Origin of the sequence: Faecalispora sporosphaeroides DSM 1294 (assembly GCA_000383295.1) — a bacterium.
Taxonomy (GTDB): Bacteria; Bacillota; Clostridia; order Oscillospirales; family Acutalibacteraceae; genus Faecalispora; species Faecalispora sporosphaeroides.
In genome coordinates this window covers 171,904-287,246 of the sequence record KB911068.1, presented here as the reverse complement: position 1 = coordinate 287,246, position 115,343 = coordinate 171,904, and the positions used below count along the sequence as shown (strand labels likewise).

Below are 115,343 nucleotides of genomic sequence, written 5' to 3'. Positions count from 1 at the left end.
CCGCCCACATGAATACCGGGATGCTCGGCGATGGCCATGATGACATGTATTTCAGAGTGAAAAATCGGCACATCCGTCCCGTAATAACGGGTCTTTTTATCCAGATCAACCAGGGCAAGCGCTAAATACAGAGATTTGTACGCAATTTCTTGTTTGTCATGTATCATTTTATCCATATCCATAGTATATGGTTGCCATACGCTTTTGTCAAGCTCCGCAATAACATCTGTGAGAAAACGAAATTGCAGAGTTGTCACAGGAGCCGGACAGTAAAATAACAAAGAAATTTATGGGGTGTAAGGCAATGAATCGGTGTCCCGAAAAATCGTTGAAATCATTCTGGCTCACAACTAGTAAAGCGCCAATTCTGACTCTTTTCTTAATCGTCCAATCACGTTCAATATTTTGCGGTCTTGTACAAAACAGCGGACTTTTACCCCTTGAAAAAATATTACTGGCGTGATATATTGAATAATGATAACGCGAGGAAAAAGGAAAGTACCCGGCTTTTCCCCGAACAGAGAGAGCGTGCCATGGGCTGGAAGCATGCTTGCGGGCGGATTTCGGAGAAGTTCCCTTTGGAGCGGCGCTGCTGAACCCAATGAAAGTAGGCGGCGACGGGTGGCACCGTTACGGGCCGCAAAAGTGTTTGAGGATTCAAAAATCAGGGTGGTACCGCGGAGGAGTTTTGCCTTCGTCCCTTATTCATGAGGGATGAAGGCTTTTTTTATTTCCGCGCACGGATTCTCAGGAGAAACGCCAACGGCAAGGTACTAAAACCCGTCGATTTCTTTCCCCTTTTACACAAGAGAAACCGAAACGCTCATTTTCGCAGCACGGCATTTCATAAAACACACCGAAAGGAAGAATATTCATGAAGCAGCAGCTGGAAGCCATCCGCGACAATGCGGTAAAAGAGCTGGCCCAGGCAAAGGGGCAGCAGGTTCTGGAAACGCTTCGGGTCAAATACCTGGGCAAAAAGGGCGAGCTGACCTCTATTTTAAAGCAAATGGGCGGCCTTTCCGCCGAAGAGCGCCCGGTGATTGGCCAGCTGGCCAATCAGGTTCGCTCCCTGATTGAGGAGGAGCTGACGAAGCGCGCCGCCGAGCTGAAGGAGCAGGCGCAGCAGGCCCGATTGGAGCAGGAGCGCCTGGACGTGACCCTGCCCGGCAAGCGCCGCGAGCTGGGCGCGAAGCACCCGCTTTCAATCGTACTGGATGAAATCAAGGAAATTTTCGTCGGCATGGGCTTTGAAATTGTGGACGGCCCCGAGGTGGAGTACGACTACTACAACTTTGAGGCGCTGAACATCCCCAAAAATCACCCCGCGCGCGACACGCAGGATACCTTCTATATCAACGACAATATCGTTCTGCGCACACAGACCTCGCCTGTACAGGTGCGTGTGATGGAGAAAACACAGCCGCCTATCCGCATCATCTCGCCCGGCCGCGTGTACCGCTCCGACGCGGTGGACGCCACCCACTCCCCGCTGTTTCACCAGATTGAGGGCCTTGTGGTGGATCGGGGCATCACCTTCGCACACCTGAAGGATACGCTCGAAACCTTTGTCAAGCGCCTGTACGGCGAGGATTCCGTCGTGCGCTTCCGCCCGCACCACTTCCCGTTTACAGAGCCGTCCGCCGAGGTGGACGTGCAGTGCTTTAACTGCCACGGTGAGGGCTGCCGCCTGTGCAAGGGCGAGGGCTGGATCGAAATTCTGGGCTGCGGCATGGTGCACCCGAAGGTGCTCTCAAACTGCGGCATCGACCCCGAGGTGTACAGCGGCTTTGCGCTCGGCATGGGTCTGGAGCGCGTCGTGATGCGCCGCTACAACATTGACGATCTGCGTCTGTTCTATGAGAACGACATCCGATTCTTAAAGCAGTTTTAGGAGGTGAGCCCAGAATGAATCTTTCAATGAAATGGTTAAAGGAATTTGTTGCGCTGGACCCGATGCCGATGCGTGATTTCACAGAGGCAGTTACGATTTCCGGCTCTAAAGTTGAGGAATACCACACAGAGGGAAGCGACATTGACAAGGTCGTCGTCGGCCGCGTGCTCTCGATTACGCCGCACCCCGATTCGGATCACCTGCTGATCTGCTCGGTGGACATTGGCGAACCCGAGCCGATTCAGATTGTGACCGGCGCGCAGAACCTGAAGGAAAACGACCTGGTTCCCACGGCACTGCACGGCTCCACCCTGCCGAACGGCGTGAAAATCAAAAAAGGCAAGCTGCGCGGTGTGGAGAGCTTCGGCATGATGTGCTCTTTGAGCGAGCTGGGCCTGACGGTCAACGACTTCCCCTACGCGATTGAAAACGGGATTTTCGTATTGCAGGAAAACTGCAGGCCCGGCGACCCGATTCAGCAGGCGATCGGCCTTGACGACACGCAGGTGGAATTCGAGATCACCTCGAACCGCCCCGACTGCTTTTCTGTGATCGGTCTGGCGCGTGAGGTGGCCGCCACCTTCCAGAAGCCGCTGACCCTGCACACCCCGGTTGTAAAGGGCGGCCACGGCAGCGGCAAGGAGCTGTTGAACGTCGCGATCGAAGCGCCCGACCTTTGCTCCGCCTACTGTGCGCGCATTGTGAAAAACGTGCGGGTGAAGCCCTCTCCCCGCTGGATGCGCGAGCGCCTGCGCGTGATGGGTGTGCGCCCCATCAACAACATTGTAGACATCACCAACTATGTCATGCTCGAATACGGCCAGCCCATGCACGCATTTGACCTGCGCTTTGTGGAGCAGGGAAGCATCCGCGTGCGCCGCGCAAGGGCCGGGGAAAGCATCACGACACTGGACGGCGTGGAGCGCAAGCTGAACGAAAGCAATCTGGTAATTGCCGACGCGGCAAAGCCGGTCGCCGTAGCGGGCGTGATGGGCGGCGAATACAGCGGCATCATGAACGACACCACGACGATCGTGTTTGAATCCGCGTGCTTCGATGCCGTTTCCGTCCGCCTGACCGCAAAGGCGCTTGGTATGCGCACCGACGCTTCCTCCCGCTTTGAAAAGGGACTTGACCCCAACAACTGCCTGCCCGCGCTGGAGCGCGCCTGCGAGCTCGTTGAGCTGCTCGACGCCGGCGATGTGCTGGACGACGTGATGATGGACGGCACCATTGGGATTCAGCCGCGCCGTATTCCGCTTGAGGCAGACTGGATCAACCGCTTCCTCGGGTGCGAGCTTTCCGCCGCGCAGATGGAGAAAATCCTCGTCCGCATCGGCTGCCGTCTGGACGGCGACACCGTTGTTGTGCCGACGTTCCGCCCCGACCTGCAGCACAAAGCGGATATCGCCGAGGAGATCGCCCGTTTTTATGGGTATAATAACATTCCGAGCCAGAGCCTGCCCGGCGGATCGCAGGGCAAATTCAGCGCCCGCCAGCGGTTTGATTCCGCAGTGAGCGACGCCATGCTGGCGCTGGGACTGAGCGAGATCACCACGTATTCCTTCATCAGCCCCAAGTATTACGATAAAATCCGTATGCCCGCGGATTCCCCCCTGCGCCGCTCCGTCGTCATCTCGAATCCGCTGGGCGAGGACACGAGCATAATGCGCACGGTGGCGCTGCCCTCCATGATGGAGATTCTCGCCAAAAACTACAACAACCGCAACGCGGCCGCCGCTTTGTTTGAGCCCGCCAGAGAATACCTGCCCACCGAGCCCGACAAGCTGCCCGTGGAGCGCAAGGTGCTCGTTGCCGGCCTGTACGGAAACGACGCGGATTTCTTCACCCTGAAGGGCATCGCCGAGGATTTGCTGGAGCGCGTCGGCGTGACCGGGTGGGATATTGCCGCCGCCGCGGATGAATTCAGCTATCATCCCGGCCGCTGCGCGGTGCTCACGATCGAAGGGGAACGCCTGGGCGTTCTGGGCGAGATTCATCCCCAGGTGCAGGAGAACTACGGCATCGGCGAGCGCGTTTACAGCTTTACGCTCGATCTTGACCTGATGTTCCGCCACGCGCAGACCGAAAAGCACTATACGCCCCTGCCGAAGTTCCCGGCGGTCACCCGTGATTTGGCGCTGATCTGCAGCGACGAGATTCCGGTGCGCGACCTGCAGAAGGCCATTGTGCGCGGCGCGGGCAAGCTGCTGGAGAGCGTTCGCCTGTTCGACGTTTACAAGGGCGAGCAGATCGAGGCCGGCAAAAAGAGCGTGGCGTTCAGCCTGGTTCTTCGTTCCGGCGAGGGCACGCTCAACGAGGAGGCCACCGGCTCCGTGATGAAAAAGGTATTTCAGGAGCTGGAGAAAATCGGCGCCCTGCTGCGCTCCTGAACTTTCGGAGAAATCGCATTTGTTTTGATTTTTGTCACGAAATCCCCTTGTTTTCCACTGTGAAATATTGTATGATTACCATACTGGAGGTGTATCCATGTTCGATAAAACGATGACTTTTTCCTTTCCCGGCGACCGTGAGGAGGATATTAAAAACATTCTGACCACTGTCTACGACGCTTTGAAAGAAAAAGGGTATAACCCGATCAATCAGATTGTAGGGTACATCCTCTCCGAGGATCCTACGTATATCACGGCGCACAACAATGCCCGTAGCCTGATTCGCCGCATTGACCGCGACGAACTGTTGCAGGTGCTGCTGAAATCCTATTTAGGAGAATAAATATCGATATGTAAAAAACCGGTGAACCAAAGTATGGTTCACCGGTTTTTTCAGATCGACAAATGCCTGTTGTCCGTTTGCTCCGGCTCCCTCAGGCCGAACACCGCTCTTGCGCTTTCTGCAGCGGGATCATGCTTTACATTTTTAGAACGGAATTTTTCATCCTCTTTTTTTCCGTTCTTCGTACTTTTCTTTTTATTATCAGCCATACTAATCTCCTATTCGTATTCAATCTGAAAGCCTGTGTTTTCAATGCAGTTTTTCAGTTCCATCTCTGTTGCGGGCTCATTGTATTTGACTTGTATGCTGCCTGTGACGAGGTTGACCCCAACCTGATGAACCCCTTTGATCTTGTTCAGCGCGTTTTTGATCTGCGTTTTGCCCTCTTTATTCTGAAGGCCTGACACACTGCAAAGCATGGTGTTCATCTCATGCCCTCCTTTGTTTTTTCAAATTCGGCGTCATGCTGCCCTGTTTTTTTGCCGTTGATCATCCCAACGTCCGCATTTTCCCGCGGCTTCATTTTTCTGAGCTCCGGATTGCTTTTCGGTCTGTCCTTCATTCTGTTCTTATTATTATCCATAATTTGCCTTTCCCTTTTCATTTTCAACCCGCCGATTGGCCCAATTCTATTATTTCCTGCCGCATGGTCTGAAACACAGCGTTTTTCGAGCCAATTATTTGCAGGACAGCCGCACTGTAAAATCTTAGTTTGAAGTGGCCGAACGATTTTTTCAAAAGATTTCAACGGATGATTCCATGAGCCGCGCAGAAAAAAGCAGACTGGGATTTTGTTCCAAACTATCAAAATTTTAAATAAATCAAAGCATATCTGATTTATTTGTACCGGCACACAGAAAAAGCCCGCGGCTTTGGGGAGGCCGCGGGCTTTTCCCCGCCTTTCGGCGGTAGAGGAGTAGTTTCTATCAAAAGGTCTTATAAGCAATTGTCAAATCGGTCTGTGCAGACGGTGTGAGTGCGCAAAACGGCTCATCAGCCGGGGAGTTCGGCACTTTTCGCTTTCACTGCGCAGTGTGTCTTTTCAGAAAAAACCTCCTCGGTTTCAGTAAAAGCAAAGCCGGCATCCGCAGAATCCATCCCGTCAAAAGCCGGGTAGGCGGGCTCCCCATGCTCAGAAAGATCCAGCCCAAGCGCTTCCTCCTCGGGGGTCACACGAATTCTTCTCAAAATCAGCTGTGTAACACTCAAAGCAATTCCCGTGCCGACCAGAGAAATCACCAGCGTGATGCCGATCGCGATCAGCTGGCGCACAAACAGCTCGCTCTGGCCAAAGAACAAACCGTTCCACTGTACCACATCTGCGCTGGGATCGGGATTGAAGCCCTTTACCGCGAAAATTCCGGTTGCAATTGCGCCCCAAACTCCGCCGATGCCGTGGCAGCCGAACGCATCCAGAGAATCGTCGTAACCAAATTTGGGCTTGACAACGGTAATAAAGAAATAGCAGATGGGGCTGACCAAAGCGCCGATGACAAGTGACGCCCAGATCGGTACAAAGCCCGCGCCGGGGGTGATCGCGACCAAGCCGACGACAATCCCGGTGGAAACACCTGCAAGGGTCATCTTTCCTGTGCGGAGCTTCTCAATCAGCATCCACGAGAGCATTGCCGCCGCGCAGGCGGTGTTGGTGGTCATAAACGCGTGAACCGCCAGTGTATTGGCCGCACCCGCACTGCCTGCGTTAAAGCCGAACCAGCCGAACCACAGAAGCGCCGCGCCGAGAAATACCAATGGCATATTGTGCGGGCGAGCCGCCTCTTTTTCGGTCTTTTTGCGGGCGCCCAGCCAGATAGCGGCCATGAGAGCACTGACGCCGGAGCTGATGTGCACCACCGTACCGCCGGCAAAATCAATCGCGCCCAGCTTCATCAGGTAGCCGCCGCCCCACACCATATGCGCCAGCGGATAATAGACGAGAACCGACCACAGGGCGATGAAAACAAACAGAGCGGAAAAGCGCATTCTGCCGATGAGCGCGCCGGTGATCAGTGCGGGGGTGATGATGGCAAACATCATCTGGAATACCGCAAAACAGACCGTTGTCGGCGCGTAAGCGGTTGCCGCCGAATCCTCTGTAAAACTCATACCGAACCAACTGAAATCGCCGATGATTCCCCCGGCCCCGCCGCTGAAGGACAGGGAAAAGCCAAACAGAACCCAAAGAATGGAAGCAAGGCCCATGATAAAGGCGGACGACATCACGGTGTTTACTGTGTTTTTTCGACCGGCCATTCCCCCATAAAACAGGGCAAGGCCGGGGGTCATAATTAAAACGAGAGCAGAAGAGGTTAGCATCCAAGAGATGTCCCCTGAGTTGACAGCATTCATTCGTTTTCCTCCTCAATACGATTGGACTGTGTTGTAGGCGTGCGCTCCCAATCTGCGAAAATCCAATTTTAAATCCGCCGATTTGAAATTGCACCGAACTATGTCACAGCAATTCTATTTTGGATGATCGCCGGCCAACCACCTAAGAAAGGCCTCATTCGCGGTGCTGGCTGCACCATGAATGAGGCCTCTTTGCCGAATTACTGATTGAATTGAAAAAATAATACCATACATTTTTGCCAAAATCAACCCGAAATATTTTACTATCCTTTTCGCACGAAACACTTCAAATTTGTTCAGAACAGAAATCTTTTCTTCTGTTTTGTCACAGAAGAATCAATCCCTCTCAAAATCAGCCGAACTTTGGCGGCAGGCCGAACAGGCTGTGACCAATACGCAGGGCACCATAGAGCGGCGCACATGCAGCACCTTGCGGCTTTTATTCAATTGAGAAGCTTTCGGACTTATAATTTGCATAATAGCGTCCCTCGCCCGCCGTGAATTTCAAGACGCAATAGTCCGGGTCTGTAACACCTTTAGAGTAATACTGCGTGTCGCCCTCCCGCCAGATCATCTCTTTGCTTGCAGCGTCCTCCAGCACCTCCACCGTGCCGACCAGCATGATTCCCCGAAAAAATCTTTTGTCGCAGAAATAGATGCACGCTTTGGGATTGGAGTGATACTGAGACACCTTCATGGAAGAGGTGTTTGTTGTAAAATAAAAAACTCGGATTCCCTCTCTTTTTCTCGGCGGGAGCATGGCCTTTGTATTTGGGAATCCGTTTTCATCCACTGAACTAATAAAAGAAACGCTCTGTTTGTCAATCAGATTTCCTATTGTTTTCTCCGCATCTCTTAACATTTTTTACCGCCTCCTGCTGCAAGCATAGCATGATGCAACGACGAAGTAAATGACCCACTTTTTTGTGGGTATCCTTTTAATCAATAAACCCCTGTTCTTTGAGAACGTCAAACATACCGTTCTCTTTCATCAGGTCGATCCCGATCGACTGCATGATGACGATCGCTTGTAACAATTTGTGCCCACGTTCCGTCAATGAATATTCTACTTTTAATGGATAGCCCTCGAAAGATTCTTTTTCAATCACTCCAAAATCCAGCAGCTCTTTTAGCTGCTCCAACAGCATTTTCTGATTGACCCCCTTGATATCGCGCTCAAGCTGCGATAATGACATTTTGCCCTTCCCCAGCTGCCACAGAATTATGGGCTTCCATTTTCCTTTGGTTATGTCATGGGTCAATTCCAAAGGGCAAGTATATTCCTCTCGTAACTTCACAAGACCACCTCAATCAATAAAAACGAACCATTTTGACTTCTGGATCATTTTAACACATCCATCTATCGACTGTCTATCTCGTGGTTTTGAGATTCCACAGTTGCTTCCCTATTCACCCCGCCCATCAGGCACGGCTTATTTTGCGGTATTCGCCCGGGGCGCAGCCGGTGATTCGTTTAAAAACCACGCTGAAATACTGCGGGTTGCCATACCCCACCTTTTCGGATATTTCGTATGTTTTCAGGTCTGTTTCCGCCAAAAGGCTCATCGCCTTTTTCACGCGGAGCTCCATCAGGTAATCGCTGAGGTTAACCCCCTGGTACTTTTTGAACAGTGTGCTGATATAGCTCGGCGTCAGGTGAACCTCCTCGGCGATCCGGTTCAGTGAAAGGTCCTCCTGATGATAATTGGAATCCATAAACGACAGCACCTGCCGCAGAACAGCGGCATGCGAAACGCTGCTGTTTTTCAGCTCCTCGAACCGGACGAGGTTCTTGCCCTCCTGCAGGCGGGGTTCCAGCATGCTTTTCATTTCCAGAGCCTGCGTCGCCTCCGTATAGGATTTTAAAATATTGGGATACCCTTTATACAGCGAGCCTGCCCCGGCGGACAGCGTTACGCTCTGGGCTTCTCTTACCAGAGCAAACGCCCGCTCCAGCTCGGCGAAAAAGGCCCCCTGCCCGCTTTCGGACAGCCGCTCCGCAAAATTGACGACCAGATTGAGGTAAATATCGCCCACAAAATAATACACCTGCACCGTCGGCAGGCTCAGGCGGCTTTGCAGCAGCTCCCCGATCTTTTCGCAGAGCTGCTTTTTCTGCCACAGCAGAATCTCCGCCTCCCGTTCGCTCCGTTTGCCTACGTCGATGCAAACGACGCAGAACGTGGAGCTGATAAAACGGATATTCAGCCGCTTTGCGCGTTCCCCCAATTCATTGTCATTTTGAAAATTGACCACCAGATCGTAAAAGAATTTATTCTTCAGCAGCTTTCGTCCGCGCCGAATCATCTCTACGTTATCCTTCTGCTGGTCGGATTCCCTGGCGGCTTTCAGCACGGCCCCGAGCACCTCTGAGTTATGCTCGTATTTCATCACGTACTGGCACACCTTGTAATTCAGCGCCATCTGCGCGTATTTAAAATCGCCGTACGCCGTCAGCAGAACCACCTTGATATGCGGGTAGAGCCGGTACACCGCCTCCATCAGCTCTATGCCGTCCATAAAAGGCATTTTGATATCGGTGAGGATGATGTCCGGAAGGCAGCTCGGGATCATCTCGAGGCATTCCCGCCCGTTGCCGGCGGTGCCCACCACCTCTATGCCGTTTTCCTCCCATTCAATACTCTGCTTCATCCCCGCACGGATGATCTGGTCATCGTCGACAATCAACAGCTTATGCACGAAACTTCATTCCTCCTCCGGGCCGGCAAGCGGAATCACGATGCTCGCCTGGGTATAAACACCCTCTACACTTTCAAATACGATGCCGGACTCCTCCCCAAAGTAAAGCCTTAAACGGGTATTGACATTGCGCAGGCCGAAATATTTGGTATGGTTTACTTCGGGCGGCAGCCTCAGCGTACTGCGCAGGTCCTCGAGCTTCCCGCCGTTCATGCCCACGCCGTCGTCGAACACGGTCAGCACGACACGGTCCTCCAGCTTTTCCCCACTGACCAAAATCATCCCGATGCCGTCTTTTGTTTTGATCCCGTGGTAAATGGCGTTTTCCACGAGCGGCTGCAGGCTCAGCTTGAGAATGCGGAGGGACAAAAGCGCTTCCTTAACGTCGATTTCATATTCAAAGTCGTCGCCGTAGCGCATTTTCTGAATTTCCAGATAGCTTGCGACATGCTCCAGCTCTTCCCTGACTGTGACGATCTCTTTACCGCCGCTGATGCCCAGCCGATAAAAACGGGCCAGCTCCACGCACATATCGCTTGCCATACGATTGTTTTTCATGTTGACCAGCTGGCGGATGGAACCGATGGTGTTGTACAGAAAATGGGGCTTGATCTGCTCCTGAAGCGCCAACAGCTGCATCTTTGTTTTCTGCTCCTGCTCGCGGCGCACCTGTGCCAGAAGCTCTGTGACGGCGATTTTCAAATAAGAGAGGCCGTGCGCCAGAACGCCGATCTCGCTGCCGGCGTCCACCTGAAAGCTGACGTTCATGTCTCCGTTATCGAACTTGATCACCTGGTCGGAAAGGTACTCGATCGGTTTGGAGACGCTCTTTGCCAGCAAATTGGAAAGAAAGACGACGAGCAGTGTCAGCGCCAGCATCAGCACCAGCAATATGTATTTGAACTCCCCCGCGCTGCTCAACAGATCACTTTCCGGCATGACGGCCGCAACGATCCAGCCGTTGGCCTCGATGCTCTGATACGTGACGATCATCCGCTGATTCGTCACGCTGCGCAGCACGGTGCTGCCGCTGGAGCCGAAATGCTCCTTGAGCTTTTCCACGGCGGAAAGCGTCAGACAATACCGGTTCTGCATTGCGGCGGATTGCAGCGTACCGTCTCTGCTGATCAGCATCATGTATCCGTTTTCAGACACATGAACATTGTCGAGAATTCCGGAAAAATAGCTGCTGTTTAAATTCAAGAGGAGGATCCCGCTGGAGGCGGACTGCGGGGAGCCGATCATCCGGAACACGGAAATCACCTTGTGCGGCGTCGTCGTCTGGAACACGTCGTCCCGGTGATCATTGAGCCAGTACACCCCATGCGGCGAGGTGTTGTATTTTTTCATCCACTGGGGCAGCGAAAGGCCGATGTGCTTCGGCACGTCGCTGACAAAATATTTGACCTCGATTCCGCGGTTGTTGCAGAAATACAGCGAATCGATCATCTGGTCATAGTTGCGGTAGATTTCTTCCATGCTGTTGTAGCAGGTCATCAGACTGCCAAAGTCCTCTTCCGGCGAGCTCTCGCTGAGCAAAAGAGTGTTGACCGCCGGGCTGCCTGACAGACTGATCATCTGCGTAAACGCGGTCATCATTTTGTCGTTGAGCAGAATCGAAATCTGGCTCACCATGCTCTGCGTGAGAAAAGAGGCGTTCTTTTTAATGTTGTTCGTTTCAAAGAAATACGCGAACAAGCCGATGACCAGCACCGCGGCGATCACCACCGGAAGAAAAAGGAGCATAATCTGCTTTTTGATCGGCTTTTGAAATACTTTTTTCAAGACCCCGCGCTCCTTCACGAAAATCGTAAAGCCTAGTCCCGCGTGCTGTCGAACTGCTTTTTGGCGGCTTCCAGCAGCTTGGCCCACTGGTCGAGCATATCCTTCGCCGAAAGACTGCCCGCCATCACCTTTTGAATCATCGGCTCCACCTCGGACTGAATCTCGGTGTACTGCGGCAGATAAACCGGCACCTGAATCTGCACGGAGCCGTCTTTGCCCGAGACCATCCGCTCGGCCAGCCGCAGGTACGGGTGGTTGTCGTCGATATAACCGGGGCTGGACGCCGCGCCCACCACCACGGGAACCTCCCCCTGCGTTTTGCAGCGCGGAATCTGCACCGCGGCGCTGCAATAAACCGCCATGGCCTGAAAGGCCGCCTCTTTCACGTCGGACTTGGAATTCATGCTGACGGAGCGCATCGATACAAACCGCATCCGGGCGCCGCCGTCGGCCGCCCGGGGGAGCTCCGCCGCCTGAAACCGCGACTGATCCCCGTAAAAGGCGGCAGCAATCGATGTGCCGGAGCCGAAATTGTGAAAGATGATGCCCGCCTTGCCCGCCTGAAAGGATGCCGTCAGCTGCGTCCAGCCCTTCACCAGATCATCCTGTGCGGAATAGCGGTTATAAAGGCCCAGGTACCGCTCGACAAACTCCACATGCTTGGGAGAGTTGATGGTACACTTGCCGTTTTTGTCAAAATAATCGGTGAGCCCCGAGTAAGCGTACATCAGGGCTTCGAGCGTATTGCTGCTGCCCGGGCCGCCGCGCAGCGCAATGCCGTACTGATCGTTTTCGCGGTTGGTCAGCTTCTGCACCGCGGTGAAAAACTCGTCCCAGGTCTGCGGAACGTCCATCGCCGCCGACCGGAGCAGATCGGTGCGAACCCACATGCCCCACGGCTGCATCGAAAACGGAAGCGCATACAGGCGCTTCCGCTTCGGATCATAGGCGCGCGCCTGAAGAATGGCGTCGGCACTCAGCGACTCCTTGTCGCCCCACTGCTCGTAAAAGGCGTCGAGCGGCTCGTAAAACCCGTTCTTTATGTATTTGGAGTCGTAAAAATCCGTAAAATCCGGCGCGGTATCCGACGCGATCGCGACATCGAGCTTTTGGATAAAGGTCGGGATATCCCCCGGTATTCCCAGGTAATCCAGAGTGATTTCGGGATGCCTCTCCTTTAAAATCCGCTGAAAGCGGGCAAAGTCCTGCTCGCGCTCCGGCGTGGTGCAGTAGGTCCAGAATTTTACGATGGTTTCAGGAAGACTGCTCACCGCACTCTCCTCCGGCGGCGGGGCGGTGTGATCAGCGCAGCCCAAGGGCAGCAGAAAAACCGCCGCAAGAAGCAGCCCTGCCGCTTTTCGTGCCGTTTTTTTCACGACGACACCCCCTGATTTAAGACTTTGTACCACTTATTATAAAAAGCTTTCATTTGTTTGTCAAATAGGATAGATTTTATTATTTTTGTTTATAAAAATAATAAAAAATGTCATTTAAGATTGGTATTCCTCTTTGAAAGAGGATTGGTTTCTTCCCCACCGCAAGCGGAGATAAAATCGCCGCACTTCTCCGGGACGATTGGAAAGTAAACCGGGTACGGCATCCGCTTTCAAACGGAGCAAACGCTGAAAACCGCATTGCAAAAAAGCGGATGCCGCGGAGGAAGAAGTACGCCCCGCGGCATGTGACAATTTGCGGTATCTGCCGATACAATTAAAATGGGAAAAGGGCGTTTCACGACCGCGGCATTTTCGAGTACCACGGAAACGCTACTCGCATCTTCTTTTGAGCGCAACCTCTTTTTCCTGATATTTATAGGGAATGAAATACTCCTTATGGCCAAGGCGCTCCGCGTTGGTTTGCCCGCCGGAGCAGACCCGTAGCACCTCATCGCAAAGATTCTCGCACAGCTGTTCCAGCGTGACCTCGCCGCTTAAAGCCGGGCCTGCGTTAAAGTCCATATCCCCGCTCATTCGCTGAAAGGTGACGCTGTTCCCGGTGATTTTATACACCGGGGCCACCGCGCTGCCCACGACGTTCCCGCGGCCGGTCACCAGAAACACCAGCTGACAGCCGCACGAAATCAAATCCATAAGGCCCTCGTTGTCGTTGGGGTTGGTATAGCCGAAGCCCATCCAGTACGGGTCGGGCGTGCTGTCGAGCAGCCAGAGCCCGTGCCTGGGCGGGGGCTGAGAGACCTTGATCACGCCGCTGATGGGCCGGCTGCCGCTTTTGATCACGGCGCCCATGCTCTTCTCTTCAATGGAGGAAAGTCCGCCCGCGAAATTTCCGGGAGAAACGGAATACTGGCGCACCGACTTGCAGTATTCCAATGCCTTGTCGTAGGTATAGGCAAGCTGTTCCCGCGCGCAGTCGTCCGCACCCCGGCGCACCAGCAGGTCTTTCAGGCCCACCGCCTCCACAATCTCTTCAAACACGGCGGTACCTCCCAGATCGACCAGCTTATCGTAAAAACGGCCGACCACCACATTCCCGGCCAGACCGGAGGTATAGTCCGAGCCGCCGCATTCCGCGCCGACGACCAGATCGGAAAAGCCCATCGGCGCCATGGTCGTGTGCCTGAGCTCTTCGAGCAGCAAGCGGGCCTGCCGCAGACCATACTCGATGGAGGGCCCGGTGCCGCCGTGCTCCTGCACAAAGAACCACTGTGCCGGTTTCCCGGCCTCCAGCGCTTTTTCCGCCAGATGCCTTGGCTGCACATACTCGCAGCCAAGGCCAACCGCCAGCACGGCCCCCACGTTCGGGTGGCGGATCAGGGCCAGCAGCAGCCGCACCGCGTACTCATTGTCGCAGCAGCCGTCGAAGCCCACCACATCCACGTCGTCGCTGTCGATGCGGCGTGCGATCTCTTTCGCAACATGCGAGGAACACTCCACCGTATACACCACCAGCAGTTTGTTGCGGATTCCCTTTCTGCCGTCCTGGCGGAGATACCCCTGCCAGCGTACATCCTGATACTCTTTCATCTCTACTTCTCCATATGAACTCATTTTTCACCAGACGGTACAATCGCGGCGGTTATGTCCCCTCCCGCCGAAGCGGAAAAACATAACGGAGCTCGGCGCTTTCACCGCGAAGGACGGTCACTCGTAGTGCGTGTCTGTCGGCGCGCCGGTCACAGCATCCAGACTCGACGACCTTGCGTCATACAGGCTTTTCATATTATGCAGATGCACCCATTGCCCCGTTTTGATCGCCTTGGTGGCGCACCCGATCACCACGCCGTATTTCACGATGCTCCCGCCCGGCGCTATGTCGCGCAGCGCGAGCTTGTGCCCTGCCGGTATCTCCTCGGCAACGGTTACGCCCGGCTGGATCGGGTCGCCGTGCGCCGCGGCGGTACCCGGCACAAGGGCCTGAAGCGCGGTGGCCACATTATCTGCCCGATCGATCTGGAAAACGGCCTGCCCGGTCATACTCCCGCCCCCTTTACAAAATGCCGAATTTGGCAAAGGCCGTGGTCGCGGTCATGCCGCCCTCGATCGCTTTTCGCACTACTTTTTCGCCCGCCGCCTTTTCCAGGGCCTTTTCAAACACTTCCGTTTCGTATTTCTGCGGAATGATCAGCACGCCGTCGATGTCGCCGAACACGATGTCGCCGGGATTGACCCACACGTCGCCGAATTCGACCGGACAGCGAAAATCTACTACCTGCGTGCGCACGGAGGAATCCTGCGCGTAGCAGCCGCAGCTGAACACCGGCCAGTTCTGTTCGAGCACCTGCGGCGTGTCGCGGTGCCAGCCGTTGACGACGGCGCCAGCCGCCTTTCTGGTTCTGGCGGTGGCCGTGAGCAGCTCGCCCCAATAGGCGCAGCGCTTCGTGCCGCCGGCCGCGAGGTAAATCTCATCCTCCTTTAGCTGGTCGAGCGCCTCCGTAAGAAGGCCGAACGGTTTTTTTTGCGGCCCGTACACGTCGATCATCAGAACCGGCATCGCGCGGCCCGCCAGCTTCATGTCGCCGCGCAGGGGGCGAACCTCCTGCGGAAGAAACTGGTGGTAGCAGCCGAGGCCGTCCAGAATATCCCCCACAACGGGGGTGTACAGGCGCTCTTTCATGAGCGCAAACAGTTCCTTGTCGTTCTTCCATTGTGTCATGATGAAATCCTCCCACTGTTCTTTCGGCATATCGTATTTTTCAAAAGCCGGCCGCACCTGCCCCGGTCTGCGATAGGAGAAGACGCCGCTGTTTTCACTTAACAATTCTTTTCAGATGATTTCGCCTCAAAAGCCGATCAGTGCGCCGCCGTCCACCGGGAGCGCAACGCCGTTGACAAATTTCGCGGCGGAAGAGCAAAGGTACACAACCGCCCAGCCGATATCCTCCGGATCGCCGAACCGGTTCATCGGCGTTCTGCCGAGAATCTTCTGCCGGCGGGGCGGGTCGTTATCCACAGCCTTGTGGAACATGGGCGTGTCGATCCAGCCGGGCGCAACCGCGTTGACGCGGACGCCGTCCGCGGAGACCTCGGCGGCCAGCGAGCGCACCATCCCAAGGTACGCGGATTTGGCGGCGGCGTAGCCCATCACATAGGGCATGCCGATAAACGAGGTCATCGACGCGGTAAAGACGATACTGCCCTTTTGGTTCTTTCTCATATGGGGAACAAACGCGCGGGTAAGCGCGTAGGCGCCGACCACGTGAACGTCGAGCACATCGGTAAAGTCCTTGACGGACATTTCTTCAATCGGCTTTTTGCAGTGATTGCCCGCATTGTTGCACAGGATGGTCACATCGCCGCGCTCCCTTATGATTTGTCCGGCGATTTCCTGCGCGCGGTCGGTATCGGTCACATCGCAGGCATAACAGCTCGCGCTGCCGCCCAGCTCCTCGCAAGCCTTTTGCAGCTTTTCGGCGTCTCTGGCCAGAAGAACCACCTCAGCCCCGGCGGCTGCCATACATTTCGCCATCGCGAACCCAAGGCCGGTCGCGCCGCCGGTAATGACGGCGCGCTCCCCCTTCAGAGAAAACATGTTTTTCATTTCTTCGCTCATTGCCCGATCTTCCTTTCCCTATGAAACAGCGTTTGTTTTTTCCCGTGATTTTTGGAAAGCGCTTGTATCTTTTTGGCAGTCTATTCTCCCCATCCGTTATGGAAAGAAGGCCGGTATCTCTTTGCGCAACACCGCTCCCCGGCCGGTTGTTACAAGGTGAGCACCTTATAAGAGACACAATTCCTCTCGATCAGCTCCCAGTCGAGCTCCGCGCCGATGCCCGGTGCTTTTGGCACGGTGATGATTCCGTGATTGTCGATGGGCAGCTTCCCCTTCATCGGGAACCGGAAGCTCTCTTCCGGCACAAAATACTCGAAAAAGCGGCAGTTGCGAATCGCACAGGAAACATGAAGGTTGACAATATCCATATAGGTCATGGTCGTGGTGTGAATTTCACAGCGCAGGCCAAAGCTGTCTGCCAAGTGGGCGATTTTCAGCGTACCGGTGACGCCGCATTTCCAGGAGACATCGGCGCGCACAATATCCGCCGCGCGCTGGCTGATCACCTGCGCCACGCCCCAGTGAGCGCCGCGCGTGGTTTCCGTCGCGGCGATCGGGATATCCAGCGCTTTGCAGAGCTCCTGATATTTGTAGAGCTCGAAATCGCGAAACGGCTCTTCAAACCACAGATAGTTGAGCTTTTCCAGTTGGCGGCCCACCGTGATCGCCTCGTCCAGACTGTATTCGCCGACGGGATCCGTCATCAGGCCCATATCAGGGCCGACGGCCTCGCGGAGCTTCTGGTGAATCTCCATATCGAACTCATACGGGCCGGGCGGATGCGCCTTATAGAACGGAATGCCCTTGTCACGGTAGTACAGCGCCTCGTTCACATAGGCGTCCACGGTATCGTAAAAAAGGCTGCTCGCGTAAACCGGCAGGCTTTCGCGGTAAGCGCCGATGTACTGGTACAGCGGGAGGCCCGCCGCCTTGGCGCAAATGTCCCACAGTGCAACATCCACAGAGCCCGGCAGAAAAACCGGGAAAAACGCCTCGTGACGATCTACATTCCAGAAATCGTAGAAGATTTTCTCCCTGTCGTACGGGGAACGGCCCATTACCACCGGGGCCGCCGTATCGCAGAGATACGACTCCGTCACCTGCCCGGAGCGGGCCGCCATAGCGGTGGCGATTCCCTCAATGCCGGTATCGGTCGTCAGCTTGATGACTACAACGTCCCAGGGCATTTTTGCGCCGCCTCTCCGCTTTTCGTCAAACAGGCATTGATCCCGTTTTACCCACCACGATTCAAACTTTTCGATTTTCATTGTTGCTCCGCCTTTCTCCTTGAGAATAGAGAAACGTTTCCCTTATTCTCATTATAATATTAGCATTTTAGATAATAAAAGTCAATTCATCATCATTTAATTCTGTATTTTATAATATTACTTTTATAAAATGCAGATAATATGAAAAATATAAGAAAGAAACGTTTTTTTGCAATTTAAGACAATTATCTTTCTTTCCTTTGGCGTTTATGGTATAGTAGGTACACGGTAAAAACATTGCGTCCGGAATGCCGTTTTCTTTTCTTTCAAACGGGATTTCAGAATTAGGAAAGCAAATCAACGATTGGAAAAGGATCAACATGAAAGAGAAAAAAGCAACATTAAAGGATATTGCGGCTGAGGCGGAGGTTTCTCTTTCCACCGTACACAAGGCGCTTTACAACAAGCCCGGCATCAGCGAAAGGGTGAGGAAAGAGATTCTGGCCATCGCCGGCAGCATGGGCTATAAAACCAACTACGTCGCCTCCTCCCTGAAACGCAAGCTGATGAAAATTGCCTTTGTGGCGCCGCTGCCGAACTCCGGCACAAACCGCTACTATTACCGGGATATCTGGAAGGGGATGCGCGCCTTTCAGGCCGAGGCGGCCGAGTTTAACATTGAGATTCTGGATTTCGGCTTCTCCGGCCCGCTGAGCAGCCTGCCAAAGCACCTGGAGGAGGTATACCAGAACCACTGCGATGAAATTTCGGGCCTGATAACGCTCGCGATGGAAGACCCGGCGTTCACTTATTTTATCGACCAATTCAGCAAGAGAAGCGTTCCGGCCGTCTTCATCGTCTCCGACCTGCCGCAGGCAAAACGCCTTTGCTGCGTGCGCGCGCACGATTTGATGGCGGGCAGCCTGGCCGCCGAGCTGATCTCGGGCTTTACCGGGAACCAGGGAAAAGCTCTGGTGGTTTCGGGCGACATTATGGTTTCGACCCACTATATGAATGTCACCGGCTTTGAACAGTACTTTGCAAAGTCGCGGAGCCGCATGGAGGTCATTAAAATCTACAACCGCAAGGAACCGGAGCGTTTATACATTGAGCTGCTGGAGCTGCTGCGCTCCGACCCGGAAATTAGCGCGATCTACTCCTGCACGGCCACCAACACGCCGCCGGTCTGCAAAGCGGTGCAGGACGCGGGACGCGCCGGAACGGTGAAGGTGATTGGGAGCGATCTGTTTCAGGAAAGCCGCGAGATGCTTCTCGCCGGCGTGCTGCAGGCGATCATCTACAAAAAGCCCTTCCAGCTCGGCTACCTCGGCTGCAAAGCGCTGTTTAACTTTCTGGTGAAAAATGAGTTCCCGAAAAGGGACAGCATCTTTATCGAGCCGATCGTCTTGCTGAAGAGCAACCTGCCATTTTACGAGCGCGACATCGCCGCAGACAACGCCTATGAAAGCATTTGAAGCACTCCCCGTATCGCGCCGCCCCGCGGCAATTCACAAACCAAAAACGGTGACTGCGGACCTGTTCCGTCAATCACCGTTTTTCTGTTGTCACAGGTTCAAAAAACCGGAGCGCCGCGGGGAACCGGGAGGCCGGACGTCAGCCCTTGAGCGCCCCTTCCATAATTCCGCTGATAAAGTATTTTTGCATGCTGAGGAAAATGATCAGCAGCGGAATCAGAGACAGAATGATCGTTGCCGTCAGCGTACCGTACTGCCAGGAGGCCGCCTCGTCGCGCAGGAAGGTGATGCCGACCGGCAGCGTCTGCGCCTTTGCGGTGGCGGTGAGGGTTCTGCCGTAGGTAAATTCACCCCATACATTGATGAAGGTGAAGATGATCACGGTAGCGATGCCGGGCTTTACAACCGGCAGCATGATCTTGGAAAAAACCTGCCAGTTGTTGCAGCCGTCGATGGTGGCTGCCTCGCCCAGCGTATTTGGAACGCTGTTGAACTGGCCGCGCATGATAAACACGGACATGGGCAGATTGGTCGCGATGTAAGGCAGAATCAGCCCCCATGCGGTGTCGATCAAATTCATTTTGGACTCCATGATATAAATAGGGATCAGGTAGATCACATAAGGCAGCGTCAGAATAAACAGAACAAAGCCCAGGTAAATATTTTTGAACCGAAAGTTCATCTTGGAGAACGCATAACCCATGGAAGCGCTGAAAACGACCGTGGCCAGCACGCTCCACAGAGAAACGACCACCGAGTTTCTGAAATACTTGAGAAAATCACCCATCTGAGTGATCACCTTGACGTAGTGCCCGAAGGTGATTTTTGTGGGGAGGATCGTCAGCGCGGACGCGTAGATTTCATCGTTGGTTTTCAGCGAGGTGAGAAACGTCCACAAAAACGGAATGATGAAAACAAACGCCGTGACCAGCAAAAAAACGAAGAGGACGAAATTGACCGCCAGATTTTTTTCTTTCATACCTTCACCTTCTTTATCTTTGCGTCGTCCCCTCTGTTGAGGAACATGTTGAACATAGATAACAGCAAAATGACGACACCCATGAAATAGGCGATGGAAGAGGCATACCCCATTTCAAAATATTTAAATGCGTTGATCCACGTGTACTGGTACAGCACCAGCGTGGCGGTTCCGGGGCCGCCCTGCGTCATGATGAAGGGCTGCTCAAAGACCTTGACCGCCTGAATAATTGCCCAGATGCCGCAGATCACATAGCTTTCTTTCAAATTCGGCAGCGTGATATGTACGATGCGCTGGTACGCGTTGGCGCCGTCTACCCGGGCGGCCTCCATAATATCGTTCGAGATGGACTGAAGCCCCGCCATAAACAGAATGACCAGCATACCGATGTTTTTCCACAGGCTGACCACGATGATGCTGACCATTGCCCAGTTGCCGTCGCCCAGCCAGTTCTGGGCCCACGCGCTCTGGTGCAGCACATTTGCCAGAAACCAGTTCAGCAGCCCGTACTGCTCGTTGAGAATCCACTGAAAGATGATGCCCGTCAGGGAAAGCGGCACGACCACCGGCAGGAAAATACAGGTTCTGAAAAACCCCGATCCTCTCACCCCTTTATCCAGCATCATCGCCAGAATCAGGGAGATGATCATCACGCCCGGCAAAAACGCGACGGTAAACACAAAGGTATTCCGGAGCGCATCCATAAAATAAGAATCGGAAAACATTTTGACGTAGTTGCCAAAGCCGATAAAGGCCGGCTGTGCGTCAAAGCTGAAATTATACTGCGTAAAACTGAGATACAGGGACCGAAACAACGGATACCCCATGTACAATGCCACAAAAAGAAAACCCGGAAGCATAAATGCATAGCCTGGAACTTGTTTTTTGAGGCTGAGTGAAAGCTTATTTTTCATTTTTATTCCTCCGCCGATTTCATCAGAAGCCTAAGCATGATCAGCCATTCCCGCGTTCCGGGAGTTCATACAGGGTGCGCTTCCCCGTATGAACCTCCTGAACGGAATCTGTTTGCCGCTTAATGATTGAGGCCGGTTGTCAAATCCAAAGAACCAATCAGCTTCTTGAGGTTGCCCTGCGTCTCCTCTACGCCCTGGTCGCCCTTGATGCATTTCTGCAGCTCGACCTGAACGCCGGTATCCAGCTTGGAGAAATCCTTATACAGAGGAGTGGTGACCGCGGATTTGGTCGCTTCCACAACGGTCGGCCAGTCTGCGTTTTCAAGGCCCTGGTAGTGAGCAAGCAGCGGGGACATTTTGCCGTATGTGTTCAGCGCCTTCACGTGGAACTCTGTCTTGAGCAGTTCCTCTTTCATAAAGAGCTTCGCAAGCTCAATCTTCGGGGAAGCCTTCGGAATCACCGCGCCGTGGATGTAAACCAGAGAGCCGTGCGTGTCGGTGCCGGGGATCGGGATGACGGTGGTGTTGCCCTTTCCGACGTTCTCCTGGCATTCGATCCAGCGGGAAGCCGCGGTCATCAGCATGGCGACCTTGCCGGCTTTGAAGTTGGTGCGGCCCGCGTCCATATCCGCAAAGGTATCGGTCGGGGTGTAGCCGTCTTTTACCAGCTTGTTCCAGCTGGTGAGCAGGCTCTTGGATTCGGGGCTGGTAAAGTCGATGGTTTTTCCGTCGGACTCAAAGAAGTTGCCCTTGATCCCCTGTAAAGCAGAAAGATAGGAGTAGGTCATAAAGTTGGTGCCCCAGTCGATAGACAGGCCCGTCTGCACGGTTTTGCCGTTCTCTGTAACCGTTGCCTTCTTCGCGTACTCGTAAAGCTCATCCCAGGTTTTTGGGGGCGCTACCTTCCCGTTGGCGTCTGTTAGGCCGGCCTTCTTCATCAGCTCCTTGTTCGCAACGATGAACATGACTTCGCCGGTGATCGGGATCATGTACTGCTTGCCCTCCACATTGCCCAGCTCAAGAAACGCGGGGAAAAATTTATCCTTTGCAATGTCGCCGGTAAAGAAATCGTCGCCGAAATCGATGATGTAATCCTTTGCGGCATACTGAACCGCATGCTCACGGCTGCCGCCGATTGCAATATCGCAGTTCGTTTTGCCCTGAGACCATTGCAGCATGTTGGTGGTCACGTCGGCGTTATCCACCTTGTTGTAAACAACGGTCACGCCGGGGTGCTTTTTCTCAAAGTCGGCCTTAATCCCCTCAAAATCGTATTTGCCCATCATCCATGCCTGTGTTGTAACGCGCAGCTCGCCCGTCATCTCTCCCCCGGCCGCCCCCGAAGCCGCGGAACCGCCCGGTGCGGCGGAGCCGGGTGCGGAGGAACCCCCGCATGCCGTTGTGGAAAGCAGCATCCCCAAGACCAGTGCCAAAGCCAGACCCTTTTTGAACCCTTTTTTCATAACAAATCTCCTTCCTGAAAAACATATGATAACCTGCGGGCTTTCCAAAACAGAGCGGCGGCGCTTAAAAAAGCGATTGAACCGTTTTCCCGCCACAGGCGGAGGAACAGACCGCCACATTTGCATCCGGCCATTTTCAAAGCGAATGGACTGCAACTCCCGCAGGTTATTGCCGCGTAACGGTTGATTTTCGCACAGGCAAGTCAGCTAAAATATCAATGCTGTATTGAATATTTGTATACAACTTACCCTGTAATTTTATTATATAGGATTCAAGCTGAATGAAAATAAAATATCTTTCGTGATTTTGTTTGATATCTTTAAAAGTTTTATGAAAACGAACGCATTAAACGGCATTTGATCCAAAATCCGTTCTTCCTGCCTCTGTGATTTGAACGAGTCGTCTTTGCAAAAACGGCGGGCGAACCGCTCTGTTCCCGCCCCTGACCAAACGGAGGAATCGACAAAAAAAGCTGTGCGAAACACCGATTCGCACAGCTTTTAAAGGATTTTATTTGCCGGAACACAGGCGGCAAACCCGGGAGAAGCAGCCTAAACACACCGAATTCACGTGCGCTGAATATTGAACACCGAGATATCCTCACGCCACACCAGCGTGTGATTTTTGCCGCTGCGTTTAGCGGCGTACAGCGCTTCATCGGCGGCGGAGAAAAACTGGCGCCGGGCTCCAAACCGCTTCGCGTCGTAACGCGCAATGCCGATACTGACGGTAGCCGAGGGCTGATGTCCGATCCTTCGGGCGGCCTCCTCAAAGCTCCGGCGGATCGATTCGGCCAAAGCGAAGTCCTCATCGGGAACACGGTTGGTAACGATGGTGAACTCCTCTCCCCCGTAGCGGCAGGCGATTTCATCTTCCCGGAGATTCGCTTTGATACAGCTTACCAGAGTCATAATAATCTTGTCCCCGGCGTCGTGGCCATTCTGGTCGTTTACCTGCTTAAAATCGTCAATATCCATAACAATCAGCGAAAACGGCCGAAAGCTCTGATGATACTCCTGAATCCGCGCGCTCAGTTTCTCATAAAAAGCCGCATGATTATACAGACCGGTGAACGAATCCATCTTGGTGAGCTCATGGGCGCAGATAATGCTGTACACCAGGCTGTTCTGCCGGCGCAGGCTCATTTTGGCGGACATATAGCCCGCCAAAATGAGCGCCGCCGCGGTGAGCACATTCACAAAATCGGGCTTGCGTATCCATTGGGTATGGCCATACGCGAGATACAATCCCCCAATATACAACAGATAGAGAAAGAAATTCAGGCAAAAGACGCCCCGCAGCAGCTTGTCATCAATGTAAATCAAAGCCAGCAGCACGGGAAAAATAAAAATGACATAGACAACCGGTACGGCATTGTGTGCCAGCGCCAGCATAAAACAAAGAAGAGACAAGCAAAAAAGATACAGATAGGCCTGCGTGCTGTATTGACCTCTGGCCAGCAGTCTGCGGGAAACCGCATGGGTAACCGCAAGAATGGACACACTGATCAGCGTTGGAGCAGCAATATAAATCAGAAGGTATTCTTCCGTATTTTCCGCGCCGCCGTTTAATTTTTTAAACGCAAAAATCGCCAGCTCGACCATCATCACCATCGCCACAAACGTCCATGTGAGGCGCAGCAGATGATTACCCCACACCTGGTATTCCAGCTCTTTTTCAAACCGCAGCTTTACTATATTGGGAGGAGATTTCCGAAATTTCACCAATACGCACCCTTTTAACCGATTCAAAATGAAATTTTCCAACGGCACACGGAACAAGCAAAAAAATAAAAAAGCCTGTATTTTTCAACATGCTTCGTTTCAAACAATCTGCCGATAAGAAAATTCATTCTTATTTTAAGGATAACACCCTTGAAGGAATAAAGCAATCATTTTCCCGAAGGGAATGCACGGATACAGTATTTGCTAAAAGCCGTAAACGCCACGCGTCTTTCAAAGACCGACTCTCCGGGGCATTCTAATTTGCTCTCCGGCCGCAATCATCAGCAGAGCCCGAATATACGCTTCGTTTGCAATGCTGCCCGCACACGAATACCCCGGATGCCACGACGGGCTATAAAAAAGCCGTTATAGCGGTGGCCGGATAGTTTTGCCCAAAACAGTATTAAAGCAGCATAATGGCGGTTTGAAAACAAAAATCAAAGCCTCTGTTCTCTCCTTACTATGTGTGCCTGATATGCGCCCGGCGGCTTTGAGCGCGAAGGGTTTCCATGTGCTCGAAATCGCTTTTCCATATTTATGAGGGGATCGTCACCTTCCCGTGACGACCTGCATAGCTGATATTTTAAGGCGATAAATTTCAAAGGCTAACCCGCGCATTGGGTTGCGCAAATGCCGTCAGTGTATCTTGCAGACCGGCATGTGAAAACGCACTCAAAACAGCTCACTTAACCGCATTGCTTTCACAGACAGCGGATGTGAAAGTAAGCGCACCGCTGCCCGGTACGGAGCGCCCCAAGGCTTTAAATGGGCCCTCCCAAACGCAAAAACAGCCAGCCCATCCAAAAATGAGGCTGACTGCTTTCCCTGATTCTCCCTACAAAGGCTCCTCACAATTCTGATTCGGCGATCGGCTGTGCGGTCGCAGCCCGTTTATGGATCTGCCGCCGCGCATAGAGAAAGATGACCACCTGGCCGGCCCCTGCCAACACCCAGGTAACGGGATAGGCGGCGAAAAGCACAAGCTCCACAGGGTACCAGGCAAAGACCGTAACCAGCCATATCATCCGCAGAAGGCAGGCGCCCACCAGCGTACAAAGCATCGGCGATATGGAATAGCCCATTCCATAGGATAAACCGGGGTATACATCCATGATGCCGCAGGCGACAAAAGAAATCATGATGATATACAGACGCAGCATCCCCAGCTTGACCACCTCCGGGTCAGATGTGAAAATGCCGAGCAGGGGCCTGCCGAACAGCATGGTCGCCCCTCCAAGAAGGATCCAGGTAACAAAAACCAATACTGTGGATACCTTCGCAATGGTATCGATCCGTCCATATTTTTTTGCGCCCATGCTTTGTGCCGTAAAGGTTACGACCGCGTTGTAATAGGCAAGCATGACGGTGCCGATATAGTTTTCAATATTCATTGAGGCGGCGTTAGCCGCGATCATGGCGGAGCCGAAGGAATTGACGGCCGATTGGATCAGCGCATTGGAAATGGAAAACAGCAGCCCCTGCAGCCCCGCCGGCAGGCCGATCCGAATCAGCTCCTTCAGCTTGTCTTTGTCGGCCCTCAATTTTCGGGGAACAAAGCGAATCGCCCCATCATAGCGGGACAGAGAAAACAGGATCAGCAGCGCCGAGAGATATTGTGAGATCACCGTGGACCACGCTACGCCGTCGACGCTCATGCGCAGAACGATCACGAGGAAAAGATTGAGGCCCACGTGCAGAATGCCGGAAACACCCAAAAAATACATTGGGCGGCGGCTGTCGCCCACGGAACGCATAATCGCCGCGCCGAAAGTAAATACCATGTTGGCGGGCATGCTGACGAAGTAGATCTTCATATACAGCACCGCAAGGCCCAATATGTTCTCGGGTGTGCCCATCATTACCAGCAAAGGCTCGCAGAACGCAATGCCTACGGCCATTACAATGAGCCCGCCGGCTATGCTCAGAACAATGGAAGTATGAACAGACCGGCTCATGGCTTCCGCGTCACCCGCAGCATAATCCCGTGCCACAACGACGCTTGTCCCTACAGATAATCCCGTAAATAGTGTGATGATCAAATTGATCAGAGCGCCCGTCGCGCCTACTGCCGCCAGCGCATTGCCCCCTGAAAAGCGGCCTACGACAACCATGTCCGCGGTATTGAACAGCAGCTGCAGAATATTCATGACCATGATGGGCAGAGAGAAGACCAGCAGTTTTCCAAACAGCGGCCCGTCGCCGTCATCCGTATTGTGGCGGTACTTTAAAATAAAATGAAAATACACTTTCTTTATATTTTCTACAATCAGCAGCATGACATTGCGGTTCCCTTCAGCATGATTTCACGCATTAAAAATCCGAATCTTTCTCAATCAGAAAGAGATTCGGATGATTTCTATTGGTTGTGCCTGACAAAGGATCAACCTAAGCCGAATTTTGCCAGAACAGAATTTACCCCTCTTGTAAAGCGAAAACATTCTGCGCCTGCCCTATGTACGAAATTTTCCTGAACCGGGAATAACGCAGATGCATCCCAGCGGCAGATCAAGTCACGGGATACTGGTTACAGTATAAATTGATTTTATGAATTGTCAATACCGATTGATCAAATACCGGGTAAAAGTGTGGTATTATATACTTGGGAATGACAGAATAGCGTTCAGCTGATGGCTGGGCGCTTTTTTATGTAATGCGGCGCCCGATACGGACGCCACGACCTATCACCAGCATCTACGACAGCAGCAGCCACGGCAACGGCAGCAGCCACGCCGATTACCGCACCCTGCAATAGCTATAAGCGGGATCAACCAGCACATGTTTGTTCCCCCTTTCGTTTCAGTGATGCTTCATTCTATGATTTTGGGTGAATGCTTGTCAATATTCAGTATCGGAATACGGTTGAAGAATGTCACAAATAGGATTAAACGACACCATTCCAGGCCGTCCTTTTTCTTTGGATGTGAAACGGCAGAAACTTCGGAATGACTTTAATAGAAAACGCCGATTTACAATAGTGACGACCGCCGCCAATAAGCGTTTTAAAATTCGATATTGCTCCATCTATGCGCTTGCAGGATCCCGCCATTGTCAACCTGATGTTTTCCCACCCTGTTTACACGCATTTTCTCTGTTATAAATTCAGCTTCATCTCAAATTGATTCACTGTATGATAGAAACCGGCGGCCGAAATAAAAGAAAGCATTTGCTTTGAACGGGTGTCAATATTCAAAATTTTTATTTGACCGGCATCCGTATGCTCAATTAAATCTGCCAGTATGCTGCTGCCAATGCCTTTGCTTCTCCATTTCTTATCCACAGCAATCTGAGGAATTTCCCCGGTCGACTTATCGATTATTCCATAACCGATAATCTGATTGTTGTTTCGCACAACCGATATCAAAAAGCTTTCTGATAATGCTTCAATGGATGGAATGGAATTCTGCCACGAAGGCGGAAAATCCCAAAAGCTCTTAAACAGTTCCCAATCCGGATTTACAATGTGTTCTGTCTGATGAATCGAATAGAATCTGTCTTTTCCTCGTTCCATCTGACAGCACAGAAATTCTCTCTCAACCGTAAATCCGTTTTTTCTATAAATATTTGCCGCAGAGGTATTCGATGTCAACACTTCCAGAATATACTGTTCCGCTCCTAAATCACTAAACTGTTGCTTTGCTGTTTGAAGCATCTGTTTGGTGATACCCTGTTTTCGAAACTGGGGTATTACCCCGGTTCCCACATCATATGCCGTTGCTTTTCCATTCCACTTTCTGCAGCCATTTAAAATGAACCCGACCAGACAGTCCTCATCAAAGGCTCCCACGGATAGATTAGGATCGAAGCCCTTCCGTTTGAGTATCTTTTCAAATTGGGCAAAGGACATATCCATGCGAACCGGATAATCGGAAAAAGCTTTTAAAAAAGCTTCGTATATCGCTTCTTTCTCTGCATGAATTAATGACTCATAATGTAGCATTAAAAGTCCTCCAGTCGATTATCATAGTAATTTTTCTATACATCATTAAAGAGTATAGCCAGGACTATAGTTCAAAATCACGAATTACATCTGTCTATCAAGTACAGAACAACGAAGTATCTGCCATCATTACGTATTTTCATATAGCAAAGCTAACATCCCGTATTTTATTGCTTTTCCGTATACAAGTTTGTAATCTTTCTGCACATTGATGCAAAGCAATGAGCTTCTTCCTCTGATAATGCTTCTTGAATGAATGTCACCATTTCATCTCCAAAGTCCTCAACACGGTCTAGAAAGTCCTTGCCCTCTTTGGTGAGTACAATATTGTAAGAGCGACGGTCGCGTTCCTGCCTTTCCTGCACAATATACCCTTTATCCAATAGGCGCTTTGTGAGTTTGGATATACCCGATTGAGAAATGCCCTTCATTTCAGCTAACTCTTTCGTGGTTTTTGGTCCTTGCTTAAAAAGGGTATCCAGTATATAGTACTGGGCCGTTGATACCCCCTCGACATTGAACCTGTTAGAATTTGATACAATCATACATTGCAACGGCACATAGCTTTCTCTTAAATCTTTTATGGACATCAGGCGTCCCTCCTATCCTTCGTTGAGATACTCTTTTAAATGCTTACCCGTCAAAGAATCTTTGCAGGAAAGCAAGTCCCTTGGCGGTCCGGAAAACATAAGCTGCCCGCCGTTTTGACCCGCATAGGGACCGATATCGATGATCCAATCCGCCTGAGAAATAATCTCCAAATTGTGCTCGATGACAATGAGGGTGGAATTTTGCTCGACAAGCCGGTTCAGAACCAACAGCAATTGCCGGATATCCGCCATATGCAAGCCAGTGGACGGCTCGTCCAATACATAAACTCGGCCCCTGTTCTCCAGCTCGGAAGCAAGCTTCATACGCTGCAATTCCCCGCCTGAAAGGGTGCTGAGCGGCTGCCCCAAAGTGATGTAGGGAATGCCAACATCCGATAGCCTCTTTAATACCGCTACGATTTCTCTTTCGTGAAAGAAATCTGTGGCTTCCGCTACTGTCATTTTGAGAACATCGCCAATATTCTTCCCTCTTAGCTCAAAAGAGAGCACTTTATCGGTATAACGGTTTCCTTGGCATTCCTCGCATACGGTCACGACTGTATCCATGAAGGCCAAATCGGTATAGGTCACTCCCAACCCCTTACAGGCGGGACAAGCGCCCTGTGAGTTAAAGCTGAAGAGAGAGGCACTGACTCCGTTCTTTTTTGCAAACAGCTTTCGGATGCTGTCAAATATCCCCGTAAAGGTAGCTATGTTGGAACGCTTGGTGGCTTGAACCCCTTTCTGATCAATAAACACCGTTTCAGGATACAGTCTTGGCAACACCCCATTAATGAGCGTACTTTTACCCGACCCGGCAACGCCGGTGACCACCGTCATCACCCCTTTGGGGATTTGAACGGATAGGTGCTTTACATTGTGCAGCGTTGCGTTTTGGATAGAGAGCCAGCCCTTCGGCGTTCGAGGCACCGGTTTCAGTTCCGCCTTATAGGACAAATACTTTCCCGTGAGGGTGTTGGCTTTTAGCAGACCCTGCAAATCCCCTTGATAGACAATTGTGCCTCCCTGTGTTCCCGCACCGGGCCCCATATCAATCACATGATCGGCAATTTGTATCATGTCTGGATCGTGCTCCACAATCAGAACTGTGTTGCCTTTATCTCGCAATTGCTTCATTAGGTCATTGATTTTCCTGATGTCATGAGGGTGCAGCCCGATGCTGGGTTCATCGAAAATATACGTTAAATCCGTCAGGCTGCTGCCGAGCTGACTGACCATTTTTATGCGCTGGGATTCGCCGCCCGAAAGTGTGGCGGTTTCCCGGCTTAGGCTTAAATACCCGAGGCCAATCGATTCCATATGCCGGAGCCTTCTTATTAGCTCAGAGACAATGGGCGCGGCAATCGGAGTATGAATTGTTTGTATGAATTCTAAAAGCTCGGTAATTTGCATATCCGCGCATTCCGCAATGCTTTTACCGTTTACTTTACAAGACAAGACCGAATCATTCAAACGCGTCCCATGACAATGGGGACAGTTCTGTTTTACAACAAACCGCTCCATCTCTTTTCCATATCGGATCTTTTCGCCGTCTTCTTTTTTCAGAAAGCTTCGTTCAATGCGTGGGATCAGTCCCTCGTACAATGAGGTCTTGTGCCATTCGGGTGCGGGATTTGTCACCTTGATTCCGTCAGCGTACAGCAGTCGTTCCATTTCCTCCGCGGAGTAGTCCTTTAGCTTTTTGTTATTGTCAAAAAAGCCGGAATGAATATACCGGGTCAGCCGCCAGCCGCCGGGTTCAAACGTTGGAAAACAAATTGCCCCCTCGTTTAAAGACTTATTTTTATCCAGCAGCCTTTCAATATCGATTGTCTCGGTTTTTCCTAATCCCTCGCAATAGCTGCACATCCCCGCCGGATTATTGAAAGAAAAGGCTTCGGCATAGCCTACAAACGGTTCCCCAATGCGAGAGAACAACAAACGCAGCGAGGAATAAATATCGGTGATTGTCCCCACTGTTGAGCGTGCATTGCCGCCTAACCTCTTTTGATTAATAATGAAGGCCACCGAAAGATTTTCGATGGCGTCCACATTCGGTTTGCCATAATGCGGCATTCGGTGACGAATAAAGCTGGTATAAGTTTCATTCAGCTGTCTTTGAGACTCTGCTGCTATCGTATCAAATACTAAGGACGACTTTCCCGAACCGGACACACCGGTAAAGACTGTAATACTCTTTTTGGGTATTTGCACATGAATATTTTTTAAGTTTCGCTCTCTTGCGCCAAATACCCTTATATCGTTTTCGTACATTCTGTATCCTTTCTCAATTACATGACTGTGTTAATATATGAATAGGTTAACTATATGTTATCATACATTTCTTTTCATTTCAATGTTTTACATTGGTTTTTAAAGATAATGAGGTGTCGAATAAAAAATGAGCGGAGCAACCGCTTATGATTGTGTATAAACGGCCCTCCAATCGCATTACTGCCACTGGAAGGCCATTAAAAACGCTCATTTAGTTCCCTACCCTTTGCAACATTGCAATAGGCAGTTATGTCTTGTCGGCCGACAAATATTTTATCAATCTAAATCGCGATATATTATCTTAAAAGCGGCATAAAACCTGTTAGTTTGTTTACTTTTTTCTTATTCCCATAAATGGCAATTCCCAAGTAATTATGGTCTTGCTCTGACGTGATTGACGCCTTTGCAATATATTCACTGTATCTATTACAGCTTTGTGCAACATCAGAAAAATCAACAACAATTAAATCTGCAAACTCCGGGCTATACAAACGCTCCCTCAAATCTTTCAAAATTGCTTTATCTCCACGAAGCATTGTAACCGGAATCGTAATAATACCCAAGTGGGATTGCCCCGAAGCGTCTGCTACATCTTCGCCAATCTGTTCAGGGATATACTTTCCCAATGTGATGCCTAAAATGGCAGACGTATTTGCTACAATGCCAATCGGCAGTTCAGAATCGATAATCATGACACATTTCATAGTAGATTCGCTCATTCTTTAAGCTCCTTTTGTTTTGCAGAGGTTTTCAGCTCCGATATAAATAGTCCCGCTAATGTAAGTAAAATGCCAAAGGCCATAACTCCAGTAATTCTTTCACTCAGTACAATAACCGAGGTAACAACAGTTATGACTGGAACCAAGTAAATATAAACGCTGGTTTTTACTGCACCCAATATTTTTACCGCCAAACTCCATGTCACAAAGCATAGAGCAGATGCGCCGAATCCCAAGAATAGAATATGAAACAGATTGATTGGCTGAATTATCTGATTTACGTTTGGTTTAAACCCAAATATAAACAATGCAGGGATCATAAACACCAGCCCATAAAAGAAAATTCTTCGGGTTGATTGAATGGTATTGTAATGAAAGCCGCTGATTTTCTTAGTCAGAATAGAATAGCCGGCCCATACCACAGCGGCTAAAACTGCCAAAATATCTCCCAATGGGTTTAATTGCAAATTGCTGCTTCCGTTAAAACTAATAAGAAAAATCCCAACAACAGCAACTACAAAGCCTATAAAGAATTGCGCCCTCAATTTTTCACCATCTAAAAACAAGTGCGCAAAAATAGCCGTGAAAAATGGTGCTACGGAAATAATGACACCTACATTGGAAGCAAAAGTATAGGTCAAGGCAATGTTTTCGAGTAAGTAATAGAGTGTGACACCACACAAACCGGCGGCAGCAAAATATAACTCTTGTTTTTTCTCCTTGACTTTCAGCCTATGAGGGTAAACCGCCAGTAACACAGCAAACCCGATTGTAAATCTTAAAAACAGTATTTCTATTGGAGAAAAGGCTTCTAAAAGTATCTTGGTGGATATGAATGTAGTACCCCAAATGAAAATGGAAATAAGTGCAAACACATGTCCCGTGATCTCTTTTTTTCTGTCCATGAAAGTCCTCTCTATATAAACATCAACGATGATTATCCTTGAAGATGTTCATATACTGCTTGGGTGTCAGCCCTATAAACTTCTTAAAAAAGTTGGAAAAGTGGCTCTGGTCAGTAAAGCCTGTCTGCAAAGCCACATCTATTGGTAAAATGCCTTGCTCCAGCATTTTCTTTGCATGGTCAATTCGTATTGTTTCCAAGTAGCTATAAGGGGAAATCCCCTTTTGTTTCGTGAACGAGCGAAGAAGATAGTATTTGCTTAGTCCCGTCAGCTTGCAAAGGTCATCAAGTGTAATATTCTCCATGTAGTGTTTTTCTAAAAATTCACAGATTGCCCTTGCTTCCGTGCTTTGCCCTGCGTTTTCTGTTGGCATGACCTGTTCGGTATATTCTTCAATGAGCTGTTCCAAAAGGAAGAAGAAGATTTCCTCTTTTCTAAAATCTTTTTCTTCCTCCATAATGATTTGATGTAATTCTCGAAGTACAGCGACTAATTCGCTATGAAAAACGACTTGCGGCGTAAAATAAGGCAAATATGCTTTCCCCGTTATTTCAAAAACTGCCTTGCTCATGATTTCCGGTTGGATATTGATACAGCGATAATCCAGCGTTTTACCGTCAATTTGTTCGCACGCATGATTGTCGCGGGGATTAAACAATAATAAATCCCCCGGCTCTATGGTGTACTCCTTGTTCTTACAAGATAAAAACCGCTGGCCTTTTTCAATAAAACCAATCACATAGTATTCATGAAAATGGTTGGGGAATTTCTGCATAATTCCTTGAAAATGATAAGCTTCCACCTTTAATTGAGCATCATATTTTACCGTTCTAATCTCTTGCTTCATAAAATTTATCCTCCTTTCCTGATGATCTGATATTTAGTGTACCACAAGTGGCAGTAGTATTCTTGTATGATATTGCCCTGCCAATTCGGCAAGCAAAAAGAGTAAAATACCCTAAACCCCTAAACAGTAAACAGTAAACAGCAAGCAGGGCAAGTGTATTGACACTTGCACATTTTTGAGATTTTCTCTTGCGGTAAAATCTTAAAAATGCTTGTTAGGGAGTGCCTTCCCCAACCCCTGCGACATCGGGCCAACGTGGCCCGATATCATGTGGCTTGTCCTGTAAAAAGAGAACTAAAAACGCCTTTAAGGGAGAATCCCCGAAAGATGGCGAATAAAAATGAGCAGAATATTCGCCTATGAATTGGACTGACTTTTTGAAATTATATAGGAGAATAACTCTGGCTATATCTGACCGTCACAGCATGGTGGCGGCCCCTCCATCAGCCGATACTTTGCTTTTAGCACATATAAATACCCTTCAATCGCATACTGCCATTGAAGGGCCCCTAAAAGCGCGCATTTCTTACGGGTGCTTCTGAATTAAGTGCACCCCCAGGATGCTCATTGATATCGTTGTACTTGATACCCACTTTCATAACAGATCATAACGCCATGTAACTCGTCTGAAAATCGCCTTAACCTATAATGAAACAACCACTAGGCAACAATCAGATCGCCGCCTCGCGTTTTGTCCGGGATTTGCCCGTAATCAAAACGGTCTTTCATGCTCAGCGCTGTCGTTTCGCCCTTGCTGATAGGATGGGTCTTGCAATAGGTTGTCGCCATGCGAGGCCCCTCCTTTGCTATAAAAATAACTTCGGGTCAAGTTGGCCTGAAGTTATTTTTACAATCTCGTCTTTGAAACTTTTGTATATAAAGCATGATATCGATGATCTAATGCAGCAAAAATCATATGTTAATTGTACCGGAAGCAAAAAAGGAAACCTCCCCTGTAATGAAAACGTCCCCAGTTTGCGATACCCACCCTTTGATAATACTTGGCCTGTTAACAAATTTCCCCTGATGAAGATCAATGACTTCATCTTTCTTTTTGATTTTATGCTGAATAAGATATGCACATAACGGCCCCGCTGCACTACCTGTAGCAACATCTTCAGTAGATCCAAAGTTATCCCAAGTTCTGCATTCTAAAGTATTTGTATCAAAAACATATACAAACTTTGCTTCAAAGTTGGATAAAAAGGCTTCAAAATCATCACGTAAGATTTTACTACTCGATACATTACTTCGTAATGGTACTAAAAGATATGGCAGGCCGGTGGAAACACACTCCACAGGATAATTTTTGTCCAGATCATGCTCATTAACGTTCAATGCCTTGGCAATTTGGCAATAGAATGATTCTTCTACTTCTTTGATAAATAGGGCTTTACCTTGGTTCATTGTAACCTGATAACAAGCATCCTTCTGAACGGATTGAATTTGTATATGTCTTTCTCCCAGCTCAAATGTTATGTTTACATCATTATCATTAGGAAAAAACAGCTTATGAATTACCGCTCCAGCCCCAAGAATAGGATGCCCTGCAAACATCAATTCCTCATCTACTGTAAATATTCTAACAGGATAAATTCCACTAGAATTAGCTGGGTAAATAAAAATCGATTCAAACTGTTTTAACTCTTGGGAGATTTGCAATAGCTTTTGATCTGGTAAAGGTTCCTGTGGAAAAATAACCGTGAGACCATTGCCGCTCATTGGCCTTGAAGAAAAAACATCTACATGATAGTATTTCATTATTTTGCCCTCCTTTTTTCATCGGGGTTCGGTTGTTATCTGTTCCTTTTCGCGCAAGAGCGCGGTTCGCAGAATCACATGAAAATGTATTTAAATTATAGCAATTTGTCTTATATGATTCAAGCATATAGACTTCGGGACAAGTTGGCCCAAAGTTTCCAGCTGTTTGTCGCTTTCAGCTTACAATAAAAACACCTAAGAGAAGTATTAATGCTATCTACCCCGGAGATCAGCCATTCCGCAATGGCTTGTAATCCAAACGGGGAAAGCAAGAACGCGAATACCATTACCCATATACAGTTATGGAGCATACCGCCAGTAAAGTGTTTTGGTGTAGTAGCCCTCCCGCACCTTGCAGATACCGTCTTTCAGCATTTCCTTGAAGGGAACGGTCTAATGTGCCGACTGCGGCTCACGCTTTTTACGGGAACGGGCGGGTACTTTGTTTTTGTATTTCTGCATATTGCTTCTGAGACAATCGCCCTCCGAGCTATAGCAGATAAATCCATGGGATGGATACGGGCAGCTGCCGCAGCTTTGGAATGGATCGTGTGGCCATTCGGCCGGTGGTATTTTGCCTTGATAGCTGTTTTGTGCCTGAACTTCGCTATATACAGCCAAAGTCTCGCTGACATCTTCTTTCTATTGTAGGGCTGATATTAAAATCATCGTCCTTTTTGCCCTGACCTGAGGAACACACTGGCTACGTTGCGCTTTTTGCTCTTGCGAGCCGCTTGCGCTGGATTTGTCAGTATCACAATCACGATTGTGAGTAAAAGCATGACGATCAAGGATAGCACAGACAGAGCAAGATTTCCCTGTTCAGAAGTGTTCATGAAGGTTCCTGTGTCGAATCCCATAACCGTCAGTCCAGACAGGATCGGATATAGGCTGCGAAGCGTGACATTCTTGATAAACATAGCACTATATCCAAACAGGAAAGATACGATAACACCGCCCATGAATAGTCCCTGTTTCCTGCTGGTCAATGCGATAATCGGCAGAATGGCGATATAGGTAAAAAGTGATATTCCGAGCATTTGCAAAAGCCCGGTGAATAAAATTCCGGCATTCCGTCCGGAAAGACCCGACAGCGATCCGACGATCAGCGTTACTACATAGCTGTAAAATCCAAACAGCACACTTATGATTCCCATAGCCAGCAGTTTTCCGAACAGCAGGCGCTGAAAGCTTACCGGAACAGGCAAGATATTTTTCAAAGTATTGTCTGTATATTCCCGGTTGATCAGATAGCCCCCAATCAATGTGAAAATGACGGGCATGAAAATTGTTGCGCTATTCCATATGGTACTATTAAAATGAGCGGAAAAGTCAAAAATCTGTGTTGTGACCTCTGGCGTGGCGACTGCCTGCGTGAATACAGACAAAATTGCCGGGAGAGTCATTCCAACAAGGCCTATGAGCAAAATATGAAATCTCTTTAATTTTAAAAATTCAGCTTTTATAATACGAAACATGAAAGATACCTCCCTTCCTCAAATTTCTCTGCGCCGATAGATGCGGATCATCAAATAAATACAAACAGCGGCTTCCAATAAAAGCACACCAAAGCATACAGATGCCGGTACAAAATATTGACTGAATCGATTGTAAAATTCCGTCTGAATTTCGCCAGTGGGCGTGTAAAACTGGTACAGCCACCGAAAAATCATAGGAACGGGCATAAGGGTTCCGGCATTTATCCCGAAAGGCTGCATCATAATCGCATCGCTAAAATGCATCACATAATTTAGCAAGGTGTAAAAGAACACGATAATCACCGAGAGAATATAGCTTTTATTAAACCATACAACCAGCACAATGCAAGGAAGCGCAGGCGCCCACATGAGCACCCCGGATGAGGCTGTGAGCGTAAGCTGAAACGCAAAATCAGTCAGCGGGATGGTTTGAGAAACAGCGATTACTGTGCTTACCGCAAAGCCCATTAACTGAAATGCTACTGAAAAAATGAACAAAACCAATAGCTTTACAAGCACCAATTGATTTTTTGGTACCGGTATGCAAAGCAGATTTTTCAAGGTATCATTGTCCTGCTCGACAAAGAACAGATTAGCCGCCAAGATGATCAGCAAGGGCATTAAAAGCAAAAAGGCGTTATCCTCTCTTACTCCGGACTGGACACTTGCAAAAGTGGAGTCTGACAACAATACTGCATTAAAAAGAGGAAAAATAAAAGCTGCCAGTATTCCAAAGTAAAACAGTTTCTTTCTTTTGAATTTTTTAAATTCACTTAGTAGCAGATTACGCAATACCCTCACCTCCGGTTATTCGCTTGAAGTAATCCTCCAAGGTATCTTCACAGGTGTGAGCTTCGGATACCTCCAATCCGTTTTCAATAAAGGCACGGTTAAGGGCAGCCACAGAAAAATTGTTATCATATATGCGCAGGCTATGGTCATTCTCCACAGTGAAGTTTTGGGTGCCAAAGTTTCTCTCCATGATTCTGGCTGCCTGCGCTGTGTCGGAGACAATAAAATGGATGTACTTCCCATTCTTTTCTTCTAACTCCGCAAGGCTTTCTTCTTCCAGCAGTACGCCGTGATCTATAATGCCGATATCATCAACTAAAAGCGCTATTTCCGAAAGGATATGGCTGGAAATCAAAATCGTTTTTCCCTTTTTGTCGCACAAATCCCGGATAAACGAGCGTACTTCGGCAATTCCGATGGGGTCAAGCCCATTGATCGGCTCGTCCAAAATCAGCAGCTCCGGATCGTGCATAATGGAAAGGGCAATCGCTAAACGCTGCTTCATACCGAGAGAGTATTGGGCAAACAGCTTCTTATCGCCATAGGGGAGCCCAACAACCTCTAATGCGTCTTTGACAGCGGTACGTTTGGAAACACCTCTGAGCTGTGCAAAAATTTTCAGGTTCTCTGTACCGGTCAAGTTTGGATAAAATCCCGGTGCTTCGATTAGGCTGCCGATACGGGGTAGAATTCTTTTTTCGTTTCCTTGAACACTTTTGCCGAAAATTTGAACTTCTCCGGAAGTAGGCATTGTCAGATTTAAGAGCATTTTCATGCATGTGGTTTTCCCTGCACCATTTCTGCCGAGCAAACCATAGATGCGCCCCTTTTTCACATGGATATTCAAATTTGCAACACTTTTCTGCTCACCATATTGTTTTGTGAGATTTTTTGTCTCAATGATAAAATCACTCAAATGAAGGACCTCCTCTTCTTACTGAAATCAGTTTATCATATCAATCTTGCATGAACCTTGCCGCAACCTTGCATTAACCTTGCAATTAAAAAAACCTGCCGATAGACAGGGTTTCAGCCTGTCAAAAAAGATCCAGCTTGTGCTGGGGTTTGGTTGTAAAATGAAGAAAAAACGCGTCAATACAGCCAGAAAGAAGCTGATTCTCAAGGTTGGATGAGCTTAAGCGGCACCGGCGTTCTTGCGTGTTTGTTTTCGTTTTCAATCCTATTATGCACCTTGGTATGACCCCAGCCTGTTTCTAAAGTGCAGCTAGTGTCATGCCTGCGGCAACCTCTTGAAAAAGGAATGATTGATTTTATTCGCTAATGCGTATATAATATAAGTAATATACATGGCGGAGGAATACAAATGCTTGATTATATATCTGTGCAGCAAGCTTCTGAAAAATGGGGAATCTCCAAGCGGAGAATACAAAAGCTCTGTGAAGAAAACAGAATTAACGGAGCGGTTCGCTTCGGTCGTGCATGGGCGATTCCAAAAGATACGCCAAAGCCTGCGGACGGCAGGCTGAAAGAAAACAGAAAATCATAAATATAAGGAGGATGAACTTGGCCTACAGTATTTTACTAATTGACGATGACAAAGAGCTATGCGCTTTAATTAAACAAAGCATAATGAGAGAACAAATTCATTCTGATTGCTGCTACTCCGGCACAGATGGTCTGGCGCTCCTTGAAAAAAACGATTATCAGCTTATTCTTCTAGATGTGATGATGCCGGGAATGGACGGTTTCCAGACCATGGAGAAAATAAGATCGAAAAGCAGCATACCCATTTTGATGCTCACATCTAAAAATGACAGTATGTCAAAAGTACAGGGACTGCGTTCCGGTGCAGATGACTATTTAACGAAACCATTTGATATGGAAGAACTGATTGCTCGAATTATTTCTTTGATACGGAGATACACACGCTTTAGTTCATCGTCTAATTATTCACAGTCCCTTACCTACAAAGGGCTGACCATAGACGTTGATAGCCGAAGTGTGACCACGCAAAACGGTACCTTTGAGTTGCCGCCAAAAGAATTTGATCTGTTGCTCTTTTGCGCTAAAAATCAGGGAAGAATTTTAACAAAGCAGCAGATTTACGAGGAGGTTTGGGGTGAGCTGTATGTCTATGATGACAGTAATATTATGGCTATCATCAGTAGACTTCGTAAGAAGATAGAACCCGACCTCGGAGCACCGTTGTATATCCAAACAGTAAAGGGAATTGGCTATCGCTTTAACAAGGAGGTATAGGCTATGCTTCTGAATGTGATTTTGGGCATATTATTTTGCCTTGCCCTCTTGCTTAGCATTGTGTGCTGTACAAAGCTAGTGCGTGTAAAACGGAAGCTTAGCGACATGACAGAGGCTTTGAGTGATATTCAGGCCGGAAACGGAAATCGAAAAATCCTTGCAGCAGACAATGAGCTGACAGCAGAGCTCTCATTTAAAATGAATGAAATTGTATATGCCTATGAAGAACAGCTTTCACAGCTGCGGTCGGCAGACGAAACCAATCGTCAGCTTATGACCAGCCTTTCCCATGATGTGAGAACACCTCTTACAACCCTGCTGGGTTACTTGGATGCTGTTCATAGAGGAATTGTTACCGGAAAAAACCGTGAGGATTACCTCGAAATTTCGAGGCGAAAAGCTTATGATCTAAAAGAATATATTGATGTTTTATTTGACTGGTTTAAGCTCAACTCCAGTGAGTTTTCTTTATCTATAGAGCGGACAGAGCTTGCGGAACTAACCCGCAATATCCTCAAAGACTGGATTCCTGTTTTTGAGGAAAAAAATCTGATCTATGAAATTGAGCTTCCAGAAAAGCCGTTGCTCACAAGAGTGGATTTGGGCGGGTATGCCCGCATCATTCATAATTTAGTTCAAAACGTTATAAACCATAGTCAGGCGACACAGATCAAAATTAAAATGGTAAAACAAAAAAATGATATTGAAATCTGCATTATGGATAACGGAATCGGAATTGAGAAAACGGATTTACAGCATATTTTTCAAAGGCTGTACAAATGTGATAAAGGGCGTTCAAATAAAGGAAGCGGATTAGGCCTTGCTATAGTCCGACAGATGGTGGAAAAGATGGACGGTCGAATTACGGTACAAAGTGAGCCGAACCAATATACGAATTTCACTGTTTTCTTTCCTTTAGATGCCTGAAAGGATCTCTGTCTATCGGCAGGGTTTCAGATTGTCGCAAAACCCATCCAACGCGTTAAGCGAAGGATGCCGCGGGAGTTTGCCGAGTGGAAACAGCGGCAGGCACAAGAGGATACGAAAGAAGAGCAATGATATATAAGCAAATCCCCCCCTGACATAGTCTGCTACACCATGTCAAAGGGGGGATTTTATGTATCAAAAGGAATGCTTATTGCAACTTTCAGTTCCTCAAAGACGTATGGTTCGCAGTAGCGCCCTTGCCGCTCGGCAGTTCAATATCTGACTTGTTTTCCTGAATTAGGGTGCATTGGGCCTGAACTTTATCCATGACAAAAAAACTTTGTAAAAGCTTCACAGCAGTATTATCCATTGGGCAATGCCATAGAACTTTACCATTTTCCATAAACAATAAATAAGTACAGCATTTATATATTAGTTCGGGGTCATGGGTAATTAAAAATATACTTTTCCCCATTTCTTTTAGACCGTTTAGATTGTCAGAAACCTCAACCATGTGCCGATAGTCAAGCCCACTGGTAGGTTCATCAAATATCATAATCTCTTTATTGGATGCAATTGCGCTGCCAATCGCTACTCGCTGCTTTTCGCCGCCGGATAAAGACATCGGATGCAGCTTTATTTTATCCGACAAATCCAAACTGGACAAAATCTTATTTGCCAGGACTCTCTCTGTTCCCTCGTTAGCACCATCCATACTAAGCAAGATTTCATCCATCACATCTTCTGTAAACAATTGATGATTTACATCTTGCATGACCATATAGGAGAGGTGTCGGCGCTGCTTCGTTCCACAAGAGATGCTGTTTATTTCCAGTGTTCCTTTTGTCTTCTTATCTAAGCCGCATAGGCACCGGGCAAAGGTGGATTTTCCTGCGCCATTCTTTCCAATGATACCGATAATCTCACCTTGGGGAAGCGTCAGATCGGGGATGTCTACACTAGAGGTGCCGTGCTTTTCATAGGAAAACAGAAAATTCCTGATTTGCAGGGATGAACGATTGGGTTTTGGTGTTCCTTCTGGCGAAAGATGGAATGGGTCTAACGCCCGCAGTCCCATATGCTGTAATTCATGCGGATGTAACCCCTGAAATTCTTGTTTAGTAAACTCATGGCAGATAACTCCGTGTTTCATGTAAATAATACGATCCACAAAAGGGATGAGGTAATATAGGCGATGCTCCGCTACGATAACCGTTTTACGCTCGGATCGCCAATGCCGTATTACATCAGCTAAATCGTTGATGGATGAAATATCCAAGTTGGAAGAAGGTTCATCCAGAACGAAAATGTCAGGCTGGATGGCATCTGCTGATGCACAGGCAATTTTTTGTTTTTCCCCTCCGGACAAAGCAAACAAACTGCGATTTAAAAGCTTTTCCAGCTTGAGGCTTTGTGTGGTTTGTTTCAAACGCTCCTGCATTTCAGAAACAGGCAAGCCCATGTTTTCACAGCCAAATACAATCTCACTGGTTGTTTCCACATTGTAAAATTGCGTTCTAGGGTTTTGAAATACGGAACCGACGCGCTGCGCGATTTGATACAGAGGGTATTCCTTTATCCCCTTGTCGTCCAGCAACACTTCTCCTGTTAATTGGCCTTCATAGTAATGGGGAATTAAACCATTGATTAAGCGAGTCAGTGTTGTCTTTCCACAGCCAGATTCCCCGCACAGCAAGATTGTCTCGCCATCCTGAATAGTCAAGTTTATATTTTTCAAATTATTTTCAGCTTCCCCACTCTCATAAGTAAAGGAAACGTTTTTTAGTTCTATCGTTCTACAAAGCCTCCTTCGCGCTAAATATAAAATGTAAAACCCAGCATAGTGGATGTGATTAGCAATGTAATCACGTCATAGTGTGTGAACCCGATTTGGGTGATATTGGTACGCCTTATCGGATTATCCAGCCCACGGGTCAGGGCTGCCGCCGATAGATCTTCGCCAATTTTAACGACGGAAATCATCAGGGGAATAAATCGATATTCGATTAAAGCAGCTGGATTGTTCCAGAATTTTTGAGTACCAAACTGTACCTCTCGCATTCGCATAGCATCTTTGATGGATGCGGATTCTTCCTGCATGGTAGGAAGAAAACGAAACAGAACAGACAGTGGAATAGTAATCTGTCGCCCGATGTGCATTCTTCCCAGCGATGCAACACATTCGCTGGCCGTGGTGGATTTTAAAAAGTAAGCTCCCATCATAAAAGCAGGAAACAGCCGTAAAACCAATCCCACTAAAAGTACAATGAGCATATTGAGTACCATTGGAAATTGAATGCTGTTTTGAACTGCCTGTACCACCAACCCTGTAGTAAATAGGACAAAAAAGATTAGGGCGGTTTTATACTGCCGATTTATAAGTAAAAGCACAAAAGGAATCAGTGCCACCGCAATCATAAAGGCAGTGTGGGCATATAAAAACTCTGCGGTAGCGACGATGGCCATAAGAAGAAGCTTTGTCCTTGGGTCAAGACAAAATCCTTTTTTCGTGCTTGCAACTGCTTGGAATTGTTCCATTAGATAATGCCTGCTCTCTCGAAATGTTTTTTCAACATTTTGCGCCCAAGCAATGCACCTAAGATACCGCCCACAAACAGCAGAGCAAAGCCTGCATAAAACATCCAAGACGGCATCAGCGCCTGTAGTGTGTTTGCATACTGGTCCCCCCATAGAACTGTGGATATTTTCCCAGTATGTCTCGCCTGCAAACCAAAGGTTTGCGGGGCAACCCATAATTCCCAAGCAGAAGCACGCATAGCTCAATACGGTAACCTTGAAGTTTTGATAGCCGCCGAACTTTAAAACCAGATCGCTTAAAATACCGCCCAACATCCAACCAAGCAGTCCAATCCAGCCGTAACCTATAAAATAAAAGAAGATACCGCCTATCAGACCCGTGATTGTCAACATACCGAATTTTTTAATTTTAGTATAGTACAGCATCATGGGAATACCGCAAACTACCGGCCAAATGATAAACAGAAATGGGTATACAACCGGCAGGGCTGTCAGCAGCCCGATCATAAAGAATATGACAAGGGTCATTGCAGAGTAAATTCCAACATTGATCAGGTCTTTGCCTGTGAGCTTATTTGTTTGTTTTTCCATTTTGATCAAATCCTTTCTTTTTTATCATGTATCTTCTGTTCCAAGTGGAGAGTGCAAGCGCATTTTCGGATTGCTCTAGTTAGATTAAGCTAACTAAACGAGAAAAATTTTGGGGACTATATCCCCAAAACCGTTTGCCAGCCGGAACTGAAAAATGCAGCAAGTGTATGTGCATATTTTAGTGCCGAAGACTTCGGATAGTTATGTAAAACAATTTCAGCAATGGACGAAAAATAGGAATGCACTAACATATGCCATTCTTACTCTTCCAATTCTTTAATTGGAACGCCTCGGAGTTTTAATTCATTGATTAGCTTTATTGTATCATGAACCTCAAGGCGAACGATATCATCCATAAACGCAGCGTATTTAGTACCATCAGAACACATCAGCAGCAGTTTGAACACATTAAAATTTTCATAGATATATTCAATGATTTGCTGAATCGTATCCTCTGACAGGCGCCATAAATCTTTCAGTTCATCTGTCTTAGCCAATTCAAAATGCTTTGCCACTGAATCTGAATACATTTCAGATATTTTTTGAAGAACCGGTTCCACCAGTGAACCGAACAAGGCCTCTTTATCTGCAAAGTGATTATAGAAAGCGCCATTTGTTACACTGGCATCTTTGCAAATTTCCCGAATGCTGGCACGTTCAAATCCGAATTTCAAAAAATGCTTTTTCGCACAATCCAATAGGTTTTCATGGGTCTGCTGAAAATCCCTTGGCATTTCCACACCTCCATTCCGCACTAAAATTACACTGTAATATTACGATGTAATTTACATTTCACCACGACCTTTGAAAAAATGCAATATGAAGATTGTTTTTGTTAAGCGGCGAAGAAATATCTGATTTACGCTTGCCCTAGAATTTCTTGTTTCGTTCTTGCAGCAGTATCGACTATAAACCTAAAGCGTCCCCTTGATGTAGCCCTATTTCCTATATCAAGGGGCTCTTTATTGATTGCCCGGTTTTACCGTTTTTCTTTAACCCCATAGAGAAGCTCTAAAAACGCGTAAAGGAAAGCCCTGCCGAAAAACATCGACAGGGCAATAAAATTACGAAAGCAAATTGAAAAGGGAATAAAACACAGGTTTGACACCGGCTCCGACTTGCAGCGTAACCAATCAAGGAGCTTTTGCACGGAATATGCGAGGAAGAAGTATGCCAAACGTATCTGCATCCTGTGTCATATCACAGCTTCCACCCGATGGCCTCCTTGCGGCCAAGCACAAAATCGGCATAAATGCCGCTTTGACCGATTAACTGATCATGGGTGCCCCGCTGTACCAGCCTGCCCTCATTCACCACCAGAATTTGATCCGCGTTCCGAACTGTTTTCAAGCGGTGCGCAATCATAATAATCGTCTTGTTTCTGGTCAGTGCTTCAATGGCCTGTTGGAGGCGGTCCTCGTTTTCAGGGTCCACATTTGCGGTTGCTTCATCCAGAATGACAATGGGCGAATCCTTGAGCATGGCACGGGCAATGGAAAGCCGCTGCTTTTCGCCGCCCGACAGAGAAGCGCCGCCCTCGCCGATAACCGTATCATAGCCCTCGGGCAGCGCCAGAATAAATTCTTCACAGCATGCCTTTTTTGCAGCCGCAACCACCTCTTCATGCGTTGCATCGGGGCTTCCGAACTTGATGTTATTTTCAATGGTGTCGGCAAACAAATAAACATTCTGAAACACCATGCTGATTTGCTCCATTAAGCATTCCAGCGTATATGCCCTGACATCATGGCCGCCTATCAGTACCCTGCCGCTGTCGACATCCCAAAACCGGGCCATCATATTGCACAGGGTCGTTTTGCCGGAGCCGCTCGGCCCGATGATGGCTGTGGTTGTTTTGTCGGGGATGGTAAACGAAATATTGCGGAGAACTTCTTTGTTCTCATAGGAAAACGAAACATTTTCAAAGACAATATCATGTTTCTTCAGAGTCAAATCCTGCCCGCGTTCATCCAGCCGCGGAATATCATCCATTTTTTGTGCATGATCGATGGAACTGCTTACCACCCGCAGGAGGGACAGCCCGCTTCCGGCAGACTGAATTTGAGCAAACACCAGGAAGGACATGATTACAGCCATGAGTGCGTTGGCAACGCTCATGGTGCCCGCCAGCCAAAAAGCAACCGCCGCTCCTGTCATAACAATGCTGGAGATCTGAAGAATGATGCCCTGTGCCATTGTGTAAGGTGTAAAAAGCCGCTCCAGTGCAAGGTTGCTTTTTTTGTTATACTCCAGTGCGTCCTGAACCTTTTTGTCGCCCTTTCCGGTGAGATTAAAGGACTTAATCACGCTCATTCCCTGTATATACTCCAAAACCGCGCCGACCATCACGGTTTCTGATTTTTGACGATTAGGCGCGATGCTTCTGGATTTTCGATCCATCAGGGAGGTGACAAACAGGTAAAGCGCGGTGCCTAACACAACAATGCCGCCGATTCGCCAGTCCCAAAGAAAAATCATGACCGTAAATACAGCCGCATTGATGAGTCCGCCCAGAATATCCACCAAAACCATGGGCGCAACCGTTTCTACGTTGTCCAATATGGTGGTGGAAACACCGGTAATCTCGCCCAGACTGTTTTCATTGAAATAGCCCATAGGGACACTTTTCAACCGGTTCGCAATATCAATCCTCTTGTTTGCCGACATAAAATAGCCCGCGTGGGTTTGCTGCAGCTGTGAAAAGTATTTTGTAACCGCAACGCCCAAAATACTTACCAGAACTAATCCAAGTGCAATCCAGGCGGGGGTACTGTCCGTTTGCTCTGTGAGAAGCGCCTGCACCACGACATAAATCGCGCCGACTTCAAGCATACGAAAAATGGCGTTTATCAGACCAACAAGCAATGATTTGTTGATGTTTCTCCGTTCCGCCCCGGCAAACCGCCATATTTTTTTGAGAGTTTCAATCATGCTGCGTCACCATCCTTTGTCCCGATATGTGCCTGCCACATGGCATGGTAAAGTGGGCAATCGGCAAGCAATGTTTCATGGGTTCCCACCGCTTCGATCCGCCCCTTTTGCACCACCACAATCTGATCCGCATCCGTAATGGTGGATAGCCGGTGGGCAATCACAATCACGGTTTTCCCCTGAATCAGCTTTGCCACCGCTTTTTGAATCACAGCTTCGTTTTCGGGGTCTATGTAGGCCGTTGCTTCATCGAGTATCACAATAGGCGCATTTTTCAGCATGGCACGGGCAATGGCAATCCGCTGCCGTTCGCCGCCGGAAAGATGCGTGCCTCCGCCGCCAACCTTTGTTTCATAGCCGTGGGCAAGCGCCCGGATAAAGCTGTCACACCCTGCCGCCTTTGCCACAGCCTCCACCTCCTGATCGGAAGCGGTGCGTCTTCCCATGCGGATATTTTCTAAAATCGTATCGTCAAACAGGAAGTTGTCCTGGGATACAAAGGCCGTTTGCTCATAAAGCTGCTCGAGAGGAATATTCTTTATGTCAATACCACCCAGCGTAATCGTGCCGCTGTTCACATCCCAGAAGCCCGCAATCAATTTGGCGATAGTCGATTTGCCGCCGCCGGAAGGCCCCACCAGCGCTGTCATACTGCCTGTCGGAATATTGAGATTGACCCCGTGCAAAATTTCCTTGTCGGCATGATAGCCAAAGGAAACATTTTGTAGTGAAATATCATGGCTGGTAAGCTTTACAGGCGCGGCAGCATGCTGCTGCTCCTCACCCTCCAAAAATTCATCAACGGATGCGACCGTTGTGCCGACTTTTGCAAGATTGTCTACAAAGCTCATCGCTTTTAACAGCGGCGCAACCAGTCCCAGTGACAGGATGATGCAGGTGAGAAAGGTTTCCGCGGTTAAGCTGCCTGTGCGGTAGAAAAGCCAGCCCACGGGAAGCACGGTTATCAAGGTAGTGGGTGCGATGGAATACGCCAAAGACATGTTGAACTGGCACCGCTTCATCCAGTTGTAGTAATAGGACGCATTGGCTTTCACCCGGTCGGAAAACTTGGCATAGGAGTGCTTGCCCTGATTAAATGCCTTGATGACCTCAATTCCGTTAATATACTCCACAATGGTTTCGTTCATTTCCTGCGTGGTTTTCACAGCGCCTTCCCAGTCCTTGCTGTAGCCCTTCATGATGGCCATCATGAAAACTATCCCAACCGGCAAGGATACTAAGGACAGCAGTGCCATGCGCCAATCCAAAACAAAAAGATAGATCAATACACAGACGGGTCCGATGATATTCGATGTCATCTCTGGCAGAAGATGTGCCAGCGTGGTTTCCATGCTTTCCACCTGATCCACAATAATCTGCTTGAGCCGGCCGCTTTTGGTATCCATTACCGTACCAAGAGGGAGCTTGGGCAGCTTTTTGAGCACCCTTTGGCGAATTTCTTTCAAAATGGAAAACGCTGCCTGGTGGGACAATGCCAAGGCAAAATTATATAGTAGGGTTCGGACCAGATACCCTGCCAAGCCTACCCCGCACCAAATCAGATAGTAGGTCAAATCTTGATTTGCGTTTACCATGCCTATGATCACCTGTGCGGCCGCGATATAGGGAACCACACCTCCCAGCACACCGATCAGCGCACTGATGATTGCGCCGGACAGGCGCCCATGCTCTGACTTTCCCAACTCCCAGATCCGCAGCAGGGGACTTTTTTGTTTCAAATTGATTCCTCCTTAATAGTTAGCACAAACTAACATATAGCTATGATTTTAGTTGATTTTGTGCGATTACAAAAAAGCAATGATTGTGCGCGTTGTCATATCCCAGGAGGCGAAAAAATTGTTCCAAAGCCTGCCATATGATAGTCTCTTAGCATATGAATGTATTTTTTCGCTTCTTCATACTGCATATTGTGCCGAACGACTTCAAAAACACCCTCGAAGTAAGCGGTCGTAATAATATGCAGGAATTCCTCGGTTACAATACCGCTCTTTATGCTCTCGCACCCAATCACTTCCATATACTGATAGGTATATTCCACCTCAATGCGTACCATCTCATCAATAAAATGGTGGTACTTTGTCCCATAGGAAGAATCAATCAACAGCCGAAATGCATCAAAGTGTGTGTACATATAGTCCAATAGCTGTTCCATACTTTTAGAAGAGTATTCGGGCATGGTGCTTTTTTGTGTTTCTTCGTCAAGTGCATGAAATGTCTCCTGAGTAAGACGAAAAATCTGCAGCATTCCCTGCATAGCAGGTTCAACCAGAGCGCTGAAAAGGCCCTCCTTATCGCCAAAGCGAGTGTAAATTGAACCGGTTGTCGTTTTTGCGTTAACGGCAATGGTCCTCAAAGAGGCATCCGTGTAGCCCCTCTTCAAAAATTCTTCTTTAGCGCAGTCAAGAACACGCTCATAGACGCCCTCAATTTGCTTTGCCAAACAATCTCCCCTTTCATAACATCGTTATATAACACTGTTCTGAATTTACCATAGATAACTCAATTTGTCAACTTCTTATTTATAAATCATTTTCTCACCACTATTGACTTTTCAATAAGATTTAACATCATTGTCCAAGATTACTTGTTTTTGTCAAGCAATATGGCAACAAAAATGGTAGGGGGTGTGGACAAAATTTTGGACTAAGCACAGAGCCCTAAATTTTGTCCACACCCCCTTATCCGCTTTTTACCATTGCACTGTTAAAAATTAAGCAATAATCCGAACCCATCCCCAACGGGGACAAGGTTCGGATTATCATGATTTTGGCGGAAGAGGTGGGATTCGAACCCACGTGCCCTTGCGGACAACTGCATTTCGAGCGACTGGATGGAAAGGTGTGGAGAGGCCACTCTCGGTCGTTCAAGGCCTTTGAATATGACCGGAAATCCTTATATCATGCGGGTTTTCGGGCAATAAAGGCTGACGAGGCGCGCTATACCGGTAATATAAGAAAGGATGCGTTTTTACCCTTATCAGAGTCGAAATGATAGAGAATTGATAGCAAATCCTCGTCAAGTCTATCCCATAAACTCAATTTATCCCCCAGCAATTTCCGACTCTTTGCTGCCGACAAAGCAAGGAAACGGAGGTTGCACCTCATGAAGAAGCTTACTATAGATGAGCTGTACTTACAGATGTTTGCCACCTATGACGACATTCTTTCGGTCGATGATGTGGCAGTCATCATGAACCTAGACAAGAAGCGGGTGTACCGGATGCTGCGCTCAGGCGAGATCAACAGCATCAAGTTTGACCGCTGGGTGCGGGTGCCGAAGTTGTGGCTCATCGAGTACATCCAGAAATACGGATTTCAGAGACAGCAGAGCTTCCACGAGCAGAGACGGGCTGCCGTGGCGCTCTACTGCCAAACCCCAAGTAGCCGCAAACAGATTCAGGAATTCCTCGATTTATCCGACCGGAAATTTTTCCGGGACACCGTACTGCATCCCCTGCTGGAGGAAGGTGTCATCCGGATGACCATTCCGGAGTACCCCGGCCATGTGAAGCAGAGGTATGTAACGGTGCGACATTATGAAAGCGAGGATTCCGATGATGAAAACTAACACAGGAGAAAAAAGCGTATCTGTCCACTTGGAACAGCTGCAGCCCTTTGAACATCATCCGTTCCGGGTTGTAGAGGATGATGCTTTGAAACAGCTGGCCCAGAGCATCAAGGAAAACGGTGTGCTGACGCCCTGCATCGTCCGACCCAGTCCCTATGGCGATGGTTATGAACTTCTGTCCGGACACCGTCGGGTAGCCGCCTGCAGGTTGATTGGACGTAAGACCATACCGGCGATTATAAGGGAATTAGATGACGATGCCGCCACCATTCTGATGGTGGATGCCAATCAACAGCGTGAAAACCTACTACCCAGCGAGAAGGCGTTTGCCTATCGTATGAAGCTCGAGGCGATGAAACATCAGGGTAAGCGCACGGACTTGACTTCAACACAAGTTATGTCAAAGTTTCGCTCTAATGAATCTGTTGGTAGTGATAGTGGTGAGAGTAGAGAAAAAGTTCGACGCTATATCCGGCTGACCTACCTGGAAGAAAACCTACTGCGAATGGTGGATGAAGGCCACATCGCATTTGGCCCCGCCGTCGAGATTTCATTCCTTAAGCATAATGAACAGTGTATGCTGTTGGAAACCATCATCACCGAAGAAGCCACTCCATCCCTCTCGCAGGCTCAGATGCTGAAAAAACTCAGTCAGGAGGACAAGCTCGATATAGATGCAATTTTTGATATCCTGAGTGAGCAAAAAGGCAATCAGGTGAACCAGATTAAGCTGCGGGAAGACCAGCTGATGCAGTATTTTTCGCCTGGGACCACACCTCGCCAGATAGAGGAGATTATCTTCCGTCTGCTAGATGAGTGGAAACGTTCTGGCGGCTTATCCAAAAAATAATTACAACGACTTCTCTCATGAGGAGCCACAAGTTTGATTGTAATGACTTGTGGCTCCTCATTTATATTAAGATCTGAATAGTGAGCGCTTACCGGGCGGACGGCAAGGCAAGTTATTATTTTTTTTGATAATTCGTACCGAATTTGTTATAATAATTTCAGAGGTGAGGCTCATGGAAAAGCGCATTGCAAAGATCAATATCAGTTCCGCTGGTGGGACTGCGGCAAAGGGTTCAAAAACCTGCAAGGTCACTCTGCCAACCTCTTGGATGAATGAGCTGGGCATTGGCGAGGAACGTCGTGATGTAGAGCTTTCCTTTGACGGAAATCAGATCGTCATCTCTCGTCATTTGACTGGCGAGGAATTTGCTGAACAGAAAATAGCGGCTGGACACGATGTCCGTTTACTGCACTTCTACGATGGTGACAAGCTATGTACTGTGATCTATGCGGATTTCACAGATGAAACACTGACAGTTGAGAATTATGTGGATGATCCCGTCAAAACAGCATTCGGCAACAATGTGCTGCCGACTTGGGCGGCTTTCCAAGCATTTTTAGAGGAGCGCTGCGTGCCGCGACAGCGGGCCGGGCTGCGAGAGTATCTTGAAACCATCGGCGTGAGTGAATACGATCCTCTTGAGATCATTCAAAAGACCGCCGGGCGCATGGCGGAAGATCACCAGTGGCTTGAAATGGAGGTTCTGAAATGACGGTACGGCTTGTGTCTGATGAAAAGATCGCTGAAACCTCTTCCAAAGGCAATCAGGAAAAGTGGTATGATAGCATTATGGACAGCTGGTACAAGCTCGACCAGTTCGGCTATGAGGCACTGGCGGAAACGCTGATCTCCGTTTTGCTGGAAAAAAGCAGTATCGAAACGGATACGCCCTTTACCTTCGTGCGCTACCGCATGGAGAAGGTACGCGCCCACGGACGGGAGCGGACTGGCTGCGTAAGCCAGAATTTTTTGAGACTGGGACAGTCGCTAATTACCGTTAACCGCCTGCTAACTAACCATCTTGGCGTGCCTCTAAAGCAAAAATTGATGCAGCTTCCCAGCGATAAAAGACGCATCGCGTATTTGGCGGAAGCTACAGCCGAGTACACTGGGCTGACGGAGTTCCCACGCTATCTGACGCTGCTGTTTGAGGTTGACGCGCTGTTCTGCAACGACGACCGGCATTTAAACAACATCGCAGTGATTGAGCAGGCAGGAACGTATAATTACTGCCCCATCTTCGATAACGGCGCAGGGCTTCTCTCCAATACACAGATCCTGCAGATGGACGTCGCACCAAAGGCGTTAATCTCTGCACTACATGCCAGACCTTTTCATACGACGTTTACCCGCCAGATGAACTCGGCGCGCGGCCTCTACGGAAAGCAGCTTTCAATTCCGAAACTAAGCGACAAAGAGATTCGCGACGCGCTGCAGCCGATGCTGGAATATTATGCCGAGCGTGACCGCGGCATCATCGCAGACCGGGTAACAGAGTGCATCCTGACTAGGCAGAAGACTCTGTGAAAAGGATACAGCTTGTATGTTAGAAAAATGAGCAGCGCAGCCTCCGCACATGCTAAGATATCAATCAGTCTCTATTTGCATCTGGTGCCAATGGACGCCCGGAGCTTCATGGAATGAAGTCTCCGGGCGTTTTTCGCGCTTATAGGATGGGAGGCATTTACGAAAAGTGCTGAGATCAGGACAAATAAAAATACCACAGCTATTTAAACATTGAAAACTAACAGGAGGAATCTATTTAATGGCATCAATCGTAATGCGGGGTGAAAGTTATTCAGTGGTCTATATGAACACAGTAGACGGCGCTCGTAAGCAAAGTGGGAAACCTATCCTACTCTGGAAAAGGCTAAAATCCGTGTAGAACAAATTAACCTGTGCACTCGGCGAAAAAAAGCGCTGGAGACGCATCAGGTAGAAACGGTAGAGCAGTTGATGGAGGTCTATATTCAACTCTATGGTATTTCAAGATGGTCGTTTTCAACCTATCAGGCAAACTGTGGCCTCATTCGGCATTACATCCTACCACAGCTTGGTTCTATGAGGCTGACAGAACTAACACCCCGAGTAGTAGCAGAGCTATACCGGTGTTTGCTCACCCAGCCCCGGATTGACAGCCCCTATCATCATTGGAAAGGGCAGACCATTTCTGCCTGCACGCTTCATAGCATACACAAGGTTCTCCACAGCGCTTTTGAGCAGGCAATTCTATGGGAATATGTTACCCGAAATCCATTTTATCGAGCGCCGCTACCTAAAATGCATTCCAGACATCAGAATTTTCTCACACCAACGCAGGTTGAAGCACTTCTGCCACATTGTGATCCAATATTATCCCTCGGAATTCACTTGGCCTTTGCCGGCTCCTTCCGAAAGGGGGAGCTTTTGGCGCTTACATGGGAAGACGTGGATTTTAATACAGGTGCCATTCATATCAATAAGACGCTTTCCCGTATCAGCCGAGAGGCAGTTAAACAGCTTAACGGAAAAGATATTTTATTTGCATTCCCACCAGCGGGAAGAGAACTACAGACACTGTTGGTTCTAAAACAGCCCAAGACAGAGTCCAGTGTACGCATAGTTTATCTGCCAAAAACAGTTTTGCAAGCTTTGAAGAACCATCAAAGCTTGCAGTCAAGAAATAATTATACTGTTGTATCGGATGCTCCGGAGATGATCTTCTGTTACGAGGATGGTCGTCCCATTCAGGAAAGTACCCTTACCAAGTATTTTCATGCAGCACTTGAGCAGGCAGGGATTCCCAAAGTGTCTTTTCATAGTCTGAGACATAGCAGCATTACCTATAAGCTGATCTTATCCGGCGGTAATATCAAAGCGGTACAAGGTGATTCCGGACATGCTCAGGCGGATATGATTATAGAAACCTATGGGCATATTCTGGATCAATGCCGCAGAGATAATGCAGTACGCTTTGAACAGGATTTTTATAAAGATTAGGAGTGAATAGTATGCCAGAATCTTGAATTATTTGAGTTTTAATACGTAAGAGTTGAACCGCCGACCTATCTCTTAGGAGGTGATAGGTCTATCCGATTTATACTATTTGTTCTGTAAGATTAGCAAACTGCCACTTACTGTTTTGTCATTATAACACAATTGAAAGGAGTGTTTATTATGAATGCTTATGAGGTGTTGGGAGCTAATACTTTTTTTGAACTCGCAGATAATCTGGAACTCTTCCTGTCTCAACCCGATTTATCGCAAGGCGATATAAAAAAACTATTCTAAGAGGTGCAACACTCCTGCGAAAGGATTGCGATGAGCTCTTTTTTAGAAAGGCACCCTTCGTGGAGTGTCTGCAGTGGAATACAAGCTTCCAAGGTATATCTATACAGAGCTTGGGGGAAAGTACGAAATCTTGAACAAAACATTGAACACCTTTCATCTATCATAAACGAGATTCGCAATGATTTTATTCCAGCGGAAGGCCCACAAATTACTGAAGAGTCTGCGACGAAACTTTTATCTTTTTTGGATCGGTATTATGATTTCTCATCCAACACATTATCCGGAAATCATATGTTCGTTTTATTACCTGGCTGTGGGCATCGTGTTTTTGATGCATTCTGTCGCCCGTATACCAATGCTGATCATTTCTCCTTCTGTGACATCTTTATGCCGCGAGCTGTAAAAGACATAAAAACACCGCCTGAATGCATTCTGCTTCATGAACTGGGACATGTATTAAATGTTAGACTGACCGGAGATATTGAAGTTCCGTCGGCTTCTTTTCAAAAATTCAATGAGCTGATTCTATCTCCAGAGGATTGTCAGGCCGTAATGCAGGAGCCCACTGAAATGTATGCACACGTTTTTGCTATGGCAGTGCTTACCGCACTGGGGCGGACTAAACCCTGTTACCCGCAAACCAGAAAATCTAAAAGTCTATAATCGCAAAAAGGCATGGAAATGGAGTGAGGAATCATCCATGACCGTGCCTTTTGAATTTACAAGAGGTTTATTGCCGTCCATTTCGCGCTGAATAATCCGTACCGTTCAATCCACAGAAGCCTCCCACTCTGAAAAATAATGTGATATACTGAAAAGGCTACATTTGCTCTTAACAGGAGGAATTGCCTTGATTTATATCACCGGCGACACTCACGGCAAGTTTGAACGAATTGCTGATTTTTGCGAAACTTCGCATACCTGCCTTGAGGACGTTTTAATTATTTTAGGAGATGCAGGCATCAATTATTACGGCGGGAAAAAGGATATGCGTCTGAAAGAAAAGCTATCGGCACTGCCTATTACCCTGTTCTGCCTGCATGGCAACCATGAGGCGCGTCCCGCCTCTACCGGACTTTATGAATTGTGCTCTTGGCATGGCGGGCAGACTTATATGGAAACGGCTTATCCCAATCTGTTATTTGCCAAAGACGGCGAAATCTATGAGCTGGACGGTTATCGGTGCTTTGCCATCGGCGGTGCCTACAGCGTGGATAAATATTATCGTCTGGAGAAGGGATTCAAGTGGTTCTCAGATGAGCAGCCAGATGATGAAACGAAGCAAACCGTAGAGGCAAGATTAGAGAACGTAAATTGGAAAGTTGCTGTGGTTCTTACCCACACTTGTCCCCTCAAATATGAACCGGCGGAAGTGTTCCTGCCTTTCATCGATCAATCCCACGTGGACAAATCTACTGAAGAGTGGCTGGACAGGATTGAATCTCGCCTGACTTATCAAAAATGGTACTGCGGTCACTATCATACAGAGAAGCAAGTAGATAAACTAGAGTTTCTTTTTGAAAGCATTCAAGTATTTTGCCAATAGAATCAAATGTTAAGTAAGAGTCAATGGTTCATTTAAGCGATGACCATTGGCTCAAATTCATTTGTATGAGAGAATGACGGCAGTCAATATAACTGCCACTAGATATACCCGGAATGCGGTTGTCTTCGTGGAACATAACAAACCTCACGCCGCATGATTACTAGGTTTTTTGATTTAGAGGGCGATGCTTTTTCTCGTGTTTCTTCCTATATTTCTCTCCTGTTTCCTGAGATTGCATGGGAACGAGTATTTAGATTGAAACGAGTCAGATATCTGTAACGTAAACTTTAAACATTGTTTTTAATAACCTTTTACTCGAAACGAGACACAATGTGCCTCGTTTCTGCTTGTTTGACAGAATTCGGGTAGAACACCTTAAAGAAGCCAGCTTAGGAATTCAGGATTCATGCATATTCGAACCCAGAACTAACAAGAGCGTATGTGATTTCGAGCGGTTACCTAGAACTGTAAATCGACGGAAAACAGAAGAATTTAATGGTAGATAAAGGCACTGCAAAGGCTCTGAAATTCAGGGTTTTTGCAGTGCCTTTCCTTGCGGTTCAAGTAACCGTGCAGGTTTGCTAAAGACACCCCATTTTGACCCTTTTTTTGCACGTTGGAGAGATGTAGGAGAGATGTAAAACCCTGTTGTCATCAATGTTTGCTGCCTACTGCTGAAATTTTGGAGAGATATTGAGGCTAAAAAATGAATTATGAGAAAATTTGTGCCGGCATCAAGGCGACACGAAAAAAGTATTTGACCCAACAAGAAGCAGCTGAACTTTGCCACCTGAGCAAAAAGACAATTTACAAGCTGGAGCGCTCCGGGGTGCTCCCTTACGAGGAGCACGTTGACCAGCTGATTCACACTCATAAAATCAAAACCACCGATGTTCTGATTATGCTGAGGAATAGGTATTGCCAGCAAAGCAGCCAAAGTCAGTACATCAAAACCATGACAAGCTATTATAAGAAACTCCTGCGAAAAGAACCAGATACTCTGGAGCTTTCGGATATCATGCGTTTAACCGGATTTTCCAAATCAGGAGTGCTGAACTGGTTGCTTCGTAGAAAGTTAAAATCTATTCGTAGCGGACGCTTCTACCTTGTGCCCAAGAGATACTTGTTAGATTTTCTGTTATCACCATATGAGTGTTATATATTAGGAAAACCAACAAGCTCTGTTCGTGTGTAGGTGTCTTATCCTACCTGTAAATGCGAGTTGACTTCGATATACTGGATAATGCGGCGCAGCTCGTCGGCAAACTTAAACCGTATGCTTATGTCGCCGCCCTCGTATACTTTGATATGGTCAACCAGTTCGATTAAGATTTCTCTTGTCAGCTTGTCGATGTTCTCGTATTTTCGGAAAGTTGCTAAAAAAGGATTTTCGGTGTCAATGCCATTTTCCAGTTCGTCCCGCTCTTTTTTCAGATTGGCAATCACTGTGCCAATGGCTTCATTTTGCTGTTCATAATCTTCACTCATGTGGCGGTAATCATTATGTGTGATATGACCGTCTTTCCAGTCCTGATAAAGTGCTTGCTTGTACCGCATGATTTTGGTAAGCTCTTTTTCTTTTGCGGTAATCAGTTCATTCAGCCGTATCGACTGGCTTTTTTTGAGCGGAGCCAAGTTAATTTTTGATACAATGGCGGAATAGCTGACTGCAAGATGTACCTGTTGCCGGATTGCATAGAGTACAGCCGCTTCAAGCCTTGTGCTTTTAATAGAGTGCATAGTGCAGGCTTTTTTAGAAAGGCTCTTATATGTTCCGCATTGGTAGTAAACGTACAATTCCTTGCTTGCTATCCGCGACATTGCCCGGCCACAATCCGCACAGCGGAGAAAGCCGCTAAACAGATAAAGCTGTTTCTGTTTTGGAGAAGTGCGGGTGTCACGCTTTAGCAGTTGCTTAACCTTTTCAAAGGCTTCGCGGTCAATAATCGGTTCATGGGTATTCGGGACAACAATCCAGTCTTTTTCAGGTACAGCTTCGATTTTGTGTATCTTGTAGCTTTTCACACGGTTTCGCCCCTGTGCCATATCTCCAACATAGACGGGATTTTTCAGCATATTGCTGATAGTAATGGTACTCCACATGGGCTGTGTCTGTCCGTTGGGGCATTTGTACTTTAATCCCTGACTTTGCTTGTAAACGGAAGGACACATAACACCGTGGTCGTTCAGATGATTCACAATAGCCCTGACGGTCATACCGCTTAGACACATGGAAAAAATCTTCTTTACCACTTCGGCGGCTTCATGGTCTACCAACAAAGCGTGTTTATCATTGGGGTCTTTGATGTAGCCATAGGGGGCATAGGAGCCAATAAATTCGCCATTACGTTTCTTGTAGTCAAACACCTGACGGATTTTCTTTGAAGTTTGGTAACAATACTGGTCGTTCATTACGTTCGTTATAGGAACAAGAATACTTGATACGCTGTCAGGGTTCAAATAACTGTCTACGCCCTCTGCCAAGCTGATAAAGCGTACATTCATCTGAACAAACAAATTTTCAATCAGGCTCCCGGCGTCCGTATAGTTACGGGAAAGACGGGAAAGGTCTTTGACAATCACGCAGTTTACCTTTTTCGCGTAAATGTCGGCCAGCAGTCTTTGAAAATCTGCCCGGTTCGTGTCTGTACCTGTGCAACCGTCATCAACATAGGTTTCGGCGCTTTCAAATTCATCAAGGTGCTGTCTGTAATAATCATCAAGCAACTTTTTTTGATTGGTGACACTGTTGCTGTCGTCCTTGCCACGATTCAAGTCCTCTTTGGATAACCGGATATATTTTGCAAGATTCCACCGTGTAGGATTATACGAAAATTGAGAAACAGCAGTATTTGTTTCCCTGTTTTTGGTTCGTGCCATGCTTCCTCCTTCCTATCACATTACACTTACATTATACCATTTCAGCATAATGCGAACAATGTTGTCGAGGGCTTAAAAATACTGTTAGATAGCTGATATTACCGACTTCGGGCCAAGTTGGCCCGAAGTGACATGACCGATTACAGGCCGCTTTTCTGCCGTATAAGAAAGTTTGTAATTACATCCTGCAAGGGGGGGCCGTCCTCCGGGAACTCTACCTTTACCGCAGTATCTCCATGACGGAAGCAGTAAGGGTTTTTTACCTGCTTCAAAATATGTGCCGCACGTTCCCTTTGAGGCAGGCTGTTATCAAAGTCGATTCCGCTAACATCTGTCAACTGTGATTTATCCACTGTGGCAATATCCACATCTTGCATTGTGATGATCTGTTCCAGATTTACCATCGCTTTGTGCCTCCTTCTCAAATGAAAAATGTACTTTATGTTTCCTGCTGTCCTATGAGGAAACATAAACAGTCACCACTTTATAAGCAAAAGTGATGGCTGTTAATCTTTCCTCATACTTCGGGCCGAGTTGGCCCGAAGTCAATAGGGACTGTTCCGGTAATGCCCGTCTGCTTCGTGAATGGATTTGAAGTCAAATCTTTCGTTCAGTTCCATAACCACGCGCCGAATATCATCAGAGCTAAAACCACAGCTTTCCATTGCCCAAATGACATAGCCGCGACAAGCATTGTTGCTCCACGGTTCAGGCAGTATTTCCGATAAATTCATATCTTTTTCCATTTCGATTCTCCTATGCCAGAATAGGGGGAGTGCCGCGCCGGGAAAGAATGGGCTGTCATTAGACAGAAATGCCCGGCGCGGCCTCCTATATGGTAAATAAGAGGATAACCCGGACAGGCGGCGGCAACCGCCCTCATGGGAATTTCACCCCGCCCCATGCTGATGGCGCGACGGTCAATACTGTGACGCGTTCAAACCGTAAGTATCATTGTACCAATCAAAAGATTATCGCCGGGTAGATTGCCATATCTGCTCTGTCACAGTTGGTAGGAATCGCTCACGCTCCGTTTGGTTTTTCCCCCTTTCAACGGGCGGTTTTGGCGTACCCTGTGGCTTGGCTCCCTTTTGATTGAACGTATCCGGGTTATCTGTATTCAGTTGTCAAAGAACGGCAGATGGAGAAAAAACTCCTTCTAATAGCCATGTGATTTGAAAAGCAAATTCGGAACTGGAAATTAAGACTTTTTCAAAAATTTCTCCATGCTTTTCAACCCTTTCTCAATAGCAACTCTGACGGCTTTTTCATTTATACCCTCTGCCCGTGCAATATCGGATTTACTCATACCGAGTATGTAATGGGCATAAATTCGTTTTCCTTGCTTGTCCGGCAAGTAAGCGATTGCGGAGTGCAGTTGTTCGGAAGTAATTTTACGCTCGTAAATCTCGCAAGGGGAAAGGGATTCAAAAAGAATATCCTTTTCGATCCCGTCGTCAGCGTCCAGCGAATAGTGGGCTTTGTTATAGAAGCGGCGGCGAATGTAGTTTTTCTCCAAACGTTCTGCTTCCAGCAAAGCGTCCTTGATTTCATCTGATATCTCAACAAAAAAGTCTGAATTATAAAACGGGTAATAATCCCGCAGATTGATTTTTGCCATAAGGCGTTCCTCCATTTCGATTTTTTAGGGAATAGTGAATCGAAATGGAGCGGGAGGGGAACGACAGCGAGGTCGGACTTCGGGCCAAGTTGGCCCGAAGTGACAAGGCTTGTTCCATACGTTGTCAGTGAAAAAAGGATACAAAAAAACACCTTTACGCAAATTAGCGCGAAAGGTGTCGAATAAAAAATGGGCGCAATAGCCGCCCACAAGTTGATATAATACTTTTAAACTATGTAAATGAAATTTTTCTGCTATATTAAACCGTCACAATATGGCGGCGTTTCTCTCAGAGAAAAAAATGCTTTGGGGTACATAAAAACCTCCTTATCCCAAAGCCGCCAGAATAAGAAGAATTACAGGTATACTCTTTCCGATTTTTAACGGAAAATGACGGCTTTGTATGTCTGTTAAATTTGTCAGCAATCGTATAACAGAAAATTGTTATATGAAAAGAGCCGATAATCAAGAGATATGTACTCATTGATTATCGGCTCTGCGTCTTTGCGTCTGGCTCTTTGATAACTGACATATTGAGTTGTAGCACATTGATTAGAGATTCTTGTTTACATTTGGGACAGTATAGGGGGAAGTTTTCGAGGATTGTATCTTTCCTAATTTTCAGTCTTGTTTTATTGCCACATATAGGACATAGTAACCATTGAACTTCAATCATTATCACCCCCTACATCATTTCATTAGTTGCTATTTTTCTGCTCTAATAATTACTGTTCCACAATTTTGATACAAAACTTCAACCGTTTTAAAACCGGCGTTTTTCATAAGTTCAAATTGATGTACCAATGTCAGTGGAATATCAATTTGTATAAACATATCTTAGGGTGTATTATTTTGCTTGCGCTTATATTCGTATTCCTTAAGGCAAAGCGCTTCCTCTTCATCGCAATAGGCAAATCTAGTATATTTCTGTTGCGTTGGACGGTAAGCTTTTAACGCGCTCAAGGTAGCTCTTGCTATTTCTTGCTTCTGTCAAATCGTAGGGGAAATTTAATTTCTCACTTACCTCCAAAGAAATTTTCTGAAACAAATCGCACATGAGAAAAACAGCATCCCATATAGCGTTTATTTGTGCTTTCGAATAAGATTCTAAGTATTGTTCATAAATCCCTTTCGGCAAATACTTGTCCATGTATTTTGCGGATTTCCCTGCGCTGACTGAAAAATCATTATCAATCCCAATTTTCCATTCCAGCAGCCGCCTAAGCATTGGCCTTATTTGAAAATTTATCATATCCATTGCATATGGAATCTCATTCCTCCATAATCCCTTCGCCACATTATTTAAACACCACCAAAATTCATTACATGTACAATAGAATTGATTTGGCACCGGCTTTTTCACCCAATATTCTTCATCGGACAATACTTGTTTTTGAGGCATGATATTGTCCTTGTCAACTAGTGTTTTATACAATTCTAGACTATTAAGTACATTTTCTAATGTCTTTACATGTAAATCCAATCTATTTCCATCAGTGAATTGAATTAGCCAACCATAGCAATTTTCAACATCAGAAGTGTAGTAGATATTTTCCTCTGGATATTGCATATACAAGCGCTCACCAAATCGATCAATCCAGGCTTTGTCCTCTCTGAATGACCTTGTTTCTGTAACAACATATACAATATCATAATCTTGAAAGATATCTTTTGGTACATTTGGATTTGCACGTGAACCTTCTAAGTAGGCCGCACGAATGCGGACATCATTGTTGGCAACTGCTATGATTAAATCCATCATTTCTTTTTCTGATCGCATACTGTGTCTCCTTTTATAGTGAAGATAAACTAAGTTATCCGGACAATTTTCTATTATATCAACTTATGAAAATGCGGCCTCATATTCTCGTATGTACAATGATATCGAAATCCCATATCGAATAATACTTTCTTGGTATTTTCAATATGTGCACCTAGCTGTCCTTTTTTATGACTGTCGCTTCCAATCGTGATAATCTCACCGCCTAATTTTTTATATAAAGTAAGTATATCTTTGGATGGTGTCATATCCGTAAGTCCATATCTGTAGGATGACGTATTTACTTCTATTCCTTTTCCATCACGAATGACAATTTTTAAAATTTCATTAACTATGTCTGAAATCTTTTCAAACGGATATGTGCCATTTTTATCATATCTTATAATAATATCTAAATGTCCCAAAACACTATAATTTTTATATTGTTTTACAATTTCCAGCAGCTCTTGATAATATTTTTCGTTATATTCTTTCTGGCTCTTTCCTTTCTGAAAATCCTGTGTCCATAATTCCAAGTTATCTATTTGATGCACAGATAGAATAATAAAATCAAATGGATATTTCACAAAGAGCTTTTCATATTGAGAAATTGTATGCACCTGTACTCCAAACTCCATTCCCTTTTTTATAGCAATCAAGTCACCATATAAATATTGTAATTCCTTAATCGTCTCAAAATATTCTGGATAATACACATTTGCCATAGGCATACCATCGCGATATTGAATTTCTTTCTTATCATTCCAGTCCAGCTTAACTCCATAATCTACATGATCCGTAAAACATATTTCTTCCATTTTTATTTGTATTGCATCTTTTACAACCTCTTCCATTTCATAAACAGAATCATCGCTAAATTCTGTGTGAACATGATAATCAGCAAACATTTTCTTCATCCCTTCAAGCAGTTTTTTTACCAGCAATTCATGCATCATCACCATTAATAAAAGAATGATTAGCAAATATACCGGCAGCAAAACAATATTTATATGCTTTGCAATTAAGCCGAATAGCGGCGGCATCACACAGGTTCCCACATATGCACTTGCCATCTGAACCCCGATGATTGCCTGTGACTTATCCGCACCAAAACGGGACGGAGTGGAGTGAATAATACATGGGTAGATTGGCGCACATCCAAAACCAAAGAAAAACAAGCCGACCAAAGATATTACTTCATTTAACGGCAGTAACATCATAATAATACCAGCCGCAATGATTCCCTGCCCCAGACGAATCATTTGTAAATCGCTTAATTTCATACTTATAAATCCACTTAATACCCTCCCAATGGTAATACCAATAAAAAACATACTTGCAAAACCAGCCGCTGTCTCAATTGAAAATCCTTTGATCAGGGTAAGATAACTGCTTGCCCATAAGCCGGTCGTCTGTTCCAAAGCACAGTAGCAAAAGAAACAAAGCATTACTTCTTTTGCTCCAGAAATCTGAATTACCTCTTTCAAAGGCAATGCTTTTCCCGCTAAAATATCATTCTCTTCTGCCGTCCCTTTTTGGTTCTTCCATAACGGCAGGCTAAAAAACAAAACTACTGCAAAAGCAATCTGTAAAAAGGAAATATACTGATAACCTGCATTCCAATTCTGACCATGCTTCAAGGCATATCCCATCATATAAGGCCCAATAGTTGCGCCGATTCCCCACATACAATGAAGCCAACTCATATGTCTGCTTGCATAGTGAAGTGCTACATAATTATTCAAGGATGCATCAACACTACCTGCTCCAAGTCCGTAAGGAACTGCCCAGAAACAAAGCAAACCAAATGAGTGTGAACTGGAAAAGCCAAATAAAGCAACTGCCGTCATAGTAATGCTGATGGTCGTTATCTTTCCGGTTCCAAATTTACGGGTAAGTTTATCACTCTGTAAACTTGAAACAACGGTTCCGATTGCAATAATCATAGAAATGACGCCTATGTATGAAATCGGCACCCCAAATTCCATATACATGGATGGCCATGCCGAACCCAATAAGGAATCGGGCAATCCAAGACTAATAAATGCAATATAGATAATTACTAACAGTAATTGAAACATATTGATCTCCTTCTCTTTTTTGTGATATAATAATATCATCATTCAACGAACTTTTATATAATATTTCACTCGAAATTATATAATAAAATCGTCAAAGAGAAGGTATCTTGTATGAGCATAGCAAAATGTAATGTAACAGTGAATTCTTCCGGTGAAGAAGTTCAAAAGCATGGAACGTCAGAATTCCCGATTGCTTTTTATGAGGAAAACTTATCAAGCTATTCTATTCCCTGGCACTGGCACGAAGATTTTGAGATTATATGGGTAATCTCAGGATCGATAAAAGTATCTGTTAATAGCACAGAACATATCCTAAACAAAAATCAAGGGATATTTATCAATGCAGGCTTTCTTCATTCCATTCATGCAACAAACGATGGCGAATACGTTTTAAGATCCATTGTTTTTCATCCAAGGCTAATCGGAAGCATAGATAGTATATACTGGCAAAATTATATTGAGCCGATTATCCAGAATAAAAATCTGCCATACATTTTATTAGACCCATTCATTAACTGGCAGGACAAAATACTCGCTTACTCGATTTCTGTATGGAACAGACTTTATAACACTGAAAATGGTTTTGAAATATATGTCAGGAACGAATTATCGCAATTGATTCTAATTGTGCTAACAAATCATTCCATATGTGAAGCAAAACCCAGCATTCGAAATCTTCGAAATGCCGATCGAATAAAAACCATGCTTCAATACATTCAGATGCATTTTTCAGAAACCATAACCATCTCTACTTTAGCAAGGGTAGCGCTGATCAGTGAAAGCGAAGTTCTGCGCTGTTTTCACCGTACAATCCATTCCACACCGAATCAGTACCTGAAACAATATCGAATCCAAAAAGCATGTCAAATGTTAATCGATACAGATATGACTTCTATCGATATTGCCTTTCAATGCGGATTTCAAAGCAGCAGCTACTTTACGAAAACTTTCCGAGAACAGATTGGCTGTACCCCTTTGGAGTACAGAAAAAGGGATCAGCAATGCTAATCCCTCTTTCTAATGTAATGAAAAGTTAGACACGACGACCAACTGATATTCGGCAAAAACATTGAATTTTTCTATTTCGAATCTACATATTAAAATCTTCTGCATCTTTTACGGGGTACCCTTTAGTAATCAGGGCTTTAGCAAAAAGTCCCTGACCAGATATTAGCTTCCCGGTAAATGTTCCATCATATATATTGTTAACTCCGCAAGTTGGACTTCTTGACTGCAAAATAGCCAAATCAATTTTTTCTCCTTCTATTTTTTCTAATGCAAGCGCAACTGCTTTCCTATAATCAGAATCAACATTATTTCCCTTATCATCCATCACTACTTCATCAACAATCTCAGCACATGGTCGGGGAATAGGCATATTGGCTAACATTTCAGGACAAATACTGAGAACCTCTTTTCCTTTTAGATATTCAATCACAGCTTCATTGCGATTGTTTCTTCCATTATATTTACAATTACATCCTAGTACACATGCACTTACTAATACTTTCATACTCAACAACTCCTATGGAAGACTTTTACCTTAATCTATATATTTCTCATACATCACCGTTTCGCTTATTTCTTTGCGTTGGGCAATATGACGCTCTGGACTTAAAAAGCCTTTTTCTGGATACCCCATTAAGAGTAAAGCTGTCGGTTCTATGTACTCTGGTAAATGAAATTCATTGCTTATAATTGCGGGATCAAACAAACCAACCATTACGCTTCCAATATTTAATTCTCTTGCTGCCAACATCAGGTGGTCACAGACAATACCTATATCCAAATCGCCAGAACATTTTTGATCAAATGGCCGTATTAATTCATCCCGTCGATCCCGACACACGATAAAAACACACTTAGAACCAAACGTTTGATAAGCCTTTTTAATTTTTAAAATGTTTTCTTCACTTTGAACAACAATAATCCTTTGTGGTTGTTTATTACAGGCTGTAGGGGCGACACGTCCAGCCGATAAAATCTGATTTAAGTCATCTTTTGGAATCTGTGCTCCCGTAAAGCCGCGTGTTGTGCAGCGTTGTTTTGCCAGTGTTAAAAAATCCATTATTCTTCCTCCTATATACGAATGATTATTCACATTATCATTATAGTACCCGCATTGATAGATGTCAACAAAATGCGAATAATGATTCACATTTCATTGACCTGATTTAAAGTTCCAAGTATAATAAAAAAGAGGTGATATTATGAATGATGTAAGAGAACCCATTCAAAAACGTTCTATTGAAACAAAGAAAAAAATACTAGATGCCGGGTTTGCCCTTTTTTGCGAAAAAGGATATTATAAAACCAATACAATTGAGATTGCCAAACGTGCTGGTATCTCAACAGGAGCGCTATATAGTTACTTTAAAGATAAGAAACAAATATACATTGCTGCTTTTCACGATTATCTTGAAAATATTTCAGGCCATTTACTTGAAAAATTAAGTTTGCAACAACCTTTTTCACTAGCTAGTTTTGTCGAAAATTGGATCTGTTATTATATTGACTTATATGCCGATACCAGTCACGCTCTGGCTCAGTTAAGAATGATGATATCAGAAGATACTGATATCAATCGTCATTTTTCCAATTTTGAAAATGAATATTTTTTAAAAATTAAAGAGCTATTAAATAAAAATGGCATAACGCAAGATGACTTATTTGAAAAAGTTTACACTTGCTGCATTTTAATTGATGCTCTTAGACAGGAAAAATCTGCATTTTCACACAACGGCTTAGACTTCAATATTTTTAAAGACCAAGTAACCAAAACTGTCATTGTATTATTGTCAAGTTGATTTTTTATTAAGGGCTAATAAAATCGCAGAGCAAGTCTATTTTTCTGTATGGCAATTCAATTTGTCATTTGATAACTCTATCTATGTAATCTATCAAGGGGTGTAAATGAGAGACTTCAATTAATTCGGAAGCTCTTTCAGACGCAAAGATGGCGTAAGAAATTGCTTTCTTACGCCGGTATTAGCCACAGGTCTAGAGGTCAGGTCTTACCTTTTTCAACTTGTTCAGTTCCCTCGCAAACACATATCAATATTCCATTGTATTAGATAAGGACATTTTCCTTTGGAAAGCGTCATTATTATATCAAAATATACTCCAATCCAAAATCCTTCGCAAAAGTCGTAAACATCTATTAATCCTTCATATTTTCAGACTTTTTACTAAAAAACCATCTCATTCAGGAAAAGAAAGGCATTTGATACAGAAAAAAGGCAATAGCAGGTCCTATACACAGTGATATTAATGTTGTAATCAATTTTTTATGCATAAGAATTATAGCACAAATTAAAAATATTATCTCACAATACATATCATCATGATTACTGGACATAATTTGCAAAAGCATTACCGAAATAACACCTGCTGATAGTAATACCGCTAAGATATTATCTTGCTTTATTTTATGACATAAAACGGCCAAAAACGGCGATATTGCGGTAATTGTATACCAAATTAACATATAGCTATTAACATTAACATGAATCAATAAATGGTATATATGAAATGTAATATTTAGACTTAAGAAAAAAAACAAAACTCTAATTGCAGCTGAAATAGATTTTTCGCTTTTTAATGAAATAAATAATGCAATAAGGATCCATATACCAAAATTTGAAAGAATCGCATTTACATTTATTTGACCTAAGAAGAAATTGATATGGATATGCCTATTGTCTATATAGGCCGAAAAAAGACCTAATAAAACACCAACCACTGTAACGCTTAGTATGGGAATGACATTCTTTTTTGTTATTTTATTCAACTTTATAACCCTCCAAATTATATAAATAGCGAGTAATATCCATTCGCATTTTTCCATGATACATCTATTTATTTGCTAAATGAGATTGCAGTGTGTAACTGTAGCAATAATAATTAACGCAACGCCTGAACCAAACCATAACCCAACGAAATGGGACAACATCTGCTAAAGGCCCAAAAATCGCCATACCAATAGGCAAAAAACCGGAGTAGATTATTTTTGTATTCCATTGTTTTTATCCATATTTGCATTATACTTTGCGATGAACTTAATGGCAACCATAGCTCCATATATCTTGCCTCTGGAGTCGTATCATAGTACATCTCGGCAGCGAAATTACCGTAAATGCTTACAGTTTCACCATCATCACCGCACACAGACAGACATAATGACCACGTATTCACGCCGAAGTATCAGCGAAAGATAATCTATTATCAATTGAGGGACGACATACGGCAAATCATAAGAGATTTATGCAAAAGGAAGGGAATTGCGATCATAGAAGGACATATAATGCCCGACCATATTCATTTGCTTCTCTCAATTCCACCAAAATACAGTATATCGCAAATCATGGGATATCTCAAAGGAAAAAGTGCGATAATGATTTTCGATAGACATGCAAATTTAAAATACAAATTTGGTAATCGGAATTTTGGGGCGGAAGGATATTAAAAGCAAACCACAATTTTTGTGCCATTTTTGGGGCTTACGCTAACCCGCAAGCAGGGCAAGTGTATTGACACTTGCACATTTTTAAGAATTTCCCTGCGGTCAACTCTTAAAAATTGCTTGTTGGGGCAAGCCGCCCCAAACCCTGCGACTTCGGGCCAATTTGGCCCGAAGTCGGTGCGTTGCACCTCATGTTGCGTCATGTTCGCTATCGCTCCATTTCCTTATTTTTCTGCGCGTCCGTCAGGCCGAGCAGGTGGTCTATATTGCTTTTCACCGTAACAATTTCCTGCATGGCCTTTTTGGTTTCCCGGTACTCCCGGTAAGCCTTTTTCTTATCTGCCGATAACCGCTGGAACTCCGCTTTGAGCGTATCCATTTTGGGGAGCTTCGCCCCGGACAGCAAACGCCGGAAGATGTCCTGCGCCGCCCGGTAGGCGGCAATATCCGCTTCATGCTCCGCAAGATATTTCTTGCTGTACTTCGCCGCCTTGTACCCCTCAAATACAGAACGGGTTTTAGCATAATCCACCACCGCTGCCTTTAGCTCCGCATTGACACGCATAGCGGCTTCGGTGGCTTTTATGCTGTCTGAAAGCGTATGGAAACGGTCGGTAAGCTCCGCGGTCTTTTGCTCCAAATCTGCATATTCCAGCAAACCATTTTCCTGCAAATACTGTAAAGCTGCCGCCATCTGCTTGAGGTTGAATACCTTTGCCCAGCGTTCATAAGCCGGTCCTTTTTCGGCTTTCATACGGGCTTGAATATCCACAATCAGATTGACCTTGCGCCGTTCCTGCGGAGCGGCTTTTCCCTCAATCGCCGCTTGTATATCCTCCTGCCCGTAGCCCTTGCCAAGCGTAGAAGCACGGAGCCGGGTAAAGCGTTCCTGCCCCTCTGCCCGAAAGCTGATCGTGCCGCCGCGCCCCTGCTTGATTTCATAGCCAGCCGCCGTCATTGCCTGTAAAAAAGTGTCCATATCCGGCGGCTTCGTTGCAAGACAAATATCAATTTGTGCCTTTAATTTTTCTTGAAAGGTAGGCGGTTTATGACCTCCCAGCCATTCCCCGTAATGCTTGAATTTCCCCTTGCTGTGGCGTTTCGGATTGGTAATAACAGACAGTCCGTTTTCAAGGCATATCCGGTCGGAAAGCCGCCGCACCGCACGGGCAGAACCGATAAAATCCCGGAATTTCCGGGTGCAGTCCAGTGAGGTGGAATTGTAGTAAATATGGCAATGAGGGTGGGGGCGGTCAGCATGGGAAACCACGAAAAAGGCGTGTCGCCCTTTTGTCCAGCGCATAGCAAGGTCATAGCTGATTTTAAGAGCGGTTTCCGGGTCTGTTTCGCCGGGCGGGAATGCCTGTCGGATTTGATAATACAGCACATCATTCTCCCGTTTTTGCTCCCGCCCGGTAATAGCCTTATATTTTGCTTTGGAGAGTAAAAATTCTGCGTCAGCCGTGGCAGGGTCACATTCATAGGCAAGAATTAAATCTCCGTTGCGGGTCTTATCTGGATTTTTCCCGTAGTCAAAACCGTCCTTTAAAGTTTCCATAATGGTCATGCCACTTCCCGTGTGACGGGTCATAAGGCGGGTGGTTGCCATGTCGTTTCCTCCTTTCCTCGAAAAAACAACTTCGGGCCAAGTTGCCCCGAAGTTGCCCGGCAGTTCTGTTATGCCGCTGTTAGCTTACAATGAAAAAGCGAAGCGAATTGTTTAGGCTGTGCAGTCCGTCAATGAGGTATTCCGCAATGGCGGGAATCCCAAGGGGTGAAATTAAAAACGACAGGAACAGGAACACGCCGAAGCCCAGCTTTTCACCGCTTATCAGCAGGGCAATACTGATAAGAACGCCTATCCCGGAAACTACCTGTAAGAGAGCGGCGGCATAGCAGAACACAAATTCAATCATGGGTGTTATTATCGTCAACAGAACCACAAACGGCGCGGCGATAATCTTAAATATCAGCTTGATAAACTTCATAAAAAATCTCCTTTCATTGAGTGGCTTTCTTGTTGTATCCTACCTATATTTTACCATTTTGGGCAGGGTGCAACAATGTTGTCGAGGCCGCACCGATCTTGTCCCGGGACTTCGGGCCAAGTTGGCCCGAAGTCAGCTTGTTTATGTAAGGAAAATGCTGTATAATTAAATATAAATAAATTTTACCATTTTTTAAATTTGGTACATATTGCTGCTTTTGCAACGAAAAGGATGGATAAAGGCGAAGGAGAAGAACAATTATGAATATTGATGAAACATTGTATCAATCGATGCTCGAAAACCAGAATTGTTTAAAAATTAGCAGTAAGATTGAATTCCCTGTATTTGATAATTTCAATGGGGAAAAAGACTTACAGTCTATGCGTGAACAATATCGAAAGAGAATTGAACCGTGGCTTAGTGCAGCACTACAAACTGAACATTTATCTATGTTAATCGGCACTGGACTTACGATGGCAATCTGTTCTTCTGCTGATGTTAAGTCATCTTCTATGGCAAAGGCAAAATTTGGTGAGGACTTTTCTACTAAAATAAACACTTATGCTGAAAATGCCGCAAAGCAAATGGGAAGAGGTAATTATAATATTGAAGATCAGATACGAACCGCTTTATCCTTGCTTCATGGCTACGAAATAGATAATAATGATAAAGCAGCAAAGAAGCTTGGTGCTGAAATTGATATTGTTCTTACTGATTTTAGTAATAGTATTTTAGAAGCAGAAAAAAGTTTTATGACAGCACTAGAATCTTCAGATACTATCCAATCAGCTAAAGCAGAATTCGCACTATTTTTACTTAAGTCATTTATTACATCTTTCAGTAGTAGGACTGCAACCAGAGAGCGAACGCATATTTTTACAACCAATTATGATCGTTTTATAGAACTCGCTTGTGATTATTCAGGTATTAAAATTTTGGATCGCTTTTGGGGAAAAATTGTTCCCCGTTTTCAAGAAAGTCCAGCTACAATTGATTATTATTATCGGACACCAGATGCCAAAAATGAATTTCGCTATGCAGAAGGTGTTGTTCGTTATAGTAAAATTCATGGCTCTGTAGATTGGGTTAATAAAGATAATGCAATTTATAAGGATTGCCTTCGATTCGGAGCTGAAAAAGTTGAATTACCCAAAGATAAAACTTATCGTGACCATTTAATGATTTATCCTAATTCCATGAAATCAGTTGAAACAGCCTTATATCCATATTCGGAGCTCTTTCGTGATTTTAGCAGTGCAATATGTCGGCCAAATTCAACATTGGTGACATATGGATACGGATTTGGTGATACCCATATAAATAAAATCATAAAAGAAATGCTTAGTACTCCCTCTACGCATTTAATCATTATTTCCTATGGAATAGACGAACGTCTTGTTGGATTTTTAAGACAAATTAATCTTGCTCAAATAACATTACTCTGTGGTGGCGAGTTTGGTAGTATTGAAAATTTGGTACAATTTTATTTACCGAAAGCAGCTATTGACACGATAACTGAATCGGCAAGTAAACTCGTTGATGCTCGTAAAGGATATTTGGACAGAGCAGAGGTTAGTGCGGAGGTGGAGAATGAACTTTAATAATTATTCAGATAAATGTATCGGAATAGTAGACTCGGTTTCTCCTTCTGAAATTAAAGGTTTCTTATTGGATACTGCACCAACAAATGTTTCCATTACTGAGGGTAATATATCTTTATTCCCAAGAATAAATAGTTTTTTAACCATCCCTAATGAAACGGGGTGCTTAGTTGGCATGATTTCGTGGATAGGATATAATCATTTAAATGTAAATAGTGAGGTCAATCTTCCCCGGGGAGCGCGAATTATTTCGTTAAATATACTTGGTCATATCACAGCTACATTAAATGGCCTTGAATTTGAACGAGGAGCATTTACCTTACCTACTGTAGGTGACCCTATTCTTCTTCCTGACCCGGAGCAAATGGATACTATCATTGAAAACCATGATGAAGAATCCATCACAATTGGAACGTCACCATTAGCTGGTAATAGGGATGTCCGTATTTCTGTTAATGAACTTTTTGGGAGACATCTTGCTGTGCTCGGAAACACAGGAAGTGGAAAATCCTGTACGGTTTCTGGATTGATAAGGTGGTCAATAGAATCAAGTGAAAAAGCTGGTCAAAAATCTCCAAATGCTCGATTTATTATCCTTGACCCTAATGGAGAATATAAACATTCATTTGATAATTTAAATGTTGATGTAACACATTGTACTGTAAAGGATTTGGATAAATCCAGTTCTTCTCAACTGCGGATTCCTGCATGGATGTGGACAAGTTCTGAATGGGCTAGTGTATTTCAAGCAAGTGATAAAACACAAAAGCCTTTATTGCGTGAAGCTCTTAGAGATTTAAAAGCAGCAAACCAAGATTGTACTAAATTCAGCAAAGAAACTGTAACTGGAGATCGTATTAAAATTTTTATTTATAAATTGGAATGTTTTCTGCGTGAATCCATCGTTTCTCAATCTCATTTATCTAATGAAAGGACAAAATTCGGTAAAGAACTTAAGGCTAGAGTTGAAACGCTAAGGCTCGAAGTTCTAAAGCTTGAGGAAACGAACGATTATAAAACAGATTTAATAAATTTTTGTGACACTACTGATACTACAATTCAACAATATCAAGGTACATATAACGGAAATTTGTACTACAATATTTTCCCCGCGCAAGATGTTCAAATAATTCTTAGTAATACTATAGGTATCTCTGGTACTTTTGGAAAAGCAAGCGAAAACTTAACATGTAATGAAGATGATCCTATAGAATTCCCCATTGAAAACCTTGCCCCCTATATCGCTGCACTTGCAAATGATACCCAAGTGGCACAATATATTGATTTTATGACTATAAGAATTAAGAGTATTCTTCGTAATTCTGTACTGTCGCCCGTCATTGGAAACAATCCACAAATCACTTTGTTAGACTGGGTAAATTTATTCTTGGGTGAATCAAAAGAAAAGAAGGCAAAAATTTGTATTATTGATTTATCCCTATTACCTTCAAACATAGTCCATTTGATGGTTTCGGTCATTGCAAGGCTAATTTTTGAAGCATTGCAGAGATACCGAAAACACTATGAAAAGGAACTTCCAACACTATTAATTATGGAAGAGGCTCATAACTTTATAAAAAAGTATTCTGACAATAATGATAATTCGTCAGAAAAACTATGTACACAAGTATTTGAGAAGATAGCGCGTGAAGGTAGAAAATTTGGTTTGGGACTTGTTGTTTCTTCACAGCGTCCTTCCGAATTATCCCCGACAGTTTTATCACAGTGTAATTCTTTTATCTTGCATAGAATCGTAAATGATCGTGATCAAGATATGGTCAGGAGAATGGTTCCAGATAATATGGGAAATATTTTATCAGAACTCCCCGCTTTACCAACTAAAAAAGCTATTATTTTAGGTTCTGCCGTTTCAATTCCTACTGTGGTAGATATTAAAGATATCCCTTCACAAAACCGGCCTAAATCGGACACTCCAGATTTTTGGAAAGTTTGGACACATGCCGAAGAGCGTTCCCTGGATTGGAAACCAATTGTTGACACTTGGCAAGGCTAATTACCTGCTAAAGTAAAAGCGGGGAGCGACGGCATGTGCCAACGCTCCCCGCTTTTCTTATAGCTCCACTATCGCCGTAAGCTGTTTGAGTACCTCTGAAACCCGGCCCCATAGCTCGGTATAATCTTTTTGCAGAGCGGTAATTTCGGACGGATAAATGCCGTAGGTGTTGGCATGAATGGCAACCTGATTCAGATTGTTGGCACATCTGCGTTGCAGGGAAACCAGCTCCCGGACAGGGGAAATGTCAATATTTAACACATAGCCATTGAGCGCCATTTTTCGGATATAGGCGCTTAAATTCTGTGTTCCGGCCTGTGCCATACGCTCCTGAATGGCAGCGTATTCATCATCACTCACCCAAACATAAAGGGGAACGCCGCGCCTGCGTTTGGGGCGACTCACCGTTCCTCCCGTTCCCGGCTCCGGTGTTTTGCCGGCGGCTCCTTTACCCGGTCTTTCGGCCTTTCCTCCGGCATGGTCTGCGGAACAGGCAGAGGGGCATTATTTGGAATCCCATCAATCATATTGTAATTCTGCTCGATCGAAAGCTCTGCATTTTTTAAATAGTTATCCTTTTCCATTCTCAAAAAACCTCCTTTTTAGTGACTTCGGGCCAAGTTGGCCCGAAGTGATTACCTGTCTTTCTCTGCGCTTTTTTGGGGAGCAGGACGGGCGGCATTGTCCCGTGCCGCCTGTTTTGCTCCCTCTGCCAGCCGGGCGGTAATTGATTTACTTTCTCCCGGTTCCCGCATGGGAGCTTTTCTGTCGGGATTGCCGGGAGCTGCCCGAAGCTCATAATCGCCAATCTGCTTTTCTGTCAGAGGTGCGTCATACACAAGATAGCCCCATGCCAGAAAGCGGCCCTGTTCCACACTTTCCGGCTTATCAAAATTCACAAGGTATAACGGGCCGTTCTCCGTTTTGGGGAACGTGCCAATATCCACCGGCCTTTGTGTAGAATAATATCGATAAGCCGATTTTTCGGATACGCGGTAGTCATGATGATATTCGGAAACACGGTTCTCATAATCCCTTGTGGCGGCGGCTTTATCGGTGGTATAGTGCCCCCAATAATAATCGCGCCTGCCGCTTGCGTCCTCGGTAAACTGCCATGTGGCAAAGGGCTGTACCGCCTGCGGATTTTCCCCAAGAGCAAAACCCCGGTCATTCTCAAAGGCAATGGCCCGTTTGATTTCATATCCTTTTACGTTATCGCTCATTTTTCCCTCCGTTCTCATACATGGAAATGTCACGCTGTTACCCGCAAAAAGTGGGGGCAGGAAGCATAGATACCTTTTCCTTGAAACCGGCGCCGGAAAGCCCCGGAAATCAAGGCTTTTGGGGGCAAACTTCGTGACACCTTACCCCCTGTTTTTGCGCCTGTGCCGCTGTTGGCGGCGGCGGTCTGCTTCGCGTTTTCCTTTCCGGCGGCAGGCTTCGGAGCAATAGGCCTGACTGGTAACAGGAAGATAGGCCGCCCCGCAGACCGGGCAGGTCTTACGGGAAAGCACCGTAGGGTTTCCGGCTAAATCAGCTTCCAGCACCGGGTTAAGCGGAAGCACGGCCTTTTGAAAATATTTGCAGTATGTGCCCGTCCAGCATTTATCCATCATATAACAGCCGCCGTAATCAAGGGGCAGACAGCCATATTCCGGGTCATAGTTGGCGCATATCCCTGTTACCAGCCTGCGGATTGCGGCGTGTTCCTGGCGGGTCAGTTCCCGGGGTTCGGCACTCATACGTCTGACTTCGGGCCAAGTTGGCCCGAAGTTCCCTCCCTTTGCGGCAAAATCAAATCCCGGTAGCAAACGCCCACGCAGACAGAGCCGTTCCAATAACTGCAATCCCGGCAAGGGGAGCCTTTCGGCGGCTTGCGCGGTGGAACCGGGCGACAGGGACGGGGCTTTTCTTTCATCATTTTTTCATAGGGGCTGTTAGTAAAGTTCATGCGTCCTCGTCCTCCCCGGTATCCGAATCCTCCCCATCCACTTCCCACGGAGGGGTATCGTCCTCCTGCTCGTCGTAAGGGTTGGTTTCGTATTCGTCAAATTCGTCCTCTGCCAAAGCGGCCTGTTCCTGCTTCGGGCGATAAATCTTAAAGTAATATCCGGCCCCGCCGCCAATCACTACAACCGCCAGCACCAGCAGGAGCATGGTAGTATTGCTTTTTTGCTCCAATTCCGCAGAGGTTTCTAAAGAAGTTTCGGAGCTTATGTCTGTTTCAGAACCGCTTTCCGGTTCGGGAGTAGAAATAGCGGCGGTTTCATTTTCCACGGTATCCTCGGATTTTTCCGCAAGAGCCAGCAGGTCTTTTTCCGTCACGGCATTCAGAAAATACACATTGTCCATTTCCCGCTGAAGGTCAATCACGAGGTAAAATACATTTTCGTCCGGGGTGGTGATGGTGTAGAATTGCTTGCTGTCCTCGTCCGTGGCGGTATTGACTACGGTTCCCGTTCCGGCTGGGGTAAAGGGATTGGTTTCAGAAGTCGCCGGAGCTTCCGTTACTTCCGGGGTTTCCTCACCGCCGCTGGCATAGGCCACAGTGCTAAAGGAAAATACCATTAAAAAAGCGGCGCACAGCACCGCCATCATACGAAATTTCTTCATTCTTCGATTTCCTCCTTTTCAGTTTGGGCGGGTACTGCGGACTTCGGGTTAAGTTGGCCCGAAGTAGCCCCGCCTGTCTTTGCCACTTTCAGCAGGTCGGCAAGGTCGGTCAGGGAAATATCCATGCCGCGCACCGCGTCCACAATTTCCAAATTTTCAAGCTCGATTTTCTGCTTTTCCAGCTCCCGCAGCTTTGTTTGAAACTCATTGATTTTTTCCTTTGTTTTCTGTATGTCCTTGCTGACACGTTCAATTTTCGCGTTCAAAAAATTACCTCCTATGTTTCGTTAGGGCAAACGCCCATAGCCTAAAAAGTGACTTTGCCAGTAGCTTGTATTGATAGAAGCGTACTGTATGGGAGAGCCGCAATGGATCATCATGCCATTTCCTACGTAAATTCCCACATGGCTTGCGCCCGGAGTGTCGTAGGTGCCTTGAAAGAAAATCAGGTCGCCGGGCTGTGCTTCGCCCGGTGGGATATGGGAACAGAAATTGAAAAGCCCCGTTGCGGTCGTTCGCCCCACGCTTCCCACACCAGACTGATTGATGACCCAGCACACAAAGCCCGAACAATCAAAGGAAGTGGAGGGAGAAGAACCGCCCCAAACATAGGGATAGCCTAAATATTTCTCCGCTTCCGCAATCAGAGCGGCAAATTCCGGGTCGGCCAGAGCTTGTGGCGGTATGTCGTAATCGGTGTATTCTCCGGCATGGGCGTAAATATTGCCCTCAAACAGATAAGGGCGGTTGCCTTTGGTCTTTTGGTAAATGGCATAGCGTTCCGACTGCTCCGGGTCGAGATTGGTAAGAGCTACAGCCCCCAATGACTTATTTTTTAAAGACACATTGAGGATATAGTAATCATAGGGAACCTCGTAGGTGTCGGTATGGGTTTCGCCGTTTTCGTCCGTCCAAGTATCGGTTTCCGTGCGGTAGCGTACCTCCACCGTTTCCGTGATGGTCAGGATATACTGTTGCCCGAATAGGGCTTGCAGTTCGGTCTGTACCTGCGCCGGGGTGTAGCCGCCGTATTTGGCGGTCAGATAGGAAGCCAGCTCAAAGGGGTCATGCCCGATTTCGTCCACGGAATAGCGGTACTCGTCATAGTCTGGATAATCGCTTTCTATTCGGGAGAGCCGATCCCGTAAATCCTTTTCCAGTGCGGTATAGCTTTCGTCCACAGCTTCAATATCGCTGTCCGACGAACCGTAGGAAGTGCCGCCTACAACGCTAATCAGGCCGTTGCCAATGGTGGTGATTCCCGCCATGCAGGATTGCAGAACCACAATCAGCAGGAACAGCACCAGCCCAAGCAATAGAATTTTGGGATTGCGCTTTACAAAGGCCGCAACCGTTCGGGCAATTTTTTTTGTGAACCTCACCGCTTTTTTGCCCTGCTTTACCGCTTCCTTTGCCTGCTTTCGGTACTGCTTTTTTAGCTGTTGCTTCTGCCAGAACCGGGAAACCGGATTGCTTTGCAAGCCCGGATTTTCCTGCACAAGCTGGCGGTAGGTGTAATCGGCTCTTGCGCTGATATGTCTGCTTTCCCACTTGCGAACCTGCCGAGCGGGACGGGTTCTGATACGGTGATTGATAAAGCGTGTACCGCCCCAGATAAGGTGTTCCCCGGCAAGCTCCGTTTTGTGGGCGGCTTCCGTTCCCATATTTTCATGCTCCACTTCATGGATTTTTCCATGCACATACCGCCATGGCTGATACTGGACGGCACGGCTGATGGTTTTGACTGGGCCGGGATTTTTCTGCGGCTTCTGATTCGCCAACTTTTCACGGGCGGTATTCAGCTTATTGCCGCTTTTTTCCATACGGAGCTTTGATTTCTCCATACGCTTGCTGTCCGGCGGGGTGTCCGTTTTTTCATTACCGGGCGGCGGCTCCCCGTCATGCCGCAGACGTTCCGAGGGGCGGGGTTTCTTGCTGTCCTGTCGGAGCTTTCCCGACTTCGGGCCAACTTGGCCCGAAGTGGCAGGGGCAACGGATTTTGGTGGTATGGTGGTGTCCGGGGTGACTTCCTCATCAAACTGTAATTTTCGTTTTTTCGTATTAGGCGGGGCAGGGTCAGAGCGATTACCCACAGGCGGCGAAGCTCCCGATGGGTCGGAGGTTTGCGGCGGTGTTTCCCCGGCAGTTTCCTTTTTCGGGATAGCTCGCTTTTCTGACTTCGGGCCAAGTTGGCCCGAAGTTCCCGCCTGCCCTTTTGGCGTAAACCGCAAGCGGCCCGGCCTGCCCGTATCACGCATTTTGGACCTCCCGTATGTCCTCTGGCCTTGTGGTTAGCAGATTGTAGATTTCTCCACGGGGGAAACGGTCTACAAAGGGAATGGTGGTATTGCCGAAGAACAAAAGCCCTTCCCCTGAATTACTGTGGGCGATATACGAAAGCTGATGTTCCGATATACCAAGCTGTTTAGCGAGGATTGCCCGGTCGCCCTGCGCCTGTGACAGCAGTATCATAAAGTCGCTGTTTTCCAAGATATTTTCGATTTCCCGGCTGGCTAAAAGGTCTTTTACATTCTGCGTGAGGGCACTCGGTACACAGCCCTTTTTCCTCAGCATCTTCCAGACACGGACGAAATAACTGGCACTTAGGGCATCTTGCAGGAGAATATGAAATTCATCATAGTAGCACCAGGTCGCAAGGCTTCTGGAAAAGTTTTTGTCTACCGCCTGTGTCACCAGCTCATTTGTGATGTGCATGGCGATTTTGCGTAGGTTTTCGCCCATGCTTTTCAGCACGATACAGGTAATACGGCTATCGGTCTGCACGTTGGTAGGGTGGTTAAACATATTGAGGGAGCCGGTGCAGTAAAGCTCCAAGGCGGTTGCAATCCGTCTGGCTTCCGGTTCGGGCTGTTTGCACAGGGTTTCATACAAATCTTGCAGAAGCGGCATTTTCCCGTCCCCGATACCAAGGGCAAGCTCCCGGTACACCAAGCGCACACAACGGTCAATAACCGTTTTTTCAATGGGCTGTAAGCCCTCCTTGCCGCCGATAATCAACTCACATAAGGACAATAAAAAATCCGCTTTCATCGAAAGCGGGCTGTCCTCTCCGGCTAAGTTCAATTTTAAGTCCATTGGGTTGATGTGATGGGGGCTGTTGGGCGATATTTCTATGACCTCACCGCCAAGCCGCCTGACTAACGGGGCGTATTCGCCCATTGGGTCTACCACGATAATGCGGTCTTTGGTGGCAAGGAATACGTTGATTAGCTCACGCTTTGCGGCAAAGCTCTTGCCGGAGCCGGTGCTTCCAAGATACAAACCATTGGCGGATTTCAGCTTTTTGCGGTCTGCCATAATCACATTATGGGAAAGAGCGTTCATTCCGTAGTATAAAGCCTGCCCGTCCATGCGAAGCTCCTGCGTCATAAAGGGAACGAATATCGCCGTAGAGCTTGTTGTCATACCCCGCTGTATCTCGATTCCGTTGTACCCAAGAGGGAGCGAGGACATAAAGCCCTGTTCCTGCTGAAAATCCAGCCGTTTGAGAAAGCAGTTATATTTCTGCGTAATGCCCGACACCGTGAAAATATCGTTTTCCAACTGCTGGCGGGTGGGGGCTGTGTTCACCACAAGAAACGTGAGAAGAAACATTCGCTCGTTACGGCTCTGTAAATCTGCCAAGAGTGCCGCCGCGTCCTTGCTGTAAGTGAGCAAATCCGGGGGCAGAATATCAATGTCATACCCGGCTCTTGCGGCTTTTTTCTGCTCGTCCATTTTCATACGGTCTATGTCGGTCAGCTTTGCCTTGACCGTTTTTACCGCTTTGGTCTGGTCTACCGTCTGGATATGCAGGGTGATGGTCATTTCTGCGTCCACCTCCAAAAGCTCCGCTAACAGCTTGTCGGAAAGCTCCGAAGCCATAATCTGCATATACAGAGCCGCGCCCCATGTAGTCCCCACACGAAAGGCGCGGCTTTGGCGAAAATCAAAGGAAGTGGGAGCAATGAAGTCCTTTGTTCCCATGCCGGTTTTGGGTATCATATCCCAAGAGAAAATAAATTTTTCCTTTCCTCCGGGGTGTAGCTGGCTGTGCAGCACTTCCAGGCGTTCCCGCCCGGAAAGGGTTGCCGACTGTACGCCCAGCTTCTTGAAGTTCCCCACAATATCTGCTTCGATTCGCTCCAAGCGGGGCCGAGCCGCCGCTATCCCGTCTGCTTGAATCCCGAATGTAATGTATTTGGAGCGGACAATGCCGTTGTTGCTTTTGGCAATCTGGTTTTCCAGCATGGCGGTAAATTCACCCCGGATACTGTTAAAATCATCGTCCTGCGGGGAAATGTTCACGCTGTAACGGTTCTCCGGGCGGGAGCGGTGATTGATAAAGGAAAGCTGAAAGGGTAAGGCGCTGTCAAAGTAATTGAGAAAGCCGCAGTACCCGTCAAAAATGGTGCTTTGGTCGTCACTGGAAGCAACAGCATAGTTAATATCTTCATAGGAAAGGGTCTTTGTGTAGTAGCCCTCCCGCACCTTGCAGATACCGTCTTTCAGCATTTCCTTATAGGGAATGGTCTGCTGTGCCGACTGCGGCCCACGCCTTTTAGGCTTTCCGCTTTTTACAGGAATGGGCGGGCGTTTTGTTTCTTGTGCCATTGGGTGAAACCTCCTTTCCGGGTTTGCTTAGGTAGGAATAGAAATTCTGTGTCTGGTAGGGGCGTGTACGGGGCCACAGAAATTTGGAGCGGACAATATTTCGCACCACCTTTTCCAGCGGTTGTCCGTCACGCTCATACATGGCAATAAGAAAGCAAGGGAGCATTAGGGCAATCATCAGAAGCATGGCCCCGGTATTGCCAATGGCGGTACGGGTAAAAAGATAGGTCGGAATCCCGACTACCGCCGCCGTTCCGAAGCATAGTAGCTGGCGTTTGGTAAGATTGAACGCCACTTTGGTTTTTATTTTCGATAAATCATTTGGTACGCTTACATATGCCAATGAAAAATCCTCCTTTCCGGGTGTTTTCATGGTATAATTTAGAGAAAAAGCAAGGAGTGTTTTTATGGAAACATTGAATACAAAAGGGTTGTTGCCGATTGCACTTGACGCTGTTGTGTTGGAGTGCAGGGACGCAGCCGCTTTATCTGATTTTTATATACGGCTTCTCGGCTGGAAGAAAAACCATGTGGAAGAAAACGAGTGGACGGATATTATTTCGCCCTCTGGCGGTGTAAAAATCGCCTTTCAGCAAAATCCAGACTACGTTCCGCCCGTATGGCCGGACGAGCCGAGCGCACAACAGCAAATGGCACATTTGGATTTTACGGTACAAAATCAGGAGCAGTTGGAGCTTGCCGTACAGCACGCGCTTTCCTGTGGGGCAGTAAAAGCCAATATACAATATGGCGAAGCCACTTCACCGGAAAGTGAATCCTTATGGACAACTATGCTTGACCCAGCAGGGCATCCCTTTTGCTTTGTCATTTGGTCGTAACTTCGGGCCAACTTGGCCCGAAGTTCATTATCGCTCTGCGCTGTGAGTGGAAACCGTCTGCCGGGCCGGGGTCTTTTCAAGCCCGGCCTGCCGTACCCGCCAATAATCCGGGTTGTGTTCCCGAAGTGACTGATTGATGTTTTCCTCAAAAGCCACCTTATCCTTAATACGGTCAGGAACCGCCCACAGCTTTTTATCCAAAAGCTCCCGCAGGGCAACATCTTCCTGCGTATCTTCCTCAAAGCAGAGAAAACCGCTGTGACGGAAGCCGCACTTGATAGCGGCAGGAGAAAGCACCGCCGCCATATCCTTTGCAACCATTGTCCCGCCGTGACTGGCGGTACTCACAAGAAACACGCCGGGGCAGAGCATATCACAGGTCTGCACCTTGCCCCACGGCGATTGTTCCGGCTGTTGGTAAAGCATAGAATCCTCCTTTCCGGCACTTCGGGCCAAGTTGGCCCGAAGTTACCTTTCTGCATTTTGGGCCTTACTGGCCTTTGCCGTAGTAGAACGGGCGGCGTTTTCCTGTGCCGCCTGTTTGGCTCCCTCTGCAAGCTGTTTCGGGATAGACTGCTTTTCGGGGGAAGCAATGGCAGCGGCGCGGGTCTGCAACTTTTCAAGCTCCGCATGGTAAGCTGCTGTCACGGCTTCGGTCAGCTCGGCGCGGAACTCTTTTGTGATGGGGCGGGACGTATCCCGGTAGCCGGTCTTGCTGGTCTTATCCGGCTTGCTCGGCATACCTACAAAAATGCCCTTGTCGTTTTGCAAAATCTTGAAATCGTCAATTACAAAGCAGTCGTTCAGTTTCAGACTGGCAAAGCCTACAAGATTGCCTTTGGGTTCAATGAGCCGGGCGGTAACGTCCAGCTTCAGCGGCAAAGCCGCCTGTCCGGGTTGCGGTTCCGCTTCCTGCGGAACCGGTGTTTTTTCGTTGCTCATAGTAAAAAATTCTCCTTTCTCACTTCGGGACAAGTTGGCCCGAAGTTATCAGTGCGCTCCAAAAATGGATTTCGCAAGGCTTCCCGTTTTGAACATAGTAAAGCATAGCAGAACCGTATAGCCAATAACCGTCCATATGGCTCCAATGGGGTCGCCGCCTACGGCGATACTCTGCACCAGCTTTGCGTAAATTCCCACGCATACCAAAATCAGCAAGCCTTGAAAGCCCACGGCGCACAGGGATTTCAGATAGTTCTGACCCATGCCGCCGATTTCCCGGTTGACCAAGGTCGCTATTGGCACAGGGGCTAAACTGGTGAGTAGGTAAATTTCAATCATTCTGCCGTACACAATGACAAACACAACAATGTTAATTACTACGACTACTATTCGTATCAGGAAAGATTGCATCCACAGGCCAAGCAGAGGGCCGATTTCCATTGTCATGAGTTGGGTTTCCAAGCTATCCAGCATATCGGAGCTTACCGCCGTGTTTCCTGCAATCACGCCCCCTGCGTTGTTAATGACGCTTTGGGAAACATCAAATACTGCCATTACGATATTGAACGTGTTGGAAAGGAGCAGTACCGCGACAAAGGTCTTGAATATCCACTTGAAGAAAATCCATGTGTCAATGTCGTGCAGGTTGTTCCGCTCAATCAGCATTTGTATCAGCTCATAGCACATGACAAAGGTAAGCACCAGTCCGGCAATCGGCAAGACAACCGTTTCGGAAAGCTGCCGTATGAGGGAGAACACGCCGGGGTTCCAGTTCCCCGGCGTAGTTCCCACCTGTGTTGCAATCTCTCCGATCTGGTCGTTCACATTCTCAAAAAGACCGCTTAAATTGCCCATGATACCGTCTATCAGCAGGCCCTTTATCCATTCGTTAATCCAGTCGGTGAGAAAATCCATACCGGCCTACCTTAAAACAGGCTGGAAAGCATAGGTACAAGCGTTGTTCCCAGCAGGATAACGCCGCCCCCGGCCATGAGCTGCTTGATTCCTTGCGATTTCGCACCCGGATTGTCCGACCCGTAACCTTCTAAAAGGTTAATCACGCCCCACACGGCAAGGCCCGCGCCCAGAGCTACAACAAGGGTCTGTAAGGTACTAACTGCACTCGTAAAAAATCCCATAATCTGGTTACCTCCATGTTTTCATATTGTTTTCGGGTATAAAAAAACCGCCATCTCTGGTGGCTCCACTTCGGGCCAACTTGGCCCGAAGTTATGCAAATGCTTCCGGGTCGTCCACATCATCATAGTTGAGAATGTCCTCGTTCTCGTCTATGGCGGCGGTTTCCCCGTCGGCACTTACTTCATAAACGGTATACTGCTCATTGGGACTGAGCTTTTTCATGCGGCGGTTTACCAGCTTTGAAGCGTCAAAAGCGTTGCGCTTGTCGGCTTCGGCGGTATACCTGTAATTGGGGTGCTGTTTCAAATCGTATTTCGGGGAAAGGAACGGACGCAGACCGCGAAGCTGTAAAATGCACTTGTTGCCCGGCATAGTGGTCAATTCGTCCATTGTCATAAGCTCCTTGCCAAGCCGCTGCATATTCTGTCCGTAGCTTTCCGACTGGCCCCGTGTCCGGCTTTCTGTCTGCATGGAAATGGTTTCTTTCCCCAAGACCTCCGAAAGCTCCTTGATGGTGGAATGTTCCCGCCCACCAAGAAAAATCACGCTGTCCATATTCCCCATAATGGTTTCAGCGTGGTCTTTGTATAAGGCTTTGAGTTGGCTTTGCGCCTGTAAAAACAGGCACAGGGAGATTTCACGGGAGCGGATAACGGCAACCAGTTTTTCCAGTTGAGGCACTTGTCCTGTATTAGCGGCTTCGTCCCATAGCACCCTTACATGATGGGGGAGCCTGCCGCCGTATTTGCTGTCAGCCCGTTCGCACAAAAGATTGAACATCTGCGAAAAGGCAAGAGCAACAATAAAGTTGTAGGTCGTATTGGTGTCGCTGATGATGAAAAAGGTGGCGGTTTTCTTATCACCCATGCGGTCAAGCTCCATTTCGTCATAGCTCATAATCTCACGGAGCTGTCCAATGTCAAATGGGGCTAATCTTGCTCCGCAGGAAATCAGGATACTTTTAGAGGTTTTTCCGCTGGCGAGCTTGAATTTCTTGTACTGGCGCACCGCAAAATGGTTGGGATTGCGCTTTTCCAAGCCAAGGAACATATAGTCCACGGCGTTCTTGAAATTTTCATCATCTTCCCTTGTTTCCATGCTGTTCAGCATATCTACAAGGGTATTGATATGACGTTCTTCCTCCGGCCCCTCAAAGACGATATAGCCGATTAAAGCACAATAAAGCAAGGTTTCTGCTTTCGTCCAGAATGGATCGCCCTCTTTACCGTCGCCCTTTGTGTTCTCAATCAGAGCGTTTACAAACTTCAAAATATCGCTTTCCGTCTTTAAGTAGGCCAGCGGGTTATAGTGCATTGACCAGGCAAAATCAATGGAATTGAATACCTTGATTTTGTAGCCCTGCTTTTTCAGAAAAGAGCCGACCTGCTCTAAAATGCCGCCCTTTGGGTCAACCACCACATAGGACGAATGAGCCTGTAAAAGCTGTGGGGTCAGCCAAAAGCGAGTTTTCCCGCTTCCGCTGGAGCCTATGATACAGCAGTTAAGGTTTCGGGCGTTGGCGGGATTGGCGGGTCGGGTATTCATGGTAAGAAGCTCTGTCCCGGTTAGTATCACGTTGTTGCTGAATTTTGGGTCGATAAAGGGCTTGATGTCCTTTGCCGTTCCCCACCGGGCCGAGCCATATTCCACATCCCTCCGAAACTTTTTTGCGTTTTTTACCTTATACCATACCACCAGCCGGAGTATGACCGCCCCGGCAAGGCCAATGAGCCAATCGGACAGCACAAAGCCCGGCGCAAAGGAAGCAAATGCCGGGCTTATGGTTTTTATCATGCCAACCAGCTTATTTCCGAAGTCTGCACCTGCCGCAAGGCGGTAGGCTGTGCCGAGCTTTAGAAAGAACCACAGCACGAACAGATAGGGAACATTGGGAATCACATATTTACGGATTTTATCGTTCATTCCGCGTCACCTCCCGTTTTCGTTCCTTTTGGTGCGGTTTGGTACGCTCCCTGTCGGCAAAGTTTTTCAGTTGTTTCAGAATAGAGGGGCGGCGGCTCTTGCCCCGGTTCAGCACCAGCTTTGTGTATTCGCCAAAACAGGCGGTTATTGCGTCTGCCTGCCCGGCTTTGAAGAATAACAAATATTTGTCCGGCCCGGTTTTGTGAAAAGCATAATCTACATTGTATTTCCGGGCTACACGGTCAAACAGCTTCGTATCCCCGGACAAATCAAGGCTGTTCGTAGAAACGCCGTGGTTCATCAGCTTTTTTACGCTCTGTCTGCCCTGTGGTGTCTGCCGTTTCTGATGGCTCTTTTGTATCTGCCGGAGTGCTGCCGCCAGCACCTTTGCCAGCGTCCGGCCCGTCAGCTTTGTGGCATTGACGGATAGGGCAACCGTCCGGCGTTCAATATCTTCCTGCATGAAATTCCTCCTTTCCTGCCAGATATGGCAATCGTATAGGCGGGAGGACTTCGGGCCAAGTTGGCCCGAAGTGTGTTACCTCTCCGCATTGACAGGGCGGGGGCGTTCTGTGGTGGGAGCGTCCTTTTGTGCCTGTGCGATTTTTTCATTGTGGGTCGCAAGAGCTTCCCGGATAGAGGGCTTTTTCTCTGCCGCCCGTTCTTCCAACCGTGCCAGCGTATTCAAAGATTTTTCTATATGGCTTTTTATACTGGAAAAATGGGAACGCTCCGCACGGAATGGAGCGGATATGACCGCCGCCAGCTTGCCGGGCTGTTTTACTTCCTGTGCCGCTTCTCTGCCGAGCATGACCCGGCCCATGTTTTTCAAATGCCGCCCGGCTTGATGGTATTCGGTGCTGATTGCTTCGATTTTGGCAATAGCCTTATCGTCGTACTGAATATCCTTTGTGAGCATATCCCGCATGGCTTCTAAAGTGGGGCGCACCTTGAAGAACCGGGCTACGTTATCCAGCGCGGAAATGCCGGTTTCCTTAAAAGCGGTAACGGCGTTCTTACAACCGTCTATGACGCTTTGCTTTAGCTCCGCCAATTTATCCCGCAAGTCCAATACCTGCCCCTGCATAACAATGACCGCCTTTTGCAAAGCAGTCTTAACCGGGTGGTTCTGTTCCTGTGCTGTTCGGAGTTCCTGCCGCATGGCGGCAAGCTCCTTTACAGCGGCGTCAAGCTGTTTTTCCATTGCTCCGACCTGATGCAGAACCGCAAGAAAATCTTTTGTGGACGGGGAATTGTTTTCCCGCAATATCGCCAAAAGCTCTTTCACATGCTCATTTTCCAAAAGCGGTTCAGTGGTAGTTTTCGTTTTTGCCATAGGCTTTAACCTCCTTTCACACTTCGGGCCAAGTTGGCCCGAAGTGGCTTTACCGTTCCTCACAGGCCGGGGCAATGTGAGCCTTTTGCGGAGCGGGCGCGTTGTCAATCATCTGCTGATACTGTTTGAGGGTGTCACGAATAGAAAGCTTTTCCGGTTTGGGATAAGCAAAAATTCGGTGTTCCTCCGGTAAATCGTCCCTGCCGCTGTAAAACTCGGTAAAGCTGTCGCCTGTCCGCACCACATAGCCGCCATCTGTAAAGCGTCCGTCCTCGTCCATGCTCATATCCCGTCCGTAGGCTTCGTAATCAATGTAGTTTGTTAAATGCTCTGGGATTTCCAGCGTACACATTTCATCAATATAGAATCGCCCCAAATCTTCCTCATTCTCAATCCCGGCGTAAAACTCAAAACAATCCAGATTTTGCGTAAGGTTAATTAGGGCGGGTACACTGTTGTACTCCCCGAAGTCCACGGCGGCAGAAAACTTTTCTAACTCCCATTCCTCCATATCATCCAGCAGGGAAGCCAGATAGTTCAGCTCGTCAATGCTTTCATATTCGCCCAAGCAGTCACGCAGGCCGGGTACGTCGGTTTCATAATTGGTAATGAAAATTTCCTCATACCCCACACCGTCCACATGGATACGCTTCAAAAGAGCCTGCACTTCCTCGGTGGTGGCGGGGAGCTTTAAAGGCTCCCCGTCCAAATATCCCTCGTTATACCGTCCAAGATTGGTAACAAAGGCTTCAAGCATGGTCTTTTTCCTGTCCCTGCGTTTTCACGGTCAGAATCCCGTCCAGCGTGGTTGCCGTGATGTTCAGCCGCCCGGCAACGGCAATGTCGTTTTTCACGTCCTCGTCAATATCGCTTCCGCATACGACAAGCACATGAGAGCGGCGCAGGAGATCCCGGCTCATATCAATGCCGCTTTTATGTTCCTCCGGGATTGCGTCATTGAGAAAAAGCGGAAGATACAGGGTCGGGCAAACCGGGGAAAAACCGGCTTCGTAAACTGCCCGGCAATACTGCGCCGCCTGTTTGGTATCCGTATCGTGATTGCCGCACCACGCGGCAGTAATGTATGCTAAAGGTCGTTTCATGATTTAAGCACCTCCGTTCTTGTTGCGCTGAATGTGTCAACCTATCCCCCCGCCCTTTCCACGCTTTGGAAAGGGCGCGGCTCAAAGGAATCTATATCCCCGTCGCTTGACTGCCTTAAAGCATAACCGGGAGAAATCCGTCAAGAGTGCGAAGCACCGCCTACGGCGGCAGGCTCTTGACCGATTTTCCCGGTTATGCTACCTGATATATGGCGACGGGGAATATATTATATCCTTAGAGCTTTGGGGTGCGGGGCAAAGCCCCGCATACACAGACTTCGGGTCAACTTGACCCGAAGTGCTTATTTTTCCTGTTCGGCTTTCTTTTGAGGAGCCGAAACCTCTTTCAGTTTTGCCTTGTTTTCCTCAAGCAGCTTCATAATGGTATCCTTCATTTCGCGGGGTGTTTTCTCCTTGCCGAAATACTGGGAAAGTTCCTGACTTGAAATAATCACTTTGTCTGCCTCCTTTTTTTCTTCTAACATGATTCCGTCAATCACATCGGGGTTTAACAGCTTCTTTTGGTCAAGGTCACGCATACGCTGTGCCTGTGAGAGCGAGGGAGCCGACTGCTGGCCCTCAATAGCGATAGCAATATACCGCTGATTTTTGGGCTTGATAAACGCAAGCTCCACCGCGGGAGTGAACGCGATTTTCTTTTCGTCCACCATTTTCATAAGGTCGAGAACCAGCTCATTGAGCTTGATATACCGCTGAACCTGCTTGACGGTCATTTTGTTGCGCTCGGCTACGACCTCATTGGAACGCTGTCCGTTGCCGGTTCGCGCACCCTGCCGCTTGATGGCTTCCAACTGCATTTGCAGGGCTTTGGCCCGTTCGCTGGGCAGGATATTTTCACGCTGATTGGTGTTGTCCTCTACCATCTGCGTGATGGCCTGTTCGTCCGTCATGTTGCGGATAATACAAGGCATATCCGCAAATCCAGCTAATTCGCTGGCTTTCTGGCGGCGGTGACCTGATACGATTTCATAGCCGCCATCTTCACGGGGGCGCACAATGGCAGGCTGGGTAACGCCCTTGTCCTTAACGCTTTCCACCATAGCCGCCATTTCTTCATCATTACGAACCTGAAACGGGTGGTCTTTGAAAGCGTGAAGCTCGAAAAGATTAAGGTAAACAATCTGTTCCTGTTCGCCGGGGCGGGGTGCTTCCCTCGGTTCGGGCGGCAGCTCCGGGGCAGAGGGCGGCGTTTCCTGCTGTGCCTGTTCCTTAGCTTGCGGGAAAGCAGAAGCCCCGCCGCCAATTTCTGCGGTCTGTTTCGGTTTATCCGGTTTCTCCGACTTTACGGCCTTTGGTGCTTTTTCCTGTTTGACAGGGCGGGCAGGCTTTTTGTCTGCTTTTTCGGTGGTTTTAGGTGGACGGCCTTTCGGTTTTCTGCCCGGTTGTTCCGGTTTTGCCGCTTTTTCTGCTGGCTCCGCTTCCTGTTTTTCGAGGGTAGTCTGTTCCGCTTCCTTTACCGCCGCCTGTTTCCCGGAAACAATCTCATTGATTTTGTCAAAGGAAACCACCACATCACCGGGGGCGGGAATGTCAATGCGATTAGGTTCTTCCGGTCTGTCCTTATCGGATTCAGACAGGGCGGTTTCGTCCTCACGGGGAAGTGCCGCTGTTTCCTCGGCGGTCTTTTCCGGAGCAGGAGCTTCTCCGCCAATCTCCGGCATGGGAGCAGGCGTGTTTTTTTCTTCTGCTGTTGCTTCCTGGGCCGGGGCGGTTTTTACTTCGTCCGGCTTGTTTGGCTCATTTTTTGTCATGCGTTTTTCCTCCTTATCTGTTTTATGTCATGAAAAAAGGGACTTGATTTTTTAGGTCAAGCCCCAACGGGATATTTGCAATCCCTCCTTTCAATTTCGGGTCAAGTTGACCCGAAGTTCCGCTATCCAGATACAAAAATACCGCCCATCTTGTCCAATTGGGCGGTATCCTGTGTAATGTGATAGCTCATATTTTATTTTAGTATTCCCTTATCCCGCATAGAATAAGGGTTTTTGCAGTTTTCCTAATACATTTGGCTCATATTACCGCACCATCAAGAATAAATCCAGCAGACAAAAAGAGGATATGGCTAAAATTGAACGGTGTTACCATAACACAGATCAGGCAAATGATGGAGATGAATGATTTTAAGCATCTGCTCAAGCAATATCCAGAATATATCACGAAGGAGCAATTTCGTATCATTGCCCATATCAGTAAACAAACCGCACGGTTTCTATTGACCTGTGGATTAATTCCATGCCAGCATAGCGGAAAGAAAACCCGCTGCTATAAAACTAAGCTGACAGATGTAATTGATTATTTAGAGAGCCGCGAGCAGTGTCCGGCACTATACAGTCCGTCCAACTATCCACTTTTCAAAAAAGTAACGACTGGCAGACGGCTTGCTGTTAATCCAGAGGAATACCCTCTGCTTCGAGAATACCTGCTCACCACCTTGGCAGATTATCCGGATGCTATGTTCCCAGAAGATGTGGCAAGGTATACTGGCTTTCAATCTGCCAGCGTTCGTTCTTGGGCAAACAGTGGTAAGCTGAAGTATATACCCTTTCCACCAATGATTATTGTCCCTAAGGAGTATCTGCTGGATTTTCTTGCATCCAAGGATGGGTTAAATCGAAAAAGTCGAACGGTGGTTTTTAATGACCTTATTAATGGATTTTTAGTCTGGAAACTGAAACATAGAAAGTGAGGCATGAATATGAACATTTTAGAAGAATTTTATTTTGGAAATATTGACCCTAATACACAGAGTTTTGACAGCAGTTCAAGTTATGGTCAAGCAATGCAGGTAATTGCTGACCGTGAGGAAAAGCTATCTTCATTACTGGAAGGGAAAGAAAAGCAGCTGTTTCTGGATTTTTGTAATGCATGGTCTGAAATCAACGGAGCAACAGCAGTCAGCAAGTTTATTATCGGATTTAAGCTGGGATCTCAATTTACAGCAGAAGCATTAAAGGAGGATTGGGAGAATGACTTTTGATTACATAGAGCGTAATGAATTATTGTATCCGAATATCGTGATTGAAGATGCAGATCGGATTGAGGCATTGGGTAAATACGGTAAACTGAGATTGGAATATTTGCACAGCCAGAGCCGCAGATGTATCGAGAATTGCTGATTACAGGAAAACTAGCTGAACATTGTGAGTGCATAGAGACTTTGGCTTTCCAGCTTTCAGAGCAAATACATCATTTTTATATTTCGCAGTATTCTTTACCGGAAGATGATTATTGTACACGGGCTTCCGCTTATTCAACAGCACAGATGATAGCTGACGAAGTAGTTTGCCATAAGCTTATTTACGTTTGATAAGGAGGTGTTGCAAATGAAGAAAATACTTGAGCAGTTATATTATGGAAATTTATACCCAAGTGAAAATATACACCCGTCGATAGATGGATACGCTGAGGCAAATCAGTTGGCTACACAAGCCTATGAGGAACTTGAAAGCAAACTGTGCCCGGAGATGAAGGCGTTGCTGGAGGATTTCATTTCTGAAAACATGCATCTGTGTTCTCTTGATGAAACCCAGGCGTTTATAGAAGGCTTTAAGCTGGCGAGCAAGTTGTTTGCGGAGATTTATTTACAAGGATAAAATTGTCTGACCAACCGAAATAGAGAAAGGGGCTCTCAGCATCGAAATGCTGGGAACTCCTTTTTCAATGGTATATATCCCTATGATTTCGTCTAAAATATAATTAATATAAACAATAGCCGAAAATATATTGACCATGTAGAGTGTATCGGCTATAATATAATAAATAACAATTTTAGCCGAAAGAGTGATTTTATGAATTATATACACAGGGCAATGGAGAATACCTTTCTCCGCCTTTCCAAAGAATTTCCTGCTTTGCTGCTTACCGGTCCGAGGCAGGTCGGAAAAACTACCATGCTGCAAAAGCTGGCTGCAGAGGAGAATATAGGACGGGAGTATGTTACACTGGACGATTTGACAGAGCGCCAAATGGCAAAGAATGACCCGAAGATGTTCCTGCAAATTCATAAGCCACCGGTGTTTATCGATGAAGTGCAGTATGCACCGGAGCTGTTTTCCTATATAAAAATACATGTTGACCAAAACCATCGTGCCGGTGATTTCTGGCTGACAGGTTCACAGGTGTTCAAATTAATGGAGGGAATACAGGAATCTCTGGCTGGGCGCGTTTGCCTGCTTCATATGGCTCCTATGTCACAGGCTGAAATCTACGGTGCTGCTTCAGCACCTTTTGTGTTGGATTTGGAGCAGCTGTCACAGAGGATAAAAGAACGGGCTCCTGTTGATACTCCTGCACTTTATGAGCGTATTTTCAGAGGTGGGATGCCTGCTCTCATCAGCGGGCAGTACAGCGATTACCGGGCGGTTTATTCCAGCTATATCAGCACCTATATTGACCGGGATGTAAAAGAGATATCTGGTGCCATTGATTCACTTAAATTTATGGACTTTATCACATCGGCCGCCGCCCTGTGTGGGCAGATGGTGAATTATAAGACTATCTCTGATGCTGCCGGGATTGACCAGGTTACCGCTAAAAACTGGCTTGGAATTTTGGAGAGGTTGGGAATAGTGTTTTATCTTCACCCATATTCCAACAATATGCTTAAGCGTATGGTGACGAAACCAAAGCTTTATTTCTACGACTGTGGCTTGGTGGCATACCTGACCAAATGGAGCGATAGCGACACGCTGATGAATGGTGCGATGAGCGGAGCAATTCTTGAAAATTTTGTGGTGTCAGAGATTGTCAAGAGCTATCAGAATTGCGGTCGGGAAGCCTTTATTTATTACTATCGTGACAAGGATACCAAAGAGATAGATATCTTGTTGGAAGACAGTGGTAAGCTGTACCCTATGGAAATCAAAAAAACAGCCACTCCTCAAAGCCAGCTCACTCGAGTATTCGGAGTGATTGATAAGTCTTCTCTGGAGCGTGGCACAGGGGCAGTACTTTGCACAACGGATAGGCTATCGGCGTTTGATGGACGAAATTTGATTGTTCCCATTTGGGGGATATAATAGACGATATTAAAATAGGTAACTTTAACCTGAATTCAATATTACAACCAATATAGCTCCATGGAGTTACTAATTTTAATTGATTTCAAGAGTGTATTGGCCAAAAGCCACATCATGCAAGTAACGCTCTCCGATAGAATTTTATCGAACTATAGAGTTCATCCAAACAGGTGGAGTTCGATTTTGTGTTTTAAGACCGTTAGGACAATATTTAACTATGGCTAAATGATTTAAAGCTTTTTGTTATAACAGGGGCTGGTTATTAGTTGGTATAAGCCCCTGTTTTAGGATTTATAAGATACCGTACCAATTTGCTCTAATGAGGATTAATCTGCTGACCATCTTTCTTCAAAACATTCGGGAGGTAGTGCTAACGCAGCTTTATACTTTTGAGAGAGTTCCTTTCCTCCAGGCATGGAAGGTAACATACTTAAATAAGCTCGAATAGCTGCCCTGATACCTGCAAGACAGGTCTTTGTTTTTATCCAGTTTTGAGGACTAAATACACGGTTTGGCAGTTGTGGCTCATTAGCTGCAGTTTCTAACGCTGTATTTAAGCAACTGCCTGCCATATCAACTATTTCATCATAAAGACCTTTTTGTTCGATTTGTGCCAAAGCAATTGCAGGGTTTGGTACGCTCTCTGGCATATTGCTTGCTATGCAGAAGCATAACGAAACTGCGTACATATGATGATATGGAGCATAGGACTTCATTGCTAATAGGCTTTCATTCAACCCCAAGGGGTTTTCCTTTACCCAACGCTGTAAAACCGCATGATTAAGCTTATTTAATGCTTGAATATTATCAGGATGATAATCTTTCTTGAATATCTGCTCGAAGTATTTATCAAATATTTTGGACTCGCTATATGAAATATTAGGACGTTGAGATTGCCAAGCCATTAAATATTTGCCTAAATCGGATAAGTCAATAATGAAGTCTTTATCTTTATTGGCCGGAGCTATTTCACCACGTTTTGTGAGCATATATCCATTGGTGTATTTCTGTTCGAAGGCCTTTTTCAATGCCAACACTTTCTTATCATTGCTTCTTAAGTCACGGGCTTTCACAGCACTCTGCGAATTTGTGGAAACGCTGATTTTATCTGCTCTATTGCGTTCTGGAATTTCATAAAAACGAAACATAATGTAAGAGTTATTCTGTGCCTTAACTTGCTCACTACAAGAGAGTATTGTATTAAGAGATTGACAGCCATTTACAACGCTCAAGCCTTTCAAAACCAGCTTATTCTCTTTTATTTCCATTCCAGTACAGATTGCTGTAACGCCATTATGAAAAAAGAAAAATTCATCAGGATCATTATAGATAGTGTGCTTAATGCCTTTGTTAACTGCATTGCTCAACCCTAAAGATTGACGCACGTTCTTTTTAAACAGTGTACCATCTTTAATACCGGGAAATCGAATACATTCTTTCAGCGGTAATGCAACTAGAACAGCCTTTGTATTTCCAAGATTCAATTGTAGATACTTATCCGGAAGTAAAGATACAGTATGATTAATAATAGGATTCTCTTGATCCAAGGCCATGTCATATCGACGAGCCAACTCATCATTGTCCACAAGTTGTATACTTGCGCTCAAATCGTCAAAGCTTGCTAACTCTTCTTGAAAGCATCGTAAATCACTTTGAGCGGCTTCAGTTAAAAAAGATGTTGTAATTAATTCGAAGCAGATGTCATAGTCATCTTGCAGTGCATCGCTCAAGTCAGTGAGTTTTTGTTTTAGCTTATTGTTTGCATCCTCTTGTAAGGTTTTTAAGTTTTTAATGCGAATCCAAGATGCCAAAACCTCTCTAAGCGGCTCTGCATCAACTTGGCTATATCCTATAAATTTACCTTGAATAATATAAACGGTTGAAGCGGAATCATCCACATAAATGGCATCAATTTGTTTATCATCCGCACCATCTGTAATGCAGCTTTTTGCTTGGAGCTCATCTAAATTATGTATATTTCTCAAATACCAGGCGACAAATCTCTGTCCATCATTTGAATACTGCTCCACATAATACTTTTGTGTAATCTCATCTTTTATTTTATCATACATCTGTAAAACCGCCCCTCTCAGCTGTTATCGTAATTTTTTTGAATCTAGTTTTGTAAAATGATTATATAACTACAACAATTTCAAAATTGTCATTGCTACTCCATGCGTCCAATCGCCCCTTGTACATTCATAAAGATGAAAAGCACTATTGATACCAGATAGCCACTTATTTGGGTCACATTCTGTAAAATCCAGTTGGTTGTTCTTACTTGCGATTGCTCCGTAGGCTGCTGTTCCCTGTGGAATCTGATTTAACGGTAGCAAATAGCGCTTAGCAGCAAGAGAAGCGCGTTGTTCAGTTACTTCAAAGTCTTTACTACGAATGACGATATAGGCATCTCTGGTAAACTCTAAAAGGCGATTACAGCAGGCGTGCTTTGAAACATAGAACTGCCGTGCAAGACCATTAATTAGCGTATAATCCAATATGGCACCAGCCATTAAAGGGCGAAATTGATTTTCTGGCATCAAAAGCGACACGGCAAACTGATTTGCTTCTATCTCTTTTGATTTACTGCTCTTTTCCATATCATCTGGTGTGCAGCGAAAACCTGAAACGCCATTGGAAATTAAAGTAGGGGTATGCCCTAAGTAATGATGTCCCAGTTCATGCGCAAAAGTAAAATTCACCCGACCTTGATTGCCAAACAGGGTGTTAATCAAAATGGCGCGCCTGTTCCCTTGGAACAGCAGCGCGCCACTTAGATTTGGATCGTCCGGCAGATTTTCTTTCCCCACACGAACCCCTTGAGACTTTGCAATCTCGTCCAAATGCGTGGCGGGTGCATCTTTTATGCCCATAGTTTCTAATACCCAGTTGGCTTTTGCTGATGAAGAAGATGGAGCACCCATTAATCCTCCTCCTCAAAAAGGTTGGCGATGGTTTGCATTGCCTTGGCGGAAAGGTCATCTGCCATTCCACGAGCCGCCATGCCCACGGGCTCATGCTTATAAGTGGTTGCGGGAAACGGAATCACTCGATCAACCACTTTTGCAATAGGCATTATCCGAGCTTGCTTTAAATCTTCGCAAAGTGTCATTAGTTCGTTGACTTTGGAGACAATGCGCTTCTGTTCAGCAAGAGGGGGGAGTGGAATTAATTGCTTCTTTACGATCTCGCCAGTAACTGCAATGAAGGTAGTTCCAGTTGCCTTCGAAACTAATTCAGCTTCCAATGACTGCATCCAATAGAACACAAAATCTAGTATCATTGAACCAAGTGGAATAATGGCACATAGACCACGACCAATACATACTTTTCGTCTAGTTATGTTGACTTTTCCGACAGGTGCACGAACTGCAAGCAAAACACTATTTGCAGGTGCTATTTTAGTACATTGAGTCGTATTGACCTCAGAAACATCAAGATATTTCTCTGTAAAACAACTTTTACCTTGATGAAATTCCATACCACCTAAATTATTTGAAACATTATATCCATCAGGAGACTGTCCCATGATTAATTCAGTTATATCTCCCAATCTGCACCAAACCCACCCATCAGGCAAATCATATGGGATTTCTTCTTCTGTAATCGGCGGCAACGGCTTTTCTTTTTTTAGTTTACCATCTTTAACAAGCTGTACTTTTTCTTTCTGAATGCGTTTCAGCAGCTCGGTAGCTGGTTCATCATTTTTATCCTGTGGAACCAATTTGCCCTGCACCGCCGTCTGTAAGATGGATTTTGGCAAATACTCTGCAAAGCGGTCTTCCAGTGCCTCCAGTTCTTTTTCAGCAGCTTCTAGTTTATCGCACATCGCCATCAATTCGTCTACCTTGGCAACAATACGCTGTTGTTCTGCAATAGGTGGTAGTGGAAATAATATATTTAGAACCGTTTCTCGTCCAATACCCGGAATAACCCCTTGCATTTGTTCTCTTAATGATTCTACCATTGTTTGTGTAGCAATTTGAATATATAAAAGCACCAATGAAAAACGAGATCTTATTGCCATTAGCTGTCTTGCTATGTGAACTCTTGGAATATTTACTGGAACAACTGCCATTTTTCCCACACCAGATCCTTTACAAACGATTAGCAAATCATTTGAGATAGCGATGCATCTTGGTTGCGTAGTCCAACGATTCACGATGATTTTGCTTGCTTGCAAATTACTAGCCCCCGTTAAATAGGGAATTCCATCGCATTTATCATTGTATCCAGTGGGCGAAAAATCCTGACCTGAAATAAGTTCAACAATATCTCCTAATTTGCTCCAAACCCATCCGTCTGGCAAATCATACGGTATTTCCTCATCTGAAATCGGTCGCAGAGGTTTCTCCTTTTTTAGCTTTCCTTCTTTAATTAGCGCATTCTTTTCAGCCTGTATCCGCTTTAACAGCTCAGATGCTGGCTCATCATTTTTATCCTGAGGCACGAGTTTACCCTGTACAGCAGCTTGCAATATTGCCTTTCTTAAATCTTCGGCCTTCATAATACTTCCCCCTGTTCCAGAGCAGCGGAAATTCGTGTCAGTACATTCTCAATACGAGTGGAAATAGTTGCTTTTTCATTGAGATACTGTGCAATAAATTCTTCTGGTGGCAGTATTTCCACAGTGTCATGAGGGAACCCGCAAAAATCTAAATTGTAATCGGCAGCGATAATATCCTCCACCGGGACAAAACGGGAAACCTCACTTTCGGTCCGGTTATCCCACCACGTGCGTACCGGGTCAAAGTGAGCCTCGGTCATAGGGCGTGTCTTGGAGAAATGTTTGTAACCCGCCGGCATTTCCAAACGGTAATACCACACACCCTTAGTGGGTTTACCTTTGGTAAAAAACAGCAGGTTGGTGTTAATATTGGTGTAAGGGGCAAACACATCTTTAGGCAAGCGAATAATTGTATGTAGATTGTTATCTTCCAGCAGCTTTTTTTTGATTGCAGCTTTTACGCCGGTACCAAACAGAAAACCATCCGGCAAAACCACCCCACAGCGTCCACCATCATTAAGCAATGCCATCATATGAACGAGAAATAAATCTGCGGTTTCAGTATTACGCAGTTCCAATGGAACCGACTGTGAAATTGCCTTTTCCTCCGCACCGCCAAAGGGCGGGTTGGTGACAATAATATCTACCTTATCCTTAGCTGTATACTCTGTAGTCGACTTGCGTAGAGTGTTTCCATGGAGAATATCGGGAACATCAATGCCACGTGAAATTAAATTAGTAACACATAGCAAATATGGGAACGGCTTTTTCTCAATCCCTCTAATTGTCTGCTGTAGTTTGCGATAATCTTCTGTGGTATTAATGGAACCTTCGTAATGGTCAATTACGCTGGTGAGAAAGCCACCTGTTCCACAAGCCGGGTCTGTTGCCGTGTCTAATTTGATACAACATAACGGAGCGGAATTTCTATCCCTTAACGATGCACCCGCACAGGTGCATTTTTGCACACCCCTCATAACGATGCCGTATGCACCGTTACGGAGTGAGGTATTCGGTTTTATCGCTGCCTGTGCGTACATTACATTCTCCTCGTATAGCACTTCATAGAACCCGAATAATTAGCCAATCACCTGGTATCGCAATCTTATATAGGAATCCTCCAAAGCAGTGCATTCGATCAACTTTAACACTCCCAAATTGGATAGTTCATTTTTAGATTCCAAAGACTGTCCATCAATTAAAGTGGAAGTGTCTTTTCCACCAATCAGTATCGGAGCCACAACAATATCGACAAAGTCAAATAGCTTTTCACGTAGGAACAATCCATTTACAGTTCCTCCCGACTGTACCGTCAATCTGTCACAGCCATAATCTTTATTTAGAATTTCAAGAGCCTCTTTCAGCGAGATTTGCTCTTGAAGAATAATATGTAGATTATCCTCTTTTACAGAAAAAGCCGGATGTTTCGGATTGGATGTTATAACCACCGTCTGCTTTGAACGTGCGCAGAAATACCTTACACCATTTTCCGTCAGATGGTGATTATCCAACAAGACAAATGATACAGGCGTTTTTGATGGGAGTGGCTTTTCATTAACACCCATCTTAGCCTGTACGCGACCCGTGTTAAAAGACCATAAGTCCGTGGATTGTTCAATTTCATAGTATTGATGCAAGCGATAAGGTACAATAAGTTTCGCAAATTGGGGACAGCGGGTTCCAAGAAAAGAGAGGACAAAGCTGCAGCCGTTTGGTAGAATCAAGCTACCACACAAAACACACCAAGGAGGCTGCAGCCATGTCCGAGAAGATTATACACGTGAACGAGGCGGCGATAAAGAGCGAGTTGAAAGAACTTGTTCGAAGCAGCGTGGAAGAGACGCTGAACGAGCTATTGGATCAGGAAGCGCAGGCATTGACCAACGCCGGGCGGTATGAGCGAACGGAGAACCGACAGGGGTACCGGTCGGGTCATTATAAGCGGGAGCTTTTGACCAGTTCAGGCGAGGTAACGCTGAAGATGCCGAAGCTGAAGGGGGTGACGTTCGAGACAGCGATCATCGAGCGATACCGGCGGCGGGAAAGCTCGGTGGAGGAAGCACTGATCGAAATGTATCTGGCTGGGGTGTCGGTACGGCGGGTGGAAGACGTGACCGAGGCGTTGTGGGGAACACGGGTATCGGCGGGGACGGTCAGCGAGCTGAACAAGAAGGTGTATGTCCACATCGACCAGTGGCGATCAAGGCCGCTGTCCGGCAGCTACCCGTATGTGTACCTGGATGGCATCTACCTGAAGCGGAACTGGGGCGGCGAGTACGAGAACGTATCGGTGCTGTTGGCGCTGGCGGTGAACGAAGAGGGGTACCGGGAGGTCATTGGGGCCAGCGAAGGCATGAAGGAGGACAAGGAAAGCTGGCTTTCGTTCCTCCGAAGTCTGAAGGCGCGCGGCCTAAAGGGCGTCCGGCTGTTCGTTGGGGATAAATGCTTGGGACTGAGGGAAGCGGTCAACGAGGTATTCCCAGATGCGAAGTACCAGCGCTGCGTGGTGCATTTCTACCGGAACGTGTTCTCCGCCACGCCCCGCGCCAGGATGACCGAGGTCGCCGCCATGCTCAAGGCGATCCACGCCCAGGAGAGCAAGGAAGCCGCCCGCGAAAAGGCACAGGCGGTCGTCCGGAAGCTGCAGGAACTGAAGCTGAAGGAGGCGGCAAAGAAGGTGGAAGATGGCATTGAAGAAACCCTCGTCTATATGGACTTTCCCTACGCTCATTGGCAAAAGATCCGTACCAACAACGTCATTGAACGCCTGAACCGGGAGATCCGGCGCAGAACCCGTGTGGTTGGCGCCTTCCCGGACGGCAACTCCGCCCTGATGCTGGTCTGCGCCCGTTTGCGCCACGTCGCAAGCACGGCTTGGGGCACGAAGCGCTACATGAGCATGAAACATCTGGACGATGCCGGTGTTTCGGGGTCGAATCCTGTCGCTGGCTAACTACAGGCTACCAAACGGCCAACCAATTTGCGAAAGATTCTTGACAGTACCATGCAAGCCTTCCGCTACCCCGGTTATTTTAGGGAAGTCCTTATCTACATCCAATTCGTCCGAAGTACCCGTGCTGATTTTGCCGTCAACAGACATCAGCATGAATAAAGTTGTTATAGGTTTGCTCATTATTCGTCTTCCTGTCTAAAGTTTATATTGCATGAAATTCCCATTCTTTACGAATCCATAATCCGTATATAGAAGCACTCCCATATCAGACGCAGTTATCTGCACAGTTCCACATCCATAGGTTCTTGCCTCTTCCACGACTCTCGACAGAAGCTCTTTTGCAATCCCTTTGCGTCTGTAATCTGGATCTGTAAACATACTGGATAAGAGTCCCATCTTGCCGCTCGGGCATCCAAAATATGGCGGCTTCTCCACAAATGACATACCGCTGGTTCCGACTATTTTCTCTCCATCCAGTGCAAGCCATGATACGAAAGTACCGTCAGCCATATGTCTTGTATAATAATCTTGAAGTGCCGGGACGAGGTCTATGTCCTCTTTGGCACCCTCCTCACGCAACTGTCGAATACGCATCTGTATAAAAGTGTCCAGTTCCTTCTCTGTAAGTTTTTTATAGCATATTTCCATTCAATCGCCTCACAATTCGCACACCATAATATATTCTTCGGCATTCTCATCGACCGTCTTGAATCCGACATTCTTATACATCTTTACGGCGTAGTTTGCCTTTTGCACCGCCAAGGACACCTGTTCATATCCCTGCCATTTCAGCAGTTCGAGCATCTTCACCATAAGCTGTGAGCCGATGCCCTGACCGCGATATTCCTTATAAAGCGAAATAGCGAAGGACGGTGTCTCATCATCCACATGGCCGTAATCGTCCATAATCCTTGTCCAGACCGCTCCGACAACCTTGCCACCGAAATCAGCCACCAGGCAGTTATCGCCTTTCCGGGTACCGAAATCATCTGTGTACACACGAAGTTCCGGCTTCTCGATGATGTCCCTCGCAGGCGGCTCCGCTCCCTTCGGTATGAAGATTGCTTCATACAAGAAGTCCTTCAGCAGATCGGTTTCACCTTTACGAAGGCTGCGGATCACATATTTTTTGTGCTTGTCGCTCGTCATGTGGGAGATATGCTCGTTACGCACCCTGCCCAGCATTTCAAGCATCTGTCTGCCAATCGGCTCCGGCTCGTTATCATTGCCGCCGCATATCAGTTCCAGCGTGTCCGGCGTCCAAATGTACCCGTGCGCCTTGTTATAGAGGTACTGCTGGAATTCCTCGTATTCTTTTTCTTTCAGTTGCTTCATATATACATCCTTTATGACTGAGGCATTGGAATTGCCTTTAATGCCTCATCAATTTTTATCGCCTGCACAGGAACATATTCACCATTGAGCCGAACGCCTCCGCCAGTCAATGAGAACAATTCCCTTGACGTGTTCAAGTCCAGTCGTAGATTTTCATTTGAAAGTAACTGATCCAGACCGGCAGCCACTTTCTCCGAAAGAAACTTCTCAGCTTCCTTCTGCCGTTCGATACACAGTTCTTCCGATTCACAGTCTTTCCTGATTCGAGCGTTGCTGATTATCCGGATTTCATTTACCACGCCAAGCATATGATAGACCAGTCTCATCATATGAGCTTTGGCTTCCTCTTCATCCATCTCGAAGTAAAATTGTTCAAACGCCTTATCAATCTGCGAAGAAACATCTGCAAGCCGTCTATCTGGCTCAGCTTGTTTTTTAATAGCTGTTTTTGCTGGTGTTGTGGTCTTTTGCTCCTTTTTCCCACTGACAGCATTTTTTATTCCGCGCCCCTTTTCCTTAACCCAAGGCCATGCGGTGTTTTTCCACCAAGGAGATATAACCTCCCGAAACAGCAAGATGCCTCCTGCTACGATGGCCGCACCCAGAGCTTCTCCCACTTGCTGTGCAAACTCTTCCTGCTCCGGTGTTAATTGAACGCGCCGTTCTTCATAAGGGTACGGATCATAATCATCGCTCCGTAAATCGTCAACATCGTACTCTTCCCACTCGATGATGTCGGGATTCTGATTATTCTCGTCCCGCGTCAATCCTCTCACGCGGTCTGGATTATCCTTGGAACGAATGAGATGGTCTCCATCTTTTACAATTGGCTTATATACTTTCTCACCCATTCTGTATCTTCTCCCTCAAACAAGACAAATTATAAGTATTTCTTGAACGCCTTCTTCATCTTGAGCATGACTTCGATTATCCAGTCAAACTGTGCGTTCCATTGATTCTTATCACCGAAGGTTACGCTCTTCTCGATAACGATACGGCTTGCCTTACGCTCCGGCAGTTCCCGCCAGTCGAAGGTCAGACTGGCATCGGCTTCAATTGCATCCTTATTATCGAAGAGGAAGTGGAACAGGTCTTTATCCTCGCTGATATACAGTTCCACATCCAGTTCGTTCCGCTTTTGAATCTGCGACACGGCGATGTGACAGGCTGAAGAACCCACGCTGAAGTTCATCCAATGATCCATAGACGGCTTCCTGCGATTGAAGTTCTTTGCAAACTGTGCATTTTGGAAAGCATAGTCCTGGAACGCCACCCAATAATCGTATCTCTGCTGCTGAGTCTCATTTGCGGACTCGCTCTTTTTTACTTCCTTTGTCCAGTCGTTCGGTTTTTCAATGACCTCAAACTTCACGGCAGGTTCAGAAGTACCGATGCGATACAGTTTTATCTCACAGAGGAAGAATCCGATTTTCTCATCGGTATGGTTGTTCAGCCATTCGATAGCCGCCTTGTGTTCTTCACGAGCGTGTTTCACGACCCATATAATCACATCCGCCGATTTGCCGGACGCATAGGTTATCAGCTTGCCGAGGTGATCGTGATTGGTGTCCTCCAGCTGATTCTCTATGATAATTTTCCGATCCGTTCCTGTCTCGGACGCAAAGATATCGACATTGAAATCTCCCACGGAAGACTCTGTCTCATCAACGGTAATATCAAGTCCCACTGCATCCGCAAGGAGAGCGATGTTATCGTCCTGCGAAAGCCACGGAGTAAAGTCCAGAGCTTCATGCGGCCACACCGTCCGTAGGTCTTTTATTTCTTCCAGTCTGCTCAAATTCACCATTGTCTTACTCCTCCTCGCGCTTTACATAGGTCAGTTCAATATCGTATCCCAGCGTTTCCAGCATCTGTACGAAAGTCTTATTTACAATATTCTCGTTTTTCTTTATGAGCCGATTCACATAGGACGGAGTGGTGCCCACGTCTTCCGCCAGCTTTGCCTGCGTGGTTCCTGCTTCTATACATTTTACCTTTACATCGACTTCAATATTGTTCTTCAGCATTAACTTCACCTCGTCTAACTATTGTGAAATAAATTGTACTAATTGTGCAATTTATTGTAACATGAATTTTACAATAATTCAATCACATAATAAAAAAGGCACTCCACCGTAGTAGAGTGCCATTCATGTATGTGTATCTGTTATGCCTGTATCTCCGTTCCGTCCCGAAAGGTAACCGTTATTTCCTTGTTCCTCCCGACCGTAAGGAACTCAACCATGCCGCCCCAAAGGCTACAGTCAAATTCCCGGATGGTGCCGTCTTGTGCTTTCAGCACCTTGATGAAGTTTTCCAGCCGTTCGCTCTGTGCTTCCTTGGCGGAGATGGTGGCCACCACATCATCGTACCGTGCTTTCACCGCATCATACCGCTGAACAAGCCCATTATATCGTTTCTGGTATTCGTCCTGATCCTGCGCAATACGAGCGTTCTCTGCCACGATGTTCTGTGTCATTTCTACAAGCACAGACATCTCGTCCTCCAACCTGCTTTTTTCTTCTCGTAGGGTATCGGTTCCACAAAGCGTCCTACGAATGATTTCCGCGTTGGCGATGATTTCCTTCTTCTCCGTCACAAGTTTATTGTATGCTGAAACGAATGCAGTTTTAACCTCATCCTCAGTGACATGAAGAGTCTGACACTTCTCACCATTGTATTTGCGGTTGCAGCGGTAGATGACTTTGCGGTAGCGGTCTGTGGAATGCCAGGTTTTCGCTCCGTACCAGCCGCCGCAGTCGGCACATCTAATTTTGTTGGAGAAGATACTCACTCCACTGTACCGAGTGCCGCCCTTGGTGCGTTTTGCAATCTCTGCCTGCACCATGTCGAACACCGCAGGACTGATGATTGCCTCGTGGTTTCCCTCCACATAGTACTGAGGAACTTCTCCTTCATTCTTTTTCATCTTTTTCTCAAGAAAATCTACCGTGAACTCCTTCTGCAAAAGTGCATCTCCTTTATACTTCTCATTTGAGAGCATCCGGCGCACCGTCTGTTGATTCCACACATCCTTGCCTGTAGGAGTCTTAATACCACGGCGCGTCAGTTCCGCGGCGATGGAGTGTGGCGTCATACCCTCAAGGAACAAATGGAAAATAAGCCGCACGGTTTCTGCCTGTTCGGGATTGACCACGATCTTGCCCGTTTCTTTATCCTTGTCCAGACCGAGGAAGCGACTGTAAGCAAAGCTGACCTTGCCGTTCGCCATACGCTTGCGTTGCCCCCAGGTGACGTTTTCGGAAATGGAGCGGCTCTCTTCCTGCGCAAGACTCGACATGATTGTTATGAGCAGCTCACCCTTGGAATCCAGCGTCCATATGTTTTCTTTTTCAAAATAAATCTCAATGCCTGCATCCTTCAACTGCCGTACCGTGGTAAGGCTATCCACGGTGTTCCTTGCGAAACGGCTCACGCTCTTGGTAACGATGAGATCAATTTTCCCGGCAAGGGCATCGGCGATCATCGCCTTAAAGCCCTCGCGTTTTTTGGTGTTCGTTGCCGAGATTCCTTCGTCCGTGTATATGGCAACGAACTCCCAATCGTCCCGGCTCTTGATGTAGTTGGTGTAGTAATCGACCTGCGCCTCGTAGCTTGTGGTCTGGTCTTCGTGGTCGGTCGAAACGCGGGCATACCCGGCAACGCGGCGTTTCTTCATACTGTTTATCGGCGTGGCCGTGTACCGGCTGATAGTAGCCGGTATCGCCGTTACTTTTCTTTGCGCCATGCTTTCCCACGCTCCTTCCGTAATTGTTTCATGTGTTCGCTCATCTGCCGCCGTAACTCCGGCGTGTACCTACCCTTGATGGATTCCTTGAACTTGGCTCTCTGCTCATCCGTCCACGGTCTGCCGACCCGTTTCGGCTGCTCCCATGTGCGGCTGACCGTCCTGCCGTCCTTGAAATGGAAAACCATCTCCGTTGCGGAAAGCACATCGATGTGGTCTATCCGCTTTTCAAACTCGGCATCGTCAAATTCGGGAATGCCGAGCGTCTCCGCTATAAAGGGCTTCAGCACATCTTCTCGCAAACCGACCGTACCGCAGCCGTTCCGCTCCGCGCACCGCCAGTAGAACGCCTTACCGCTTTCCGAGGTAGCTGACGGCTGTGAAGCCCTGCGGAAATTGCATCCGCATCCGGCACACTTGATTTTCCCCGTCATGACGGAAGAACCTTTGCAGTTCGGTTTCTTCCTGCGCTTCTCGGAGGTTTTCGCTCTGTACTCAGCCGTCCAGCAATCCTGGTGTCCTGTGTTCGGGCAGTCCTTCGTGACAATGCCGCCGTCCTTCAGATGGAACTCCAGTACATACCGTTCCGGCACATTGATGAAATCCACTTTCTCGCTGAATACATCCTCATCGAACTCTTCCAATCCGAGTACCTCGGCACACGCCTTTTTCAGATTCTCGTGGTTGATGCTGCCGCCGACCGGACACCGGCCGCCCTTTTTCTTCCGTGATCCGCAAGCCCAATACTCCATGAACCCTCTGTCCGTGCGCTTATTGTGGGCATAGCTGATTCCACAAAACGGGCATTTCAACTTTCCCGAAAAGCAGGTGAGGTTCAGGCTCTTGTTTGCCCTCGGTCCCAGTTCCTTGCGCCGCGCAATCTCTGACTGCACATAATCGAAGGTTTCTTTGTCGATAATGGCGGGATGTGTGTCCTCCACATAGTACTGCGGAAGCTGTCCCTTGTTCTTTTTCCGCTGCTTTGAAATGGGATCGGATATGAATTCCTTCTGCAGGAGAAGGTTTCCCGTGTAGGTCACGTTTGTGAGAACCACCTTGATGTTGGAATCCACCCAGCGGCATCCCTCTCTTGTAGTGATGCCTTCGGCGGCGAACTCCCGCTCCGTTTCCAGTCTCGACTTGCCGTCCAGGAAGTTCCGGAAGATGCGTCTCACAATTTCCGCTTCCTCCGGCACGATGACCAGGTCATCTCCCTCCCAGCGGTACCCGTACACCCGGAAGTGTCCGTTCGGTATCCCTTTCTCGAAACGCTTTCTGATGCCCCATTTGCAGTTCTCCGAAAGGCTGCGGCTTTCTTCCTGTGCGAAAGATGCGAGGATGGTCAGCATCAACTCGCCGTCACCGCTCATGGAATTGATGTGTTCTTTCTCGAACCGCACCTCCACGCCGATATCCTTCAAGTGCCGCACCGTCTCCAGCAGGTCCACCGTGTTCCTGGCGAACCGTTGGATTGATTTCGTAAGGATGATGTCGATCTCGCCGTTGTCGGCGGCTTCGATCATACGCTTGAATTCATCGCGCTTGGCTATGCCAGTGCCGCTGATCCCATCGTCCGCGAACACGCCTGCGTACTGCCAGTCAGGATTCTTTTGTATCAGGGAACTGTAGTAGCTGATCTGTGCGGAGAGGGAATGGTTCATGCGTTCCGATTCCATCGAGATGCGAGCATAGGCAGCGACTTTTTTCTTCGTTTTTATGGTCGGCACTGCCTGTTCGACCCTTGTGATTTTTGCCATGAAATCACTCCTTTCCGACACTATACATCACTCTTTACGCCCCGGAAGTCAACGATATATCCGAGAATAATATGCCGAAAACAGGCTTATATTTCTCAAGGAAAATTGTATCAATCTGACGATACTCCTCCTCGGAAATAATGCCTTCTTCGAGCATCTTCCTGGCAAGGTGCATGGTGGTCTGATAGAGCTTTTCGTTGCGGAAGTCTTCTTTATTCATCGCCGTCACCACCTTTGAAACGGTCGGCGATGTAGCATTCATGGCTACAATACTTCCTGCGCCTGTCCCCGTAAATGTGGAACTCCTTACCGCAGTGCGGGCATCTGAAATCGTAGACCGCCTTACGCTTCACCTGGTCGAGATGGCTGTTCCACCACTCGTTACGGCACTTGTCGCAGCAGAAGCGTTTTTTCTTCTGCTTGGCGATCTGCTGAATCTCCCGACCGCAATTCTCACAGGCTGTTGTTTCGCCGGTGAGCGTTACGGAAGGCTCGATTGCAGTGTTCCCGTTGATATCGTTCCTGCGGCAGAAAGACTTTACTGTGTTCAGCGATATGCCAAGCGTCTGGGCAATCTTGCCGTAGCCATTTCCAGCCGCACGGAGTTTGATGATTTGCGCTTTCTGATTATCGGTCATATTCTCTCGGCTCCTTCCGAGGGATAGGTCTTGTGGTATCTCCCTCACTCACTACCGAGAAATTCAACCCCCACCGTTATGGCATAAAAAAAGCGGCCTGCAGGCTCTCCGAAGAGACACCCACAGGCCGTACCTGTTCCGAATAATCCTTTATTTTCAACGGTTGGAACACGAGGAACACGAAAAATCCTATTACAACATAAATTTCGTGAACGAAAATAGGGTATATAAAAAATGTGTATTATATACGGAGAGATAGGAATTTGCTGTTCCTATGTGTTCTCGTGTTCCGATTAAATCCTCGTGGCGAAGTCGAGACTAATCCAGCCCGCGCCGCTCTTCAGCCGTCCCCAACCGGTGGCTGATCCTTTGCCGGACTTCACCTCCACGATGGTGTACACACCCACGGGAATGAACTGCGTCCTGTCATAATCCGTTCCAGGCCCTTTGCGGATATTAAGGTCGGTGATGGTGATCCGCACGAGGAACGGAACATCCGGCGCGTTTGGAGTAGTTGTTTTCGGTGTGTAGATGTTTACACCGTTTACATCAAACACACTATATCCCGGATTGGCATCAGCGCACTTCTTGGCGTTCTCCAAAATCTTATATGCGCCTTTTTGTGTCTTGGAATCAGCCCAGGTCTTACGGACACGGTACCAGGCAATAGCCGTCTCGCTCTCTTTTACATCGAACTGCGTAAGGTTCCACCGCTCGATAATTGAGCAGAGGTTCTCCACGTAAGTAAGACTCGTGGCATACCCGCCGTCCTTGATGATCTGCGCAGCCTTCTTGTAGTCAGTGCAGCCCTTCAGACCGTCATAGCGGAGTTTGCTGCCGTTCTTCGCACCCAGTAGATACGCGCTGTGGTCGGCGATGGAGTCCTCCATGCACGGATACTTGCGGAAGTCCGCCGTGATCGTCTCGTAGCTGCCGTCCGTATGCTGCTCCTTCGTCTGCTTGGTGTACTTGCTTTTGCCGTCCCAGGTCGAACCGCTCCAGGTGTTGCCGGAGAGGGAGCATTTCATGCCGAACACATTATTGGCATTCTGCGCCAGTTCCGACTTGCCGTAGCCGGATTCGAGGATGAACTGCGCCATCGAAACCGATGCGAGGATGCCCGTTTTCTTCTGGTCTGCGGTAAACATTGTTTCCACACTCTTTACAACATCCGCCTCGGAAAGCCCGGAAAAGGCAGAAGCCTGTGTTCCCTGTGTAGTTGTGGAACCATTGGCACCATCGGTACCACTACCGAGAGCCGCCGTGACCTTCTCCGCAAGATCGCCCATCCTGGCATACATCCAGTTGCCGGGACAGCTTTTGTTTGCAAACCATCTGTGGACGGTCAGGATCATCTCGCCGGACTTCGGTTCATAGGCGAGAGCCTTATCCTTATCACCGAGCCACAGCAGCTTCGTCTTGCCGTTGCGCTTGCAGATATCCACGCACAGTTTAATGAGCATCTGATAAACGATGTCGCGGAACGCATACGGCTCCGTGGTGTCGGACGCGCATTCGATGGTGATCGCCCTCTGGTCGTTTGCATTGGAGGAGGAACACCAGGAGCGGTTCTTCTCCTCCACATACATCCCGACACGCCCATCCTTGTCGATTCCATAGTTGCTTGATGCCTGCGTGGAGGACTTGGCAAACCAGTCGCCAAGCCCCTCCGCCGTACACTGACCGACCACACAGTGTGGAGTGATACGGTCGATGGAGTGCGTCCGCTGCCCGGAATGGTTCGGGCTGAGTTTGGTGTAAGCCACCATAGAACTGTTTGTGTATGCCATTACTCGTCACCGTCCTTTCCATCGGTGTTGCGGTCATGGAGCTGCTCCAGCACCGCTTTCAGCTTTTCCGGGATAGGCAGACCCAGATGCGCGGCGTTCTCCGTGAGAGATACACCCTCGTTGGAGATGTAGAAAAAGATCACCGCCGTGCGAAGGACACTGCCCGTGCCGATGACCTGCACATCGAGGATGTTGGCGATCCCCACGAGCAGAAAAATAAGCACCTTGCGGCAGATACCCTTGAAACCGACCTCGCTGGAGAGCTTCTTGTCCGCAATGGCGCACATAACGCCTGTGATGTAGTCGATTGCCACGAACGCCACAAGTGCAATGAGCAGACCGTCACAGCCGCCGAGGAAGTAGCCGAGCCATCCTCCGATTGCCGCGATGATTACCTGAATGGTGTTCCAGAATTCTTTCATGAGATTTGTCCTCCTTTGCATTTTTGGTATGAAAAAAGCGACTGCCCGTAAGCAATCGCCATTTCCCGAAAGATAGTGTGTTGTATTGTGTTATATTGTCAGACCTGTTTCGGCAGCCACTCCCACAGCCGCAAGTCCTCCTGCCCAAGGGACCACATACACATCCCTCGAAGTTTCCACCGATAAGCCGCCTCGTTCGCCCAATAGACGAGGGAGTCCACGTCCTGGTAATAGAGAATGGAAAAGCCGTCCGCATCGCCGAGGAAGAGCCGTGATATCCAAATGTTGATGTCCACGGGAATGACCGTAGCCTGATAGTCGTTGCCGCAGGAAAGCGAGGTCATATCATCCGAATGGAAGAAGTCATAGTCCATTGAAATATCCTCGCTCCGAATAGAAGTCTCCTCTATATCAGAAGTCAGTGTAAACACCTGGAACTCGCTGTCCCAAGTGCAGTTGCTCCTGCTGATACGGCCGTATGATTTCTGCGTCCCGTCCGGCATGACAACATCGAACCGCTCATATGGCTCATATGTCCAGGCATCACCAAGGCGCATCAGTTCACAGACCGTCCGATTGTCGGATCGGTAGCCTGCGTAACCGCCGGAGAAACCGCTGACCGTTGCTGTGAACCGCAGCGTATAGGAAGAACCGGAATAAACGCGCACCCTGTTCCCACGGATACGCATCTCCACCGTGTACATATTTGGATTTGTCCGAAGGTCGGCGTTCGGCGTCCTCGCGATCTCCTGACTGTAGCTGCCGAGAAGCGTGGAGCCGTTATACAGTTCCACTGCTTGATTGTCATAGTTTAGGCAGCAGAACAGATTGCCGCAGAAAACTCCTGCACGACCGCTGCTATTTGCCGGGAACGCCAGCCTTGCCCGTAAGTGGATATCCGAAAAGCCGTCATACTTCCATGCAAGCTGTCCCTTGCCGTCAAGCTGGGAATAAACTCGCTCCATCGAGTATTCCTCTGACCGCCACACCTCAAAAGAGCCTGACAGCACCGTCCAGTAATTCGTTTCAAGAACGCCGTAGTCCCGGAAGTCCTCATACCAGACAAGAGCCGAGTCGGGCTTTCGGCGGAGCATCTCCAAGGTCAGACGAAAGCCACGGTCGGGACCGACCATATTGCCGTCCACGTCTTTGAACTGTCGCGGGGAAAAGGTGTAGGTTGCTTCTCCTGCGGACGGTTTCTCGGAAAAGGATGAGCAGACACGGAAACCGTAAAACTGTACGCCCTTCACATCGACAGAAATCTTTATGGTATGCGTTCCCGCAGATAGGCTCACACCGCTTGCAAGTGTAGTCCAGAAGGTAGTCCTCCAGTACGGCCACCACAGTCGGCTCTCCGTGAAGTGCCTATTCGAACCGTCCAGCGATACATAAATGCCGTTCTTATCCCAAAACGGATAACAGAGCCGCACAGCCACGTCATAAGTTCCCGCCGTGTTGACGGTAAATCGGTATGTGACTGATCCTTCATCACCGAGCGTAGCGATGCCGTTCTCGATGGATACGATGCCGGATGCGCTGGCGTAGTTGCCACCGTCATGGTCGATAATGATGTTTTCAAACTCGGTTTTCTGCTGCTTGCCATAGGCGGTCAGATAATGTCTGCCGTTGTATGTCCCGCTCATCTGCGGGTACTCGTAGCTGTCGGCATCCCGTCCCTCCATGTAGTCGTACACATGAGGGAGCGCCCACGGCACTTTGTTGTTATCGTCCCAATATCCCACGAACGGGATAAACGGCTGCGGCGGCTGATCGTCCGTAAAGTTATACACGCCCTTCAGCCAGTTCTGTGCGGCGTAGTAGGTCTGCGAGGTGCCTCGATAGGTCTTGCCGATATTGGAAGGCAGGTCGTATATCTGCCAGTTCCAACCGTAGGCGGGCATACCGAGGAACACCTTGTCCGTATCCATGACCTGGGATGCATAGTCGTAGATTCCCTCAAGCCAAGAGCGTGGGGACACAGGCCCCGGCGCGGAGCCTGCCCACGCCATACCGTAGCTCATGATGGATGCGGTATCGCAGTAATTGTTGAGGTCGGCATACACGCACCAGTTCTCACCGCCGACTGAGCCGTTGACGCTTGTCATACCCGGCAGGCAGATATTCATCAGCTTGGATGAGTCGTATGCCTTGACCGTGTTGTAGATATTGCGGAACATCGCCGTAGATTCCTCGTGCGTGGAATATCCATCGCCTTTCTCAAGGTCGATGTCGATGCCGTCACACCACGGGTATTTCTGCATAATGCGGACGATTTCCGAGAGGAAAGTATCCTGTGCGCCGTTTATGTTGTCCCTTAAGGCGCGGAAGATGCTGTTTGTGCCGTCATTCGCCACGGTCAGCAGCCACTTGATGTGCGGGTACATATTGATGTAGGTCAGCATACTTGAAATGCTGACGCCTGTTTCATAGATTTCCCCAGTCGCTCTGACTTTGAATGAAAACAGTCCAATCTGGCTGATGCGGTCACCGTAGTTCCGAAGAGCCGTATACATCCTGGCGGTGCCCATGAAAGTCCACACCATGATTTTCTTCCCTTTGAGTACATCCATCAGAGCAATTCACCTCCATCGTCCATTTCCTGCATCGAATATAAAAGCTGCGCGGATTTTCCTTGCGGAAGGGACACGATGTGTTTGGAATCCCACGCCGCACTGTACTGATAAAAACCCTCTTTCGTTTCCTTCGCTCCGTTCCTCGTGCATTCCCTCTTGGATGCCAGCAGAGCCACATTGTCCCCAGCGTTCATAGCATTCGGGAAGGTCGCTTTCTGACCGCCGACACCCTGTGCCAGCGTGACAGAGCCGCCCTCCATGTACTGTTTTGGATAGAGGTTGATATCAAGCCCTGCCGATGTACCACCGAGGTTTAAGAGAATCACCGTTTCTTCCGAGCGGACGATGCCGTTGAACCAAACAGGAGCATTCTCTGATTCCTTTAGGCAAATCTCCGTATGCGGAGCATAGCCCGTCAGAGCGGGACCTTCCTGCAGCTGAAGGTCGGTAAAATAAATCGTGCCGGAGCAATCGGTGATGGTAGGAACCACCGTTACGCTCACGACACGCTTATCCTGTTTTTTGTTCACGACCTCCGCAAGGCGGATGAATCTGACGTTACCCATCGAGCGTCCACTTGATCTCGCAGGGATGTCCTACCCATCCCGTAGCGACCGCTCCCGCCTGGAGGAGTATGTCCGTCACATAGAGTTTTCCCGTGCAGTTCGTGACGCAGATACGGACGGTGATGGACTTGATCCTGTCCCCATAATGCTCCGGCGATACCTTCGCCTGTGTTTTTGAAAAATAAACCATAGCCCACCTCCATCAGTACAAGTCAATGAAACGGCTCTCTGTCGTACCGTCCTCGTATTCGATGATGACCTCGATTCCGACCTGTGAGGAGTCTGAAAGTTTCTCCAAGTCCTCCGAGCCGATCTGCGCCGAGATCGTATAACTGTCACGGTTGGCGGGATACACAGTCTGCGACAGGCTCTTGGTCATGCCTGATACGCCCTCTGCCTTGAAGGATGCCGTCCCGGATGCACCGTTATCGCCATCAGCCACAAAGCCGGAACTCGTCCAATAGGCAAGCCCATCGTCAGCACGGGAGTTTCGCAGAAGGTTGAACGGCACCATTTCACGGATATCGTCATTGGATACCATGCTTGTGCCTTCCAAGGTGTCTGCTGCGTTGTCCCATTGACTTGCGGAACTGCCGAGGTTCTTCAGCGTGGTGGATAGTTCAAGTACCGTGTTCCACGGCTCCTGCAGGTTGTATTCCCGGCGAACGATTCTCGTTGTGACCGAAATACCCAGCTCCTTGTCCTCTACACGCACATAGTCCCCAAGTTCCCATGCTTCATGCTCGTAGCCCGTAAGGACGGATAAATCCATAGCGTTCAGCACATAGGAAATAGTCGGCTTGGCGTACTGTGCAAGGCGCATCTCCGCATACTCCTTCATCTGATACGGATTTGTGAAGGACGAGCAGTCCAGCGTGGAAATGCGTATCTCGTTCGTATAGGAAAAGTCCTCCACATAGGGCTTGCCACCGTTGATGTCGGAAAAAGTCAGCCCGTCTGCGCCTACGGCATAGAGTCTGGTCACAAGGCTGCGGGTATCGACCACCCTCTGTATGGACTTCATGTTCTTTCTATAGGCGAACAGCGCACCGCTGTCCTTGCCGCTCACGGTTAAGAGATGCACAAGCCTGTTGGCG

At 47.2% G+C, this 115,343-nt stretch carries 115 protein-coding genes, 3 pseudogenes and 1 other annotated feature (2 of these 119 only partly in view); of the genes and pseudogenes, 27 read left to right on the top strand and 91 right to left on the bottom strand.

The window, feature by feature from the left end:
* Positions 1 to 176: the start of a MarR family winged helix-turn-helix transcriptional regulator gene (locus tag G340_RS0107670; RefSeq protein WP_027103911.1), read on the bottom strand. The gene continues 298 nt to the left of window position 1, outside the view; 176 of the gene's 474 nt are visible here — the first part of the coding sequence; the start codon lies at positions 174 to 176; the stop codon falls past the left edge of the window.
* A gap of 300 nt (positions 177 to 476) precedes the next feature.
* Positions 477 to 705, top strand: a binding site (T-box leader).
* A 169-nt stretch (positions 706 to 874) separates the two neighbouring features.
* Here G340_RS0107670 and pheS point away from each other — a divergent pair.
* The 3 genes from pheS (at position 875) to G340_RS0107650 (ending at position 4,630) form a co-directional block, all read left to right on the top strand.
* Positions 875 to 1,894 carry a phenylalanine--tRNA ligase subunit alpha gene (gene pheS / locus G340_RS0107660; protein WP_020073064.1) on the top strand — a complete coding sequence of 340 codons (1,020 nt, stop codon included), beginning with the start codon at positions 875 to 877 and terminating at the stop codon, positions 1,892 to 1,894.
* A gap of 14 nt (positions 1,895 to 1,908) precedes the next feature.
* Complete coding sequence (gene pheT / locus G340_RS0107655) at positions 1,909 to 4,287, top strand: phenylalanine--tRNA ligase subunit beta (protein ID WP_020073063.1); 2,379 nt, start codon at positions 1,909 to 1,911, stop codon at positions 4,285 to 4,287.
* Between the two features lie 97 nt (positions 4,288 to 4,384).
* Positions 4,385 to 4,630 (top strand): IreB family regulatory phosphoprotein, encoded by a 246-nt coding sequence (locus G340_RS0107650; RefSeq protein ID WP_009066768.1) that lies wholly within the window; start codon positions 4,385 to 4,387, stop codon positions 4,628 to 4,630.
* Between the two features lie 50 nt (positions 4,631 to 4,680).
* On the opposite strand, the gene G340_RS18215 is transcribed toward G340_RS0107650, so the two are convergent.
* The 14 genes from G340_RS18215 to G340_RS0107580 form a co-directional block, all read right to left on the bottom strand.
* On the bottom strand, positions 4,681 to 4,839 hold the full coding sequence (locus tag G340_RS18215) for a CPC_1213 family protein (RefSeq protein WP_020073062.1): 159 nt from the start codon (positions 4,837 to 4,839) through the stop codon (positions 4,681 to 4,683).
* Between the two features lie 9 nt (positions 4,840 to 4,848).
* Positions 4,849 to 5,058, bottom strand: a complete 210-nt coding sequence (locus G340_RS0107640) for a heavy-metal-associated domain-containing protein (RefSeq protein ID WP_020073061.1) — start codon at positions 5,056 to 5,058, stop codon at positions 4,849 to 4,851.
* Entirely contained in the window at positions 5,055 to 5,438 is a 384-nt protein-coding gene (locus G340_RS17870) for a hypothetical protein (RefSeq protein WP_154653132.1), read from the bottom strand. The genes G340_RS0107640 and G340_RS17870 overlap by 4 nt, the downstream gene beginning before the upstream one ends.
* Positions 5,439 to 5,623: 185 nt before the next feature.
* Entirely contained in the window at positions 5,624 to 6,979 is a 1,356-nt protein-coding gene (locus tag G340_RS0107630; protein WP_020073059.1) for an ammonium transporter, read from the bottom strand.
* 439 nt (positions 6,980 to 7,418) lie between these two features.
* Complete coding sequence (locus tag G340_RS0107625; protein WP_020073058.1) at positions 7,419 to 7,841, bottom strand: pyridoxamine 5'-phosphate oxidase family protein; 423 nt, start codon at positions 7,839 to 7,841, stop codon at positions 7,419 to 7,421.
* Positions 7,842 to 7,917: 76 nt separating this feature from the next.
* Positions 7,918 to 8,277, bottom strand: coding sequence for a winged helix-turn-helix transcriptional regulator (locus G340_RS0107620; protein WP_027103910.1), 360 nt, complete (start codon positions 8,275 to 8,277; stop codon positions 7,918 to 7,920).
* A gap of 124 nt (positions 8,278 to 8,401) precedes the next feature.
* A complete protein-coding gene (locus G340_RS0107615; RefSeq protein ID WP_020073056.1) occupies positions 8,402 to 9,679 on the bottom strand; it encodes a response regulator transcription factor in 1,278 nt (425 codons plus the stop codon).
* A 6-nt stretch (positions 9,680 to 9,685) separates the two neighbouring features.
* Complete coding sequence (locus G340_RS0107610; RefSeq protein ID WP_020073055.1) at positions 9,686 to 11,464, bottom strand: sensor histidine kinase; 1,779 nt, start codon at positions 11,462 to 11,464, stop codon at positions 9,686 to 9,688.
* Positions 11,465 to 11,496: 32 nt separating this feature from the next.
* A complete protein-coding gene (locus G340_RS0107605) occupies positions 11,497 to 12,840 on the bottom strand; it encodes an ABC transporter substrate-binding protein (RefSeq protein ID WP_020073054.1) in 1,344 nt (447 codons plus the stop codon).
* A gap of 390 nt (positions 12,841 to 13,230) precedes the next feature.
* Positions 13,231 to 14,448, bottom strand: coding sequence for a UxaA family hydrolase (locus tag G340_RS0107600; protein ID WP_020073053.1), 1,218 nt, complete (start codon positions 14,446 to 14,448; stop codon positions 13,231 to 13,233).
* A 117-nt stretch (positions 14,449 to 14,565) separates the two neighbouring features.
* A complete protein-coding gene (locus tag G340_RS0107595; protein WP_020073052.1) occupies positions 14,566 to 14,898 on the bottom strand; it encodes a UxaA family hydrolase in 333 nt (110 codons plus the stop codon).
* Positions 14,899 to 14,911: 13 nt separating this feature from the next.
* A complete protein-coding gene (locus G340_RS0107590; protein ID WP_407635357.1) occupies positions 14,912 to 15,607 on the bottom strand; it encodes an RraA family protein in 696 nt (231 codons plus the stop codon).
* Between the two features lie 96 nt (positions 15,608 to 15,703).
* Positions 15,704 to 16,474: an SDR family NAD(P)-dependent oxidoreductase gene (locus G340_RS0107585; RefSeq protein WP_020073050.1), complete on the bottom strand. Its 771-nt coding sequence runs from the start codon at positions 16,472 to 16,474 to the stop codon at positions 15,704 to 15,706.
* Positions 16,475 to 16,623: 149 nt separating this feature from the next.
* The gene (locus G340_RS0107580; protein WP_020073049.1) at positions 16,624 to 17,742 is read right to left on the bottom strand and encodes an enolase C-terminal domain-like protein; all 1,119 of its coding nucleotides are present in this window, start codon (positions 17,740 to 17,742) and stop codon (positions 16,624 to 16,626) included.
* Positions 17,743 to 18,062: 320 nt separating this feature from the next.
* On the opposite strand from G340_RS0107580, the gene G340_RS0107575 reads away from it, so the two are divergent.
* Entirely contained in the window at positions 18,063 to 19,157 is a 1,095-nt protein-coding gene (locus G340_RS0107575; RefSeq protein WP_020073048.1) for a LacI family DNA-binding transcriptional regulator, read from the top strand.
* Positions 19,158 to 19,296: 139 nt separating this feature from the next.
* Here the strand turns inward: G340_RS0107575 and G340_RS0107570 are convergent, their stop codons facing one another.
* From G340_RS0107570 to G340_RS0107480, 17 genes are all read right to left on the bottom strand, one after another.
* The gene (locus tag G340_RS0107570) at positions 19,297 to 20,136 is read right to left on the bottom strand and encodes a carbohydrate ABC transporter permease (RefSeq protein ID WP_020073047.1); all 840 of its coding nucleotides are present in this window, start codon (positions 20,134 to 20,136) and stop codon (positions 19,297 to 19,299) included.
* Positions 20,133 to 20,996: a carbohydrate ABC transporter permease gene (locus tag G340_RS0107565; RefSeq protein WP_326522349.1), complete on the bottom strand. Its 864-nt coding sequence runs from the start codon at positions 20,994 to 20,996 to the stop codon at positions 20,133 to 20,135. Before G340_RS0107565 ends, G340_RS0107570 begins: the two co-directional genes overlap by 4 nt.
* Before the next feature lie 173 nt (positions 20,997 to 21,169).
* Entirely contained in the window at positions 21,170 to 22,513 is a 1,344-nt protein-coding gene (locus G340_RS0107560) for an ABC transporter substrate-binding protein (protein WP_020073045.1), read from the bottom strand.
* A 567-nt stretch (positions 22,514 to 23,080) separates the two neighbouring features.
* Positions 23,081 to 24,238 (bottom strand): GGDEF domain-containing protein, encoded by a 1,158-nt coding sequence (locus tag G340_RS0107550; RefSeq protein WP_020073043.1) that lies wholly within the window; start codon positions 24,236 to 24,238, stop codon positions 23,081 to 23,083.
* 848 nt (positions 24,239 to 25,086) lie between these two features.
* Positions 25,087 to 26,514, bottom strand: coding sequence for an MATE family efflux transporter (locus tag G340_RS0107540; protein ID WP_020073041.1), 1,428 nt, complete (start codon positions 26,512 to 26,514; stop codon positions 25,087 to 25,089).
* An 815-nt stretch (positions 26,515 to 27,329) separates the two neighbouring features.
* Complete coding sequence (locus tag G340_RS0107535) at positions 27,330 to 28,175, bottom strand: GNAT family N-acetyltransferase (protein WP_020073040.1); 846 nt, start codon at positions 28,173 to 28,175, stop codon at positions 27,330 to 27,332.
* 167 nt (positions 28,176 to 28,342) lie between these two features.
* On the bottom strand, positions 28,343 to 28,765 hold the full coding sequence (locus tag G340_RS0107530) for a MarR family winged helix-turn-helix transcriptional regulator (RefSeq protein ID WP_020073039.1): 423 nt from the start codon (positions 28,763 to 28,765) through the stop codon (positions 28,343 to 28,345).
* 12 nt (positions 28,766 to 28,777) lie between these two features.
* Positions 28,778 to 31,039, bottom strand: coding sequence for an ATP-binding cassette domain-containing protein (locus tag G340_RS0107525; RefSeq protein WP_020073038.1), 2,262 nt, complete (start codon positions 31,037 to 31,039; stop codon positions 28,778 to 28,780).
* Between the two features lie 296 nt (positions 31,040 to 31,335).
* Entirely contained in the window at positions 31,336 to 31,758 is a 423-nt protein-coding gene (locus tag G340_RS0107520; protein WP_020073037.1) for a DUF2000 domain-containing protein, read from the bottom strand.
* Complete coding sequence (locus tag G340_RS0107515) at positions 31,755 to 32,663, bottom strand: DMT family transporter (protein WP_020073036.1); 909 nt, start codon at positions 32,661 to 32,663, stop codon at positions 31,755 to 31,757. Before G340_RS0107515 ends, G340_RS0107520 begins: the two co-directional genes overlap by 4 nt.
* 22 nt (positions 32,664 to 32,685) lie before the next feature.
* Positions 32,686 to 33,510 carry an AraC family ligand binding domain-containing protein gene (locus G340_RS0107510; protein WP_020073035.1) on the bottom strand — a complete coding sequence of 275 codons (825 nt, stop codon included), beginning with the start codon at positions 33,508 to 33,510 and terminating at the stop codon, positions 32,686 to 32,688.
* 660 nt (positions 33,511 to 34,170) lie between these two features.
* The gene (locus G340_RS18440; protein WP_020073034.1) at positions 34,171 to 34,299 is read right to left on the bottom strand and encodes a hypothetical protein; all 129 of its coding nucleotides are present in this window, start codon (positions 34,297 to 34,299) and stop codon (positions 34,171 to 34,173) included.
* A 123-nt stretch (positions 34,300 to 34,422) separates the two neighbouring features.
* Complete coding sequence (locus G340_RS0107500; RefSeq protein WP_020073033.1) at positions 34,423 to 35,271, bottom strand: PhzF family phenazine biosynthesis protein; 849 nt, start codon at positions 35,269 to 35,271, stop codon at positions 34,423 to 34,425.
* A gap of 119 nt (positions 35,272 to 35,390) precedes the next feature.
* Positions 35,391 to 35,582 (bottom strand): CD1845 family protein, encoded by a 192-nt coding sequence (locus G340_RS18435; protein WP_326522348.1) that lies wholly within the window; start codon positions 35,580 to 35,582, stop codon positions 35,391 to 35,393.
* A 354-nt stretch (positions 35,583 to 35,936) separates the two neighbouring features.
* Positions 35,937 to 36,749, bottom strand: coding sequence for an ABC transporter permease (locus G340_RS0107490; RefSeq protein ID WP_020073031.1), 813 nt, complete (start codon positions 36,747 to 36,749; stop codon positions 35,937 to 35,939).
* An 18-nt stretch (positions 36,750 to 36,767) separates the two neighbouring features.
* Positions 36,768 to 37,550: an ABC transporter permease gene (locus tag G340_RS0107485; protein ID WP_033402204.1), complete on the bottom strand. Its 783-nt coding sequence runs from the start codon at positions 37,548 to 37,550 to the stop codon at positions 36,768 to 36,770.
* Positions 37,534 to 38,457 (bottom strand): ABC transporter ATP-binding protein, encoded by a 924-nt coding sequence (locus tag G340_RS0107480; protein WP_020073029.1) that lies wholly within the window; start codon positions 38,455 to 38,457, stop codon positions 37,534 to 37,536. Before G340_RS0107480 ends, G340_RS0107485 begins: the two co-directional genes overlap by 17 nt.
* A 408-nt stretch (positions 38,458 to 38,865) precedes the next feature.
* On the opposite strand from G340_RS0107480, the gene G340_RS0107470 reads away from it, so the two are divergent.
* From G340_RS0107470 to G340_RS0107460, 3 genes are read left to right on the top strand one after another with little or no spacing between them, the layout of a single operon-like run.
* Positions 38,866 to 39,048, top strand: coding sequence for a helix-turn-helix domain-containing protein (locus G340_RS0107470; RefSeq protein WP_020073027.1), 183 nt, complete (start codon positions 38,866 to 38,868; stop codon positions 39,046 to 39,048).
* Positions 39,049 to 39,059: 11 nt separating this feature from the next.
* Positions 39,060 to 39,761 carry a response regulator transcription factor gene (locus G340_RS0107465; RefSeq protein ID WP_027103907.1) on the top strand — a complete coding sequence of 234 codons (702 nt, stop codon included), beginning with the start codon at positions 39,060 to 39,062 and terminating at the stop codon, positions 39,759 to 39,761.
* 3 nt (positions 39,762 to 39,764) lie between these two features.
* On the top strand, positions 39,765 to 40,688 hold the full coding sequence (locus tag G340_RS0107460; protein ID WP_020073025.1) for a sensor histidine kinase: 924 nt from the start codon (positions 39,765 to 39,767) through the stop codon (positions 40,686 to 40,688).
* A 220-nt stretch (positions 40,689 to 40,908) separates the two neighbouring features.
* On the opposite strand, the gene G340_RS16580 is transcribed toward G340_RS0107460, so the two are convergent.
* The 6 genes from G340_RS16580 to G340_RS0107420 all read right to left on the bottom strand — a co-directional run bounded on the left by G340_RS16580 (position 40,909) and on the right by G340_RS0107420 (position 49,209).
* Positions 40,909 to 42,426 carry an energy-coupling factor ABC transporter ATP-binding protein gene (locus G340_RS16580; protein ID WP_020073024.1) on the bottom strand — a complete coding sequence of 506 codons (1,518 nt, stop codon included), beginning with the start codon at positions 42,424 to 42,426 and terminating at the stop codon, positions 40,909 to 40,911.
* Positions 42,427 to 42,503: 77 nt separating this feature from the next.
* A complete protein-coding gene (locus tag G340_RS0107450) occupies positions 42,504 to 43,817 on the bottom strand; it encodes an MptD family putative ECF transporter S component (protein WP_020073023.1) in 1,314 nt (437 codons plus the stop codon).
* Between the two features lie 260 nt (positions 43,818 to 44,077).
* Positions 44,078 to 44,551, bottom strand: coding sequence for a TetR/AcrR family transcriptional regulator (locus G340_RS17090; RefSeq protein WP_020073022.1), 474 nt, complete (start codon positions 44,549 to 44,551; stop codon positions 44,078 to 44,080).
* 466 nt (positions 44,552 to 45,017) lie between these two features.
* Complete coding sequence (locus G340_RS0107430; RefSeq protein ID WP_020073020.1) at positions 45,018 to 46,748, bottom strand: ABC transporter ATP-binding protein; 1,731 nt, start codon at positions 46,746 to 46,748, stop codon at positions 45,018 to 45,020.
* Complete coding sequence (locus G340_RS0107425) at positions 46,745 to 48,487, bottom strand: ABC transporter ATP-binding protein (protein ID WP_020073019.1); 1,743 nt, start codon at positions 48,485 to 48,487, stop codon at positions 46,745 to 46,747. The genes G340_RS0107430 and G340_RS0107425 overlap by 4 nt, the downstream gene beginning before the upstream one ends.
* A gap of 95 nt (positions 48,488 to 48,582) precedes the next feature.
* Positions 48,583 to 49,209: a TetR/AcrR family transcriptional regulator gene (locus tag G340_RS0107420; protein ID WP_020073018.1), complete on the bottom strand. Its 627-nt coding sequence runs from the start codon at positions 49,207 to 49,209 to the stop codon at positions 48,583 to 48,585.
* Between the two features lie 662 nt (positions 49,210 to 49,871).
* On the opposite strand from G340_RS0107420, the gene G340_RS0107415 reads away from it, so the two are divergent.
* From G340_RS0107415 to G340_RS0107380, 8 genes are all read left to right on the top strand, one after another.
* Positions 49,872 to 50,336 carry a helix-turn-helix domain-containing protein gene (locus G340_RS0107415; protein WP_020073017.1) on the top strand — a complete coding sequence of 155 codons (465 nt, stop codon included), beginning with the start codon at positions 49,872 to 49,874 and terminating at the stop codon, positions 50,334 to 50,336.
* Complete coding sequence (locus tag G340_RS16565) at positions 50,305 to 51,186, top strand: ParB/RepB/Spo0J family partition protein (protein WP_154653130.1); 882 nt, start codon at positions 50,305 to 50,307, stop codon at positions 51,184 to 51,186. Before G340_RS0107415 ends, G340_RS16565 begins: the two co-directional genes overlap by 32 nt.
* Positions 51,187 to 51,358: 172 nt before the next feature.
* Entirely contained in the window at positions 51,359 to 51,898 is a 540-nt protein-coding gene (locus G340_RS17240; RefSeq protein WP_020073015.1) for a lipocalin/fatty acid-binding family protein, read from the top strand.
* Positions 51,895 to 52,713, top strand: coding sequence for a hypothetical protein (locus G340_RS17235; protein WP_020073014.1), 819 nt, complete (start codon positions 51,895 to 51,897; stop codon positions 52,711 to 52,713). Before G340_RS17240 ends, G340_RS17235 begins: the two co-directional genes overlap by 4 nt.
* Before the next feature lie 426 nt (positions 52,714 to 53,139).
* Positions 53,140 to 54,165, top strand: a complete 1,026-nt coding sequence (locus tag G340_RS17490) for a tyrosine-type recombinase/integrase (RefSeq protein ID WP_154653129.1) — start codon at positions 53,140 to 53,142, stop codon at positions 54,163 to 54,165.
* Positions 54,166 to 54,486: 321 nt separating this feature from the next.
* A complete protein-coding gene (locus tag G340_RS17865; RefSeq protein ID WP_177309655.1) occupies positions 54,487 to 55,119 on the top strand; it encodes a hypothetical protein in 633 nt (210 codons plus the stop codon).
* A 187-nt stretch (positions 55,120 to 55,306) separates the two neighbouring features.
* Positions 55,307 to 56,002 (top strand): metallophosphoesterase family protein, encoded by a 696-nt coding sequence (locus G340_RS0107385; protein WP_020073010.1) that lies wholly within the window; start codon positions 55,307 to 55,309, stop codon positions 56,000 to 56,002.
* A gap of 706 nt (positions 56,003 to 56,708) precedes the next feature.
* Complete coding sequence (locus G340_RS0107380; RefSeq protein WP_020073009.1) at positions 56,709 to 57,197, top strand: helix-turn-helix transcriptional regulator; 489 nt, start codon at positions 56,709 to 56,711, stop codon at positions 57,195 to 57,197.
* A 5-nt stretch (positions 57,198 to 57,202) separates the two neighbouring features.
* Here the strand turns inward: G340_RS0107380 and G340_RS0107375 are convergent, their stop codons facing one another.
* The 8 genes and pseudogenes from G340_RS0107375 to G340_RS16545 form a co-directional block, all read right to left on the bottom strand.
* Positions 57,203 to 58,882 (bottom strand): recombinase family protein, encoded by a 1,680-nt coding sequence (locus tag G340_RS0107375; RefSeq protein WP_009064819.1) that lies wholly within the window; start codon positions 58,880 to 58,882, stop codon positions 57,203 to 57,205.
* Between the two features lie 140 nt (positions 58,883 to 59,022).
* Positions 59,023 to 59,286, bottom strand: a complete 264-nt coding sequence (locus tag G340_RS0107370; protein ID WP_009064822.1) for a DUF6870 family protein — start codon at positions 59,284 to 59,286, stop codon at positions 59,023 to 59,025.
* A gap of 141 nt (positions 59,287 to 59,427) precedes the next feature.
* Positions 59,428 to 59,628, bottom strand: a complete 201-nt coding sequence (locus tag G340_RS0107365) for a hypothetical protein (RefSeq protein ID WP_011988842.1) — start codon at positions 59,626 to 59,628, stop codon at positions 59,428 to 59,430.
* Between the two features lie 455 nt (positions 59,629 to 60,083).
* A complete protein-coding gene (locus G340_RS0107360; RefSeq protein WP_009064814.1) occupies positions 60,084 to 60,503 on the bottom strand; it encodes an RNA polymerase sigma factor in 420 nt (139 codons plus the stop codon).
* 487 nt (positions 60,504 to 60,990) lie between these two features.
* Positions 60,991 to 61,179: a cysteine-rich KTR domain-containing protein gene (locus G340_RS17485; protein WP_011988843.1), complete on the bottom strand. Its 189-nt coding sequence runs from the start codon at positions 61,177 to 61,179 to the stop codon at positions 60,991 to 60,993.
* 240 nt (positions 61,180 to 61,419) lie between these two features.
* Positions 61,420 to 62,283: an aminoglycoside 6-adenylyltransferase gene (locus G340_RS0107355; protein WP_011988845.1), complete on the bottom strand. Its 864-nt coding sequence runs from the start codon at positions 62,281 to 62,283 to the stop codon at positions 61,420 to 61,422.
* A gap of 53 nt (positions 62,284 to 62,336) precedes the next feature.
* Positions 62,337 to 63,170, bottom strand: coding sequence for a histidinol-phosphatase HisJ family protein (locus tag G340_RS0107350; RefSeq protein WP_009064810.1), 834 nt, complete (start codon positions 63,168 to 63,170; stop codon positions 62,337 to 62,339).
* 21 nt (positions 63,171 to 63,191) lie between these two features.
* A pseudogene (locus G340_RS16545) lies at positions 63,192 to 64,343 on the bottom strand (MFS transporter); the annotation flags it as partial.
* A gap of 111 nt (positions 64,344 to 64,454) precedes the next feature.
* On the opposite strand from G340_RS16545, the gene G340_RS0107340 reads away from it, so the two are divergent.
* Positions 64,455 to 65,351 (top strand): AraC family transcriptional regulator, encoded by an 897-nt coding sequence (locus tag G340_RS0107340; RefSeq protein WP_009064827.1) that lies wholly within the window; start codon positions 64,455 to 64,457, stop codon positions 65,349 to 65,351.
* An 82-nt stretch (positions 65,352 to 65,433) separates the two neighbouring features.
* Here G340_RS0107340 and G340_RS0107335 read toward each other — a convergent pair whose 3' ends face one another.
* Together G340_RS0107335 and G340_RS0107330 are read right to left on the bottom strand one after the other, a co-directional pair.
* Positions 65,434 to 65,856, bottom strand: coding sequence for a DUF523 domain-containing protein (locus tag G340_RS0107335; RefSeq protein WP_011988846.1), 423 nt, complete (start codon positions 65,854 to 65,856; stop codon positions 65,434 to 65,436).
* A gap of 30 nt (positions 65,857 to 65,886) precedes the next feature.
* A complete protein-coding gene (locus G340_RS0107330; protein ID WP_009064821.1) occupies positions 65,887 to 66,411 on the bottom strand; it encodes a nitroreductase family protein in 525 nt (174 codons plus the stop codon).
* Between the two features lie 142 nt (positions 66,412 to 66,553).
* On the opposite strand from G340_RS0107330, the gene G340_RS0107325 reads away from it, so the two are divergent.
* Positions 66,554 to 67,150, top strand: coding sequence for a TetR/AcrR family transcriptional regulator (locus tag G340_RS0107325; RefSeq protein WP_009064831.1), 597 nt, complete (start codon positions 66,554 to 66,556; stop codon positions 67,148 to 67,150).
* Positions 67,151 to 67,548: 398 nt separating this feature from the next.
* Here the strand turns inward: G340_RS0107325 and G340_RS0107320 are convergent, their stop codons facing one another.
* Positions 67,549 to 68,133 (bottom strand): hypothetical protein, encoded by a 585-nt coding sequence (locus G340_RS0107320; RefSeq protein ID WP_020073007.1) that lies wholly within the window; start codon positions 68,131 to 68,133, stop codon positions 67,549 to 67,551.
* 345 nt (positions 68,134 to 68,478) lie between these two features.
* Between G340_RS0107320 and tnpA the strand changes: the two are divergent.
* Positions 68,479 to 68,805: pseudogene (tnpA, locus tag G340_RS16540) on the top strand (IS200/IS605 family transposase); the annotation flags it as partial.
* A 208-nt stretch (positions 68,806 to 69,013) separates the two neighbouring features.
* Here the strand turns inward: tnpA and G340_RS0107310 are convergent.
* Positions 69,014 to 70,414: a relaxase/mobilization nuclease domain-containing protein gene (locus G340_RS0107310; protein ID WP_020073006.1), complete on the bottom strand. Its 1,401-nt coding sequence runs from the start codon at positions 70,412 to 70,414 to the stop codon at positions 69,014 to 69,016.
* A 79-nt stretch (positions 70,415 to 70,493) separates the two neighbouring features.
* Positions 70,494 to 70,793 (bottom strand): CD1845 family protein, encoded by a 300-nt coding sequence (locus G340_RS0107305; protein ID WP_020073005.1) that lies wholly within the window; start codon positions 70,791 to 70,793, stop codon positions 70,494 to 70,496.
* Positions 70,794 to 71,053: 260 nt separating this feature from the next.
* On the opposite strand from G340_RS0107305, the gene G340_RS0107300 reads away from it, so the two are divergent.
* Both G340_RS0107300 and G340_RS0107295 read left to right on the top strand, forming a co-directional pair.
* Positions 71,054 to 72,394, top strand: coding sequence for an SIR2 family protein (locus G340_RS0107300; RefSeq protein ID WP_020073004.1), 1,341 nt, complete (start codon positions 71,054 to 71,056; stop codon positions 72,392 to 72,394).
* Positions 72,384 to 74,408: an ATP-binding protein gene (locus G340_RS0107295; protein ID WP_027103904.1), complete on the top strand. Its 2,025-nt coding sequence runs from the start codon at positions 72,384 to 72,386 to the stop codon at positions 74,406 to 74,408. Before G340_RS0107300 ends, G340_RS0107295 begins: the two co-directional genes overlap by 11 nt.
* A 57-nt stretch (positions 74,409 to 74,465) precedes the next feature.
* Here the strand turns inward: G340_RS0107295 and G340_RS0107290 are convergent, their stop codons facing one another.
* The 9 genes from G340_RS0107290 to G340_RS0107250 all read right to left on the bottom strand — a co-directional run bounded on the left by G340_RS0107290 (position 74,466) and on the right by G340_RS0107250 (position 81,978).
* Complete coding sequence (locus G340_RS0107290; RefSeq protein WP_020073002.1) at positions 74,466 to 74,813, bottom strand: plasmid mobilization protein; 348 nt, start codon at positions 74,811 to 74,813, stop codon at positions 74,466 to 74,468.
* Positions 74,810 to 74,992 (bottom strand): DUF4316 domain-containing protein, encoded by a 183-nt coding sequence (locus G340_RS0107285; protein ID WP_020073001.1) that lies wholly within the window; start codon positions 74,990 to 74,992, stop codon positions 74,810 to 74,812. Before G340_RS0107285 ends, G340_RS0107290 begins: the two co-directional genes overlap by 4 nt.
* A 51-nt stretch (positions 74,993 to 75,043) precedes the next feature.
* Positions 75,044 to 75,631, bottom strand: a complete 588-nt coding sequence (locus G340_RS0107280) for a defense against restriction DarA-related protein (RefSeq protein WP_020073000.1) — start codon at positions 75,629 to 75,631, stop codon at positions 75,044 to 75,046.
* Between the two features lie 141 nt (positions 75,632 to 75,772).
* A complete protein-coding gene (locus tag G340_RS0107275) occupies positions 75,773 to 76,150 on the bottom strand; it encodes a cysteine-rich VLP protein (RefSeq protein ID WP_020072999.1) in 378 nt (125 codons plus the stop codon).
* Between the two features lie 205 nt (positions 76,151 to 76,355).
* Positions 76,356 to 77,021, bottom strand: a complete 666-nt coding sequence (locus G340_RS0107270; protein ID WP_020072998.1) for a DUF4366 domain-containing protein — start codon at positions 77,019 to 77,021, stop codon at positions 76,356 to 76,358.
* Positions 77,018 to 77,287, bottom strand: a complete 270-nt coding sequence (locus G340_RS0107265) for a DUF4315 family protein (RefSeq protein ID WP_020072997.1) — start codon at positions 77,285 to 77,287, stop codon at positions 77,018 to 77,020. Before G340_RS0107265 ends, G340_RS0107270 begins: the two co-directional genes overlap by 4 nt.
* A gap of 21 nt (positions 77,288 to 77,308) precedes the next feature.
* The gene (locus G340_RS0107260; protein ID WP_326522347.1) at positions 77,309 to 78,865 is read right to left on the bottom strand and encodes a C40 family peptidase; all 1,557 of its coding nucleotides are present in this window, start codon (positions 78,863 to 78,865) and stop codon (positions 77,309 to 77,311) included.
* Between the two features lie 406 nt (positions 78,866 to 79,271).
* A complete protein-coding gene (locus tag G340_RS0107255; RefSeq protein ID WP_029161778.1) occupies positions 79,272 to 81,635 on the bottom strand; it encodes a VirB4-like conjugal transfer ATPase, CD1110 family in 2,364 nt (787 codons plus the stop codon).
* Positions 81,583 to 81,978, bottom strand: a complete 396-nt coding sequence (locus G340_RS0107250) for a PrgI family protein (protein WP_020072994.1) — start codon at positions 81,976 to 81,978, stop codon at positions 81,583 to 81,585. The genes G340_RS0107255 and G340_RS0107250 overlap by 53 nt, the downstream gene beginning before the upstream one ends.
* A gap of 64 nt (positions 81,979 to 82,042) precedes the next feature.
* On the opposite strand from G340_RS0107250, the gene G340_RS0107245 reads away from it, so the two are divergent.
* Positions 82,043 to 82,474, top strand: a complete 432-nt coding sequence (locus G340_RS0107245) for a VOC family protein (protein ID WP_020072993.1) — start codon at positions 82,043 to 82,045, stop codon at positions 82,472 to 82,474.
* A 27-nt stretch (positions 82,475 to 82,501) separates the two neighbouring features.
* On the opposite strand, the gene G340_RS0107240 is transcribed toward G340_RS0107245, so the two are convergent.
* The 10 genes from G340_RS0107240 to G340_RS0107195 form a co-directional block, all read right to left on the bottom strand.
* Complete coding sequence (locus tag G340_RS0107240) at positions 82,502 to 82,900, bottom strand: DUF7007 domain-containing protein (protein WP_020072992.1); 399 nt, start codon at positions 82,898 to 82,900, stop codon at positions 82,502 to 82,504.
* Positions 82,901 to 82,942: 42 nt separating this feature from the next.
* Complete coding sequence (locus G340_RS0107235) at positions 82,943 to 83,416, bottom strand: SpoVG family protein (protein WP_020072991.1); 474 nt, start codon at positions 83,414 to 83,416, stop codon at positions 82,943 to 82,945.
* 48 nt (positions 83,417 to 83,464) lie between these two features.
* A complete protein-coding gene (locus G340_RS0107230; protein ID WP_020072990.1) occupies positions 83,465 to 84,331 on the bottom strand; it encodes a VirB6/TrbL-like conjugal transfer protein, CD1112 family in 867 nt (288 codons plus the stop codon).
* Positions 84,332 to 84,342: 11 nt separating this feature from the next.
* Complete coding sequence (locus tag G340_RS0107225) at positions 84,343 to 84,555, bottom strand: Maff2 family mobile element protein (RefSeq protein ID WP_011988858.1); 213 nt, start codon at positions 84,553 to 84,555, stop codon at positions 84,343 to 84,345.
* Between the two features lie 91 nt (positions 84,556 to 84,646).
* Complete coding sequence (locus G340_RS0107220; protein ID WP_020072989.1) at positions 84,647 to 86,479, bottom strand: VirD4-like conjugal transfer protein, CD1115 family; 1,833 nt, start codon at positions 86,477 to 86,479, stop codon at positions 84,647 to 84,649.
* Positions 86,469 to 86,942 carry a PcfB family protein gene (locus tag G340_RS0107215; RefSeq protein ID WP_020072988.1) on the bottom strand — a complete coding sequence of 158 codons (474 nt, stop codon included), beginning with the start codon at positions 86,940 to 86,942 and terminating at the stop codon, positions 86,469 to 86,471. The genes G340_RS0107220 and G340_RS0107215 overlap by 11 nt, the downstream gene beginning before the upstream one ends.
* A gap of 75 nt (positions 86,943 to 87,017) precedes the next feature.
* A complete protein-coding gene (locus tag G340_RS0107210; RefSeq protein WP_020072987.1) occupies positions 87,018 to 87,815 on the bottom strand; it encodes a DUF6674 family protein in 798 nt (265 codons plus the stop codon).
* A 49-nt stretch (positions 87,816 to 87,864) separates the two neighbouring features.
* Entirely contained in the window at positions 87,865 to 88,572 is a 708-nt protein-coding gene (locus G340_RS0107205; RefSeq protein WP_020072986.1) for an antirestriction protein ArdA, read from the bottom strand.
* Positions 88,565 to 88,918, bottom strand: coding sequence for a DUF7768 domain-containing protein (locus G340_RS0107200; protein ID WP_020072985.1), 354 nt, complete (start codon positions 88,916 to 88,918; stop codon positions 88,565 to 88,567). Before G340_RS0107200 ends, G340_RS0107205 begins: the two co-directional genes overlap by 8 nt.
* A 302-nt stretch (positions 88,919 to 89,220) precedes the next feature.
* The gene (locus G340_RS0107195) at positions 89,221 to 90,690 is read right to left on the bottom strand and encodes a ParB/RepB/Spo0J family partition protein (protein WP_020072984.1); all 1,470 of its coding nucleotides are present in this window, start codon (positions 90,688 to 90,690) and stop codon (positions 89,221 to 89,223) included.
* A 350-nt stretch (positions 90,691 to 91,040) separates the two neighbouring features.
* On the opposite strand from G340_RS0107195, the gene G340_RS17225 reads away from it, so the two are divergent.
* From G340_RS17225 to G340_RS0107170, 5 genes and pseudogenes are all read left to right on the top strand, one after another.
* On the top strand, positions 91,041 to 91,625 hold the full coding sequence (locus tag G340_RS17225; protein ID WP_154653127.1) for a hypothetical protein: 585 nt from the start codon (positions 91,041 to 91,043) through the stop codon (positions 91,623 to 91,625).
* A gap of 9 nt (positions 91,626 to 91,634) precedes the next feature.
* Positions 91,635 to 91,916 carry a DUF6809 family protein gene (locus G340_RS0107185; protein WP_154653126.1) on the top strand — a complete coding sequence of 94 codons (282 nt, stop codon included), beginning with the start codon at positions 91,635 to 91,637 and terminating at the stop codon, positions 91,914 to 91,916.
* Positions 91,906 to 92,246, top strand: a pseudogene (locus G340_RS18575) (TnpV protein). The gene G340_RS0107185 and the pseudogene G340_RS18575 overlap by 11 nt, the downstream one beginning before the upstream one ends.
* A gap of 16 nt (positions 92,247 to 92,262) precedes the next feature.
* The gene (locus G340_RS16525; RefSeq protein WP_020072980.1) at positions 92,263 to 92,532 is read left to right on the top strand and encodes a DUF6809 family protein; all 270 of its coding nucleotides are present in this window, start codon (positions 92,263 to 92,265) and stop codon (positions 92,530 to 92,532) included.
* Between the two features lie 195 nt (positions 92,533 to 92,727).
* Complete coding sequence (locus G340_RS0107170; RefSeq protein ID WP_020072979.1) at positions 92,728 to 93,957, top strand: ATP-binding protein; 1,230 nt, start codon at positions 92,728 to 92,730, stop codon at positions 93,955 to 93,957.
* A 326-nt stretch (positions 93,958 to 94,283) separates the two neighbouring features.
* On the opposite strand, the gene G340_RS0107165 is transcribed toward G340_RS0107170, so the two are convergent.
* The 5 genes from G340_RS0107165 to G340_RS16515 all read right to left on the bottom strand — a co-directional run bounded on the left by G340_RS0107165 (position 94,284) and on the right by G340_RS16515 (position 100,188).
* Positions 94,284 to 96,029: an AIPR family protein gene (locus G340_RS0107165; RefSeq protein ID WP_020072978.1), complete on the bottom strand. Its 1,746-nt coding sequence runs from the start codon at positions 96,027 to 96,029 to the stop codon at positions 94,284 to 94,286.
* Between the two features lie 69 nt (positions 96,030 to 96,098).
* Entirely contained in the window at positions 96,099 to 96,881 is a 783-nt protein-coding gene (locus G340_RS0107160; protein WP_020072977.1) for an ImmA/IrrE family metallo-endopeptidase, read from the bottom strand.
* Positions 96,881 to 98,464: a restriction endonuclease subunit S gene (locus G340_RS0107155; protein ID WP_020072976.1), complete on the bottom strand. Its 1,584-nt coding sequence runs from the start codon at positions 98,462 to 98,464 to the stop codon at positions 96,881 to 96,883. Before G340_RS0107155 ends, G340_RS0107160 begins: the two co-directional genes overlap by 1 nt.
* Positions 98,461 to 99,504, bottom strand: a complete 1,044-nt coding sequence (locus G340_RS16520; protein ID WP_020072975.1) for an HsdM family class I SAM-dependent methyltransferase — start codon at positions 99,502 to 99,504, stop codon at positions 98,461 to 98,463. The genes G340_RS0107155 and G340_RS16520 overlap by 4 nt, the downstream gene beginning before the upstream one ends.
* A 39-nt stretch (positions 99,505 to 99,543) precedes the next feature.
* Positions 99,544 to 100,188 (bottom strand): dihydrofolate reductase family protein, encoded by a 645-nt coding sequence (locus G340_RS16515; protein ID WP_051092144.1) that lies wholly within the window; start codon positions 100,186 to 100,188, stop codon positions 99,544 to 99,546.
* A 35-nt stretch (positions 100,189 to 100,223) separates the two neighbouring features.
* Here G340_RS16515 and G340_RS0107145 point away from each other — a divergent pair, with 35 nt between their 5' ends.
* Positions 100,224 to 101,417 carry an IS256 family transposase gene (locus tag G340_RS0107145; RefSeq protein WP_020072973.1) on the top strand — a complete coding sequence of 398 codons (1,194 nt, stop codon included), beginning with the start codon at positions 100,224 to 100,226 and terminating at the stop codon, positions 101,415 to 101,417.
* Here G340_RS0107145 and G340_RS0107140 read toward each other — a convergent pair whose 3' ends face one another.
* The 16 genes from G340_RS0107140 to G340_RS0107065 form a co-directional block, all read right to left on the bottom strand.
* Complete coding sequence (locus G340_RS0107140; RefSeq protein WP_020072972.1) at positions 101,418 to 101,597, bottom strand: hypothetical protein; 180 nt, start codon at positions 101,595 to 101,597, stop codon at positions 101,418 to 101,420. It abuts the gene before it with no gap.
* 15 nt (positions 101,598 to 101,612) lie between these two features.
* A complete protein-coding gene (locus G340_RS0107135; protein WP_020072971.1) occupies positions 101,613 to 102,065 on the bottom strand; it encodes a GNAT family N-acetyltransferase in 453 nt (150 codons plus the stop codon).
* A gap of 9 nt (positions 102,066 to 102,074) precedes the next feature.
* On the bottom strand, positions 102,075 to 102,566 hold the full coding sequence (locus G340_RS0107130) for a GNAT family N-acetyltransferase (RefSeq protein WP_033402216.1): 492 nt from the start codon (positions 102,564 to 102,566) through the stop codon (positions 102,075 to 102,077).
* Between the two features lie 197 nt (positions 102,567 to 102,763).
* On the bottom strand, positions 102,764 to 103,603 hold the full coding sequence (locus G340_RS0107125; RefSeq protein ID WP_020072969.1) for a hypothetical protein: 840 nt from the start codon (positions 103,601 to 103,603) through the stop codon (positions 102,764 to 102,766).
* 29 nt (positions 103,604 to 103,632) lie between these two features.
* Positions 103,633 to 104,559, bottom strand: coding sequence for a DUF4268 domain-containing protein (locus G340_RS0107120; RefSeq protein WP_020072968.1), 927 nt, complete (start codon positions 104,557 to 104,559; stop codon positions 103,633 to 103,635).
* A gap of 4 nt (positions 104,560 to 104,563) precedes the next feature.
* Complete coding sequence (locus G340_RS0107115) at positions 104,564 to 104,779, bottom strand: helix-turn-helix domain-containing protein (RefSeq protein WP_020072967.1); 216 nt, start codon at positions 104,777 to 104,779, stop codon at positions 104,564 to 104,566.
* A gap of 140 nt (positions 104,780 to 104,919) precedes the next feature.
* Positions 104,920 to 106,500 (bottom strand): recombinase family protein, encoded by a 1,581-nt coding sequence (locus tag G340_RS0107110; protein WP_020072966.1) that lies wholly within the window; start codon positions 106,498 to 106,500, stop codon positions 104,920 to 104,922.
* Positions 106,482 to 108,257, bottom strand: a complete 1,776-nt coding sequence (locus G340_RS0107105; RefSeq protein ID WP_020072965.1) for a recombinase family protein — start codon at positions 108,255 to 108,257, stop codon at positions 106,482 to 106,484. Before G340_RS0107105 ends, G340_RS0107110 begins: the two co-directional genes overlap by 19 nt.
* Before the next feature lie 34 nt (positions 108,258 to 108,291).
* A complete protein-coding gene (locus G340_RS0107100) occupies positions 108,292 to 108,477 on the bottom strand; it encodes an SHOCT domain-containing protein (RefSeq protein ID WP_020072964.1) in 186 nt (61 codons plus the stop codon).
* Positions 108,470 to 108,895 (bottom strand): helix-turn-helix domain-containing protein, encoded by a 426-nt coding sequence (locus G340_RS0107095; protein WP_020072963.1) that lies wholly within the window; start codon positions 108,893 to 108,895, stop codon positions 108,470 to 108,472. The genes G340_RS0107100 and G340_RS0107095 overlap by 8 nt, the downstream gene beginning before the upstream one ends.
* Positions 108,896 to 109,188: 293 nt before the next feature.
* Positions 109,189 to 110,685 carry a glucosaminidase domain-containing protein gene (locus tag G340_RS0107090; RefSeq protein WP_027103901.1) on the bottom strand — a complete coding sequence of 499 codons (1,497 nt, stop codon included), beginning with the start codon at positions 110,683 to 110,685 and terminating at the stop codon, positions 109,189 to 109,191.
* A complete protein-coding gene (locus G340_RS0107085) occupies positions 110,685 to 111,107 on the bottom strand; it encodes a phage holin family protein (protein ID WP_020072961.1) in 423 nt (140 codons plus the stop codon). Before G340_RS0107085 ends, G340_RS0107090 begins: the two co-directional genes overlap by 1 nt.
* 98 nt (positions 111,108 to 111,205) lie before the next feature.
* Positions 111,206 to 113,680: a glycosyl hydrolase family 18 protein gene (locus G340_RS0107080; RefSeq protein WP_407635358.1), complete on the bottom strand. Its 2,475-nt coding sequence runs from the start codon at positions 113,678 to 113,680 to the stop codon at positions 111,206 to 111,208.
* Positions 113,677 to 114,246: a hypothetical protein gene (locus G340_RS0107075; protein WP_020072959.1), complete on the bottom strand. Its 570-nt coding sequence runs from the start codon at positions 114,244 to 114,246 to the stop codon at positions 113,677 to 113,679. Before G340_RS0107075 ends, G340_RS0107080 begins: the two co-directional genes overlap by 4 nt.
* Positions 114,239 to 114,436, bottom strand: a complete 198-nt coding sequence (locus G340_RS0107070) for a hypothetical protein (RefSeq protein WP_020072958.1) — start codon at positions 114,434 to 114,436, stop codon at positions 114,239 to 114,241. The genes G340_RS0107075 and G340_RS0107070 overlap by 8 nt, the downstream gene beginning before the upstream one ends.
* Positions 114,437 to 114,448: 12 nt before the next feature.
* Positions 114,449 to 115,343, bottom strand: the 3' end of a protein-coding gene (locus G340_RS0107065; RefSeq protein ID WP_020072957.1) for a phage tail spike protein. It continues 1,631 nt past the right edge of the window; the window shows 895 of its 2,526 coding nt (coding positions 1,632–2,526); its start codon lies off the right edge, out of view — the gene reads right to left on this strand; the stop codon is at positions 114,449 to 114,451.

Bases quoted from the DNA above. Each gene is read 5' to 3' on its own strand.
- G340_RS0107585 (WP_020073050.1), bottom strand. From the start codon at position 16,474: ATGAGCGAAGAAATGAAAAACATGTTTTCTCTGAAGGGGGAGCGCGCC.
- G340_RS0107525 (WP_020073038.1), bottom strand. From the start codon at position 31,039: ATGTACGAAAACGATATAAGGGTATTTGGCGCAAGAGAGCGAAACTTA.
- G340_RS0107340 (WP_009064827.1), top strand. From the start codon at position 64,455: ATGAGCATAGCAAAATGTAATGTAACAGTGAATTCTTCCGGTGAAGAA.
- G340_RS0107335 (WP_011988846.1), bottom strand. From the start codon at position 65,856: ATGAAAGTATTAGTAAGTGCATGTGTACTAGGATGTAATTGTAAATAT.
- G340_RS16525 (WP_020072980.1), top strand. From the start codon at position 92,263: ATGAAGAAAATACTTGAGCAGTTATATTATGGAAATTTATACCCAAGT.
- G340_RS0107600 (WP_020073053.1), bottom strand. From the start codon at position 14,448: ATGAAAGAGTATCAGGATGTACGCTGGCAGGGGTATCTCCGCCAGGAC.
- G340_RS0107465 (WP_027103907.1), top strand. From the start codon at position 39,060: ATGAACTTGGCCTACAGTATTTTACTAATTGACGATGACAAAGAGCTA.
- G340_RS0107625 (WP_020073058.1), bottom strand. From the start codon at position 7,841: ATGTTAAGAGATGCGGAGAAAACAATAGGAAATCTGATTGACAAACAG.
- G340_RS0107535 (WP_020073040.1), bottom strand. From the start codon at position 28,175: ATGCTACATTATGAGTCATTAATTCATGCAGAGAAAGAAGCGATATAC.
- G340_RS0107590 (WP_407635357.1), bottom strand. From the start codon at position 15,607: ATGCCGAAAGAACAGTGGGAGGATTTCATCATGACACAATGGAAGAAC.
- G340_RS0107355 (WP_011988845.1), bottom strand. From the start codon at position 62,283: ATGCGATCAGAAAAAGAAATGATGGATTTAATCATAGCAGTTGCCAAC.
- G340_RS0107510 (WP_020073035.1), bottom strand. From the start codon at position 33,510: ATGAAGCAAGAGATTAGAACGGTAAAATATGATGCTCAATTAAAGGTG.
- G340_RS18215 (WP_020073062.1), bottom strand. From the start codon at position 4,839: ATGGCTGATAATAAAAAGAAAAGTACGAAGAACGGAAAAAAAGAGGAT.
- G340_RS0107230 (WP_020072990.1), bottom strand. From the start codon at position 84,331: ATGGATTTTCTCACCGACTGGATTAACGAATGGATAAAGGGCCTGCTG.
- pheT (WP_020073063.1), top strand. From the start codon at position 1,909: ATGAATCTTTCAATGAAATGGTTAAAGGAATTTGTTGCGCTGGACCCG.
- G340_RS0107285 (WP_020073001.1), bottom strand. From the start codon at position 74,992: ATGGAAAAGGATAACTATTTAAAAAATGCAGAGCTTTCGATCGAGCAG.
- G340_RS0107215 (WP_020072988.1), bottom strand. From the start codon at position 86,942: ATGCAGGAAGATATTGAACGCCGGACGGTTGCCCTATCCGTCAATGCC.
- G340_RS0107075 (WP_020072959.1), bottom strand. From the start codon at position 114,246: ATGGGTAACGTCAGATTCATCCGCCTTGCGGAGGTCGTGAACAAAAAA.
- G340_RS0107430 (WP_020073020.1), bottom strand. From the start codon at position 46,748: ATGATTGAAACTCTCAAAAAAATATGGCGGTTTGCCGGGGCGGAACGG.
- G340_RS0107275 (WP_020072999.1), bottom strand. From the start codon at position 76,150: ATGAGTGCCGAACCCCGGGAACTGACCCGCCAGGAACACGCCGCAATC.
- G340_RS0107200 (WP_020072985.1), bottom strand. From the start codon at position 88,918: ATGAAACGACCTTTAGCATACATTACTGCCGCGTGGTGCGGCAATCAC.
- G340_RS0107295 (WP_027103904.1), top strand. From the start codon at position 72,384: ATGAACTTTAATAATTATTCAGATAAATGTATCGGAATAGTAGACTCG.
- G340_RS0107205 (WP_020072986.1), bottom strand. From the start codon at position 88,572: ATGCTTGAAGCCTTTGTTACCAATCTTGGACGGTATAACGAGGGATAT.
- G340_RS0107380 (WP_020073009.1), top strand. From the start codon at position 56,709: ATGAATTATGAGAAAATTTGTGCCGGCATCAAGGCGACACGAAAAAAG.
- G340_RS0107325 (WP_009064831.1), top strand. From the start codon at position 66,554: ATGAATGATGTAAGAGAACCCATTCAAAAACGTTCTATTGAAACAAAG.
- G340_RS0107195 (WP_020072984.1), bottom strand. From the start codon at position 90,690: ATGACAAAAAATGAGCCAAACAAGCCGGACGAAGTAAAAACCGCCCCG.
- G340_RS0107520 (WP_020073037.1), bottom strand. From the start codon at position 31,758: ATGAGCGAATCTACTATGAAATGTGTCATGATTATCGATTCTGAACTG.
- G340_RS0107085 (WP_020072961.1), bottom strand. From the start codon at position 111,107: ATGAAAGAATTCTGGAACACCATTCAGGTAATCATCGCGGCAATCGGA.
- G340_RS0107135 (WP_020072971.1), bottom strand. From the start codon at position 102,065: ATGGAAATATGCTATAAAAAACTTACAGAGAAGGAACTGGACACTTTT.
- G340_RS0107155 (WP_020072976.1), bottom strand. From the start codon at position 98,464: ATGAAGGCCGAAGATTTAAGAAAGGCAATATTGCAAGCTGCTGTACAG.
- G340_RS0107100 (WP_020072964.1), bottom strand. From the start codon at position 108,477: ATGAATAAAGAAGACTTCCGCAACGAAAAGCTCTATCAGACCACCATG.
- G340_RS17240 (WP_020073015.1), top strand. From the start codon at position 51,359: ATGGAAAAGCGCATTGCAAAGATCAATATCAGTTCCGCTGGTGGGACT.
- G340_RS0107170 (WP_020072979.1), top strand. From the start codon at position 92,728: ATGAATTATATACACAGGGCAATGGAGAATACCTTTCTCCGCCTTTCC.
- G340_RS0107450 (WP_020073023.1), bottom strand. From the start codon at position 43,817: ATGGAAAAACAAACAAATAAGCTCACAGGCAAAGACCTGATCAATGTT.
- G340_RS0107460 (WP_020073025.1), top strand. From the start codon at position 39,765: ATGCTTCTGAATGTGATTTTGGGCATATTATTTTGCCTTGCCCTCTTG.
- G340_RS18440 (WP_020073034.1), bottom strand. From the start codon at position 34,299: ATGGCGACAACCTATTGCAAGACCCATCCTATCAGCAAGGGCGAAACG.
- G340_RS0107070 (WP_020072958.1), bottom strand. From the start codon at position 114,436: ATGGTTTATTTTTCAAAAACACAGGCGAAGGTATCGCCGGAGCATTAT.
- G340_RS0107630 (WP_020073059.1), bottom strand. From the start codon at position 6,979: ATGAATGCTGTCAACTCAGGGGACATCTCTTGGATGCTAACCTCTTCT.
- G340_RS0107240 (WP_020072992.1), bottom strand. From the start codon at position 82,900: ATGCTTTACCAACAGCCGGAACAATCGCCGTGGGGCAAGGTGCAGACC.
- G340_RS0107110 (WP_020072966.1), bottom strand. From the start codon at position 106,500: ATGGCGCAAAGAAAAGTAACGGCGATACCGGCTACTATCAGCCGGTAC.
- G340_RS17865 (WP_177309655.1), top strand. From the start codon at position 54,487: ATGAGCTCTTTTTTAGAAAGGCACCCTTCGTGGAGTGTCTGCAGTGGA.
- G340_RS0107120 (WP_020072968.1), bottom strand. From the start codon at position 104,559: ATGGTGAATTTGAGCAGACTGGAAGAAATAAAAGACCTACGGACGGTG.
- G340_RS0107095 (WP_020072963.1), bottom strand. From the start codon at position 108,895: ATGACCGATAATCAGAAAGCGCAAATCATCAAACTCCGTGCGGCTGGA.
- G340_RS0107640 (WP_020073061.1), bottom strand. From the start codon at position 5,058: ATGAACACCATGCTTTGCAGTGTGTCAGGCCTTCAGAATAAAGAGGGC.
- G340_RS0107570 (WP_020073047.1), bottom strand. From the start codon at position 20,136: ATGAAAGAAAAAAATCTGGCGGTCAATTTCGTCCTCTTCGTTTTTTTG.
- G340_RS16520 (WP_020072975.1), bottom strand. From the start codon at position 99,504: ATGTACGCACAGGCAGCGATAAAACCGAATACCTCACTCCGTAACGGT.
- G340_RS0107515 (WP_020073036.1), bottom strand. From the start codon at position 32,663: ATGGACAGAAAAAAAGAGATCACGGGACATGTGTTTGCACTTATTTCC.
- G340_RS0107185 (WP_154653126.1), top strand. From the start codon at position 91,635: ATGAACATTTTAGAAGAATTTTATTTTGGAAATATTGACCCTAATACA.
- G340_RS0107145 (WP_020072973.1), top strand. From the start codon at position 100,224: ATGTCCGAGAAGATTATACACGTGAACGAGGCGGCGATAAAGAGCGAG.
- G340_RS0107365 (WP_011988842.1), bottom strand. From the start codon at position 59,628: ATGGAAAAAGATATGAATTTATCGGAAATACTGCCTGAACCGTGGAGC.
- pheS (WP_020073064.1), top strand. From the start codon at position 875: ATGAAGCAGCAGCTGGAAGCCATCCGCGACAATGCGGTAAAAGAGCTG.
- G340_RS18435 (WP_326522348.1), bottom strand. From the start codon at position 35,582: ATGCTCCATAACTGTATATGGGTAATGGTATTCGCGTTCTTGCTTTCC.
- G340_RS0107470 (WP_020073027.1), top strand. From the start codon at position 38,866: ATGCTTGATTATATATCTGTGCAGCAAGCTTCTGAAAAATGGGGAATC.
- G340_RS17485 (WP_011988843.1), bottom strand. From the start codon at position 61,179: ATGATTGAAGTTCAATGGTTACTATGTCCTATATGTGGCAATAAAACA.
- G340_RS0107350 (WP_009064810.1), bottom strand. From the start codon at position 63,170: ATGTTTGCTGATTATCATGTTCACACAGAATTTAGCGATGATTCTGTT.
- G340_RS0107490 (WP_020073031.1), bottom strand. From the start codon at position 36,749: ATGTTTCGTATTATAAAAGCTGAATTTTTAAAATTAAAGAGATTTCAT.
- G340_RS17225 (WP_154653127.1), top strand. From the start codon at position 91,041: ATGATGGAGATGAATGATTTTAAGCATCTGCTCAAGCAATATCCAGAA.
- G340_RS0107255 (WP_029161778.1), bottom strand. From the start codon at position 81,635: ATGGCACAAGAAACAAAACGCCCGCCCATTCCTGTAAAAAGCGGAAAG.
- G340_RS0107300 (WP_020073004.1), top strand. From the start codon at position 71,054: ATGAATATTGATGAAACATTGTATCAATCGATGCTCGAAAACCAGAAT.
- G340_RS0107595 (WP_020073052.1), bottom strand. From the start codon at position 14,898: ATGACCGGGCAGGCCGTTTTCCAGATCGATCGGGCAGATAATGTGGCC.
- G340_RS0107225 (WP_011988858.1), bottom strand. From the start codon at position 84,555: ATGGGATTTTTTACGAGTGCAGTTAGTACCTTACAGACCCTTGTTGTA.
- G340_RS0107530 (WP_020073039.1), bottom strand. From the start codon at position 28,765: ATGTCCATAAAAGATTTAAGAGAAAGCTATGTGCCGTTGCAATGTATG.
- G340_RS0107330 (WP_009064821.1), bottom strand. From the start codon at position 66,411: ATGGATTTTTTAACACTGGCAAAACAACGCTGCACAACACGCGGCTTT.
- G340_RS16565 (WP_154653130.1), top strand. From the start codon at position 50,305: ATGAAAGCGAGGATTCCGATGATGAAAACTAACACAGGAGAAAAAAGC.
- G340_RS0107140 (WP_020072972.1), bottom strand. From the start codon at position 101,597: ATGAGCAAACCTATAACAACTTTATTCATGCTGATGTCTGTTGACGGC.
- G340_RS0107270 (WP_020072998.1), bottom strand. From the start codon at position 77,021: ATGAAGAAATTTCGTATGATGGCGGTGCTGTGCGCCGCTTTTTTAATG.
- G340_RS0107090 (WP_027103901.1), bottom strand. From the start codon at position 110,685: ATGGCATACACAAACAGTTCTATGGTGGCTTACACCAAACTCAGCCCG.
- G340_RS0107115 (WP_020072967.1), bottom strand. From the start codon at position 104,779: ATGCTGAAGAACAATATTGAAGTCGATGTAAAGGTAAAATGTATAGAA.
- G340_RS17090 (WP_020073022.1), bottom strand. From the start codon at position 44,551: ATGCCAAGGGATTTTCAGCAGACCCATGAAAACCTATTGGATTGTGCG.
- G340_RS0107160 (WP_020072977.1), bottom strand. From the start codon at position 96,881: ATGGGTGCTCCATCTTCTTCATCAGCAAAAGCCAACTGGGTATTAGAA.
- G340_RS0107305 (WP_020073005.1), bottom strand. From the start codon at position 70,793: ATGAAGTTTATCAAGCTGATATTTAAGATTATCGCCGCGCCGTTTGTG.
- G340_RS0107260 (WP_326522347.1), bottom strand. From the start codon at position 78,865: ATGGAGAAATCAAAGCTCCGTATGGAAAAAAGCGGCAATAAGCTGAAT.
- G340_RS0107105 (WP_020072965.1), bottom strand. From the start codon at position 108,257: ATGGCAAAAATCACAAGGGTCGAACAGGCAGTGCCGACCATAAAAACG.
- G340_RS0107375 (WP_009064819.1), bottom strand. From the start codon at position 58,882: ATGGCACGAACCAAAAACAGGGAAACAAATACTGCTGTTTCTCAATTT.
- G340_RS0107165 (WP_020072978.1), bottom strand. From the start codon at position 96,029: ATGTATGATAAAATAAAAGATGAGATTACACAAAAGTATTATGTGGAG.
- G340_RS0107220 (WP_020072989.1), bottom strand. From the start codon at position 86,479: ATGAACGATAAAATCCGTAAATATGTGATTCCCAATGTTCCCTATCTG.
- G340_RS0107280 (WP_020073000.1), bottom strand. From the start codon at position 75,631: ATGAGCGATAACGTAAAAGGATATGAAATCAAACGGGCCATTGCCTTT.
- G340_RS0107235 (WP_020072991.1), bottom strand. From the start codon at position 83,416: ATGAGCAACGAAAAAACACCGGTTCCGCAGGAAGCGGAACCGCAACCC.
- G340_RS0107310 (WP_020073006.1), bottom strand. From the start codon at position 70,414: ATGGCAACCACCCGCCTTATGACCCGTCACACGGGAAGTGGCATGACC.
- G340_RS0107560 (WP_020073045.1), bottom strand. From the start codon at position 22,513: ATGAAAAAAGGGTTCAAAAAGGGTCTGGCTTTGGCACTGGTCTTGGGG.
- G340_RS0107370 (WP_009064822.1), bottom strand. From the start codon at position 59,286: ATGGTAAATCTGGAACAGATCATCACAATGCAAGATGTGGATATTGCC.
- G340_RS0107540 (WP_020073041.1), bottom strand. From the start codon at position 26,514: ATGCTGCTGATTGTAGAAAATATAAAGAAAGTGTATTTTCATTTTATT.
- G340_RS0107360 (WP_009064814.1), bottom strand. From the start codon at position 60,503: ATGGCAAAAATCAATCTGCGGGATTATTACCCGTTTTATAATTCAGAC.
- G340_RS0107245 (WP_020072993.1), top strand. From the start codon at position 82,043: ATGGAAACATTGAATACAAAAGGGTTGTTGCCGATTGCACTTGACGCT.
- G340_RS0107415 (WP_020073017.1), top strand. From the start codon at position 49,872: ATGAAGAAGCTTACTATAGATGAGCTGTACTTACAGATGTTTGCCACC.
- G340_RS0107500 (WP_020073033.1), bottom strand. From the start codon at position 35,271: ATGAAATACTATCATGTAGATGTTTTTTCTTCAAGGCCAATGAGCGGC.
- G340_RS0107130 (WP_033402216.1), bottom strand. From the start codon at position 102,566: ATGACGAGCGACAAGCACAAAAAATATGTGATCCGCAGCCTTCGTAAA.
- G340_RS0107575 (WP_020073048.1), top strand. From the start codon at position 18,063: ATGAAAGAGAAAAAAGCAACATTAAAGGATATTGCGGCTGAGGCGGAG.
- G340_RS0107125 (WP_020072969.1), bottom strand. From the start codon at position 103,603: ATGGGTGAGAAAGTATATAAGCCAATTGTAAAAGATGGAGACCATCTC.
- G340_RS0107210 (WP_020072987.1), bottom strand. From the start codon at position 87,815: ATGGCAAAAACGAAAACTACCACTGAACCGCTTTTGGAAAATGAGCAT.
- G340_RS0107650 (WP_009066768.1), top strand. From the start codon at position 4,385: ATGTTCGATAAAACGATGACTTTTTCCTTTCCCGGCGACCGTGAGGAG.
- G340_RS0107580 (WP_020073049.1), bottom strand. From the start codon at position 17,742: ATGAAAATCGAAAAGTTTGAATCGTGGTGGGTAAAACGGGATCAATGC.
- G340_RS17235 (WP_020073014.1), top strand. From the start codon at position 51,895: ATGACGGTACGGCTTGTGTCTGATGAAAAGATCGCTGAAACCTCTTCC.
- G340_RS0107565 (WP_326522349.1), bottom strand. From the start codon at position 20,996: ATGCTTCCGGGTTTTCTTTTTGTGGCATTGTACATGGGGTATCCGTTG.